At 35.3% G+C, this 115,343-nt stretch carries 99 protein-coding genes, 7 pseudogenes and 1 riboswitch (1 of these 107 running past the window's edge); of the genes and pseudogenes, 82 read left to right on the top strand and 24 right to left on the bottom strand.

Going from position 1 to position 115,343, the window contains the following annotated elements; all coding sequences use genetic code 11:
* Positions 1-241 carry the start of a glycosyl hydrolase family 18 protein gene (locus ACQKNR_RS00530; RefSeq protein WP_427314599.1) on the bottom strand. Its footprint begins 1,052 nt before the window's first position, so 241 of the gene's 1,293 nt are visible here — the first part of the coding sequence; its start codon is at positions 239-241; its stop codon lies off the left edge, out of view.
* Positions 242-350: 109 nt separating this feature from the next.
* On the opposite strand from ACQKNR_RS00530, the gene ACQKNR_RS00525 reads away from it, so the two are divergent.
* A complete protein-coding gene (locus ACQKNR_RS00525) occupies positions 351-770 on the top strand; it encodes an acyl-CoA thioesterase (RefSeq protein WP_427314597.1) in 420 nt (139 codons plus the stop codon).
* 27 nt (positions 771-797) lie between these two features.
* Here ACQKNR_RS00525 and ACQKNR_RS00520 read toward each other — a convergent pair whose 3' ends face one another.
* Both ACQKNR_RS00520 and plsY read right to left on the bottom strand, forming a co-directional pair.
* The gene (locus ACQKNR_RS00520; RefSeq protein ID WP_427314596.1) at positions 798-1,088 is read right to left on the bottom strand and encodes a HesB/YadR/YfhF family protein; all 291 of its coding nucleotides are present in this window, start codon (positions 1,086-1,088) and stop codon (positions 798-800) included.
* Positions 1,089-1,196: 108 nt separating this feature from the next.
* Entirely contained in the window at positions 1,197-1,793 is a 597-nt protein-coding gene (plsY, locus tag ACQKNR_RS00515; RefSeq protein WP_427314594.1) for a glycerol-3-phosphate 1-O-acyltransferase PlsY, read from the bottom strand.
* A 225-nt stretch (positions 1,794-2,018) separates the two neighbouring features.
* On the opposite strand from plsY, the gene ACQKNR_RS00510 reads away from it, so the two are divergent.
* The 8 genes from ACQKNR_RS00510 (at position 2,019) to ACQKNR_RS00475 (ending at position 12,950) form a co-directional block, all read left to right on the top strand.
* The gene (locus ACQKNR_RS00510) at positions 2,019-3,875 is read left to right on the top strand and encodes an anaerobic ribonucleoside triphosphate reductase (protein ID WP_427314592.1); all 1,857 of its coding nucleotides are present in this window, start codon (positions 2,019-2,021) and stop codon (positions 3,873-3,875) included.
* Positions 3,872-4,324, top strand: coding sequence for an anaerobic ribonucleoside-triphosphate reductase activating protein (gene nrdG / locus ACQKNR_RS00505; protein ID WP_427314590.1), 453 nt, complete (start codon positions 3,872-3,874; stop codon positions 4,322-4,324). The genes ACQKNR_RS00510 and nrdG overlap by 4 nt, the downstream gene beginning before the upstream one ends.
* A gap of 18 nt (positions 4,325-4,342) precedes the next feature.
* Positions 4,343-5,020, top strand: a complete 678-nt coding sequence (locus ACQKNR_RS00500) for a response regulator transcription factor (RefSeq protein WP_427314589.1) — start codon at positions 4,343-4,345, stop codon at positions 5,018-5,020.
* Positions 5,021-5,223: 203 nt separating this feature from the next.
* A complete protein-coding gene (locus tag ACQKNR_RS00495; protein WP_427314587.1) occupies positions 5,224-6,465 on the top strand; it encodes a S1C family serine protease in 1,242 nt (413 codons plus the stop codon).
* A 70-nt stretch (positions 6,466-6,535) separates the two neighbouring features.
* Positions 6,536-6,949, top strand: coding sequence for a CoA-binding protein (locus ACQKNR_RS00490; RefSeq protein ID WP_427314585.1), 414 nt, complete (start codon positions 6,536-6,538; stop codon positions 6,947-6,949).
* Between the two features lie 374 nt (positions 6,950-7,323).
* Positions 7,324-9,288: a DNA topoisomerase IV subunit B gene (gene parE / locus ACQKNR_RS00485; protein ID WP_427314584.1), complete on the top strand. Its 1,965-nt coding sequence runs from the start codon at positions 7,324-7,326 to the stop codon at positions 9,286-9,288.
* A gap of 1 nt (position 9,289) precedes the next feature.
* Positions 9,290-11,713, top strand: coding sequence for a DNA topoisomerase IV subunit A (parC, locus tag ACQKNR_RS00480; RefSeq protein ID WP_427314582.1), 2,424 nt, complete (start codon positions 9,290-9,292; stop codon positions 11,711-11,713).
* A 205-nt stretch (positions 11,714-11,918) separates the two neighbouring features.
* Complete coding sequence (locus ACQKNR_RS00475) at positions 11,919-12,950, top strand: oxidoreductase (protein ID WP_427314580.1); 1,032 nt, start codon at positions 11,919-11,921, stop codon at positions 12,948-12,950.
* Positions 12,951-12,975: 25 nt separating this feature from the next.
* Here the strand turns inward: ACQKNR_RS00475 and ACQKNR_RS00470 are convergent, their stop codons facing one another.
* A complete protein-coding gene (locus tag ACQKNR_RS00470; RefSeq protein ID WP_427314578.1) occupies positions 12,976-13,578 on the bottom strand; it encodes a TetR/AcrR family transcriptional regulator in 603 nt (200 codons plus the stop codon).
* A 154-nt stretch (positions 13,579-13,732) separates the two neighbouring features.
* Here ACQKNR_RS00470 and ACQKNR_RS00465 point away from each other — a divergent pair, with 154 nt between their 5' ends.
* The 10 genes from ACQKNR_RS00465 to ACQKNR_RS00420 all read left to right on the top strand — a co-directional run bounded on the left by ACQKNR_RS00465 (position 13,733) and on the right by ACQKNR_RS00420 (position 26,688).
* Positions 13,733-14,626 carry an ABC transporter ATP-binding protein gene (locus tag ACQKNR_RS00465; RefSeq protein WP_427315784.1) on the top strand — a complete coding sequence of 298 codons (894 nt, stop codon included), beginning with the start codon at positions 13,733-13,735 and terminating at the stop codon, positions 14,624-14,626.
* The gene (locus ACQKNR_RS00460) at positions 14,619-15,425 is read left to right on the top strand and encodes an ABC transporter permease subunit (protein WP_427314576.1); all 807 of its coding nucleotides are present in this window, start codon (positions 14,619-14,621) and stop codon (positions 15,423-15,425) included. Before ACQKNR_RS00465 ends, ACQKNR_RS00460 begins: the two co-directional genes overlap by 8 nt.
* 192 nt (positions 15,426-15,617) lie before the next feature.
* Complete coding sequence (locus ACQKNR_RS00455) at positions 15,618-16,151, top strand: RNA polymerase sigma factor (protein ID WP_427314574.1); 534 nt, start codon at positions 15,618-15,620, stop codon at positions 16,149-16,151.
* A 12-nt stretch (positions 16,152-16,163) separates the two neighbouring features.
* Positions 16,164-17,162: an anti-sigma factor gene (locus ACQKNR_RS00450; protein ID WP_427314573.1), complete on the top strand. Its 999-nt coding sequence runs from the start codon at positions 16,164-16,166 to the stop codon at positions 17,160-17,162.
* 17 nt (positions 17,163-17,179) lie between these two features.
* A complete protein-coding gene (locus ACQKNR_RS00445) occupies positions 17,180-18,217 on the top strand; it encodes an LCP family protein (RefSeq protein WP_427314572.1) in 1,038 nt (345 codons plus the stop codon).
* A 199-nt stretch (positions 18,218-18,416) separates the two neighbouring features.
* Positions 18,417-19,679, top strand: coding sequence for a dicarboxylate/amino acid:cation symporter (locus ACQKNR_RS00440; protein ID WP_427314570.1), 1,263 nt, complete (start codon positions 18,417-18,419; stop codon positions 19,677-19,679).
* 348 nt (positions 19,680-20,027) lie between these two features.
* Entirely contained in the window at positions 20,028-21,737 is a 1,710-nt protein-coding gene (locus tag ACQKNR_RS00435; protein ID WP_427314568.1) for a peptide ABC transporter substrate-binding protein, read from the top strand.
* Between the two features lie 401 nt (positions 21,738-22,138).
* On the top strand, positions 22,139-23,842 hold the full coding sequence (locus ACQKNR_RS00430; RefSeq protein ID WP_427314566.1) for an ABC transporter substrate-binding protein: 1,704 nt from the start codon (positions 22,139-22,141) through the stop codon (positions 23,840-23,842).
* Positions 23,843-24,146: 304 nt separating this feature from the next.
* Positions 24,147-25,853, top strand: a complete 1,707-nt coding sequence (locus ACQKNR_RS00425; protein ID WP_098395517.1) for a peptide ABC transporter substrate-binding protein — start codon at positions 24,147-24,149, stop codon at positions 25,851-25,853.
* A gap of 115 nt (positions 25,854-25,968) precedes the next feature.
* Complete coding sequence (locus ACQKNR_RS00420; protein ID WP_427314564.1) at positions 25,969-26,688, top strand: class I SAM-dependent methyltransferase; 720 nt, start codon at positions 25,969-25,971, stop codon at positions 26,686-26,688.
* 39 nt (positions 26,689-26,727) lie between these two features.
* Here the strand turns inward: ACQKNR_RS00420 and ACQKNR_RS00415 are convergent, their stop codons facing one another.
* A complete protein-coding gene (locus ACQKNR_RS00415; protein WP_427314562.1) occupies positions 26,728-27,153 on the bottom strand; it encodes a hypothetical protein in 426 nt (141 codons plus the stop codon).
* Positions 27,154-27,287: 134 nt separating this feature from the next.
* Here ACQKNR_RS00415 and ACQKNR_RS00410 point away from each other — a divergent pair, with 134 nt between their 5' ends.
* The 6 genes from ACQKNR_RS00410 (at position 27,288) to ACQKNR_RS00385 (ending at position 35,894) form a co-directional block, all read left to right on the top strand.
* The gene (locus tag ACQKNR_RS00410) at positions 27,288-27,623 is read left to right on the top strand and encodes a hypothetical protein (RefSeq protein WP_427314560.1); all 336 of its coding nucleotides are present in this window, start codon (positions 27,288-27,290) and stop codon (positions 27,621-27,623) included.
* A 71-nt stretch (positions 27,624-27,694) separates the two neighbouring features.
* The gene (locus ACQKNR_RS00405) at positions 27,695-28,033 is read left to right on the top strand and encodes a VOC family protein (protein ID WP_427314559.1); all 339 of its coding nucleotides are present in this window, start codon (positions 27,695-27,697) and stop codon (positions 28,031-28,033) included.
* A 245-nt stretch (positions 28,034-28,278) separates the two neighbouring features.
* A complete protein-coding gene (locus ACQKNR_RS00400) occupies positions 28,279-30,375 on the top strand; it encodes a vWA domain-containing protein (protein WP_427314557.1) in 2,097 nt (698 codons plus the stop codon).
* Positions 30,376-30,456: 81 nt separating this feature from the next.
* The gene (locus tag ACQKNR_RS00395) at positions 30,457-33,819 is read left to right on the top strand and encodes a tubulin-like doman-containing protein (protein WP_427314555.1); all 3,363 of its coding nucleotides are present in this window, start codon (positions 30,457-30,459) and stop codon (positions 33,817-33,819) included.
* Between the two features lie 57 nt (positions 33,820-33,876).
* Positions 33,877-34,017, top strand: a complete 141-nt coding sequence (locus ACQKNR_RS00390) for a phosphonate ABC transporter permease (protein ID WP_427314554.1) — start codon at positions 33,877-33,879, stop codon at positions 34,015-34,017.
* 500 nt (positions 34,018-34,517) lie between these two features.
* On the top strand, positions 34,518-35,894 hold the full coding sequence (locus ACQKNR_RS00385) for an amino acid permease (protein ID WP_427314552.1): 1,377 nt from the start codon (positions 34,518-34,520) through the stop codon (positions 35,892-35,894).
* A gap of 82 nt (positions 35,895-35,976) precedes the next feature.
* On the opposite strand, the pseudogene ACQKNR_RS00380 reads toward ACQKNR_RS00385, so the two are convergent.
* Positions 35,977-36,084, bottom strand: a pseudogene (locus ACQKNR_RS00380) (Ger(x)C family spore germination C-terminal domain-containing protein); the annotation flags it as partial.
* A pseudogene (locus tag ACQKNR_RS00375) lies at positions 36,067-36,244 on the bottom strand (spore germination protein); the annotation flags it as partial. The pseudogenes ACQKNR_RS00375 and ACQKNR_RS00380, both read right to left, overlap by 18 nt.
* A gap of 347 nt (positions 36,245-36,591) precedes the next feature.
* On the opposite strand from ACQKNR_RS00375, the gene fdhF reads away from it, so the two are divergent.
* The 17 genes from fdhF to ACQKNR_RS00290 all read left to right on the top strand — a co-directional run bounded on the left by fdhF (position 36,592) and on the right by ACQKNR_RS00290 (position 52,173).
* Positions 36,592-39,531 carry a formate dehydrogenase subunit alpha gene (gene fdhF / locus ACQKNR_RS00370; RefSeq protein ID WP_427314550.1) on the top strand — a complete coding sequence of 980 codons (2,940 nt, stop codon included), beginning with the start codon at positions 36,592-36,594 and terminating at the stop codon, positions 39,529-39,531.
* Between the two features lie 12 nt (positions 39,532-39,543).
* Positions 39,544-40,026 (top strand): DUF1641 domain-containing protein, encoded by a 483-nt coding sequence (locus ACQKNR_RS00365; protein ID WP_427314548.1) that lies wholly within the window; start codon positions 39,544-39,546, stop codon positions 40,024-40,026.
* Positions 40,027-40,141: 115 nt separating this feature from the next.
* A complete protein-coding gene (locus ACQKNR_RS00360) occupies positions 40,142-40,486 on the top strand; it encodes a DUF2294 domain-containing protein (protein WP_000039582.1) in 345 nt (114 codons plus the stop codon).
* Between the two features lie 16 nt (positions 40,487-40,502).
* Entirely contained in the window at positions 40,503-41,300 is a 798-nt protein-coding gene (gene fdhD, locus ACQKNR_RS00355; protein ID WP_427314547.1) for a formate dehydrogenase accessory sulfurtransferase FdhD, read from the top strand.
* A gap of 20 nt (positions 41,301-41,320) precedes the next feature.
* Complete coding sequence (gene moaA / locus ACQKNR_RS00350; RefSeq protein ID WP_427314545.1) at positions 41,321-42,337, top strand: GTP 3',8-cyclase MoaA; 1,017 nt, start codon at positions 41,321-41,323, stop codon at positions 42,335-42,337.
* 197 nt (positions 42,338-42,534) lie between these two features.
* Entirely contained in the window at positions 42,535-43,314 is a 780-nt protein-coding gene (locus ACQKNR_RS00345; protein ID WP_427314543.1) for a formate/nitrite transporter family protein, read from the top strand.
* A 24-nt stretch (positions 43,315-43,338) separates the two neighbouring features.
* A complete protein-coding gene (locus ACQKNR_RS00340; RefSeq protein ID WP_427314541.1) occupies positions 43,339-44,355 on the top strand; it encodes a molybdopterin-synthase adenylyltransferase MoeB in 1,017 nt (338 codons plus the stop codon).
* 18 nt (positions 44,356-44,373) lie between these two features.
* Positions 44,374-45,681 carry a molybdopterin molybdotransferase MoeA gene (locus ACQKNR_RS00335; protein WP_427314539.1) on the top strand — a complete coding sequence of 436 codons (1,308 nt, stop codon included), beginning with the start codon at positions 44,374-44,376 and terminating at the stop codon, positions 45,679-45,681.
* Positions 45,662-46,126 carry a molybdopterin synthase catalytic subunit MoaE gene (moaE, locus tag ACQKNR_RS00330; protein ID WP_427314538.1) on the top strand — a complete coding sequence of 155 codons (465 nt, stop codon included), beginning with the start codon at positions 45,662-45,664 and terminating at the stop codon, positions 46,124-46,126. Before ACQKNR_RS00335 ends, moaE begins: the two co-directional genes overlap by 20 nt.
* A 4-nt stretch (positions 46,127-46,130) precedes the next feature.
* The gene (moaD, locus tag ACQKNR_RS00325) at positions 46,131-46,367 is read left to right on the top strand and encodes a molybdopterin converting factor subunit 1 (RefSeq protein WP_427314537.1); all 237 of its coding nucleotides are present in this window, start codon (positions 46,131-46,133) and stop codon (positions 46,365-46,367) included.
* A 152-nt stretch (positions 46,368-46,519) separates the two neighbouring features.
* Positions 46,520-47,569, top strand: a complete 1,050-nt coding sequence (locus tag ACQKNR_RS00320) for a P-loop NTPase (protein WP_427314536.1) — start codon at positions 46,520-46,522, stop codon at positions 47,567-47,569.
* Positions 47,570-47,584: 15 nt separating this feature from the next.
* The gene (locus ACQKNR_RS00315; protein WP_427314534.1) at positions 47,585-47,809 is read left to right on the top strand and encodes a hypothetical protein; all 225 of its coding nucleotides are present in this window, start codon (positions 47,585-47,587) and stop codon (positions 47,807-47,809) included.
* A gap of 34 nt (positions 47,810-47,843) precedes the next feature.
* Positions 47,844-48,251 (top strand): hypothetical protein, encoded by a 408-nt coding sequence (locus ACQKNR_RS00310; RefSeq protein ID WP_427314533.1) that lies wholly within the window; start codon positions 47,844-47,846, stop codon positions 48,249-48,251.
* A gap of 182 nt (positions 48,252-48,433) precedes the next feature.
* The gene (locus tag ACQKNR_RS00305; protein ID WP_427314531.1) at positions 48,434-48,682 is read left to right on the top strand and encodes a DUF1294 domain-containing protein; all 249 of its coding nucleotides are present in this window, start codon (positions 48,434-48,436) and stop codon (positions 48,680-48,682) included.
* Between the two features lie 91 nt (positions 48,683-48,773).
* Positions 48,774-49,715, top strand: a complete 942-nt coding sequence (gene rarD / locus ACQKNR_RS00300; protein ID WP_427314529.1) for an EamA family transporter RarD — start codon at positions 48,774-48,776, stop codon at positions 49,713-49,715.
* Between the two features lie 79 nt (positions 49,716-49,794).
* The gene (locus ACQKNR_RS00295; protein WP_193412145.1) at positions 49,795-50,220 is read left to right on the top strand and encodes a divergent PAP2 family protein; all 426 of its coding nucleotides are present in this window, start codon (positions 49,795-49,797) and stop codon (positions 50,218-50,220) included.
* A gap of 99 nt (positions 50,221-50,319) precedes the next feature.
* A complete protein-coding gene (locus tag ACQKNR_RS00290; protein ID WP_427314527.1) occupies positions 50,320-52,173 on the top strand; it encodes a terpene cyclase/mutase family protein in 1,854 nt (617 codons plus the stop codon).
* Positions 52,174-52,246: 73 nt separating this feature from the next.
* Here ACQKNR_RS00290 and ACQKNR_RS00285 read toward each other — a convergent pair whose 3' ends face one another.
* A complete protein-coding gene (locus ACQKNR_RS00285) occupies positions 52,247-52,396 on the bottom strand; it encodes a YfhD family protein (RefSeq protein ID WP_427314525.1) in 150 nt (49 codons plus the stop codon).
* 134 nt (positions 52,397-52,530) lie between these two features.
* On the opposite strand from ACQKNR_RS00285, the gene fabG reads away from it, so the two are divergent.
* Positions 52,531-53,271 carry a 3-oxoacyl-ACP reductase FabG gene (fabG, locus tag ACQKNR_RS00280; RefSeq protein ID WP_427314523.1) on the top strand — a complete coding sequence of 247 codons (741 nt, stop codon included), beginning with the start codon at positions 52,531-52,533 and terminating at the stop codon, positions 53,269-53,271.
* A 50-nt stretch (positions 53,272-53,321) separates the two neighbouring features.
* On the opposite strand, the gene dhaS is transcribed toward fabG, so the two are convergent.
* A complete protein-coding gene (gene dhaS, locus ACQKNR_RS00275) occupies positions 53,322-54,806 on the bottom strand; it encodes an aldehyde dehydrogenase DhaS (protein ID WP_427314521.1) in 1,485 nt (494 codons plus the stop codon).
* Between the two features lie 272 nt (positions 54,807-55,078).
* On the opposite strand from dhaS, the gene ACQKNR_RS00270 reads away from it, so the two are divergent.
* The 6 genes from ACQKNR_RS00270 (at position 55,079) to ACQKNR_RS00245 (ending at position 61,580) form a co-directional block, all read left to right on the top strand.
* Positions 55,079-55,357, top strand: a complete 279-nt coding sequence (locus tag ACQKNR_RS00270; RefSeq protein ID WP_427314520.1) for a YhdT family protein — start codon at positions 55,079-55,081, stop codon at positions 55,355-55,357.
* Between the two features lie 3 nt (positions 55,358-55,360).
* A complete protein-coding gene (gene panF / locus ACQKNR_RS00265; protein ID WP_427314518.1) occupies positions 55,361-56,794 on the top strand; it encodes a sodium/pantothenate symporter in 1,434 nt (477 codons plus the stop codon).
* A 119-nt stretch (positions 56,795-56,913) separates the two neighbouring features.
* Positions 56,914-57,846, top strand: coding sequence for a nucleoside hydrolase (locus ACQKNR_RS00260; RefSeq protein WP_427314516.1), 933 nt, complete (start codon positions 56,914-56,916; stop codon positions 57,844-57,846).
* A gap of 113 nt (positions 57,847-57,959) precedes the next feature.
* A complete protein-coding gene (locus ACQKNR_RS00255) occupies positions 57,960-59,069 on the top strand; it encodes a serine hydrolase (protein WP_427314515.1) in 1,110 nt (369 codons plus the stop codon).
* A 101-nt stretch (positions 59,070-59,170) separates the two neighbouring features.
* Complete coding sequence (gene argH / locus ACQKNR_RS00250) at positions 59,171-60,679, top strand: argininosuccinate lyase (protein WP_427314513.1); 1,509 nt, start codon at positions 59,171-59,173, stop codon at positions 60,677-60,679.
* 61 nt (positions 60,680-60,740) lie between these two features.
* Positions 60,741-61,580: a GNAT family N-acetyltransferase gene (locus ACQKNR_RS00245; RefSeq protein ID WP_427314511.1), complete on the top strand. Its 840-nt coding sequence runs from the start codon at positions 60,741-60,743 to the stop codon at positions 61,578-61,580.
* 35 nt (positions 61,581-61,615) lie between these two features.
* On the opposite strand, the gene ACQKNR_RS00240 is transcribed toward ACQKNR_RS00245, so the two are convergent.
* Complete coding sequence (locus ACQKNR_RS00240) at positions 61,616-62,365, bottom strand: (S)-benzoin forming benzil reductase (protein WP_427314509.1); 750 nt, start codon at positions 62,363-62,365, stop codon at positions 61,616-61,618.
* Between the two features lie 116 nt (positions 62,366-62,481).
* Between ACQKNR_RS00240 and ACQKNR_RS00235 the strand changes: the two genes are divergently transcribed.
* Entirely contained in the window at positions 62,482-69,954 is a 7,473-nt protein-coding gene (locus tag ACQKNR_RS00235; protein ID WP_427314508.1) for a DUF7507 domain-containing protein, read from the top strand.
* Positions 69,955-70,008: 54 nt separating this feature from the next.
* Here ACQKNR_RS00235 and ACQKNR_RS00230 read toward each other — a convergent pair.
* Positions 70,009-70,566: pseudogene (locus tag ACQKNR_RS00230) on the bottom strand (CatB-related O-acetyltransferase).
* A 139-nt stretch (positions 70,567-70,705) separates the two neighbouring features.
* Here ACQKNR_RS00230 and ACQKNR_RS00225 point away from each other — a divergent pair.
* The 3 genes from ACQKNR_RS00225 (at position 70,706) to ACQKNR_RS00215 (ending at position 72,146) form a co-directional block, all read left to right on the top strand.
* Positions 70,706-71,047, top strand: a complete 342-nt coding sequence (locus ACQKNR_RS00225; protein ID WP_427314506.1) for an ASCH domain-containing protein — start codon at positions 70,706-70,708, stop codon at positions 71,045-71,047.
* Positions 71,044-71,439, top strand: coding sequence for an NUDIX hydrolase (locus ACQKNR_RS00220; protein WP_427314504.1), 396 nt, complete (start codon positions 71,044-71,046; stop codon positions 71,437-71,439). The genes ACQKNR_RS00225 and ACQKNR_RS00220 overlap by 4 nt, the downstream gene beginning before the upstream one ends.
* A gap of 86 nt (positions 71,440-71,525) precedes the next feature.
* Positions 71,526-72,146, top strand: a complete 621-nt coding sequence (locus ACQKNR_RS00215; RefSeq protein ID WP_002172841.1) for an acetate uptake transporter — start codon at positions 71,526-71,528, stop codon at positions 72,144-72,146.
* Positions 72,147-72,185: 39 nt separating this feature from the next.
* Here ACQKNR_RS00215 and ACQKNR_RS00210 read toward each other — a convergent pair whose 3' ends face one another.
* Entirely contained in the window at positions 72,186-73,283 is a 1,098-nt protein-coding gene (locus ACQKNR_RS00210) for a phosphodiester glycosidase family protein (protein ID WP_427315783.1), read from the bottom strand.
* Positions 73,284-73,559: 276 nt separating this feature from the next.
* Between ACQKNR_RS00210 and ACQKNR_RS00205 the strand changes: the two genes are divergently transcribed.
* From ACQKNR_RS00205 to ACQKNR_RS00190, 4 genes are all read left to right on the top strand, one after another.
* Positions 73,560-74,003 (top strand): flavodoxin, encoded by a 444-nt coding sequence (locus tag ACQKNR_RS00205; protein ID WP_427314502.1) that lies wholly within the window; start codon positions 73,560-73,562, stop codon positions 74,001-74,003.
* A 16-nt stretch (positions 74,004-74,019) separates the two neighbouring features.
* The gene (locus ACQKNR_RS00200; RefSeq protein ID WP_427314500.1) at positions 74,020-74,919 is read left to right on the top strand and encodes a WD40/YVTN/BNR-like repeat-containing protein; all 900 of its coding nucleotides are present in this window, start codon (positions 74,020-74,022) and stop codon (positions 74,917-74,919) included.
* 215 nt (positions 74,920-75,134) lie between these two features.
* Positions 75,135-75,335 carry a cold shock-like protein CspB gene (cspB, locus tag ACQKNR_RS00195; protein ID WP_193412128.1) on the top strand — a complete coding sequence of 67 codons (201 nt, stop codon included), beginning with the start codon at positions 75,135-75,137 and terminating at the stop codon, positions 75,333-75,335.
* Between the two features lie 231 nt (positions 75,336-75,566).
* Complete coding sequence (locus ACQKNR_RS00190) at positions 75,567-76,412, top strand: exonuclease (protein ID WP_427314499.1); 846 nt, start codon at positions 75,567-75,569, stop codon at positions 76,410-76,412.
* Positions 76,413-76,581: 169 nt separating this feature from the next.
* Here ACQKNR_RS00190 and ACQKNR_RS00185 read toward each other — a convergent pair whose 3' ends face one another.
* Positions 76,582-77,673 carry a DUF3900 domain-containing protein gene (locus tag ACQKNR_RS00185; RefSeq protein WP_427314497.1) on the bottom strand — a complete coding sequence of 364 codons (1,092 nt, stop codon included), beginning with the start codon at positions 77,671-77,673 and terminating at the stop codon, positions 76,582-76,584.
* Positions 77,674-77,789: 116 nt separating this feature from the next.
* Entirely contained in the window at positions 77,790-78,116 is a 327-nt protein-coding gene (locus ACQKNR_RS00180; protein WP_193412118.1) for a hypothetical protein, read from the bottom strand.
* 381 nt (positions 78,117-78,497) lie between these two features.
* Here ACQKNR_RS00180 and ACQKNR_RS00175 point away from each other — a divergent pair, with 381 nt between their 5' ends.
* From ACQKNR_RS00175 to ACQKNR_RS00165, 3 genes and pseudogenes are all read left to right on the top strand, one after another.
* On the top strand, positions 78,498-79,409 hold the full coding sequence (locus ACQKNR_RS00175) for a VanW family protein (protein WP_427314495.1): 912 nt from the start codon (positions 78,498-78,500) through the stop codon (positions 79,407-79,409).
* 243 nt (positions 79,410-79,652) lie between these two features.
* A riboswitch (SAM riboswitch) is annotated at positions 79,653-79,757 on the top strand.
* 128 nt (positions 79,758-79,885) lie between these two features.
* Positions 79,886-80,170: pseudogene (locus tag ACQKNR_RS00170) on the top strand (amino acid ABC transporter substrate-binding protein); the annotation flags it as partial.
* Positions 80,171-80,245: 75 nt separating this feature from the next.
* A complete protein-coding gene (locus tag ACQKNR_RS00165) occupies positions 80,246-81,154 on the top strand; it encodes a VOC family protein (RefSeq protein WP_427314493.1) in 909 nt (302 codons plus the stop codon).
* A gap of 50 nt (positions 81,155-81,204) precedes the next feature.
* On the opposite strand, the gene ACQKNR_RS00160 is transcribed toward ACQKNR_RS00165, so the two are convergent.
* Complete coding sequence (locus ACQKNR_RS00160) at positions 81,205-81,723, bottom strand: GNAT family N-acetyltransferase (protein WP_427314491.1); 519 nt, start codon at positions 81,721-81,723, stop codon at positions 81,205-81,207.
* 194 nt (positions 81,724-81,917) lie between these two features.
* Between ACQKNR_RS00160 and ACQKNR_RS00155 the strand changes: the two genes are divergently transcribed.
* Both ACQKNR_RS00155 and ACQKNR_RS00150 read left to right on the top strand, forming a co-directional pair.
* Positions 81,918-82,595, top strand: a complete 678-nt coding sequence (locus tag ACQKNR_RS00155) for an MgtC/SapB family protein (RefSeq protein WP_193412111.1) — start codon at positions 81,918-81,920, stop codon at positions 82,593-82,595.
* A 102-nt stretch (positions 82,596-82,697) separates the two neighbouring features.
* Positions 82,698-83,048, top strand: a pseudogene (locus ACQKNR_RS00150) (collagenase); the annotation flags it as partial.
* A 132-nt stretch (positions 83,049-83,180) separates the two neighbouring features.
* Here the strand turns inward: ACQKNR_RS00150 and ACQKNR_RS00145 are convergent.
* Both ACQKNR_RS00145 and ACQKNR_RS00140 read right to left on the bottom strand, forming a co-directional pair.
* Complete coding sequence (locus ACQKNR_RS00145) at positions 83,181-84,434, bottom strand: ATP-binding protein (RefSeq protein WP_427314489.1); 1,254 nt, start codon at positions 84,432-84,434, stop codon at positions 83,181-83,183.
* A gap of 865 nt (positions 84,435-85,299) precedes the next feature.
* Complete coding sequence (locus ACQKNR_RS00140; protein WP_427314487.1) at positions 85,300-85,803, bottom strand: GNAT family N-acetyltransferase; 504 nt, start codon at positions 85,801-85,803, stop codon at positions 85,300-85,302.
* A 255-nt stretch (positions 85,804-86,058) separates the two neighbouring features.
* Here ACQKNR_RS00140 and ACQKNR_RS00135 point away from each other — a divergent pair, with 255 nt between their 5' ends.
* The 7 genes and pseudogenes from ACQKNR_RS00135 to ACQKNR_RS00105 all read left to right on the top strand — a co-directional run bounded on the left by ACQKNR_RS00135 (position 86,059) and on the right by ACQKNR_RS00105 (position 90,367).
* Positions 86,059-86,457, top strand: coding sequence for a DUF2871 family protein (locus ACQKNR_RS00135; RefSeq protein WP_427314485.1), 399 nt, complete (start codon positions 86,059-86,061; stop codon positions 86,455-86,457).
* Between the two features lie 145 nt (positions 86,458-86,602).
* Positions 86,603-86,998: a hypothetical protein gene (locus ACQKNR_RS00130; protein ID WP_427314484.1), complete on the top strand. Its 396-nt coding sequence runs from the start codon at positions 86,603-86,605 to the stop codon at positions 86,996-86,998.
* 131 nt (positions 86,999-87,129) lie between these two features.
* Positions 87,130-88,521 (top strand): FAD-binding oxidoreductase, encoded by a 1,392-nt coding sequence (locus ACQKNR_RS00125; protein WP_427314482.1) that lies wholly within the window; start codon positions 87,130-87,132, stop codon positions 88,519-88,521.
* Positions 88,522-88,525: 4 nt separating this feature from the next.
* Positions 88,526-88,702, top strand: a pseudogene (locus ACQKNR_RS00120) (bile acid:sodium symporter family protein); the annotation flags it as partial.
* Positions 88,703-88,713: 11 nt separating this feature from the next.
* Complete coding sequence (locus ACQKNR_RS00115; protein WP_427314480.1) at positions 88,714-89,061, top strand: DUF4260 domain-containing protein; 348 nt, start codon at positions 88,714-88,716, stop codon at positions 89,059-89,061.
* Positions 89,062-89,096: 35 nt separating this feature from the next.
* Positions 89,097-89,624: a GrpB family protein gene (locus ACQKNR_RS00110; RefSeq protein ID WP_427314478.1), complete on the top strand. Its 528-nt coding sequence runs from the start codon at positions 89,097-89,099 to the stop codon at positions 89,622-89,624.
* Positions 89,625-89,758: 134 nt separating this feature from the next.
* Positions 89,759-90,367, top strand: coding sequence for an FMN-binding negative transcriptional regulator (locus ACQKNR_RS00105; protein WP_427314477.1), 609 nt, complete (start codon positions 89,759-89,761; stop codon positions 90,365-90,367).
* A 504-nt stretch (positions 90,368-90,871) separates the two neighbouring features.
* On the opposite strand, the gene ACQKNR_RS00100 is transcribed toward ACQKNR_RS00105, so the two are convergent.
* The 3 genes from ACQKNR_RS00100 to ACQKNR_RS00090 all read right to left on the bottom strand — a co-directional run bounded on the left by ACQKNR_RS00100 (position 90,872) and on the right by ACQKNR_RS00090 (position 93,871).
* A complete protein-coding gene (locus ACQKNR_RS00100) occupies positions 90,872-92,338 on the bottom strand; it encodes a protein adenylyltransferase SelO (protein WP_427314475.1) in 1,467 nt (488 codons plus the stop codon).
* A gap of 180 nt (positions 92,339-92,518) precedes the next feature.
* Complete coding sequence (locus ACQKNR_RS00095; RefSeq protein WP_427314473.1) at positions 92,519-93,517, bottom strand: NADP-dependent oxidoreductase; 999 nt, start codon at positions 93,515-93,517, stop codon at positions 92,519-92,521.
* Between the two features lie 18 nt (positions 93,518-93,535).
* A complete protein-coding gene (locus tag ACQKNR_RS00090) occupies positions 93,536-93,871 on the bottom strand; it encodes an ArsR/SmtB family transcription factor (protein ID WP_427314471.1) in 336 nt (111 codons plus the stop codon).
* A 572-nt stretch (positions 93,872-94,443) separates the two neighbouring features.
* Here ACQKNR_RS00090 and ACQKNR_RS00085 point away from each other — a divergent pair.
* Positions 94,444-96,063, top strand: a complete 1,620-nt coding sequence (locus ACQKNR_RS00085) for an FAD-dependent oxidoreductase (protein ID WP_427314469.1) — start codon at positions 94,444-94,446, stop codon at positions 96,061-96,063.
* A gap of 97 nt (positions 96,064-96,160) precedes the next feature.
* Here the strand turns inward: ACQKNR_RS00085 and ACQKNR_RS00080 are convergent, their stop codons facing one another.
* The gene (locus ACQKNR_RS00080) at positions 96,161-97,012 is read right to left on the bottom strand and encodes a LysR family transcriptional regulator (RefSeq protein ID WP_427314467.1); all 852 of its coding nucleotides are present in this window, start codon (positions 97,010-97,012) and stop codon (positions 96,161-96,163) included.
* A gap of 106 nt (positions 97,013-97,118) precedes the next feature.
* Between ACQKNR_RS00080 and ACQKNR_RS00075 the strand changes: the two genes are divergently transcribed.
* Positions 97,119-98,327, top strand: coding sequence for an MFS transporter (locus ACQKNR_RS00075; protein ID WP_427314465.1), 1,209 nt, complete (start codon positions 97,119-97,121; stop codon positions 98,325-98,327).
* Positions 98,328-98,437: 110 nt separating this feature from the next.
* Here the strand turns inward: ACQKNR_RS00075 and ACQKNR_RS00070 are convergent.
* A pseudogene (locus tag ACQKNR_RS00070) lies at positions 98,438-98,668 on the bottom strand (hypothetical protein).
* 262 nt (positions 98,669-98,930) lie between these two features.
* Between ACQKNR_RS00070 and ACQKNR_RS00065 the strand changes: the two are divergent.
* The 7 genes from ACQKNR_RS00065 (at position 98,931) to ACQKNR_RS00035 (ending at position 106,873) form a co-directional block, all read left to right on the top strand.
* Entirely contained in the window at positions 98,931-100,058 is a 1,128-nt protein-coding gene (locus tag ACQKNR_RS00065; RefSeq protein ID WP_427314464.1) for a serine hydrolase domain-containing protein, read from the top strand.
* A gap of 430 nt (positions 100,059-100,488) precedes the next feature.
* Entirely contained in the window at positions 100,489-101,646 is a 1,158-nt protein-coding gene (locus ACQKNR_RS00060) for an agmatine deiminase family protein (protein WP_427314462.1), read from the top strand.
* A 322-nt stretch (positions 101,647-101,968) separates the two neighbouring features.
* Complete coding sequence (psiE, locus tag ACQKNR_RS00055) at positions 101,969-102,385, top strand: phosphate-starvation-inducible protein PsiE (RefSeq protein ID WP_427314460.1); 417 nt, start codon at positions 101,969-101,971, stop codon at positions 102,383-102,385.
* A gap of 183 nt (positions 102,386-102,568) precedes the next feature.
* A complete protein-coding gene (locus tag ACQKNR_RS00050; protein ID WP_427314458.1) occupies positions 102,569-103,501 on the top strand; it encodes a bestrophin family protein in 933 nt (310 codons plus the stop codon).
* Positions 103,502-103,756: 255 nt separating this feature from the next.
* Complete coding sequence (locus tag ACQKNR_RS00045; RefSeq protein WP_427314456.1) at positions 103,757-104,734, top strand: agmatine deiminase family protein; 978 nt, start codon at positions 103,757-103,759, stop codon at positions 104,732-104,734.
* 40 nt (positions 104,735-104,774) lie between these two features.
* Positions 104,775-105,596, top strand: a complete 822-nt coding sequence (locus tag ACQKNR_RS00040; protein WP_427314454.1) for a MerR family transcriptional regulator — start codon at positions 104,775-104,777, stop codon at positions 105,594-105,596.
* Positions 105,597-105,826: 230 nt separating this feature from the next.
* Positions 105,827-106,873, top strand: coding sequence for an agmatine deiminase family protein (locus tag ACQKNR_RS00035; protein WP_427314452.1), 1,047 nt, complete (start codon positions 105,827-105,829; stop codon positions 106,871-106,873).
* Between the two features lie 48 nt (positions 106,874-106,921).
* Here the strand turns inward: ACQKNR_RS00035 and pepF are convergent, their stop codons facing one another.
* Positions 106,922-108,709, bottom strand: coding sequence for an oligoendopeptidase F (pepF, locus tag ACQKNR_RS00030; protein ID WP_427314450.1), 1,788 nt, complete (start codon positions 108,707-108,709; stop codon positions 106,922-106,924).
* A gap of 117 nt (positions 108,710-108,826) precedes the next feature.
* On the bottom strand, positions 108,827-109,618 hold the full coding sequence (locus tag ACQKNR_RS00025; RefSeq protein WP_427314448.1) for an arylamine N-acetyltransferase family protein: 792 nt from the start codon (positions 109,616-109,618) through the stop codon (positions 108,827-108,829).
* 214 nt (positions 109,619-109,832) lie between these two features.
* Here ACQKNR_RS00025 and amyS point away from each other — a divergent pair, with 214 nt between their 5' ends.
* From amyS to ACQKNR_RS00005, 4 genes are all read left to right on the top strand, one after another.
* The gene (gene amyS / locus ACQKNR_RS00020; RefSeq protein ID WP_427314446.1) at positions 109,833-111,374 is read left to right on the top strand and encodes an alpha-amylase; all 1,542 of its coding nucleotides are present in this window, start codon (positions 109,833-109,835) and stop codon (positions 111,372-111,374) included.
* A gap of 532 nt (positions 111,375-111,906) precedes the next feature.
* A complete protein-coding gene (locus ACQKNR_RS00015) occupies positions 111,907-113,808 on the top strand; it encodes an endonuclease MutS2 (protein ID WP_427314444.1) in 1,902 nt (633 codons plus the stop codon).
* Between the two features lie 6 nt (positions 113,809-113,814).
* Positions 113,815-114,339 (top strand): GNAT family N-acetyltransferase, encoded by a 525-nt coding sequence (locus ACQKNR_RS00010; protein WP_427314442.1) that lies wholly within the window; start codon positions 113,815-113,817, stop codon positions 114,337-114,339.
* A 159-nt stretch (positions 114,340-114,498) separates the two neighbouring features.
* On the top strand, positions 114,499-115,209 hold the full coding sequence (locus tag ACQKNR_RS00005; protein WP_427314440.1) for a histidine phosphatase family protein: 711 nt from the start codon (positions 114,499-114,501) through the stop codon (positions 115,207-115,209).
* Positions 115,210-115,343: the final 134 nt, after the last annotated feature.

Raw genomic sequence — 115,343 nt, 5'->3', positions numbered from 1 at the left:
TATTAACTTTAGCTAAACTAGCGAGAGGAACGTTATATGTTTGAGAAATTCGATATAGGCTGTCGCCGGGCTGTACATAATAATTATTTCCTTTCGTATTAACGATCAGTGCCTGGCCAACAACGAGTGTTTCAGCTGGATTTAGTCCATTGTCTTTTACAATTTCTTCAGGTGTTGATCCATATTTCGATGCCAAGCTATATACGCTATCCCCACTACGAACAGTTACAATTTGAATCATATGCTTGCCCCTTTCGGTAAAAGATTCACTGTTTTTATTTTATTTTTGATTCAGCTGTATTATGATTAAATGTATGCAAGGGAACAGAAGTGAAAGAAGGCGAATAGAAATGTTTGTAGCAGAACATGAAATTGAAATCCGCTATGCGGAAACTGACCAAATGGGTGTTGTTTATCATTCAAACTATTTAGTGTGGCTGGAACTTGGGCGCACGAAACTTATACAAGAATTAGGGTTTTCATATGTTGAAATGGAGAAAGAAGGGGTTATCTCTCCTGTATTAGATTTGCAAATTTCGTACCGCAAAGCGATGCGTTACGGAGAAAAGGCAATTGTGAAAACTTGGATTGATAGTGTGAGCCCGCTTCGTGTTGTATATGGATATGAAATTTATAATGGTGAAGGCGAGCTTTGTATCACAGCAACTACAACGAATATTTGTGCGAAAAAAGAAGGATTCCGTCCTGTATCATTTAAAAAGTTATATCCTGAGTGGTATGCGAAATATGAGGAAATTAAAAAGAAATAAAAAAAGCGTGGCAGAAGCCACGTTTTTTTATTTTTCATAATTAAATTGAGGGAAATCATCACCGGCGTTAAGTGTAACTAATAAATTATGTCCATCGAAGAACCACTCATCATCGCCTTCAATAAAGAAGTTAATACCTTCTTCTTGAATTTGAACAGCAGGATGTGCAGGATCATCTTTACGAATTCCTAAAGAAAGTCCTTTTTGCACAGTACTGCAACCACCGTATTGTACGAAAAAGCGTAGTGTATCGCCTGATTGTAAGTTTAATTCGTCTTTATACCATTGTGCTGCTTCTTTTGTTACGGAAAGATTCATGTATAGTTCCTCCAAGTTATGTTGCTTTTTCTTTAGTATAAAAAATAACGCAAAAAGACGCTATTAATATGCTTCACGTTTTCTTTTTGCGTTATGTGGGTTAAGATCTTATTTTTGCTTTTTTGAAAAGTTTGCTTTCGGTTCAGTTTTATTTATAATTCGTCCGATATTCGCACGGTGTTTATAAATAACCATACCTGCTAATAAACACATCGCAATAATGAAGATTTTATCCCCGCTAACAATGGCTGCAATAACAGCAACGACAGCTGTTACCATAGAAGAAAGTGATACGTATCTTGTTGTAAATAAAAGGGTGAAAAATACAACAGCTAATATTGCAAAAACAACCGGTGAGTAGCATAATAGCACGCCAGCAGAAGTTGCAACTGCTTTACCACCACGGAATTTCGCGAAAATCGGATATACATGTCCAAGAACAGCTGCTAATCCGAACCATAGCGGGTGAATATCTAATCCGAAAATAATCGGTAGACCTGTTGCTAATGTACCTTTTAAAATGTCAGCAATTGTAACGATAAAACCTGCTTTTTTCCCTAACGTTCGGAATGTATTTGTTCCGCCTAAATTACCGCTTCCGTGCTCACGAATGTCGATTCCATAACCGATTTTTCCAACGACTAATGCAAATGGAATCGAGCCAAGTAAGTAGGCAACGATAAATAAAAGATATGTAGTAGCCATAAGTTCAGTCTCCTTTATTCAAATGTGTTGATAAAGGGTAAAAAGAGTTTTTCCCGTATATTGTACCATACATTTGTAAAGAGCACATTTCTTTTTTGTAAATGAAAAATTCATTATTTCGTGAAAAAAATTTCACAGGAATGTTACATTTCTCACAGAAACAGCAGGACTATATGTTGTAACATTTTAATCAAAAGATAACAACATATTGATGGAGGGTTATAAATGTTACAACGAAATATACGTGGAGAAGAATTAATGAAAGTGTTTGAGACAATTGTCCACGGCAATGAACAAGATTTAATGCAAGAGAATGCAAATGTAGATGGCCGCTCTCCAATGGGCGTAATGGGAACGTTCGCATCTGAGAGTGCGAAATATTATGCAGTTGAAAATTTATTATCAGATCAAGTGAAACAAGCCATAAATCAAAATATATTATATCCGCATGATTTAGATTTTTATGCGACGGGAACGACGACTTGTTCGCAAATTCCTTTAGCGCAAATGCTTGCTAACGGTTTTCATACTGGACATGGACATATGAGACAACCGCAAGACATTAAAAGTGCATTGGCTCTTTCTTCTATTATTTTTCAAGCGAATCAAAATATGCAACACGGTGGTCAATCGTTTGCACTCTTTGATATTGATTTAGCTCCCTATGTGAGAAAAACAGTAGAGAGACATAAAAAACGATTACAGTCATATCCGCTTACGAAAGAACAAATAGAGGAATTCGCATGGAAAGAAACAGAGAATGATACGTATCAAGCGTGTGAAGCTTTCATTCATAATTCGAATAGTATGCATAGTAGAGGCGGGGGACAAGTACCGTTTATTTCTATTAATTACGGAACAGACACATCGAAAGAGGGTAGACTTTTAATTAAACAACTTTTAAAAGCGACGCAAGCAGGACTTGGAAAAGGAGAAACACCGATTTTCCCTATTCAAATTTTTAAAATGAAAAAAGGTGTGAATTTTGAAGAATGTGATCCAAACTACGATTTGTTTGAATTAGCATTAGAGACAACAGCAGAGCGATTATTCCCTAACTTTTCATTTTTAGATGCTCCATTTAATGCAGTGCATTATGATGGGCGACCTGAAAGTGAAGTATGTTACATGGGATGTCGTACCCGTGTTATGTCTAATATACATGGAGAAGAAACAGCAATAGGAAGAGGTAATCTGTCGTTTACTTCTATTAATTTAGTGAAATTAGGGCTGATTAGTGGATCGAAAGAAGCGTTTTTTGAAGCGCTAAATTATTACTTAGATCTAGGAATTAAGCAATTATTAGAGAGATTCGCGTATCAATGTACGAAGCGAGCGAGAGATTTTCGGTTTTTATATTCACAAGGTGTATGGCGTGGTGGCGAAAAGTTACAGCCTGAAGATTTGGTAGCCCCTATTTTAAAGCAAGGGACGTTAAGTATTGGTTTTATCGGTCTTGCGGAATGTTTAGTAGCTTTAACAGGAAAGCATCATGGAGAAGATGAGGAATCATGGAAACTTGGATATGAAATCATTTCCTTTATGAGGGAGAGAATGGATAAGGCGACAGAAGAACACCAACTGAATTTCTCAATAATTGCAACGCCTGCCGAAGGCTTATCAGGTAAGTTTGTGAAAAAAGACAGAGGAGAATTTGGTGAAATTAGCGGTATAACGAACCATAATTACTATACGAATTCATTCCATGTGCCGGTTTATTATAACATTCAAGCGATAAATAAAATTCGTTTAGAAGGACCTTTCCATGCTCTATGTAATGGAGGGCATATTACGTATATTGAACTAGACGGAGCAGCGATGCATAATCAAAAGGCGTTAAAACAAATTGTACAAGCGATGGCAGAGCATGGCGTTGGGTACGGTTCAATTAATCATCCTGTTGATCGTTGTAAATGCTGCAGTTATCACGGAGTTATTGGAAATGAATGTCCAAGCTGCGGAAATGAAGACGAAGGGAATATAGAGAGAATACGCCGTATAACAGGCTATCTTGTAGGAGATATGTCGAAATGGAATAGTGCGAAACGTAGTGAAGAGATGGATCGGGTGAAGCATAAATGAAAGTTATGAACATTATTCATGATAGCGTAGTAGATGGAGAAGGGTTGCGGACAGTCGTGTTTTTTGCGGGCTGTCCGCATCGTTGTTTTGGCTGCCATAATCCGAAATCGTGGAATATTTGCAATGGAACTGAAATGACAGTAGAAGAAATTGTGAAAGAGATTGAAAATAATTCATTAACTGATGTAACATTTTCAGGTGGAGATCCGTTCTTGCAAGCTGCTGAAGTGAAAAAAGTAGCAAAAGCAGTGAAGGATTTGAAAAAAAATCTATGGATTTATACAGGTTATACGTTAGAAGAGATACAGAATTCACAAAATAATGATATGATAGAGTTGTTACATTATGTGGATGTTTTAGTCGATGGAAGATTTGAAATCGAGAAAAGAGGTTTAACACTTCCATTTCGCGGAAGCTCCAATCAACGTATTATTCGATTGAAAGAGTAAAAAGGCGGGATAGGTTATATGAATAAAACAGTATTGCTTGTTGAAGACGAAAGAAGATTACGTGAAATCGTTAGTGATTATTTTCGTAATGAAGGCTTTGAAGTAATCGAAGCAGAAGATGGAAAAAAAGCGTTAGAATTATTTGCTGAACATACAATTGATTTAATTATGTTAGATATTATGTTACCAGAAATAGATGGATGGTCCGTTTGTAGACGAATTAGAAAAGAGTCAGCGGTACCAATTATTATGTTGACAGCACGTTCGGATGAGGATGACACATTGCTAGGTTTCGAATTAGGTGCAGATGAGTACGTAACGAAACCTTTTAGCCCAAAAGTGTTAGTAGCTCGCGCGAAGACGTTATTGAAACGTGCAGATGGTGCAGTAGGAGTAGCGGAAGAAAACGCTATGTCTTTAGCTGGAATAGAAGTGAATCGTCTATCTAGAACCGTTTTAGTAGACGGGGAAGAAATTGTATTGACACATAAAGAATTTGAACTTCTTGTTTATTTAATGGAGAACAAAGGAATTGTGTTGTCACGTCAACATTTATTAGATCAGTTATGGGGATATGATTACTACGGTGATGACAGAACGGTTGATACACATATTAAAAAACTGCGAAATAAGCTAGGAGATAAAGCGAAGCATATCGGTACTGTTATTCGAGTTGGTTATAAATTTGAAGAATAATCTAGAGCGAATTGTGCACCTTAGCCTGAAAATATAGCAATTTGATATACTCTGTTGAAGGTAGAATGTACAAAAAATACTTTTCTTGTCTACAATGCTAGATAAGAGTATTTTTTTAATTGGATTTCACGATGAGTTCACAAGAAGGACACAAAGCGTGACTATACTGAAAATACGAATTCACCAGAGAGGGGAAATAAAACATGGGATATTACGACGGACCAAATTTGAATGAAGAGCATAGTGAAATGAGAGAAGTGAAAAAATCAGGTAGTAAAAAAGGTTACTTTTTCACAGGTTTAGTCGGAGCTGTAGTTGGAGCTGTTTCAATTAGTTTTGCAGCACCATATATGCCATGGGCTCAAAATAATGGAGCGGCGGTATCATCATTTAACTCGAATCAACAAGTTGAAGGTACAGTAACACCTGTTGTTAATAAATCGAAGGGCGAAACTGATTTACCAGGCATGGTTGAAGGTGCGAAGGATGTAGTAGTTGGTGTAATTAATATGCAAAAAGCCGTTGATCCATTTGCGGTGCAACCAGCAGCTCAAGAGCAAACGGCTGGTACGGGATCAGGTGTTATTTATAAAAAAGCAGGAAATAAAGCATATATTGTAACGAATAATCATGTAGTAGATGGTGCAAACAAACTTGCTGTTAAATTAAGCGACGGAAAGCAAGTTGATGCAAAATTAGTTGGTAAGGATCCATGGTTAGATTTAGCGGTTGTGGAAATCGATGGAACTAATATTAATAAAGTTGCAACTTTAGGTGACTCAAGTAAAATCCGCGCGGGTGAAAAAGCAATTGCAATCGGTAACCCACTAGGTTTTGATGGAAGTGTAACGGAAGGTATAATCAGTAGTAAAGAACGTGAAATTCCAGTTGATATTGATGGAGACCAGCGTCCAGATTGGCAAGCACAAGTTATTCAAACAGATGCGGCGATTAACCCTGGTAATAGTGGTGGCGCGTTATTTAATCAAAACGGTGAATTAATTGGAATTAACTCAAGTAAAATTGCGCAACAAGAAGTTGAAGGGATTGGATTTGCAATCCCAATTAACATCGCAAAACCAGTTATTGAATCACTTGAAAAAGATGGCGTGGTGAAACGTCCAGCACTTGGAGTAGGTGTCGTTTCATTAGAAGACGTACAAACTTATGCAGTAAATCAACTGAAAGTGCCAAAAGAAGTAACGAATGGTGTTGTATTAGGTAAAATTTACCCAATATCACCGGCTGAAAAAGCTGGTTTAGAGCAATATGATATTGTAGTAGCATTAGATGATCAAAAAGTAGAAAATTCACTTCAATTCCGTAAATATTTATATGAAAAGAAAAAAGTAGGCGAGAAAGTAGAAGTTACATTCTATCGCAATGGTCAAAAAATGACGAAAACAGCTACATTAGCAGATAATTCAACTACTAAGAATCAGTAAAAGAAAGTCTCTTTCATGTTGAAAGAGACTTTCTTTATCGGATATACTAAAGGTATAGGAGGGATTAATTATGACAATTGAAAACCCAACCCGTACGGAAATTGGTGAAGTATTGAAAAAAAGCAAAACGATTGCTGTTGTTGGATTATCAGACAAACCAGAACGTACATCGTATATGGTTTCAAAAGCAATGCAAGATGCGGGGTACCGCATTATTCCAGTAAATCCAACAGTTGATGAAGTGCTTGGAGAAAAGGCATTTTCTTCACTGACGGATATTAAAGAACATGTTGATATCGTAAATGTATTTCGCCGTTCAGAATTTTTAATGGATGTTGCAAAAGATGTTGTAAAGATTGATGCAGATGTTTTTTGGGCACAATTAGGAGTACAAGATGAAGATACATATAAATTCTTACAAGAAAAAGGCTATACTGTAATAATGGATCGTTGTATTAAAGTAGAACACGCGATGACCAAATAGTATAGATTGTAAAGATAGAAAGATTGATTCAGCCCTCTATATGTATGAGCAGGGCCGATGAACGAGGTGTTCATCATGAGATTTTTTTAAGGCTGTTTTTGGGGATTGTTACTTGTTATCCCGTTTTGGATATTGATCATTTGGATCATGATAAAGGTTTGGAATGTGTAATCTTGGAATACATATCCATTTCTCGTTGACAAACGATTATTTTTCTGAAATAGTAGCCTAGAGGAATCCTTGTGAAAAAACAAGGATTTTTCTATTGAAAATGGTATATAAAAGAGATAAGATAACTTGCCAAAACGATAGGTTAGGCGTTATTCTATAATAGAAACATATGTTCTGATTTGATTAGGAAAGGGGCAAGGAGTTTGGCGAAGCATCAGTTCCAATACAATGAAGATGCAATTCAAGTATTAGAAGGACTTGAAGCCGTTCGAAAACGCCCGGGTATGTATATCGGGAGTACGGACAGCCGTGGATTGCATCATTTAGTATATGAAATAGTAGATAACTCCGTTGACGAAGCGTTAGCGGGATTTGGCGACGAGATTTCTGTCGTAATACATAAAGATAATAGTATTAGTGTTATTGATAAAGGGCGAGGAATGCCTACGGGAATGCATAAACTTGGGAAACCTACACCTGAAGTTATTTTAACTGTACTTCATGCTGGTGGTAAGTTTGGTCAAGGTGGCTATAAAACGAGTGGTGGTTTACACGGTGTTGGGGCATCAGTTGTAAACGCCTTATCAGAATGGCTAGTTGTAACGATTAAGCGTGACGGAAATATTTATGAGCAACGTTTTGAAAATGGCGGCGTTCCTGCAACGACGTTAGAGAAAATCGGGAAAACAAAAGAGTCTGGTACAACGATGCACTTTAAACCAGATACAACTATTTTTAGTACAACAAATTACAATTATGAAACATTATGTGAGAGATTACGGGAATCAGCATTCTTATTAAAAGGAATGAAGATCTCAATAAAAGATGAACGAAATGATTTAGAAGATGTATTTCATTATGAAACAGGAATTGAAGCTTTCGTTTCATATTTAAACGAAGAAAAAGATTCAATTCATCCAGTTGTATACTTCACTGGTGAACAAAATGGGATTGAAGCAGAACTAGCATTTCAATTTAACGATGGTTACTCAGAAAACATTCTTTCGTTTGTAAATAACGTACGTACAAAAGATGGTGGAACACACGAAGCTGGATTTAAGACAGCGATGACACGTGTGTTTAATGAGTATGCTCGTAAAGTTTCGCTATTAAAAGAAAAAGATAAAAACTTAGAAGGTACAGATATTCGTGAAGGTGTAGCAGCTATCGTTTCTGTACGTGTACCAGAAGAAGTACTTCAGTTTGAAGGGCAGACGAAAGGGAAACTAGGTACAAGTGAAGCTCGTTCTTCAATTGATGCCATTGTATCTGAGCATTTAGCATACTTTTTAGAAGAAAATCCGGATGTAGCTACACTTCTTGTGAGAAAAGCGATTAAAGCAGCGCAAGCGCGTGAAGCCGCTCGTAAAGCGAGAGAGGAAGCACGTACTGGTAAAAAGAAAAAGAAATCAGAAGGTACATTAAGTGGTAAGTTAACACCTGCACAATCACGTAATCCGCAAAAAAATGAATTATATTTAGTGGAGGGTGACTCTGCCGGTGGTTCTGCAAAGCAAGGACGAGACCGACGTTTTCAGGCGGTATTACCATTACGTGGTAAAGTAATTAATACAGAAAAAGCAAAGCTTGCTGATATCTTTAAAAATGAAGAGATTAATACAATCATTTATGCGATTGGTGGCGGCGTAGGAAATGAATTCGATGTGGAAGATATTAACTACGATAAAGTTGTAATTATGACCGATGCCGATACAGATGGAGCTCATATTCAAGTATTGTTACTAACTTTCTTCTACAGATATATGAAACCACTTATCGAAGCTGGCAAAGTATTTATCGCACTTCCACCTTTATACAAAGTAAGTAAAGGTAAGGGAAAGAGTGAAGTTATTGAATACGCATGGTCAGATGATGAATTAGATGGTGTGACGAAAAAAGTTGGAAAAGGCTATATGTTACAGCGTTATAAAGGACTTGGTGAAATGAATGCGGATCAATTATGGGAAACAACTATGAATCCTGAAACGCGTACATTGATCCGCGTGAAAATTGATGATGCTGCAAGAGCGGAGCGCCGCGTTACAACGTTAATGGGTGATAAAGTAGAGCCGCGCCGTAAATGGATTGAACGTAACGTACAATTCGGTATGCAAGAAGAAGGTAATATTTTAGAAAATGAAATGATTATGGAGACGGAGGTGGAATAACATGCAAGCAGAGAAGTTTCATGACCTCCCGCTTGAAGACGTGTTAGGTGACCGCTTTGCACGTTATAGTAAATATATTATTCAAGATCGCGCGCTTCCAGATGCACGTGATGGTTTAAAGCCAGTACAAAGACGTATTTTATATTCTATGTATGTAGAAGGTAATGTACATGATAAAGCGTTTCGTAAATCAGCTAAAACAGTAGGTAACGTTATCGGTAATTATCATCCACATGGAGATTCCTCTGTATATGAGGCAATGGTACGTTTAAGTCAAACTTGGAAAGTGCGTAATGTTTTAGTTGAAATGCATGGTAATAACGGTAGTGTTGATGGGGATCCAGCAGCAGCAATGCGTTATACAGAAGCGCGTTTATCACCAATCGCATCTGAGTTATTACGTGATTTAGATAAAGAAACAGTAGAATTTGTGTCGAACTTTGATGATACGAGTGAAGAACCGGTTGTATTACCAGCAATGTTCCCGAACTTATTAGTGAATGGATCTACAGGGATTTCGGCTGGTTATGCAACAGAAATTCCTCCACATCATCTTGGAGAAGTTATTGATGCTACAATGATGCGTATTGATAAGCCGAATAGTACGGTTGATGATTTATTAACAGTTATTAAAGGACCAGATTTCCCTACAGGTGGTATTATTCAAGGGATTGATGGTATTAAAAAGGCGTATGAAACAGGTAAAGGCAAAATTATTATTCGAGGAAAAGCAGAAGTTGAAACGATCCGCGGTGGGAAACAGCAAATCGTAATCACTGAAATTCCTTACGAAGTGAATAAGGCAAACCTTGTTAAGAAAATGGATGAATTACGTCTAGATAAAAAGTTAGATGGAATTGCTGAAGTTCGTGATGAGACAGATCGTACAGGTCTTCGTATTGTTGTAGAATTAAAAAAAGAAGCAAATGCTGAAGGTATTTTAAATTATCTATATAAAAATACAGATTTGCAAATTCCATATAATTTTAATATGGTAGCGATCAATAATCGCCGTCCAACACTTATGACATTACCTAAGATTTTGGATGCATATATTGGACATCAAAAAGAAGTCGTTACGAGGCGTTCACAATATGAATTACGAAAAGCAGAAAATCGTCAACATATTGTAGAAGGTTTAAAGAAAGCATTATCGATTTTAGACCAAGTAATCGAAACGATTCGAGCTTCAAAAGATAAGCGTAATGCGAAAGATAATTTAAGTGCAAAATTTGGTTTTACAGAAGCGCAATCGGAAGCTATTGTATCTCTACAATTATATCGTTTAACAAATACGGATATTACAGCATTAGAACAAGAGGCGGATGAGCTTAATAAGAAAATTATAGAGCTACAGTCGATTTTACAAAGTGAAAAAAGGTTACTTCAAGTAATTAAAACTGATTTAAAGAGAGTTAAGAAAACATATAGTGATGATCGCCGCGCTATTATTGAAGAACAAATTGAGGAAATTAAAATAGATGTGGAAGTGATGATTCCACAAGAAGATGTCATCGTTACTGTAACGAAAGAAGGATATGTGAAACGTACTGGATGGCGCTCACATAATGCCTCAAATGGCAAAGACTTCGGTATGAAAGAGGGTGACATCTTACTCGAACGCTTCGATACAAATACGACGGAGACAGTCCTCTTATTTACGAATAAAGGAAACTATATATATCTTCCAGTATACGAAATGCCAGATATTCGTTGGAAAGATTTAGGTCAACACGTTGCTAACATTGTTTCACTCGACCGAGATGAAACAATCATTTGGGCAACTGTCGTACCGAACTTTGAGGAAGAAAAACGATTTATCGTATTTGTAACACGAAATGGTATGATAAAGAAAACAGAATTAAATCAATATAAAGTACAGCGCTATTCAAGAGCGTTCGTTGCTGTAAACTTGAAAAAAGATGATGAAGTTGTCGATATATTTGCAACAGATGGAACAAGAGATATTGTTCTTGCGACACATGGTGCATATGCACTTATTTTCCATGAAGATGAAGTAAGTCCAGTTGGTGTAAGAGCCGCTGGTGTAAAAGCGATTAATTTAAAAGAAGATGATTATGTCGCTTCTGGTAAGCCGTTAAATGGTGAAAAGGATCAACTTATACTCGTAACGCAGCGTGGTGCTGTTAAACGTATAAAGGCATCAGAAATTGAGAAATCAACGAGGGCGAAGCGAGGCCTTGTTATTTTTAAAGAGTTAAAACGTAACCCATACCGCATTGTCGGTATTGAAATTGTTCGGGACGATGAAGTAATTTACATGAAGACAGAGAAGCACATTGTAGAAGAAATTGATCCAAAAGCGTATCGAAATAAAGATCGGTATAGTAACGGTAGTTTAGTGCTAGATGTTAATGATACTGGTGAAGTTGTAGAAACGTGGACGAAGAAAAGACCGGAATAAAGTGAAACTTTAAACAGTGGGGGGCATCCCCCACTGTTTATTAGTTGAACCAATCGGGCTTTTACTGCCCGCAAATAGCGGATAAAGGAAGCATCTTGCTATGAATGGTAGCAAGATGCTTTTTTTCTAAGCAAATTATTATGTATATAAAAATAACATTGCTATAATAGTAAAATGAAATCGTTCTCACAAATGGAGGGACAACATGAAAAAAATAGGTGTAGGGATTGTTGGATTTGGTTTTTCTAGTACAACATTTCATATCCCATTATTACAAACGATAGAAGAATATGATATTTGCGCCGTATTATCCTCAAAAGAAGAGGTAGTAAAAGAAACGTTACCAAGCGCTAACGTCGTTAGTACAATTGATGAATTAGTGAAGCGAGATGATGTTGAATTAGTTGTTATAACTTCACCGAATACAACTCATTTTCCATATGTAAAAGAAGCAATTTTACATGGTAAGCATGTTGTTGTGGAAAAACCATTTGTTGTTTCAATTGAAGAAGGAGAAGAACTTATCTCATTAGCAGAGCAGCATAATGTGATGTTAAGTGTATATCATAATCGTCGTTTTGATAATGATTTCTTAACAATTAAGAAATTGTTAGAAAAAAATAGAGTAGGAAATGTATACGCATATGAAGCGCATTTTGATCGTTTCCGTCCTAATGTACGTGATCGCTGGAGAGAAAAGAATTTACCAGGTTCAGGTATATTATATGATTTAGGATCGCATTTAATTGACCAAGCATTATCGTTATTTGGGAAACCAGATGCGATCAGCGCAGATGTAATAAAGCAACGACCAGGTGCGGAGATTGATGACTACTTCCATGTTGTACTTCACTATGGTGTTAAGCGTGTCATTTTACATAGTAGCAGTTACGTGAAACAAGCTGGACCACATTTTACAGTACATGGAGATAAAGGGTCTATCGTGAAGTACGGTATGGATTCGCAAGAAGAACAATTAAAAAATGGAGTAAAGCCCGGCGACAACGGTTATGGCACAGATACTGAAGTGAATTTTGCTACTTTAGAAACAGAAGAAGAGTTAGTGCGTATTCCAACAGAAGTTGGTTGCTATGACATGTATTATAAAGGTGTGCGAGATAGTATATTCAATGATGTAAACCCACCTGTAACAGCACAAGAAGGTTTAGATGTTATTAAACTGATTCAATTAGCAATTGAAAGTAGTGAAACGGGTAGAGCCATTTCTGTAAAATAAAAAAGACACGAATTTCGTGTCTTTTTTATTTTTGTGGAACAGAAAGACCATAAAAGAACATCGTAACTATATCTTGTATATGCTTTTCTCGATCTCTTTCAAGAAGTTTTGCTCCGAAATCATCACCTAATTTAGTGAACATTTGAATGTAAAGTAACATCATTTCTTTTGAAAGGTGAGGGTTTATTTCATTTTTACGCTGAGCTCGTTCTAATATTTCTAAATACCAGGGAAGGATTTTTTCGTTTTGATAACTATAAATAAACTCTCGGAGCGCTTCGTCTTTTTGCATCATTTGTAACAACATATCGGGCTGAAATAATCCTCCAGTTTCCATTTTTCTAATGATCATCTTTTGCATCATTTCATGAAAAGGAATATCTTCATCTGCTAACTCTTTATAGTAATGGAATTCGCTCTCTATAAATTCTTGTATAAGTTCTCTAAATAACGCATCTTTACTTCCAAAATGATTATAAATTGTAACTTGAGAAACGTTTGCTTCTTTTGCAATATCCTCTATTTTCACTTCATTAAATCCACGTTCTGAAAATAAAACGAAGGCTGCTTCCTTAATGGCACGTTTTTTCTTTTCTTTCACTTTTTCAAAACCGTTCAATGCAATCACCTCAATTAAAATATACAAGAAAATATAGGTGAAAACAATAATTTTGAAATATGTACTTGTAAATATTTCAAAAGTTGTTGCGAATATAAAAAATGAGGAGTACAATAATTTTGAAATATCAAGAATGAAATATTTCAAAAAACGAGGTGGAAATATGATTTCAGTTCAAGATGTCACAAAAAAATTTTCTAATGGAAAAGGTTTGTTTCATATTACATTTGATGTAAAAGAAGGCGAAGTATTTGGTTACTTAGGTCCGAATGGTGCCGGGAAATCAACAACGATTCGTAATTTAATGGGGTTTATAAAACCAACAGCTGGGAAATCATCAATTTTTGGATTAGATTGTTGGGATGATGCTGCGAAAATTCAAAGAGAAGTTGGCTATCTACCAGGAGAAATTTCTTTTATTGAAGGAATGGATGGATTAGGGTTTTTAAGGTTAATGCAAGGGATGCGTGGGTTAAAGGATACGAAAAGACGAGATGAACTGATAGAACGTTTGCAATTTGATGTGAAAACACCGATTCGAAAAATGTCTAAAGGGATGAAGCAAAAAGTAGGAATTGTGGCTGCATTTATGCACGATCCGGAAGTACTAATCTTAGATGAACCGACATCAGGACTCGATCCACTTATGCAACAAGTGTTTATAGATTTAATAGTAGAGGAAAAGCAAAGAGGGAAAACGATTCTTATGTCCTCACATATTTTCACTGAAATTGAGAGAACGTGTGATAGAGTAGCGATTATTAAAGACGGTCGCCTTGTTACGGTTGAAAATATTCATGATTTACAAGGAATGAGAAGACAGGTGATAGATGTAACAGTATCATCTCAAGAAGAAATTGAGTCTCTTGCAAAATGTGATTTGCAATTTGAAGCTGTGAAAGGTAAAGAGGCGTCTATTATTATACAGGGAAATTATCAAACTGTTTTACAAACACTTTCAAAATATAATGTAACGGTACTTCAAACGAGAGCGATGGATTTAGAACATTTATTTATGCACTATTATGATAAGAAAGAAGGGATAAAGCATGAATAAACAATTATTTTTAGCTAGTTTGAAAGAAACACAAAAAAGTATTTTGAGTTATGCGACTGGTGCCGCACTATATTTATGGTTATTAATTTGGATATTCCCGTCAATGGTTTCAGCGAAAGGTTTAAATGAATTAATAAGCGCTATGCCTGATAGTGTGAAAAAAATCGTTGGTATGGAAAGCCCGATTCAAAACGTAATGGATTTTTTAGCTGGTGAGTATTATAGTCTATTGTTTATTATTATTTTAACAATTTTTTGCGTAACAGTTGCGACACATTTAATTGCTCGCCATGTAGATAAAGGAGCGATGGCATACTTGTTAGCGACACCTGTATCTAGAGTGCAAATTGCTATTACGCAAGCTGCTGTTCTCATATTGGGACTACTAATAATTGTATTTGTCATTTATGTAGCGGGTATAGTAGGTGCAGAATGGTTTTTAAAAGATAATAACTTAAATAAAGAATTATTTCTGAAGATAAACGTAGTCGGTGGGCTAATATTTTTAGTTGTTAGTGCGTATTCATTTTTCTTTTCTTGTATATGTAATGACGAAAGAAAGGCACTGAGTTATTCAGCAAGTTTAACAATCTTATTTTTCGTATTAGATATGGTAGGGAAACTAAGTGATAAGTTAGAGTGGATGAGAAACGTATCTTTGTTTACACTGTTTCGTCCGAAAGAAATTGCTGAAGGAACATATAATATATGGCCAGTAAGCTTAAGTTTAACTGCTGGAGCACTTTGCATTTTTCTAGTAGCAATAGTTGTTTTTAGGAAGAGAGATTTACCGTTATAAAGTAGAAGTCCACTGAGAAAGTGGACTTTTTTGTTTGTAAATTTGACTTGATATGTGTATAGTGTAGCATCCTAATTAGGGGGTTTATCTTTCTTTATAAAAATATTCAAAAAAGTGAACCTTTTTCTAGGCTCCCCCGTCTAATATGTGTAAAGTTAAATTTGAAGTGAGGATGAAACAGGAGGAGCAATTGTGAAAGTAATCCCTTTATACAAAATGATTGTAAAAGAAGAAACAGATGTTTCCTTAGCGAAAAAAGGTGATCATGAAGCTTTTATGATGCTTATACATACAGAAAAATTGAAGATGTATCGCATTGCAAAGGCGATGCTACATGATGAGACAAATATAGAGGATGCCATACAGACGACAATTTTAAAAGCCTATGAAAATATAAAAAAATTAAAAAAAGAAGAGTTTTTTCAAACCTGGCTAATTCGAATTTTAATAAATGAGTGCAACAATATCATTCGGTCTTATAAAAAAATAATTATAATCGAAGATCAAGATAGTAGTATGGTAGCTTTCGATCAATACGAAGATATTGACCTGTGTAATGCTATTCAGTCTTTAACGGAAGAACTTAGAGCTGTAACCGTACTGTATTATTATGAAGATATGAATCAAGAAAGTATTGCAGCGCTTTTAGAAATTCCGAAAGGGACGGTTAAATCAAGATTGTCACGTGCAAGGGAACGATTAGAAGAGCGATTAAAGATGGAATAGGGGGTGTAGAGGATGGATAGTGAAAATTCATTTGATGAGAAATTAAAAAAGAGAATACAAGATGAAAAAGTTATAGTGCCACCAGAGTTAAATGAAAAGATAAATGATACATTGCATAATCTGCCGGTAAAAAAGAAGAATTACAGAGTTCATCTGATGGTTATTAGTGCTGCTGTTCTAGCACTTTCAATTGTCTCTATGTCCGAGTTTTCTATACAAAGTTTTGCGCAAAACGGAGGAGTATTTGAATATGTAAAGAAGAAGGCGTTTTCTGACTATGAAAATGAAGAAGAAATAAAATCGAACGTAAATTATCCAGATAAGGAAAAGATTCATCAAAAGATGCTGGATTCAATTGATCATTTTAAAAATATTTCAGGACAATTCGAGGAATATTCTAGCTCTACAAGAATTGCTACAACATATAAATATGCGATTGATACGGAAAAACAAAGAGGTATCTCTTCAAAAGAAGATAAACTATCGAAAAAAAGAACGACTATATATAACGAGGGCAAGAAAAAAGAGTTTGATGATGAGAAGTATACATATAAAGAGACAAAATGGAGCCCAGAAAAAAGAAATAATGAACTATTAAAATTAACCCCTACGGAAAGACTATTGAGAAAATCAGGTGAGAAAAAACGGTATGATGGCGAATATGTGGGATTCGCTAAGTATAGTATCCAATCAGAATTTGCTGATTTACTAATTCGATATAAAGATTGGAGTTATAAAGAAACGAAGTATCTCGGATTAGATTGTTACAAGATAGAAGGGGAAATTAATATAGAAATGCCTGCAAGTACAGCTGAAGATTTAAGAGGGAGATTTGAAATGATTGTAGAGAAAAATACAGGGGTTATGTTGAAATTCCTTAGTTTTAATCAAGGGATGATTCAATATTCTATTACAACGGAATGGATACAAATAGATAAAGGATTGAAAGAAAGTTTGTTTCAAAAAGATAATGCTCATTATGAAAAATTGAAGAACATATTAGATGAATAGAAAATGGAGGGAATGAAATGGAGAATAACTCGTCTTTAAGAGAAATGAAAAATAAACGGAAATATAAAAAGACGATGATAATAAGTTTTGTGCTAGGAGTATTGTTATTTTGCGGAGTTGGATATGGTGCCTCTGTATATATGAAAACTTCTAATCTTGTACAAAAATCTAGTTTGACTTTAGCGCGTGGTGAAAAATCAAATTTGCGTGAAAAATCGGTAAAACCAATTGCAAACAATGTTTCGCTTCTAATTATGGGAATAGATGAAAACGCGGAGCGCCAAGAAGAATATAGAGGAGCTTTTCATACGGATGCACTCTTATTAGCTACTTTTAATAAAGATGATAAGACAGTGAAGTTAACGAGTATACCACGTGATACATATACATATGTTCCAATTGAAAAAAAGCAAGATAAAATAGCACATGCATATGGAAGAGGATTTGTAAAGAATGGTAAAGATGGTGGACCACAAGCGTCAGTCGAAGCAGTAGAAAAATTGTTACAAGTTCCAGTTGATTATTTTGTAAAATTTAATTTTGGATCATTTATTAAAATTGTTGATGAGCTTGATGGGATTGAAGTAGATGTCCCGGTCGAATTTACGGAACAAAATAGTAAAGATGAACCTGATGCGATCCATTTGAAAAAAGGGCTACAAAAATTAACAGGGGAAGAAGCGCTTGCACTAGCAAGAACGCGTCATATTGATAGTGATGCAATGCGAGGTCAGCGTCAACAGCTTGTTATTGAAGCGATTTTAAGTAAATTAAAAAGTGTAGGTTCAATTACAAAGCTAGAGGGAATGGTTGAGGCGGTTGACGGTGATTTTAAAACAAATTTGGCATTGGATGATATTTTATCTTTTTATAAATACGGTTTAAACGGTTCAGTTGAAAAAATTCAATTAGCCGGTGATGATTTATATTTACCTAACGGACCAAATGGCCAACGTGTATATTATTATAACCCTAATAAAAAGGACTTGCAGAGTTTGAGTAATACTCTTAGAACACATCTAGGGTTAAGTGCGAAGCAGATTGAGGAGAATTAAAGTAGACGTAACGTCTGCTTTTTGTTTTGTTTAATAGTATATCATTTAAAGTTTAATATTATATACTATTTTAAAATTATAGATAATAGTGTAACATAATAATGGGGTTCAAGTTAAGTAACAGGGGGGCTATCAAATAGAATAAATGTTTTGATTAAAATAGTTTGGGAGAAATGAAAAAACAGGGGAGTATTTAAAAATGAGGATTGCAAAGAATTTAACATTCCAAGTTATTGTGGCAATTATTTGTGGTATTGCAGTAGGAGCAATTTGGCCGAGTGTTGGGCAACAAATGAAGCCGATTGGTGAAACGTTCATCAATATGATTAAAATGGTTATTGCACCGATTATCTTTTTAACAATTGTGCTTGGTATTGCAAGTATGGGGAATATGAAAAAGGTAGGACGCGTTGGTGGGAAGGCGCTATTATATTTTGAGATTGTTACAACTTTTGCTCTTATTATCGGTATTATCGTAGCGAATGTCGTACGTCCTGGAGATGGATTAGATCCTTCGAAACTACAGGGCGGAGATGTTTCGCAATATGTTCAAAGCGGGAAAGGAATGCAATGGATGGATTTCTTTTTACATATCGTTCCATCTAACATGTTTGAGGCATTTGCTAAAGGCGATATTTTACAAGTGTTATTTTTTTCTATTTTATTTGGAGCAGGATTAACGATGCTAGGGAAAAATGGACAACCTGTTATCGACTTTTTTGAAAGATTATCGAAAGTATTTTTTAACATTTTATCAATTGTTATGAAATTGGCACCAGTAGGAGCTTTTGGTGGAATGGCGTTTACAATTGGAAAGTATGGTATAAGTACGTTAATACCACTTGGTAAATTAATGATTTGTGTATATGCAACAATGGCATTATTTGTTTTTATCGTTTTAAATTTTATTTGTAAACTTTATAAATTTAGCTTGTGGAAGTATTTAGCACATATTAAAGAAGAATTACTCATTGTTCTCGGTACATCATCATCTGAATCTGTACTACCGCGTATGATGACAAAAATGGAAGACTTCGGGTGTTCAAAGCCGGTAGTAGGTTTAGTTATTCCAACAGGTTACTCATTTAACTTAGATGGAACGACAATTTATTTATCCATGGCAACAATATTTTTAGCACAAGTTTTTCACGTCGATCTTTCACTAGGTCAACAATTAACTATAATAGCTATTTTGTTGGTTACATCTAAAGGTGCAGCAGCAGTAACAGGTGGAGGATTTATTGTGCTAGCATCTACTTTATCTGCGATGAATGTTATCCCGTTAGAAGGCCTAGCACTTTTACTCGGTGTAGATCGTTTCATGTCAGAAGCACGTGCTATCGTTAATTTAATTGGTAACGGTATTGCGACTGTAGTTGTTGCGAAAAGTGAAAATGAATTTAATGATGAGAAGTATACGAGAGTAATAGAGGAAATGAAAAGAGAGAAAATGGCCGGATAAAAAAGTCAGCAGCGCTGACTTTTTTATTTTTGTAAGAAAGATGTTTTCGGATATATACATTATTTATTAAGAATAATTAGCATGTGTTAAAGCGATAAATAAGAGGAGGGCTATTAAATCAGGATATGTATATGAATGGGAAAATAGTATTAAAAAACATATGGAATTTTTATGAATACTACTGTAAAAAAATAATTTTTTAAAAATTTTTAATAATAATACTTTACAATTTTTTAAAAATTAGTAGAATAAGAATTAATAAGAATCGTCTGATAAATATATAGAGAAAAACAGAATTATCAGAAAATTCTTAAATGATATCGTTAAGAATTAGGGAGGGTACAGAAAGTGAAAAAGAAAAAAATCAAAAAACTAACAGCAGTTGTAGCACCAGTTTTAGCAATGAGTATGGCACTTACAGCATGTTCTACAGGTGGAGATAAGAAGACAAGTACAAATTCTAGCTCTAGTGGAGATAGTAAGTCTGGAGAAAAGTTAGCGGCAAAGCAAGTGTTAAATCGTACGGAAACAAATGAAATTCCAACAATGGATACTTCGAAAAATACAGATACATTAGGTTCTCAAATTTTAGGGAACACAATGGAAGGGTTATATCGTTTAGATAAAGACAATAAACCAATCCCAGCTGCGGCAGATTCAAGCACGAAGAGTGAGGATGGTAAAAAATATACATTCAAATTACGTAAAGATGCAAAATGGTCAAATGGTGATCCTGTAACAGCGAAAGATTTCGTATTTGCATGGCAACGTCTATTAGATCCAAAAACAGCTGCTGAGTATGCATTTATCGCATTCCCAATTAAAAATGCAGAAGCGGTTAATAAAGGAGAAAAACCTGTAACTGAATTAGGAGTAAAGGCTGTAGATGATAATACGCTTGAAGTTGAATTAGAGCAAGCAGTGCCGTACTTCTTAAACTTAGTTTCATTCCCATCGTACTATCCACTAAATGAGAAATTCGTAAAAGAAAAAGGGGATAAATACGGTTTAGAGTCTGATACAACAGTTTATAACGGACCGTTCGTTCTTACGGATTGGAAGCACGAGCAAGGCTGGAAACTAAAGAAAAATGATCAATATTGGGATAAAAAGACTGTAAAATTAGATGAAATTAACTATAGTGTCGTAAAAGAAGTAGCTACAAGAGTAAACTTATATGATACAGGTGCAATTGATTTCGCACTTTTATCAGGTGAATTCGTTGATAAGTATAGAAATAATAAAGATGAGTTTGGAACATACTCACAAGTAAGTACTTACTTTATTCGTATGAACCAAAAACGCGGTGGACAAGATACACCATTAAAGAGTCAAAAATTACGCGAAGCAATCGCACTTTCAATCGATAAAAAGAATTTAGCAAACGTTATTTTAAATGATGGATCTAAACCTGCTGATTTCTTAGTACCGAAAGGATTAGCAACTGGACCGGACGGTAAAGATTTCCAAGAGACATTTAAAAATGGTATCAAACCAGATGCGAAAAAAGCAGCTGCTGCATGGGAAGAAGCGAAAAAAGAGCTTGGAAAAGACCAAGTTACAATTGAGCTATTAAACTATGATACTGGTAATGCGAAAAAAGTAGGGGAATATGTTAAAGATCAAATTGAGAAAAACTTAAAAGGTGTAACAGTTAATATTAAACTTCAGCCGTTCAAGCAAAAACTGAAATTAGAAACAGAGCAAGATTATGATATTTCATATGGTGGCTGGAATCCAGACTATGCGGATCCGATGACATTCTTAGATATGTTTGAGTCTAAGCATTCTCATAACCAAATGAGCTTCTCTGATCAGAAGTATGATGAAATGATCAAAAAAGCTGGCGGTGAATTAATGGGTGATGCAAAGAAACGTTGGGATGAACTAGGAAAAGCTGAAAAATTATTACTTCAAGAAGATGTAGCAATTGTTCCATTATATCAACGTGGTGATGCTTACGTTCAAAAATCAAATGTGAAAGGCATTGTTCACCATAACATTAGTCCGGAGTATAGCTTCAAATGGACATATATCACTGAAAAAGATGGGGAATAATTTTAAACAGTGATGCTATATTTAAGTGGATGCATACAAGTTTCTTAGCTTACTTTGTAGCGAGAATTTGACTGCCCAAAATAGAAAGATAAAATGATAAAGCATTCCAAAAGTAAACACTTACTCTTGGAATGCTTTTTTATTATGAGATTAAATGGAAATAAACCAATAAGTACAAGGACTATGGTACGTATATAGAGCATATGTGGGAATTCGTATAGTAGTAATTGCGAAAAAAATACATATTTATAACGGGTGAATAATTTTTAGAATATTTTAAAAATAACTTTACAAAACTTGAAAAAATAGTAGAATATTAATTAATAAGAATTTTCTGATAAATATAAATTAGAAAATCTATCAAAGTTAGTTTCGTACATATAATTGGGGAGGGTACAAAAATGAAGAAAAAGATGAAAAAGTTCACGGCGGTTGTAGCGCCGGTATTAGCGATGAGTATGGCGTTAACAGCATGTTCTGGATCTGGTGGAGAGAAGAAAACGACTACGACGTCTAGTGGTGGGGAAGATAAAAAGTCCGATATTAAATACGCAGCAAAACAAGTGCTAAATCGTACAGAAAACCAAGAGATTCCGACGATGGATACTTCTAAATCTACTGATACGTTAGGGGCGCAAATCTTAGGAAACACGATGGAAGGATTATATCGTCTTGATAAAGATAATAAGCCAATTCCAGCTGCGGCAGAATCTAGTACGAAAAGCGAGGATGGCAAAAAATATACATTTAAACTACGTAAAGATGCGAAATGGTCGAATGGTGATCCTGTAACAGCGAAAGATTTCGTTTTTGCATGGCAGCGCTTACTTGATAAAAATACAGCTGCAGAATATGCGTTTATCGCTTACTATATTAAAAATGCAGAAGCGATTAATAAAGGAGAAAAACCTGTAACTGAATTAGGAGCAAAGGCGGTAGATGATTACACGCTAGAAGTAGAATTAGAAAAACCGGTACCGTACTTCTTAAATTTATTAGCATTCCCATCATACTATCCATTAAATGAAAAATTCGTAAAAGAAAAAGGAGATAAGTACGGTTTAGAAGCAGATACAACGGTGTATAACGGGCCATTCGTTATGTCTTCATGGAAACATGAACAAGGATGGCAGTTAAAGAAAAATGATAAGTATTGGGATAATAAGACTGTGAAATTAGAAGAAATTAATTATAGCGTAGTAAAAGAAGTTGCTACGAAAGTAAATTTATATGATACAGGATCAATTGATTTCACACTACTATCAGGAGAATTCGTAGATAAATATAAATCGAACAAAGATGAATACGGTGAGTATTCAGAAGCAAGTACATTCTTCTTACGTTTAAATCAAAAGCGTAACGGACAAGATACACCGTTAAAGAGCAAAAAACTTCGTGAAGCAATTGCATTATCAGTTGATAAAAAAGGATTGGCAAATGTAATTTTAAATAATGGATCAAAAGCAACGGATCAATTGGTTCCGAAAGGGCTTGCGACAGGACCTGACGGCAAAGATTACCAAGATACATTTAAAAATGGTCTGAAATATGACCCGAAAAAAGGCGCAGCAGCCTGGGAAGCAGCGAAAAAGGAACTTGGAAAAGATCAAGTTACAATTGAATTACTAAGCTATGATGATGGAACTGCGAAAAAGATTGCTGATTATGTTAAAGATCAAATTGAGAAAAATTTAAAAGGTGTAACGATTAATACGAAAATTCAGCCGTTCAAACAAAAATTAAAATTAGAGACTGCACAAGATTATGAAATCTCTTATGCAGGTTGGAGTCCAGACTACGCGGATCCAATGACGTTTATCGATATGTTTGAGTCGAAGAGCCCGTACAACCAAATGAGTTACTCAAATGCCAAATATGATGATATGGTATCAAAAGCAGGTAATGAATTAATGGGTGATGCGAAGAAGCGCTGGGAAACGTTAGGAAAAGCTGAAAAGCTATTCCTTGAAGAAGATGCTGGGCTAGTTCCTTTATATCAAACAGGAAGAGCGTATGTAATGAAACCGAATGTTAAAGGAATTGTGAAACATAATATTAGTCCAGAATATAGCTTTAAGTGGGCTTATGTAACGGAAGGGAAATAATAAAAAAGCGTTTTAAAAGTAGATAATTTATTTTTAAAACGCTCTTTTCCTATTCAATTAAATTTAAATAAATAGAGAAGAATAAGAAAAGTCGTACTTACATATAGTAGATGTGGGAGAATTCGTATAGTAGTAATAGAGTAGTTATTAAGATTTTTAAATTAATTATTCAGAATATTCATAAAAACACTTTACAAATCAGGAGAAATTAGTAGAATGATAATTAGTAAGAATTTTCTAAAAATAAATCAAAAAAAAGTCTCTCAAAGTTAGTTTCGTACATATAATTGGGGAGGGTACAAAAATGAAGAAAAAGATGAAAAAGTTTACGGCGGTTGTAGCGCCAGTATTAGCAATGAGTGTGGCGTTAACAGCATGTTCTGGATCTTCTGGTGGGGAGAAGAAAACAACTACGACGTCTAATAGTGGTGGGGAAGAGAAGAAATCCGATATTAAATATGCGGCAAAGCAAGTAATGAATCGTACAGAAACGAATGAAATTCCGACGATGGATACTTCTAAAAATACAGATACGTTAGGTTCTCAAATTTTAGGAAACACGATGGAAGGGTTATATCGTCTAGATAAAGATAATAAGCCAATTCCAGCAGCGGCAGAATCTAGTACGAAAAGCGAGGATGGCAAAAAATATACATTTAAATTACGAAAAGATGCAAAATGGTCAAACGGTGACCCTGTAACAGCGAAAGATTTTGTATTTGCATGGCAACGTCTAGTAGATCCAAAAACAGCTGCTGAGTATGCATTTATTGCTTACTATCTTAAAAATGCAGAGGCAATAAATCAAGGGAAAGCAGAAGTTTCTACATTAGGTGTAAAAGCGGTAGATGATTATACACTTGAAGTTGAACTAGAAAGACCAGTACCATATTTCTTGAATTTAATGGCATTCGCGTCTTACTATCCACTAAATGAAAAATTCGTAAAAGAAAAAGGAGCTAAATACGGTTTAGAGTCTGATACGACAGTTTATAATGGACCGTTTGTGCTTACTGATTGGAAACATGAGCAAGGATGGAAATTAAAGAAAAATGATCAGTATTGGGATAAAAAGACAGTGAAACTGGATGAAATCAATTATAGTGTAGTAAAAGAAGGGGCTACTAGAGTAAATTTATATGATACAGGTGCAATTGATTTCGCACTTTTATCAGGGGAATTTGTAGATAAATATAGAAACAATAAAGAGGAGTTTGGAGCATATTCAGAAACAAGTACGTTTTACTTACGTTTAAATCAAAAAAGAGGTGGGCAAGATACACCGTTAAAGAGCAAAAAATTACGTGAAGCAATTGCCTTATCAATTGATAAGAAAGCTTTAACGAATGTCATTTTAAATGATGGTTCAAAACCAGTGGATTACTTAGTACCAAAAGGTTTAGCAGCTGGACCAGACGGTAAAGATTTCGCAGAAACGTTTAAAAATGGTTTGAAACAAGACTCTAAAAAGGCAGCAGCAGCCTGGGAAGAAGCGAAAAAAGAACTTGGAAAAGATCAAGTAACAATAGAGCTATTAAATTATGATACTGGTAATGCGAAAAAAGTTGGGGAGTATGTAAAAGATCAAGTTGAAAAGAATTTAAAGGGTGTAACAGTAAATATTAAACTTCAGCCATTTAAGCAAAAGCTAAAATTAGAATCAGACCAAGATTATGATTTCTCATATGGCGGCTGGAATCCAGATTATGCGGATCCGATGACATATCTTGATATGTTTGAGACAAAAAATTCGCAGAACCAGATGAGCTACTCAAATTCAAAATATGATGACATTATTAATAAAAGTAAGACGGAATGGATGGCTGATGCAAAAAAACGTTGGACAGAGTTAGGGAAAGCAGAAAAATTGTTACTTGAAGAAGATGTAGCGCTCGTACCTTTATATCAAAGTGGTAGATCGTATGTTATGAAACCAAATGTAAAGGGAATTGTGAAACATAATATTAGTCCGGAATATAGTTTCAAATGGGCGTATGTAGAAGAGAAATAATAAAAGAAAAAGCATTTTCAAGTTGCGGTATTATAGCACTTGAAAATGCTTTTTTCGGTGCACTATTTTTTTATGGATGAATATATGTATTATAGAAAATTTAAAGGAGAATTCTATGAAACGAAACTCGTACATCGATTTTCTAGCTTATTACGGAATAGGAAGCGCGCATCCTGGTGGTTTTACTTTAACAAAACAATTGTTAGCGCGACTGCCTCTTAGATATGGAACGAATGTTCTTGAGATAGGTTGTGGGACGGGGAAAACAGCCGCTTACATGACAAAAGAATTGGGTTATAAAGTAACGGCGGTTGAAAAGAATGAAATTATGATTCAAAAAGCGAGAGATAGATGGTTGTTTGATGGTTTGAATATACAATTGATACAAGGTGATGTGGAACAATTACCTTGTTTAAATGATTCGTATGAACTTGTGCTTGGAGAATCTATACTCGCTTTCACGAATAAAGAAAAGGTTATTTCGGAGTGTTATCGTGTATTGCAGAAGGCAGGGACACTTGTTGTGATTGAAATGATTACCGAACGACATATTGATAAGAAAGAGGAAGAAAAGATCATACAGTTGTACGGTATGAAAGAATTATTAACGGAGAATGAGTGGATTCGTTTATTTAAAGCAGCCAATTTCGAAAAAATTACAATTGCAGGTGGCGGTACAATTGCAGAAACAGTTGCAGGGCATGTCGAGGAGCCAGAGTGGAATATATCACCGTATATTCCGGAAGAATTATATGAGGCCTGGGTACAGCATGAACAAGTACTGCTTATGTATCAACATGTTTTAGGACATCGTATTTTTATATGTGAAAAATAGAGAAAAGAGTTGGTGAAAGATAGCCAACTCTTTATTATGTTAAATGAAAAATAATGCAGCTAAAGTAATTCCAAAAATAAAACCAAATCCGAGTTCAAGGCCCCAGCCACCGCCCCAGCCCCAGCCACCGCGGTCACAACCACCGCGGTCACAACCATCGCGGCCACAACCACCGCGACCGCAACCATCGCCCCAATCATCGCCGCCCCAGCTACCGCCGCAACCGAAGCCGCAGCTGTCACATCTACTAAGGCCGCCGCAAAGATCACAGCCACCGTTTGCGTATGCGTCATAGTATCCGAATCCTGTATCAAAAGATGAACGCTGCTGCACGGGTTCAATCCATACGGAATCATTTGTCACATCGATTATTTTGCCTAAGTGAATGCGACCATCAACATCCTCAATGCGAACAACTTTTCCGAAATAACGTCGGCATGTATTATAACACTTTTGTCTATGCATGTTCTTTCCTCCTTCCGCATTACAGTAATACGATATGTAAGCGGGACAAGTGCGGCTTGTACGAATGACCTATCTATCATAATTGTTATAGGAAAGGGGAAATATATAGGAAATTATAGTGAGGAGGAAAGGGAATGAAATCTACAGATCAATTTCAGACGTATGAAGTTCCTTGGGAAGACTTTATAGAAGCATTGCGAGATGAAATAAAAGGACAAGTAGGGGCAGATATTATTGATACCGTAGTTTGTAATTTGGAAGATGGTTTTGAAGTGTATACATATGTGCAGGGGGATTTGGATTTTGAATATAAGGAAGCACTTGAAAGGAAATATGGAAGCGATGCGAAAACACCTAATGTGTTAACGATAATGCTATTAGCTAGTATTTATAGTACAAGTGAAGAGAATATACGCTTACATGCGGATAATAAAGATAATCCAATTGTTGAAGTATATGTGAAGCAATAAAACACGCTGTGAAAGGCGTGTTTTTTATTTATATGGTAAAATGTTAGAAAATTAAGAAAGAAGGTGGGGGCTTGAAAATTAAGCACCTTAATTTAACAGTTACAGATGTAGTAGCTACTAGAGAGTTTTTAGAAACATATTTTGGTTTAACTTGTAGTGGAACAAGGGGAACTGGCTTTGCAGTTATGCGTGATAATGATGGGTTTATATTAACTTTAATGAAGGGAAAAGAAGCTCAGTATCCAAAAACATTTCATGTAGGATTTCCACAAGAAAATGAAGAACAAGTGAATAAAATGAATCAAAGATTGAAGGAAGGCGGATTTCAAGTTGAACCTCCTAAACATGCACATGCATATACGTTTTATGTTGAAGCGCCTGGCGGATTTACAATTGAAGTGATGTGCTAACTAAAAAATCAAACTTTTTACTTAGAGTTTTCAATATGAAAAGTAGGAAAAGTCTGTTTTAAGCGCGGAGCTTAAACAGGCTTTTTTACTTATATAAGCAGATAGATAATGCTAAAAGGAATATTAACAAGTCTACATAATAAAGTTATGAGGCATGAGCTGTCCTAAAATACAAGTCATATATCTTGTTTCCTCTCATAAATTTAAACATAGGAATTTGTCTACAAAGGTGGCGAAGCCTCATCATGAAAATTCGAATTTGTGCCACGTTTATGTTGTTTCTATTTATATGGTTACCTTTTTCAGCTTTTGCAAAAGGAGAGGAGGCAAAGGAAAGGGTCGTTTCACTTGTATATGACGATTCGGGCAGCATGAGAAATAACGATCGCTGGAAGTATGCCAATTACGCTTTGCAAAGTTTAGTTGCCCTATTAGATGAAAAAGATACATTTTCTTACGTTCCAATGAGTAAACCGAATGATCCATTAAACATTTCGTTAACGAAGGATAAAAGGCAAGCAGAAATTGATGGAATTGGAGCGTGGAAAACGTATTTAAATACTCCGTTTAGCGCAGTAGAAACGGCGATGCAATCTATAAAAAAGGAAGCAGATATAGATGGGAAACGTGAATTTTGGCTTATTGTATTAACTGACGGGGCATTTAATGATTTAGAAAAAGATAAGGTTGGCGGAAAAGAACAAATTACACAGAAGTTAGCACAGTTTAAGAAAGAAATGGATGCAAAAAAGATATCGTTACATCCAGTCTTAATTACGATGGAAGAAGATTTAGGTCAGCAAGAAAAAGAACAATTAAATACGTTTAAAGAAATATGGAAGAAAGAGATAAATGGAGTTACGATGCCGTCAAGCGGAGAGGATGGTATTGTAAAAAGTATAAATCAAGTAGCAGCATTAGTTGCAAATCGTGACCCATTCTCTTCTGTTGAATCGATTGTAAAAACGAAAGTAGTAGGGAAGAAAGTAGAGATTACAACACCATTTCCGTTAAAACGCATGACGCTAGTAAGACAATCGCCTTCTGTGTCTAATTATCAGGTCACACAAATTTCTAAGCCATTACAATTACAATCTTCTTTTTCCATACATGCACCAGGAGAAGCTAAATTATTCGGAAATATAATTCATATAAGTACGGAAAATCAGGAAGTTATTAAGCCAGGAACATATACGATAGAAGTGGATCGAGATATTGAGAAAGAAGGATTACAAGTACTTGTTGAACCGGCGCTTAATTATACCGTTTCTACTTATGACAAAGATGATAATAGTCAAAAGAATGTTGAAAAAATGTACGAAGGTGCTACAGCTGTTATTGAAGCAAAGCCTACTGAATTGCCAATTCAGTCTTCTTACTTTCAAGCAGAAGTAGAAATAGACGGAAAACAATATGCGATGAAGTGGGACGATAAAAGACATGTGTTTTATTATGAAACTAAACTTACTAAAGGGGTAGTACGCGGAAAAGTTCATATGAATATAAAGGGATTTTACAGACAGACGAAAGAGTTTAAAATTGAAACGATTGAAAAGCCGAAATTATCACTTGAAGCTGTTACGAAAGGTTATGAAGAAAAAGTAACAAATTTAGAGAGTAGTAAACCGTTTATTTTACAACCGCAATTAGATGGTAAACCGATGACAGAAGAAGCTGTAAAAAAACTATTAAAATCTACTGGTGTCACATCTAAACAATCAATCAACTATGAAATAAAACAACATGGTAATCAAATTTACGTTTATCCACGTCCTTATTACTCCGACACATTCAATTTTACAGATACCGGCATCGTAGAAGCTACCATCACTATACAGGATTCAAGATTACAAGCAGTAAAGAAAGAAATATCACTTCATATTCAAAATGCACCGTTTTATGAAAAATATGCGCTTATTTTTAAGTTTGTTATTCCCATCACTTTATTACTGCTAGTAGTAGGAATAATCGTTTTAGGATGGATTGTTCGTCCGAGATTTCACCGGAAAGCACTATTATATTATGAATGGGATCAAGAAGTGGCGAAAGATTGGTTATATCAATCTGAACCAGAGTTACTTCGGAATAAATGGTGGAAACATTATTTTGGTATCCCGTTTAGAGCAGAAAGAAAGACTGTGCAATCCGTTACGTTTATAGCGAAGAAAGGATCGAAATCGATATTTGTAGCAAAAGAATCGCAAGTAGTTGGAATGATTATTGATGGGATGTTTATAACAGAGGATGAAGTGGGAATGGAACATAAGACACTGTATCCAAATGAGCTTTTAGTAATTGATAGAGGATATGGTAAGGAGATTTACAGGTACGAATGTGAATAGTAGCTTGGGATAAGAGGGCGGTGGACTCGATGCACTCTTTCCCATTCTTTTCAAACAAGCAAGAATAGGAAGGTGGTTCACATGACGTTACAAGTTCCAACGATATTAATTGGTTTAGGTGGAATCGGTAGTACTGTGACACATCAAGTATATGAAAAATTACCAGAAGAGCGCCGAAAAAGGGTAGCAATGCACGTATTTGATACAGATGTGAATACATTGAGTAAATTTGACCATATTCGAAAGTTTAAGACGCAAACGAGTTCGAGCAAAACGCCCAGGGAATACATTGCAGGAGATCCAACGATTCCAGAATGGTTTCCGATGGATGCGACTATACTTGATAAACCGCTAACTGAAGGGGCGGGACAGTTACGCGTTATTTCCCGGTTAGCGTTACGTGCTGCGATGAAAGAAGATAAGCTCACATCCTTTTGGCAAGAAATCGAGAAAATCTTTCCGGTTACAAGTGATCAAACGGAATATGGTGTGCGTGTCATTATAGTAACATCACTAGCGGGTGGAACAGGTTCGGGGATGTTTTTGCAAATCGCATTGTATTTACGTGAAATGCTTCGAAAAAAATTACAGCATCATAACATTTTAATACGTGGTGCGTTTTTAATGCCGGATGTTTTAGTGAAGACGAGAACGGTTAGTGCGAAAGAATTTGAAACGGTGCAAGCAAACGGCTATGCATCGTTAAAAGAGTTACATGCTATTACGCTCGGTTCTACTGGAGAATTATCAAAACGTGGTGGTGTAACGATCGAATTAGAGTATCGTCCGGATCAAGTAGATGAGGATGGACGAACGAACCATACGATTAAACAACACCATTTACCGTACAATTATTGTTTTTTATACGACTATGAAAATTTACATGGACACCATTTACACAATTTATCGGATTATATGGAGCAAATGGCAAATACGATTTATTTACAGCTATTTAGTCCAATGTCAGCAAATCATTTTGCACAGGAAGATAATCAAATTCAACAATTGGCAGAATCAAGCGGGAAAGGTAGATATTGCGGGGCAGGAACGGCAAAACTTATTTATCCATATGAGCATGTGTTAAAATATTGTGCTTTAAAATGGGCCGTGCAAGGTTTAGATGAGTCGTGGCTGCATTTAGATCAACTCTTTCAAGAAAAGAAACAGAGATACGACCAAGATGTAAAACGTGGTATGCAGCGTGAAAAACCAGAGCGTGGAAAAAGTTACTTGGAAGATTTAGAACATCTTGCTACTCGCCCAGAACAAGCTCATATTTTCTATAGACAAATGTACAATGAAACGCGTGAAGGAGCAGAGAGTGGTAAAGTTGGCGTTGCGAAATCTAAATTGTTTTTAGAGGCTGTAGAAAGCTATGTACAGCGTACGGTGCAAAAAGATGAGGAATTAAACCGTCTGCAGCACGAGTGTAAAATTTCGGCTGCGAAACTGAAAATGATGGAGCAAATGAAGGGTGAAGTAGCAAGGGTGGATCATGCGGTTCGTTTATATGCGTATGCGATTCCGAGCCGTGTACATGAACATGTAACAACACTTTTATATGACATGATTGAATCAGACCGTTTTTCACCAAGTGGTTCTGAAGGACAGTCATATCAATTAAATACATGGTTTTTAAAGAAAACGGATCCCGTTCATCCAGTAGCAGCGCGTTTTATGTTATATGAAATTCGAAAGCAATTAGTTGAGAAAATGAATCGACTACATGAAAATAATGAACAAAAGCGTAATTTAATTCAAAATTACGATAAGAAATTTAATGTGAGTAATATCGATGGAACGGTAACAGCAGTACGACGCGTAGAAATCGCTCAGCAACAAGGCTGGTTTGGAAAAATGATTAATAATCAGCAACGCTTGTTCAAAAAAGAATTTGAAGACATCGTAACGCAATATGTGCACAAACTAAATGAGTATCGAAAAGAAATGCTATTAGAACTCGTCTATCAATCGCTATATCAAGCAGTTAGTAAAATGATTCAATATTGGGAAAGATTTTTTGATAATTTACACGAAACACGTGAAAATTTATTGTTTGAAATTCAAAAACGAAGTAAGGAATTTGAAGGGAAAACAAACCCGACGAATGTATACGTATTAGCTGAAGAACGGCTGCAAGAAAAGATTTGGCAAGATATGCAGCAACATTTAAATTTAGGGGTATTACCGAAAGATATATCAGCTGAAATATATATGAGTTTGTATGGGGAATATTGTCGGGATGCAAAAACGGAAGAGATTCAGTCGAAAAAGGTAGAGGACTTTTATCGTGAGCACATATTGAGCTATTGTTACGATGAATTGCAAGTGCGCTATCGTGATAAATTAGAGCTTAATATCGTTGAAGCGTTACGAAAAGAAGCGGATTATAAGAAACGTGATCGTGATGAATACGTTCGTGAAAAAATTGAAGACCTTTTCCATTTAGCAAGTCCTTTCGTTCCGAAAGTTGCACATCATAGAGAGTTACAATATTGGGGGGTACACCCTTCTTTAAAACAAGAATTGCAGGAAGAGTTACTGCAGGAAATGTTTAAAGAAAAAGATACAGTAAACGAGGCATTTTCGCCATTTGAAGTGATTTGTTATCGTGCTCATTACGGATTATCGTTACAAGATTTCCCTAAGCTGTCATCTGGACATATTGCAAACGGGTTTATGAATGATAAAGGTGATTATTTTCAATCGTATTATCGCCGCGTAAACAAGTTAAATAGTAAAAAATCTAGCTTAACGCCGCATTTAGATAAATATTGGCACTTACCAGCCTTTATGCCAGACTTGAATGCGACTCAAACAAAATTAGATTATGATAAATGTAATCGTGCGCTACTATACGCATATATGTATCGCTGGATTAGTTTAGTTGCGGTTGATGGTCAGTTTGTGTATCAATATAACGGCGTTGGACGTAGCTTCTTAATTCAGTCGATGGGGAAAAATATTTCAAGCGAAAGTTATAAATTGCATAGGGCCTTACTTCATAATCCTTTTATTTATGAAAACATCTTGTCCAGGTTTGAAGAGGAGCAAGAAAAGGCGATGCTACAAGGTGGACATTTATATACACATCCGTTCGTATTAGGCGCTCAAGATGTAAGATGGCTTAGAAAAGAACATGTCCACAATATTTTAGATATGATTTTAATGTATGACCGTGAAGCGAAATATGACCCGACGTTAGAAGAAACGTCAGATGAATTATTAAGGTTATTCCTTGATGAAATTGAGTTATACTTCCAAAATTATTACGGTACAGGTGCCGATATGGTTGCGAAGAAAGAGAAAGAAATGTTTATTAAACAATTGTGGAATCGTTCGTATGCAAAAGGGTATGTGGATCCAAATAGTGCACCGTATAAAAAGTGGCAAAATTTATTACACGTTCACGATGAAGAAGAATTGCCAAAAACGAATGTATAATGAGTGAAAAGGGAATCCTTAAGAGTGGCAATACAACTTTAGAAAAGAGGGATTCTGATGCCGTTTTTAGGAAGTGTATATCAAATATTTGGATTATATCCGGAACTTTATTATGGAATGATTTCAGCTGAGATACAAGAAGAAGCTCAGAAGGAACAACTTGAAAATAGTAGTGTAGAAGTTGAAGTGGAAGAATAAAAAAAGTGCAGATGAAAATCTGCACTTTTTATTGGTTTTAAAAGGGTTGCATAACCTCAATCGAATTATTATTTAAAGATAATATTTTGATTAAGGTTATGATGGTTTTATTTGAATTCTATGTAATGAAAAATGTATAAAAATCAATGTAAAAGAACGATTATGAATATAAAAGTAGAAAAGGACAATGTTTTTGAGGAAATAATTATGTTTAAAAATAACATTTGATACATAATTAACCGATTCTGTTTAATTAATTTTATTGTTGACAATATAATTAATTGTATGATAAATTCAATCAGCATTCTTGGTGATTTGATGACACAGTAATTATTTTTAAAATTTACTACGACCTAAAAAGATTGATTTTTCTGTTTTTTGCAGAGAGTCAATACTTCTATAGGGGGAGGAGTGGATTGTGTATATTTTTACTTTTTAAACAGAACAGTAATAAAGATTGTGATAAGTAAGAGATAAACTTGAAAAAGAGGTTTCAATGAATGAGTCTTTTAATAAAAAAAGCAATGGATGAAGAAAAGAAAAAAGTATTGAATCAAACTTTAGGCGCAATTGATCTAACTCTTTTAGGAATTGGAGCAATTATTGGTACAGGTATTTTCGTATTAACTGGTATTGTAGCAGCGAAACATGCTGGCCCAGCGATTGTATTATCTTTTATATTAGCAGCGCTTGTATGTGCATGTGTAGCTTTCTGTTATGCTGAATTTGCATCTACAGTTCCAGTTTCGGGAAGTGTATATTCATATACATATATGACACTAGGTGAGATTTTTGCATTTATAGTTGGTTGGTGTGTTATGTTGGAATACTTATTAGCGACTTCTGCGGTGGCGGCGGGATGGTCAGCGTATTTTCAGTCATTGCTACTAGGATTTAATATTCACATTCCTATAATCTTTGCTTCGGCACCAGGTATGGGGAAGGGTGGAATCATTGACTTACCAGCAGTTCTTATTATTTTAATTGTTACATTTTTATTAAGTCGTGGTGCAAAAGAAAGTGCACGAATTAATAATATAATGGTTATTATTAAACTGGCTGTTATTATAGGATTTATTATTGTAGGGACACAATATGTAAAACCAGAGAATTGGCAACCATTTCTACCATTTGGCTTTCATGGTGTGGTAGGAGGTGCTGCCACTGTATTTTTTGCTTTTTTAGGCTTTGATGCAGTTGCAACAGCTGCAGAGGAAGTGAAACGCCCACAACGTAACGTGCCGATTGGGTTACTTGTTTCCTTATTCATTTGTACCGTTCTATATGTAGGCGTTTCATTCGTGTTAACTGGAATGGTTCCGTTTACGGAATTGAGTGTAGCTGATCCGGTTGCATATGCATTGCGTATTGTAGGTGAAGATAGAGTTGCTGGCTTGTTATCGGTGGGAGCGATAGCAGGGCTTACAACAGTTCTGTTAGTAGCTATGTTTGCATTTGTTCGTGTATCTTACTCGATGAGTCGAGATGGATTGTTACCAAAAAGACTTTCAAGTGTTCATAAACGTTTACAAACTCCATTTTTTAATACGTGGATTACAGGTATTATGGCAGCTTTATTAGCTGGATTAGTGGATTTGAATTTATTGGCTAATTTAGTGAATATGGGAACGATAACAGCGTTTGTGTTTGTATCTATAGCTGTTATTGTATTAAGAAAAACACATCCAAATATGAACAGGCCATTCCGTGCGCCTCTAGTACCGTTTTTACCTATCGTTTCAATAGTAAGTTGTATATATTTAGCCTTAAACCTTTCTCAGCTTACTTTAATTAGCTTTGTGGTATGGATTATAATAGGTGTTTTTATATATTTTATATATGCCAAAAAACATAGTAATGTTAGAAATAGAATTTAGTCTGTTGAAATGATACTTGTAATCTAAATTAAAACACTCTACCTGTTCTTTATCTTTATAAGATCAAGTAGAGTGTTTTTTACTATTTAATAATACTGCTTTCTAAAATTTTGATGGAGGGTGTTACTTTTACATTAGATTTTGAAAAGGAATTAGGCCAATCGTCTTCAACCTTTTTCCATTCTTTAAATAAGGAGGGGACGAAGAATACCTATGTTAATAACAGTTTTGTCTACAAGTCCTTCCATATAGATAAGAGAATAAGAAATAGGTTTATTTAATGTATGATCAGCGTGCTCTTGTGCAGAAAAAGAGTTTTCACCACGTAGCCATTTATTAAAAGATTCCATTTGTTTACTTTCTCCTTATTATGTTTTATCCCGCTATTTGTGGGCAATAAAACCCCCACTGATGATAGTTTCACTTTATATGGGTTATTATAGATATTTGCATGCAGACATATGCATAGCTAAATTTTTATATTGTATCTTTTTAACTTTAACGCTATAATTATAGTGTTAAAGATGGAATCGTGATATGACCTGTTATGAATCTATCGTTTTATTTATGAATAAATGGATTGGTATTTTAGCAAGATGTGCTAATAAACTACTCCACCATGATGATAGCGTGCCAAAAATATGGTGCGTATATTTTCGTGGTGGAGTTTTTTTATTCTCAAAAAGGGGGAAAGACCATGAATGACAACATGGTTCATATTACAATTGACGGAAAAAAGTATACAGCGGAGCCCGGTTCAACGATATTGGGCATCATTAATGAAAACGGGATTGAACATCCGCAAATTTGTTATGTACCAGAAGTAGACCCTATTCAAACGTGTGACACTTGTATTGTAGAAGTAGATGGAAAGTTGATGAGATCTTGTTCGACAGTGGCGACGGAAGGTATGAACATTGAATTGGCTTCTGGTCGTGCGAAAGAAGCACAAATAGAGGCGATGGATCGATTATTAGAAAACCATTTATTGTACTGTACGGTATGTGACAACAATAATGGGAACTGTAAATTGCATAACACTGCAGAATTAATGGAGATTGAACATCAAAAATATCCTTACGAACCAAAAGTAGATGTAAGTGAGGTTGATATGACTCACCCGTTTTATCGCTACGATCCTAATCAATGTATCGCATGTGGTCAATGTGTAGAGGTGTGTCAAAACTTACAAGTAAATGAAACGTTATCTATAGACTGGGAAGCCGAGCGCCCTCGTGTTATTTGGGATAATGGCGTAGATATCAATGATTCCTCATGTGTGAGCTGTGGACAATGTGTAACGATTTGTCCTTGTAATGCTTTAATGGAGAAATCAATGCTCGGTGAAGCTGGATTTATGACGGGATTAAAGCCAGATATTCTTGAACCGATGGTCGATCTTATTAAAGAGGTAGAACCAGGATATAGCGGTATTTTCGCAATATCAGAAGTAGAAGCGTCCATGCGTGAGACTCGTACGAAAAAAACGAAAACAGTATGTACATTTTGTGGTGTTGGTTGTTCATTTGAAGTGTGGACGAAGGGGCGTAAAATCCTTAAAGTACAGCCATCTTCAGATGCGCCAGTTAATGCAATTTCTACTTGTGTAAAAGGGAAATTCGGTTGGGATTTCGTAAATTCTAAAGAGCGAATTACGAAACCTTTAATCCGTAAAAATGGAACGTTTGTTGAATCAACATGGGAAGAAGCACTTAACGTAGTTGCAAGTAAACTAGGATCCATTAAAGAAGAGTACGGTAAAGGTTCTATCGGTTTTATTTCTTCATCTAAAATTACGAATGAAGACAATTATGTTATTCAAAAATTAGCTCGACAAGTATTTGAAACAAATAATATTGATAACTGCTCACGTTATTGTCAATCACCAGCAACGGATGGATTATTCCGTACAATTGGTATGGGCGGTGATGCAGGAACGATTAAAGATATTGCACAATCAGGTCTGGTTATTATTGTAGGATGTAATCCGACAGAAGGTCATCCTGTTTTAGCTACACGTGTGAAACGTGCGCATAAATTACACGGACAAAAGTTAATTGTAGCTGATCTTCGTAAAACAGAAATGGCAGAGCGTTCTGATATCTTTATTAGCCCAAAACAAGGAACAGACCAAGTATGGCTAATGGCTATTACGAAATATATGATTGATCAAGGGTGGCACAATCAACAATTTATTGATGAGAACGTAAACTTCTTTGATGATTTCAAAGAGAGTCTTACAGAATATACACTTGAATATGCAGAAGAAGTGACAGGTATTTCAAAAGAAATACTTATTCAAATGGCAGAAATGATTCGTGATGCAGATGGTACATGCATCCTTTGGGGGATGGGTGTAACGCAAAATACAGGCGGATCTGATACTTCTGCCGCAATTTCAAACTTACTTCTTGCAACAGGAAATTATCGTCGTCCAGGTGCAGGTGCATATCCACTTCGAGGTCATAATAACGTACAAGGTGCTTGTGATATGGGAACATTGCCAGGATGGCTTCCAGGATATCAACATGTTACTAACGATATAGAACGTTCAAAATTTGAAATTGCTTATGGAGTGGAAATAGGTAGTGAACCAGGTCTTAACAATATTGAAATGCTTCACGCAATTGAAGAAGGAAAAATGAAAGCTATGTATCTTGTCGGAGAGGATATGGCTCTTGTAGACTCTAATGCAAATCATGTACATGAAGTATTATCAGGCCTTGATTTCTTCGTTGTGCAAGATGTTTTCTTATCTAAAACTGCTCAATATGCAGATGTTGTATTACCGGCAGCACCATCTCTTGAGAAAGAAGGTACTTTCACAAATACTGAGCGCCGTGTACAAAGATTGTATCAAGTTCTTCCTACGCTTGGAGATACGAAGCCAGACTGGTGGATTATACAGGAGGTTGCGAATAAATTAGGTGCAAACTGGAATTATAGTCACCCAAGTGAAATTTTTGCTGAAATGGCAAGTTTATCACCACTATTCTCACAAGCAAGCTATGAAGTACTTGAAGGGTGGAATAGTTTCCATTGGGGAAGTTTTGATGGAACGAATACACCACTACTTTTCCAAGATGGATTTAACTTCCCTGACAAAAAAGCTCGTTTTGCGATTGCTGATTGGGTACGTCCAGCTGAATTCCCAGCAGAGTTCGACCTTCACATTAACAATGGTCGCATGCTTGAGCATTTCCATGAAGGGAATATGACAAATAAATCAACAGGTATTCAAACGAAAGTACCTGGTGTGTTCGTGGAAGTTTCTCCAGAACTTGCAAAAGAACGTGGAGTGAAAACAGGTTCATTAGTGCGTCTTGTCTCTCCTTTTGGAGCATTAAAATTACGTGCACTTGTAACAGAACGTGTAAAAGCAAACGAGTTATATTTACCGATGAACTCTACAGATAATGAATCGGCAATTAATTTCTTAACAGGTCCTGCTGTTGATATACGTACGAATACACCTGCTTATAAACAGACGAAAGTTCGTATGGAAGTGTTAGAAGTTGATGGCGAAAATCCGATGCCAAAAGCGAACCCGCGTAATAAAAAACGTCATCCTCAAGCTGGTATTGAGGTACAGCGTAAGTGGGCACGTCCAGGGTATGTGCATTTAACGGATAAGTAGGAGGAGAAAAATATGGCTGCACCTATAAAAACGATTCAAAGACAAGAATTAACTGAGGAAGAAATAAAACAGCAAAAATTAGATGATTTAAAAGAGCTTCTAGCTAATAATGAAGAGGCTTTAAATCAAATGTTTAATATTGTCGGGGAATTAAATGACATTGGAATGCTAGAAGCTGCAAATTCTATGCTAAAGGCGAAAGAACCAATCGCAAAGATTGTTCTTGGCCAAGTGACCCGTGAGCCTGTTACAAATTTAATTAATAATATGATGGGTGCTGCGGGTGCTTTAACAGAACTTGATCCGGAACTTACGAAAAAGCTTATAGGTAGCTTATTAGTAGGGTTAGAAGAAGGTAATGAACATCTAGAGAGTAATAAAAAAGTAGGGATATTCGATCTTATGAAAGTATTAAAAGACCCAGATATTAACCGTGCAATCGGGTTTGGGCTTTATTTCTTAAAAGGTATGGGAAAAGGGTTAAAAGACGAATAATCTTCATGAAGTGAACCTTTTCGTCTAAATGTTTGTACGAAATAGTTTGGGCGGAAGGGTCATTTTGGTAAAATATATACTAAAGTAAAATGAGGCTTTTGGGAGGTATAATTGTATGTCAAAAAAAGTACATGAATTTAACGATATGATTCGAAAACTTCGAAAGGAACTTTTCGGAAAAGGGCCAGAACGAATTCATACTGTATTTGCTGAAAATATGGCGATTGCAACACTTTATGGAAATTTGACACCTACAGAAAAATTCATTTCAAGTACTATGGACGGTGCGGAAATGGTTCATATGGCTAGAACGAAAATGATTCAAGAAGTGTATGCTGCGAATTCACGTGAACATTTGGAAGAACTTGTTGGAGCGAAATTAGTGAATTTATTTTCAGATATGAAAGTGGAAGAAGACATCGCAGTTTCTGTCTTTGTTTTCGATAAAAATATTACGTGAGGGAAGGATACTGATCGTGAAACCGATACAGGTAGAAAGAGAAGTTTTCCGTTATGAACAAGGGACGTTTAAGCCTATAGAGGACAGCATTGTAACAGAGTTTCCAGTCACGATTAAAATGAACGGACAGGAGTTTGTTACAATGGTTAGTACTCCAGAATATGTAGAAGACATGGTAATAGGCTTCTTAGCATCTGAAGGAATTATTCGGAAGTATGAAGATATTGATGACATATGGGTACAAGAGAAAGAAGGATTTGTACATGTAACGACGACAAAAGTGAATCCGTATTACGAACAAATGCAAAACAAACGTTATATTACTTCTTGTTGTGGTATGAGTAGACAAGGGTTTGTTTTTGCAAATGATGCACTAAACGCGAAGAAAATGAATGGTGTGCATGTGCAGGTTACTGCAGAAGATTGTTTTCGGTTAATGAAAGAAATGCAGCAATCTGCTGATACGTTTCGACATACCGGCGGAGTTCATAACGCAGCTTTATGCGATGTGAATGGCATTATTTTAAGCCGAATGGATATTGGTAGGCATAATGCACTAGATAAAATTTATGGTTATTGTTTAAAAAACAATATTTCTATAAAAGATAAAATTCTTGTTTTTAGTGGCCGTATTTCTTCGGAAATATTATTGAAAGTTGCAAAAATTGGTTGTGAAATTATACTGTCAAAATCAGCACCAACTGAGTTAGCTTTACAGCTAGCAGAGGAACTAGGTATTACTACAATAGGGTTTATTCGAAATCAGTCTTTAAATGTATATACGTATCCAGAACGTGTTTTAAATATAAAATAAGTAGAAGTGAGGCAATGAAGATGGAATCAGTTACATTAGACAAATTGCACCGTCCTTTAAAGGATTTACGTATTTCAGTTACTGATCGCTGTAATTTTCGCTGTCGCTATTGTATGCCAGAAGAAATATTTGGTCCTGATTATTCGTTTTTGTCTAGTGATAAAATTTTATCTTTCGATGAGATTGAAAGGATAACACGTATTTTCGTTTCTTTAGGTGTGAGAAAGTTACGGATTACAGGCGGGGAACCGTTACTTCGCAGAGGTCTTCCGCAGCTTATTGAGCGGCTTCATAAAATAGATGGTGTGGAGGATATCGGTTTAACAACAAATGGATCACTGCTGAAAAAGTTTGCTCCTGATTTATATAAGGCGGGGTTATCGCGTGTGACAGTTAGTTTAGACTCCTTGGAAGAAGAGCGGTTTTTCTATTTAAATGGTAATAGAAGTAAAGTGCAAAGGGTTCTGGAAGGGATACAAGCTGCAGCTGAAGTTGGGATGAAAATTAAAATAAATATGGTCGTTCAAAAGGGGGGGAATGAACAGGATATTTTGCAGATGGCACAATACTTTAAAGAAAATAAGCATATCCTTCGCTTTATAGAGTATATGGACGTTGGAAACTATAACGGCTGGGAATTAAATGAGGTCGTATCTAAACAAGAAATAGTAGATACGATTCATAAAGTTATGCCACTAGAACGGATAGAAGCAAATTATGCTGGTGAGGTTGCTACTCGCTATCGTTATATTGGGAGTGACGAGGAAATCGGAATCATTTCATCTGTAACAGATTCTTTCTGTTCATCGTGTACAAGAGCGCGCATTTCTGCAGAAGGAAAATTATATACTTGTTTGTTCGCTTCTAAAGGAAATGACTTGAGAGAATTGCTTCGATCTGGATATACTGACGAGGAAATTTCAGATGTGGTACGTGATATATGGAATAATCGAGAAGATCGATATTCAGATGAACGCTTAGGTAATAGTAATAAAAAAGCAGTACCTAAAATTGAAATGTCACATATCGGTGGTTGATATAAGAGTGATGTTATGTTGGGAAATATACAAATGGAAAATGTGCAATGGTTGTAGATTTTCTATTTTATAGTAAAAGTGATGATTGATATCTCTGTAAAAGATGTGCAGAGAAATTAAGCAGCATTCAAAAACCTTTATGTTGAAGAGGTTTTTTGAAGCTGCTTTTTTATTTGGAGAAAATGGAGGAATTGGTAATGGCATTTCATAAACCGGAAAAAATTGCTGAACTCGTAATTGAGGCCGGTGTTCAAAAAGTAAGCCAGACGCTGCCAGCAATGCTTATTCTCGGTTTTTTAGGAGGAGCGTTTATTTCATTAGGATTTTTACTTAATATTCGAGTTTTAGGTAATTTACCTGAACGCTGGGGAAGTTTAGTAAATGTTTTAGGAGGAGCGGTTTTTCCTGTTGGACTTATGCTCGTAGTATTAGCAGGAGGAGAATTAATTACCGGAAATATGATGTCACTGTCTATGGCACTATATGCAAAGAAAATTACATTGATAAGTGTACTAAATAACTGGGTTTGGATTACTTTTATGAATTTTGTGGGAGCGATTTTCGTTGCGTATTGTTTTGGCCATCTTGGCGGATTAACAGAGGGAGCTTATTTAAATAAAACATTAGCGATAGCTCAAGATAAATTACATGAATCATTTGGGAGAACTTTAATTTTAGCAATTGGCTGTAATTGGCTCGTTTGTCTTGCAATTTGGCTTGCTTATGGGACTAGTGATTTTGTTGGAAAGATAATCGGGATATGGATTCCAATTATGGCATTTGTTGTGATTGGATTTCAGCAAGTAGTAGCAAATATGTTTGTCATATCTGCAGTTATTTTTGCGGGTCATCTGACGTGGATGGATCTTGCTAAAAATTTTGTTCCAGTTTTTATCGGAAATGTAATTGGCGGAGCTGGATTTGTAGGATTCGCTTACTTTGCTTGTTATCAAAAACAAGACTCTAATGTGAAATAGATTTCTTGAAAGGAAGGGTATGCAATGGAGGAGCGGTATTCCCGGCAACAGTTGTTCAAACCAATTGGGAGTAAAGGACAAGAAAAATTTCAGAATAAACATGTGTTAATTGTAGGGGCGGGAGCATTAGGAAGTGCAAGTGCAGAAAGTTTCGTACGTGCAGGCATTGGGAAGTTGACGATTATTGATCGTGATTACGTAGAATGGAGTAATTTACAAAGGCAACAACTTTATTCTGAGCAAGATGTGAAAGGGAAAATTCCGAAAGCAATTGCTGCTAAAAATCGCTTGGAACAAATTAATTCGGAAGTAAAAATACAGGCTTTCATAATGGATGCAAGTGCAGAAAATATGGAAGGTCTATTAGAAAATGTAGATGTAATAATGGATGCAACAGATAATTTTGATATTCGATTTGTAATCAATGACTTATCACAAAAACATAATATTCCGTGGGTATATGGCTCTTGCGTTGGATCGTATGGTATGAGTTATACGATTATTCCGCAAAAGGCACCGTGTTTACATTGTGTACTGAAGAATGTTCCTGTTACAGGTGTGACATGTGATACAGCTGGGATTATTAGTCCAGCTGTTCAAATTGTTGCGGCATATCAAGTGACAGAAGCATTCAAAATTTTAGTAGAAGATTTCTCAGCAATTAGAAAAACCCTTTTCATGTTTGATGTATGGAGTAATCAACATCATTTTATTAAACTAGGAAAAATAAACACAGAAGATTGTCCGTCGTGCGGTATTAGTAGAACTTATCCTTATTTATCTTATGAAAATCAAACGAAGGTAGCTGTTTTGTGTGGAAGAAATACAGTTCAAATAAGACCGGTAGAAAATAGACGGTGCAACTTTGATGACGTAGAAAAAGTATTGAAAAGACTAGGGGAAGTAGATCGAAATCCGTATTTACTCTCTTGCCAACTAGATGAGTACCGCGTCGTTATTTTTCAAGATGGTCGTGTTTTCATTCATGGTACAAATGAAATTCCAAAAGCGAAACAACTATATTATCGCTTATTCGGTTAATAGAAAGGGTTGTTAATAATGGAAAGAAGAGTGCCAATTACGGTTGAAGAAGCTGTTCGGAAAGTGATGGGATTTGCTAACAGTGGCTTTAAGGAGCTATTGCCTATTGAATTAGCTTACGGGCGTATACTAGCAGAGGATTTAGTAGCTGACCATGATGTACCTTCATTTAATCGTTCACCGTATGACGGATTTGCTATTAGAGCAAAAGATACGAATTTAGCAAGTTATGAAACACCAATTGTATTTGAAGTAGTTGGAGAGGTTGGCGCAGGGTCGATATTCTATGAGAAAGTAGGTCCGTTTCAAGCAGTTCGAATTATGACAGGAGCACAAATCCCAAAAGGGTGTGATGCGGTTGTCATGCTAGAACTAACTCGTCAATATGAAGATGCTGGGAACGATTATATGGAAGTGAAACGCTCGTTCAAAACGGGTGATAATATTTCTTTTCAAGGAGAAGATGCTCGTAAAGGAACGGTTCTTGCAAAGAAAGGATCGTACATTCATCCAGGGATTTCAGCTCTTCTTGCTACGTTCGGTTATAGCGAAGTACCAGTTGCGAAAAAGCCTGTAATTGGATTGTTAGCGACTGGCAGTGAATTACTTGATGTAAATGAGTCATTAGAGCCAGGTAAAATTCGAAACAGTAATACGTACATGATAGTGTCCCAAATTCGAAGAGCGGGCGGAAGAGTAAAATATTTTGGGAAGTTTAGCGATGATTTTGATACGTGTTTCATGGCTGTGAAAGAAGCGTTAAGCCAAGTAGATATGTTAATTACAACAGGCGGTGTATCAGTAGGAGATTACGATTATTTACCAGCTATTTACGAAAAGTTAAGTGCATCGGTTCTTTTCAATAAAGTTGCAATGAGGCCAGGAAGTGTTACGACTGTAGCACAATTAAATGGAAAGTTGTTATTTGGCTTATCAGGAAATCCATCTGCTTGTTACGTGGGGTTTGAATTGTTCGTAAGACCGTGTATTTGTATGTATATGTTTAATGAAAAAGCACATTTGAAAAGAGAAAAAGCATTATTAGGAGAGGATTTTCTGAAACCGAATCCATTTACAAGATTTGTACGAGCAAAACTGACATGTAATGAAGGGCAATTAATTGTTTATCCATCAGGATTTGATAAATCTAGCTCGGTTTCTTCATTAGCAGAATCGAACGCTTTTATCGTATTACCAGGTGGGACGAGAGGATATAAAAAAGAGATGCTTGTCGATGTTCTTTTATTAGAAGATAACGAAGGTAGTGAATGGCCTTGGACATTTTGTAAAGTGAGAGGTGGTTCAAATGGAACAAGCGCTATTTGAGATTGTAGATATACCAATTTTAGTTGAAGGAGTAACGAATAAAGTGGCAAGAAGAGAAGCGGGTGCGATTACAACTTTTATTGGTACGGTGAGAGAATTAACAAAAGGAAAACGAACGTTGCATTTAGAGTACGAAGCATATAAACCGATGGCAGTAAAACAGCTTATGAGAATTGGTGAAGAAATTAATGAAAAGTGGCCGGACGCAAAAGTAGCAATTACACACCGAGTAGGGCGGCTAGAAATAATGGATATTGCAGTTGTTATTGCAGTTTCGTCACCGCATCGAAAAGTAGCTTATGAAGCGAATGAGTACGCGATTGAACGTATAAAAAGAATCGTTCCCATTTGGAAAAAAGAATTTTGGGAAGATGGAACGATGTGGATTGGAGATCAACTTGAAAATACACCATATCTAGAAAGAAAACCAAAGAAGGAAGAATGAGAAAATGATTACAATTTTACTATTTGCAAATTTGCGTGAGGAAGTCGGATCGGATCGATTAGTATTTTCAACAAAACAAGAAATGACTGTTCAACAATTAAAAGAATGGTTGAAAGATAGTTATCATTTGCAATCTTTGGATACAGTAATGATTGCTATTAATGAAGAGTTTGTAACGAACGAAGAGATGATAAAAGTTGGAGATACCGTCGCATTGATCCCACCTGTTAGTGGAGGTTAATTAGGACACTATTCATAATTTTTTATAGCGAGAGTCATCAAGACACTTATGTAGTTCAAAAAAACAGGTGGGAAAAGTGGAGATTTCTCTCATTAGTTGAAGCAATAAGAAGAAGTTGTATATAAATTCGAATACGAGAAGGGATGAGTTCTATGCTTACTCATGAACAAATCATGAATGCTTTAAAACATGTAGAGGATCCGGAGTTACACAAAAGTGTTGTAGAATTAAATATGGTTAGAAATATACAAATGAATGGAACAGAGGTTAGACTTGAGGTAGTGTTAACCATTCAAGGTTGTCCGTTAAAGGCGAGAATTCAACAAGATGTTGAAGAGTCCCTTCGCGCAATTGGCGCCTCTAAAGTAGATGTAACATTTGGTTCTATGACACAAGAAGAACGAGCTGCACTAACAGAAAAATTAAAGAAAAATAGTAGAGCGGAAACTGGAATGCCGAGTATGCTTCGTATTGATTCAGGCGTACGTTTTATTACTGTAACGAGTGGAAAAGGTGGAGTCGGAAAATCAACGGTGACAATTAATCTTGCTACTGCGTTAGCTCGTATGGGGAAGAAAGTCGGGATTTTAGATGCAGACATATATGGTTTTAGCATTCCAGCTATGATGGAAACGAATCAAAAACCAACGATGATTGATCAAACGGCAATTCCAGTCGTTAGTCACGGTGTTAAAATCATGTCGATGGGATTTTTTACAGAAGGAAATAATCCAGTCATGTGGCGTGGACCAATGTTAAATAAATGGATTCAAAATTTCCTTGCGAATACCTACTGGGGAGAATTAGATTATTTACTTCTTGATTTACCACCAGGTACAGGAGATGTTGCTATTGATGTTGCAGCGATGATCCCGCAGGCGAAAGAAATAATTGTTACAACTCCGCACAATGTAGCTTCATTCGTAGCTTCTAGAGTAGGTGTAATGGCGAAACATACGAAACATGAGATTTTAGGTATTGTGGAAAATATGGCATATTATGAAGAGCAAGATGGATCGAAAAATTATCTCTTCGGAAAAGGTGGCGGCGAAATGCTTGCAGAACAATTGCAAACAGAAGTGATTGCCCAAATACCTTTTGCAAAACGTGAAGAAAATAAAGGCTCATCTGTATATGATGAAGATTCTCTTGTTGGAGAAGTATTTACATCACTAGCAGAGGATATTATTTTTAGAGGATAAGGGAGGATATATATTATGGTGTGTAACATTGATCATTCTATTGAGGATGTAATGAATAAGCTTGAAAGTCAGAAGGGGTTTTTACCTGAAGTGATTTTTAAAGAGTTAAAGGAATTTTTGCAAGGTAATCATTTACAGGAAATATTAAATGATATCTTTCATCTTCTAAAAAAATATGACTTAGTTAGTGAAGAAGAACGAAAGAAGAGAAATGCACAATTATTGCTGATTATGAGTTAAATACTTTTTGGCTTTTACAGGAGGAGTGAATGTGATGGATATGAAAAAGATGATTGAAATGATAGAAGCAACAAAAATGAATGACGTAACATTATCGATTCCTCATTTACATCAGAAACTTGTGAAGTTGTATAGTCAAAAAGATGTTACAGAGTATATGGAGCTATTAAAATATATTTTATTATTATCTGTGCAGCTGGATTTACATCTCGTATTGAAATATTTTGGTGTGCGCCCGATCGTTGCTTCAGATGAGCGTATGCAATTTCAAGAGATATTTAAATGTTTAGCTAAGAAAGATGATAATGGAGAATGGTTTTTAAATTTTGTTTCTTTATATGTAGGATTACTTGTAGTTCTTCGTTTTGATGAAAAAGAGATTAAGAGAGGCTTTTTCAATGGTATGGCTACAGTAGGTGAAGGAAATGAAAGCGAAATATAAATGTATGCTCATAACATCTTTCTTTTTAATAGCTGTAATCGCGCTTTTCATTGGTTATGTAAATATGAATATACCTAATTAAGAAAAAGGAACTAAACTAGTTTACTAAAAAGTGTTCTTCAGTTGTTTCTATCGTTTTTTCATGTTACCATTAAGCGAATTTTTCATAGGGAGAGAAAGCGATGAAATGGATTTATTTTATTATTATTAATGTTATAGCTTTTAGCCTTATGGTGCTTGATAAACGAAAAGCAAAGAAGAAACAGTGGAGAACGCCAGAAAGTACGTTGTTTTTATCAGCGGCAGCTGGAGGAGCGGTTGGAGCGTGGATTGGTATGTATATGTTTCACCATAAAACTCATAAAAAGAAATTTGTTTTCGGCATACCGTTACTTGTTGTTATAACGGTATGTTTATTTTTCGCTGTATGAGAAATGTCGAAAGAAATGCAGATTGATTATTGGTAAAGTGATCATGTGAGACCGTATAATGGAGAAAAATAAGAAGAGGAGAAAAAAGAAGATGGGGAGTCAATCAGCACAGCAAAAAAAAGGGATTATATATGCAGCTGGTGCTTATACGATGTGGGGGATACTGCCGATCTATTGGAAATGGGTTGAGGAAGTTCCAGCAGATGAAATATTAGCACACCGTATCGTTTGGGCGTTCGTTTTTATGTTAATCGTATTAGGTGTTACGAAGAGATTTCGTCAGTTTATTGGGGAGTTCGTGAATCTTTTTAAACGACCTAAATTATTAATGTCATTAACAATAGCTTCAGTTTTGATTAGCGGAAATTGGTTTGTCTACATATGGGCCGTTAATCATAATCATGTAATTGAAGCAAGTCTTGGATATTATATTAATCCGCTTATTAGTATTTTACTTGGTACAGTCGTTTTAAAGGAAAAGTTAAACTTTTGGCAATATGTTGCAGTTGGTTTAGCTGGAGTAGGGGTTATCATTTTAACAATACGTTTTGGATCTATTCCATGGGTTTCGCTATCACTTGCCCTTTCATTTGGATTATACGGATTAACGAAAAAATTGTTAAACTATGATGCGACAATTGGACTTACGATGGAAACAATGTTAGTCACACCGTTTGCGATCATTTATCTCGTTATGACAGGGGCACATGGTTTCGGTTCATTTGGGTCTATTTCAATGATATCGACGTTACTGTTAATAGGAGCAGGTGTCGTTACAGCATTACCACTTTTTTATTTCGCAAAAGGAACACAACTCATTCCGCTTTATATGGTAGGCTTTTTACAATATATTGCGCCAACGATTAGCTTAATTTTAGGTGTATTCGTATTCGGTGAACATTTCACATCTACTCATATGATTGCATTTTTCTGCATATGGGTTGCATTATTTGTATTTTCAATAGCAAAAACAAAGTTTTTAGTGCAGAAACAACCGAAATTTATAAAAAATAAATCAGCAAAAGTATCATAATGCGTAGTATTTTCTACGCATTTTTCTTTATACTGATACTATATAGAATTTCCATTATAGTCAGTGAGGAGCTGAGAACATGGAAACAATTTTACATAATGATCCGCTGATGGCTGCTGTGATTTCGTGGTTTTTAGCACAATTAACGAAAGTAGTCTTTAAATTAGTCAAATCGGGTGAATTTGATTTTGCAAAGTTTTTCGCTTCAGGTGGAATGCCGAGTTCTCATGCTTCAACTGTTACAGCGCTTGCGACAGGTGTTGGAGTTGTGGAAGGCGTGGAAAGTTCCATGTTTGCCGTTGCTGCTATCTTTGCGATAATTGTTATGTATGACGCTTCAGGAGTAAGGCTTGCAGTAAGTAAACAAGCGAAAATATTGAATGAGTTTTTTCACGGTAGACAAACAGAATATAAAAAGTTAAATGAGCTTGTCGGACATACACCGTATGAAGTAGTAGTCGGTGCTTTATTAGGGATTATTGTCGGAGTGGGATATTGCTTATGAGCAGAACATATGATGTGTTCTGCTTTTCTTTGTTTTCATACATATTTAGCTACCTTCTCGAATATCGTTATACGGATTTCGAAAGGATGGGTGAATAACTTGTTACTATATGAAAAAGTGCATGAAGAAATAGCGAGAAGAACAACTGCACTTCAAACGATGCAAAGGCAAGATGGTACGTGGAGGTTTTGTTTTGAAGGAGCACCATTAACAGATTGCCATATGATTTTTTTATTAAAATTATTAGGTAGAGATAAAGAGGTAGAACCGTTTGTAAAAAGGTTAGCATCGCTGCAAACAAATGAAGGCACTTGGAAGTTGCACGAAGATGAAATGGGTGGCAATTTATCAGCTACAATTCAAGCTTATGCTGCTCTACTTGCTTCGAAAAAATATACAAAAGAAGATGTGAATATGAAGCGTGCTGAAATGTTTATAAAGGAACACGGTGGAGTAGCACGTGCTCATTTTATGACGAAGTTTTTATTAGCGATTCATGGAGAATATAAATATCCTCCACTTTTTCATTTGCCAACACCGATTATGTTTCTGCAAAATGATTCCCCCCTTAGTATATTTGAATTAAGTAGCTCAGCACGTATCCATTTAATTCCGATGATGGTTTGTTTAAATAAAAGGTTTCATGTCGGGAAACAGCTATTGCCAAATTTAAGTCATATTGCAGGTGGGGGTGGAGAGTGGTTTCGAGAGGATCGATCTCCGGTCTTTCAAACATTATTAAGTGATGTGAAAAAGATTATATCTTATCCACTTTCTTTACATCATAAAGGATATGAGGAAGTGGAACGTTTTATGAAAGAGCGTATCGATGAGAATGGAACGTTATATAGTTACGCAAGTGCTTCGTTTTATATGATTTATGCTTTACTTGCATTAGGGCATTCTATTCAATCGCCAATTATTCAGAAGGCCATAACAGGGATAACATCTTATATATGTAAGGTGGAAAGAGGGAATCATTTGCAAAACTCTCCGTCAACTGTATGGGATACAGCTTTACTTAGCTATGCATTGCAAGAGGCTCATGTTTCAAAAGAAAGTAAAATGATTCAAAATGCAACAACGTATTTAATGAAAAAACAGCATATGAAGAAAGTCGATTGGAGTGTACATGCGCCGGCGCTGACTCCGGGCGGTTGGGGTTTTTCGGATGTGAATACGACAGTTCCAGATATTGATGATACAACTGCTGCGTTAAGAGCATTGGCGCGAAGTAGAGGGAACAGAAATGTGGATGATACTTGGAGGAAAGGGATTAATTGGGTTACAGGATTACAAAATAATGATGGTGGATGGGGAGCTTTTGAAAAAGGGGTAACGAGCCGTATATTAGCAAATTTACCAATCGAGAATGCAAGTGATATGATAACGGATCCTTCGACACCAGATATTACAGGGAGAGTGTTAGAGTTTTTCGGGACATACACGCAGAATGAATTGCCCGAGAAACAAAAACAAAGTGCGGTAAGCTGGTTAATGAATATGCAGGAGGAAAATGGATCATGGTATGGGAAATGGGGTATTTGTTATATATATGGTACGTGGGCTGTTATGACTGGATTGCGGGCACTAGGAATTCCTTCTGTCCACACTTCATTGAAGCAAGCAGCTTTATGGCTTGAACATATACAGCATGAAGATGGTGGATGGGGAGAATCTTGCCAAAGTAGCGTGGAGAGAAGATTTGTTACTTTGCCATTTAGTACCCCATCCCAAACGGCATGGGCGTTAGATGCCCTCATTTCTTACTATGATAATGAAACACCAGCTATTCGAAAAGGTATTTCATATTTGCTTACGAATCCTAATGGAAATGAAAAATATCCTACTGGAACAGGTTTACCAGGTGGTTTTTATATTCGTTATCATAGCTATGCCCATATATATCCGTTACTTACTTTGGCACATTATAAAAAAAAATATAGAAAATAAACCGAGAGATATCTCTCGGTTTATTTTGTTGGGTAGTAGGTCCCTGTTGAAAAGAATAAGGTTATGATTTACCTTATTTTTCTGTTGACTGGTGTTTTTGACGTGCATCAGCGGCATCTGCACGTGCGTTTGCTTCTAAGTCATTGTGGTCAGCGAGTTCACGAGAGAACTCGACATCAATGCCATCAGCAACTTTGTTTTGTTTGAAATTTTTTTTGTTCATTCGACACAATCTCCTTGTGTTTTTATGTGACGTTGCAAAGTTAGTTTGACACAAATAGACTTTTTTATACAAAGAGGATTTGGAAAGTAAAAAGCCGAAATATACAGTATAAGTAATAGAAATGGGGGATAGGGATGGAGTTTCTAAATGGGAAAACAGCTGTTATAACAGGTGGTGCGCAAGGGATAGGAAAAGAAATTGCAAAGGTTTTTGGAAAACTAGGGGCTAAAGTATTAATAAGTGATGTGAATGAAGAAAAGTTACAAGAAACGACAAATGAATTAGTAGCAGAAGGATATGAAGTGAAGCAATATCGTTGTGATGTGAGTAATCAAAATGATGCGAAATCATTAATTGAATACGCTGTCCAAACATTTGGTGCACTACATATTTTAGTAAATAATGCAGGAATTACGCGAGACGCTATGTTACATAAAATGGAGAAACCAGCATGGGAACAAGTGTTACAAGTAAACTTAACAGGTGTGTTTTATTGTATGCAACCAGCTCTTCTATATATGAGACGACAAGAGTATGGAAGGATTATTAACATTTCTTCTATTAGTAGAGAGGGAAATATTGGGCAGGCAAATTATGCGGCAACGAAAGCTGGAGTTGTCGGTTTAACGAAAACAGCAGCGAAAGAAGTTGGAAGCTTTGGTATTACTTGTAATGCGATTTGTCCAGGGTTTATGGATACAGATATGACAAAAACGATACCGGATAAAGTGAAAGAAAAGATGGTTGGAGCTATTCCAGTTGGTAGAATTGGAACGCCAGAAGATATTGCGAACGCAGCGGCCTTTTTAGCATCAGAATATGCATCCTATATTACAGGAGAAGTATTAAATGTGAGCGGAGGACTGCAAGTTTAAAGGAATACATAATGAAAGGAACCTGACCGAGTGGGTCAGGTTCTTTCGATTTAATTTAAATTTAACCAAACGCTCTTCACTTCTGTATAGTTATTTAATGCGTAAGATCCCATTTCGCGACCAAGACCAGATTGTTTAAATCCTCCAAATGGAGATGCTGCATCAAAGACGTTATAACAGTTTACCCATACTGTACCTGCACGTACTTTACTGGCAACATAGTGTGCTGTTTTAACATTTTCTGTCCATACACCAGCTGCTAAGCCGAATTGTGATTTATTCGCACGTTCAATTACTTCATCAATATCATTAAACGGTAATGCCGAAATAACTGGACCGAAAATTTCTTCTTTTGCGATTGTCATTTCATCATTTACATCAGCGAATACTGTAGGAGAAACGAAGTAACCTTGATCGAATGGATTACTTCCTCCGCAAAGTACTTCAGCACCCTCTTCAATTCCTTTTTCAATATAGCCCATTACACGTTTTTGTTGTTCTTCAGAAACGAGAGGACCGATTGTTGTTTCTGGATTAAGGCCTGCACCTTGATTTAATTTTTTAGAATAAAGGACGAGGTCGGCCATGACATTATCATACATTTTCTTCGGAATAAATAGGCGTGATCCAGCACAGCACACTTGTCCTTGGTTGAACATAACACCAGAAAGTGCAGCCGGAATTGCACGAGATAAATCAGCATCTGGTAAGATGATATTTGGTGACTTACCGCCAAGCTCTAGTGTAACTCGTTTTAATGACTCAGAAGCTTGTCTCATAATTTGTTTACCGACTGGAGTAGAACCGGTAAATGCAATTTTATCAACGAGTGGATGATTAACGAGAGCTTGTCCAGCTGATTCACCGAATCCAGGAACGATATTAATAACACCTTTCGGGAATCCAGCTTCTTCAATTAATTCAGCTAAGTATAAAGCAGATAGTGGAGTTTGTTCTGCAGGTTTTAGAACGATTGTACATCCTGTAGCAAGCGCTGCTCCCATTTTCCACATTGCCATAAGAAGTGGGAAGTTCCAAGGAATAATTTGACCGACGACACCAACAGCTTCATGGCGAGTATAGTTAAAGTAATTACCAGAAACAGGAATGGTTTGACCAACGATTTTCGTAGCCCAGCCAGCGTAATAGCGCATATGCTCAATTGCAAGTGGTACGTCTGCTGCCATTGTTTCACGGATTGGCTTTCCGTTATCTAAAGTTTCGAGCTGCGCAAGCTCTTCTTTATGTTCTTCCATTAAGTCAGCCAACTTGTACATAAGACGGCTTCGCTCAGCAGTGCTCATACGAGACCAAGGACCTTCATCGAAAGCCATACGAGCTGCAACTACAGCTTTATGAATATCTTCGCGACCAGCCTCAGAAACGACAGCAAGTGTTTCGCCAGTTGCAGGATTAGGTGTTTTAAACGTTTTACCGGAAGCGCTTTCGATGAAAGCTCCATTTACATATAACTTTTTCGTACCTTGAAGAAACTTTTCTACCTTTTCATGAAGATTTACAGCTAGTTGACTCATTGTATAACCCCCTTGAAAATATAATGTAAACGCAGTACGAGACGGCGTTTATTCCGAAATCAAGGATGTGGGAACTAGATGGAAAGCCTCTAATTAAAATCATAATTAACAAATACTGAAAATTCAAATTTCATTTATGTTACAATTGTAAAAAATATGTAATGTAAGAGAATCTTCTATATGATTATAAAAAATCCTGCTTGTTTTTGCTTTCTAGTAGGAAAAACTAGAAGAACAATGGTACAATAATACATCGTGAGAGGAGGGAGAAAATGAAGAATTATCATGATGATCCACGCTTTCGAATCGCCCATAGAGAAGCGTTAATTGGTCTTGGACTTGCTATTATCAATTTTATCATATGGTACGGATTTGCTTATGGGCTTGGCAGTAAAAATCCAAGTGAATATACATACGTATTAGGTTTTCCGGCATGGTTTTTTTATAGCTGTATCGTTGGATTTGTCGTTATGGTTATTTTGCTTAGTTTAGTTGTTCGTTTTGTATTTCAAGATATTTCACTCGATGAGGAAGAAAAAAGTGAGGAATAATAGATGAATTGGTATGTAATCATTCCAATGATAATTTCGTTTATCGTTGTATTTTTAATTGGTGTATATGCTTCAAGGCGTGTACAAGCGACTGCTCACAATAAATTTTTACAAGAATATTTTCTTGGTGGGCGTGAGCTTGGTGGTTTATTATTAGCGATGACAATGATTGCTACGTACGGTAGTGCAAGTAGTTTTATTGGTGGACCTGGTATTGCTTACAATATGGGGCTTGGATGGGTACTATTATCTGCGATTCAAGTTGTAACAGGGTATATCGTTTTAACGGTTATCGGTAAAAAGTTTGCGATTATCGCAAGGAAGATGGAAGCAATTACGCTCATTGATTATTTAAAGGGAAGATACAATAATAAAGCAGTCGTTATTCTTTCTGCGTTATGTATTATAGTCTTTTTATTTTCAGCAACAGTAGCGCAGTGGGTCGGCGGTGGACGATTAATTGAATCGTTAACGGGTCTATCTTATACAACAGCACTATTTTTATTTACTTTTTCTGTACTTGTTTACGTATTAATTGGTGGATTTCGTGCAGTTGCTTTATCAGATACGTTATTAGGGATTATTATGCTAGTTGGAACAACAATCATTTTAATTGCTACTGTCATTGCTGGTGGTGGAGTTGAAAAGATTATGCAGGAACTTGTTCAAATTAATCCGAATTTAATTACACCGTTCGGGGCAGATGGTAGTTTAACGAAATCATATGTTACATCGTTTTGGATTTTAATTGGAATTGGCGTTGTTGGTTTACCGCAAATTAGCGTGCGTGCAATGTCTTATAAAAATTCAAAAGCGATGCACCAAGCGTTAATAATTGGAACGATTGTTGTGGGGACAATTATGATTGGTATGCATTTAACTGGGGTGTTTGCACGAGTTGTACTGCCAGGCGTTACAGTGCCTGATAAAGTTATGCCATTATTAGCAATGGAAGTGTTACCACCTTGGTTAGCAGGAGTCTTTTTAGCTGCACCAATGGCAGCGATTATGTCTACAGTAAACTCGTTATTGTTACTTGTAAGTTCGTCGATTATTAAAGATATATACGTCAATTACATAAATAAAGATGCGGCAGACAGTACGATAAAAAAAGGAAGTCTATGGATTACTGGTATCGTGGGTCTGCTCGTTTATGCTGCGGCGATTAAACCGCCAGACTTTTTAATATGGTTAAATTTATTTTCTTTCGGTGGATTAGAAGCAGCTTTCATTTGGCCGATTGTATTAGGGTTATATTGGAGGAAAGGAAATGCAACTGGAGCACTTGCTTCCATTTTAGTTGGGGTAAGCTCATACATGTGTATTCATCTTTTCTATCCAAATCCGTTCGGTATACATACAGTTGTCTTTCCAATTTGCTTTGCATTTATCGCTTACATAATTGGAAGTATGATTGCTGTGAAAAAAACAGTATAGGTAAGAAGAACGTAGTCCTTAAAGGACTGCGTTTTTTCGTATAAATTTGTTCTTTTTCATTCTGTATGCCAATGGCTATTCATAAATTAATAACAATTGAGAGGATGGAGTTGAGGTCTATGAAAAAAATATTGTTTTTAGGAGACCCAGGAATTGACGACTCTTTAGCAATTATGTATGGATTGTTGCATCCTGATATTGATATTGTTGGAGTAGTAACGGGATATGGGAATGTAACGCAAGAAAAGGCGACGAGTAATGCTGCGTATTTGTTGCAAATGGCGGGGCGGGAAGATATACCTGTTATTAATGGTGCGAAAATTCCTTTATCTGGAGATTTTGTGACGTATTATCCGGAGATTCACGGTGCAGATGGATTAGGACCAATTAAACCTCCAAAAGCTTTTTCACCAAATATAAAGCCTTTTTGTGCATTTTTCGATATTCTTGAAAAGTATAAAGGAGAATTAATCATCGTTGATGCTGGCAGATCAACGACACTAGCGACAGCATTTATTTTAGAAAAGCCGATGATGAAGTATGTGAAAGAATATTATATAATGGGCGGCTCTTTCTTAATGCCAGGCAATGTGACACCAGTTGCAGAGGCAAATTTTCATGGCGATCCCATTGCGTCACATCTAGTTATGCAAAATGCTAAAAATGTGACATTAGTGCCACTTAACGTTACATCTGAAGCTATTATTACGCCAGAGATGGTAAAATATATTACGAAACACTCTAAAACGAGTTTTAGTAAATTAATTGAGCCGATTTTTACGTATTATTATAAAGCTTATAAAAAGTTAAATCCGAAAATAACAGGAAGTCCAGTTCATGACGTCGTTACAATGATGGTCGCGGTGAATCCATCCCTTTTAGATTATGTGTATCGCCGGGTTGATATAGATACAGTTGGAATTGCAAAAGGAGAAAGTATTGCAGATTTTCGTCCTCAACCTGACTCAAAAGCATTGAAAAATTGGGTGCGAATTGGTTGGTCATTACATTATAAAAAATTTCTCGAAGACTTCGTGAAAATTATGACGTAGACATAATAGGAGTATACAAGTTAAAATAATGGAGATGATTGCTAAAATAATCATCTCCATTATTTTTTGAAAGATAAATAGAGAAGAGTTACACAATAGGAGAGGAATTTTACTTGAAAAAAACTATAGTATGCGCAGTGATTGTGGGTATTTTCGTTTTGCTAATATCGGGTAACTTTTTAGTGAAAAAAGTATGGAGTTCAAATAATGATGATGCGCAGTATATAGCATCCTTTATTGAAGAGCATAAAGATGAAAAAAATAGTGCACTTTTAGTAAAGAGAAATGATAAAGTCGTTTATTCTGTAAATCCAAATATTGTATTGCCAGTTGCCAGTACGATGAAGTTAATTGTAGCGCTTGAATATACGAAACAAGTTACAGAAGGGAAAATTGACCCGTCTAGTTTCGTTTCGATTAATGATGTGAATCGTTATTATGTACCGAATACAGATGGTGGCGCACAAGATAGATGGCAAAGTTATTTGCAAAAAAAAGGAAAGATAACTGAAGGCGCAGTTTCTTTAGAAGAAGTTGCAAAAGGAATGGTTAAGTTCAGTTCAAATGCAAATACTGAGTACTTAATGGAAGTGTTAGGATTAGATAACATTAATCGAAATTTACAAAGTTTATCGCTTCCTGCACACCAACCACTATTTCCTATTGTTTCATCTTTATACATTCCGGGATATTTGCATAAAGAATTACATGTTCCAAAATATAAAGTAGAGAAAAAGTTAAAAGAAATGTCTCAAGAGCAATATCGTGAGTATGCGATGATTATTCATGAGCGTTTAAAAAAGAAAGGGCCATTATTACAGAAGGAAATTCCTCTTTATTTAGAGGAACGTTACGACAAAATTTGGTCAGATAGATTGCCAGCTGCTTCCGCAAATGATTATATGGTATTGCTTCAAAAGGCAAATCATAAAGGGGGCCTAACAGAAGCAGAAGAAAAAGTGTGGGCGGATATCGTTGAAACGGATATGAGTGCCAAGAAATATCGTAAAACATTCAGACACGCGGGACAAAAGAATGGTTATACACCGTGGACAGTTACAAAAGCAGTTTATGCTATGGATAAACGCGGGAACTGTACAGAAATTGTATTTTTAGCAAATAATTTAAATGAAGACGACAGTGTAGAAATACGTAAACATTTAGCAAATTTACATTTTCAAGTGTTGCAAAGTGATGCGTATGATGCGACTTTTATTAAATAAACTCAGTGCTTTAAGCACCGAGTTTATTTTTATGTACAAGCACTTTTTTGCCATCCCTGGGTATGATGGGTAGTAATACTTAGGTGAAAGGGGAAAAGGTGATGAAACAGAGTAAAGAAGAATTTATAAAGAGTGAAGGCGCTGATTTCCCTGGAAAAACATATGTGAATTGCGTATTACAACATGTATTTGATTTTCAACATAATTACTTATTGAAAGATATGTTTCAAGTGCATAAAGCGCATATTATGATGTTAATGGAAGAAAGGTTAATGAAAAAGGAAGAAGCGAAAGTTATATTAGACGCACTTAAAAAGGTAGAAGGAATGCCAAAAGATCAATTGCTATATACGGAGCAACATGAAGATCTCTTTTTTTTAGTGGAACATTTAATTGCTCAAGAAGCGAAGTGCGATTTTGTAAGCAATATGCATATCGGTAGAAGTAGAAATGATATGGGTGTAACGATGTATCGCATGAGCTTAAGACGATATGTATTACGATTAATGGAACATCATTTATTATTACAAGAAAGTGTACTGCAACTTGCCGATGATCATAAGGAAACGATAATGCCAGCTTATACACATACACAACCAGCGCAGCCGACAACATTTGGTCATTATACTTTAGCAATTTATGATACGATGCAAAGAGATTTAGAACGAATGAAAAGAACGTATCAGCTTTTAAATCAGTCCCCAATGGGAGCCGCCGCCCTTTCTACAACAAGTTTTCCGATTAAACGAGAACGAGTTGCTCATTTACTTGGATTTACAAATGTAATTGAGAACGCATATGATGCTGTTGCTGGAGCGGATTATTTATTAGAAGTTAGCTCATTACTTATGGTAATGATGACGAATACGAGTAGATGGATTCATGATTTCTTATTATTAGCGACGAAAGAATATGATGGTATTACTGTCGCTAGGCCATATGTACAAATTAGTAGTATTATGCCGCAAAAACGAAATCCAGTTTCAATTGAACATGCGCGTGCAATTACGAGTAGTGCTTTAGGAGAAGCATTTACTGTATTTCAAATGATTCATAATACACCATTTGGTGATATTGTCGATACGGAAGATGATTTGCAGCCTTATTTATATAAAGGAATTGAAAAGGCTATTCGTGTATTTTGTATTATGAATGCAGTCATTCGAACGATGAAAGTAGAAGAGGAAACGTTAAAAAGTCGTTCGTATAAACATGCGATTACGATAACAGATTTCGCAGATATTTTAACAAAAAACTATGAAATTCCATTTCGGCATGCTCATCATGCAGCAAGTACTATTGCAAATATGTCGTTGGATCAGAAAAAGGAGCTTCATGAATTACCTTTCGAAGAAGTAAATCTGTACTTACAAGAAAATTTGAAAGTACATTTATTAGAAGAAGAGTGGAAAGAAATTATATCACCAGAAGCTTTTATTCAAAAAAGAAATGTATATGGTGGACCGAACAAAAAAGAGATGGAACGAATGATTCAAAAGCGTAAAGAGTCATTTCAAAATGAAGAAGGGATATTTGAAAAGGAAAAACAGAGAATATTGCGAGCTGAACATGATTTGAACACATTTGTTTCGAATATTATTGAATCGTAAAAGAAGGATTTAATGAATTAATCGCCAATACTTAATAAAAAATATAAATAGAGAGAAGAGATTGTCGATGATTCAATTACAAGCATATGAAGAGATTCTTCGCTTTAAAGAGGATGTTACACCATTTTTAGAAAAGAATGAACAGGAAAATAATTTAATGTTAGGTGTATTACAAGATGCTACAGAAGCGATATTTATGTGTGTAGCGAAACAAGGAGAAGAAATTGTAGTTGTATTTCTTCAAACAGTGGAGCAGAAACAAATGATTGTCGCTACGTCTGAAATTGCGGAAGAGGACATCGTGGAACTTGCAAAGAAATTAACGAAAGTATATCCAGATATTCCTGGATTCATCGGTAATCAGAAAATTGTACAGAAATTAGCGGAAGAGATTGCGATATTAGAAAATAAGAGAACTAATGTTGTAATGGAGCAAGGGGTATATGAGCTGAAACAAGTAAAGAAGAAGCGGAACGGAGAAGGGGTTTTTCGAGAAGTAAGTAGTGATGAGCTAACATTAATAGAACAGTGGATACATCAATTCTGCAAAGACGTGAAGCTTCCTACTACGAAAGAAGAAGCGAAACAAACCGCACATACATTAATCGCTAATAATCGTCTATTTGGTTTGGAAGTGGACGGGAAACTAGTTTCTGTAGCTGCAAAAACGAGACCAACTAAAAATAATATAACAGTCAATTTCGTATATACGCCGAAAGAAGCAAGGAAAAAAGGGTATGCGTCCAATTGCGTAGCGGCACTTAGTCAACGTATGTTAGATGAAGGATACAAAACGACTACCCTGTATACCGATCTAGCGAATCCGACATCTAATAAAATTTATCAAGAAATTGGTTATGAGCAAATTATGGAATCTGTTCTCATATTTTTAGAGGAATAGAATGAAAAGGCGTGCTATTTTAGCACGCCTTTTCACTATTCATCAATTCTAATAACCTCACCTTGCGGGAAGTCCTCGGTTTCTAGTAAATTACGAATAGCTTTCGCAACATATTCAGGTGATAATAGCTTTCCTTCTTCTTTTAATGTGATGAAGCGGTCTAAATGTGTGAAGTCTTCTTTATTTGTTTCACGAATTTGTGCTTGCATATTTGTATCAACAACACCAGGTGCAAAAGCGACGATTTTTACTGGATATTCTTTTTTCTCTTCTTCAGTCGCTACGCACTGTGTAAACATATTTACACCAGCTTTCGTTGTACAATAAGCACCCCAACCAAAATAAGGATTTTTTCCTGCGCCAGATGAAATGTTTATAACACGTTTATCTACTTTCCACTCTTTCGTATGTTTCATGAAAGTAGATGTAAGAATCATTGGTGCAAGTAAATTAATTTGAACGTTCGTAATGAAAAGTTCGCTTTCGGCTTTTTCAATTGGTTTCATTGGTGCAAGTGTACCTGCATTATTTATTAAATGAATCGATGATACAGTATCTTCTTTAATAGATGAAATGATTTTGTTAAAGTTGGTTTCTAAATTATGTACATCTTGAAGATCTAAGGAATGGAAAATGCAATTGCTGTTATATTGCTCTGCGAGTTTAGTAAGCTCTTTATTTTCTCTTCTTGATATAGAGATGATGCTCGTGTTTTCTTCTAACATTTGCGCGGCGATGGCCGCACCTAAACCTTGTGAAGTTCCTGTTATGATAACGTAGCGCATAATTTTATAAACTCCTCTCGTATGTGCGGAATTTTGTTGGACAACGTACATTGTATAGTTTGTCTACATTTTATAGTATAGAGCACTTTTTACTATAAATGAAATGAGATGATTGTGTGCCTTTTATGAATCGCTTTACAACAACAGTAACTGGTGCCGTCACGTTCACCGGGAATACGTTGGGACTTAGCCCTACATCGCCTGCACCAGGTAATAATTTTGGTACACTTGCTGTATTTACAACAGTAAATACGTCATTACAAGTACCAGGATTCCCAGCAGGGACAACGGATGACTGGCCATTGAATTCTTCAAGTGCAATTTTATATCTTCCGGCAGGGAGTAGTGTTTTGTATGCAGAGTTAGTTTGGGCTGGTACTTACCGGACCGATACTGAAGATGTTTCAGCGTTTTTAAATGATAATATTACATTTACAACACCGGCAGGAACGTTTGCTGTTACGCCAGATCCTGCTACTGCACAGCAAGGCTCAGTAGGAAAACAGTTTTATTATGCTCGCTCTGCTAATGTAACGAATCTTGTTAGTGCAGGTGGGGCAGGCACATATACAACGGGTGCCGTGCCAGCTGCAAGAACTTCTGCTGATCCAACAATCAGTCGTGCAGCTGGTTGGACACTTGAGGTTGTTTATCAAAATGCAAGTTTACCACTTCGGAATTTGTCAGTGTATGCAGGTCAAGAAATTATCGATGCTTCATCACCTCCAGTTGATGCTACTATTTCAGGTTTTGCTACGCCAGCTACAGGAGCTGTTACGGGAAGGGTACTTGTAACAGCCCAAGAAGGTGATTCTAACATTGCTGGAGATCAGCTTCGTTTTGGACCGAATGCAAACGCTACAGTTGCTTTATTCGGCCCAAGAAACCCTGCAAATAATTTCTTTCAGTCACAAATTTGTAATGATATTGGGGAGTTAGATACAAGCGGCACATTTGGAGATTTAAATCAGCCATTAGGGATAGCTTTGGCTGTTCGGAGACAAGGGTGGGATATTACAAATGTAGATGCCTCTTCATCATTAGTAAACAATCAAACGTCAGCAACTGTTCGCTTCGTTACAAATGGTGATGGTTATGCGGCGGTTGGTTTTGGTGTTCAAATTGATGCGACGGGGCCAATTATAAATCCTGTTAAATCAGTTGATAAAACAGTTGCAGGTATAGGGGATACTCTCACCTATACAATTGCTGTTCCGAATACAGGAACAGGAAGTGCAGAAAACGTTGTATTACAAGATAGTATTCCGAATGGAACAACATTTATAGCTGGTAGTGTAACAGTAGGTGGAGTAACACAACCGAGTGCGAATCCAGCTAATGGAATTAATTTAGGAACGATACCAAATAATGCTCAAAGAATTGTTACATTTCAAGTAAGAATTACATCGTTTCCGAATCCAAATCCTATTTCAAATCATGCAATGGTGTCGTACCAATTCCGTCCTTTTGTCGGAAGTCCTCCTATCGCGAGTACAGCTTCTTCAAATACAGTACAGACGACCGTAAATCGCGCAAATCTAAGTTTGCAAAAAGCTGTAGATTTACAGACGGCAACACTTAATGATGTATTAACGTACACAGTTAATATTACGAACAACGGGAATGTCACTGCAAATAATGTTATTTTTGTTGATAGTATACCTGCTGGAACAACATTTGTAGCAAATAGTGTTACGGTAAATGGAGTAGCGCGTCCTGGGGCAAATCCATCAAGTAGTATTAATCTTGGAAGTATTAATGCTTCGCAAACGACTGTAGTGCGCTTTCAAGTTCGAGTGACATCGAATCCTCTTGTAAATCCAATTCCGAACCGTGCAAGTGCGACATTTAACTTTATTCCAGTGCCTGGTCAACAACCAGTTTCAGGTCAAGCGACAAGTAATACTGTATTTACTACAATTAATATAGCTGATATAAGAACGAGAAAAACAGTGGATAAAGCTTTTGCGACTGTTAACGATGTTCTTACGTACACCGTTACAATTGAAAATACAGGAAATGTTGTTGCGACGAACGTTATTTTTCAAGATCCAATCCCAATTGGAACGACTTTTATCGCAAATAGTGTAATTGTAGATGGAGTTTCGCAACCCGGAGCAAATCCGGCAACTGGGTTTGCAGTTGCTAATATCTCTCCAGGTGGGAATAGGACGGTTACATTTCAAGTACGAGTCACATCTACGCCATCGGGAGGTACGATTGCGAATTGCGGAAATGTATCTGCTAATTTCGTTGTTAATCCGAATCAGCCGCCAGTAACGATTAATAGACAAACGAATACAGTGGTGACACAAATTAATACAGGCGGTTTAAACGTAATAAAAGAAGTGAATACAACGCAAGCGGCCGTAGGGGATACTTTAACATACACAATTGCCGTCCAAAATACAGGAAATGTTCCGTTAACAAATGTGTTTTTTCAAGACTCTATTTCTTCCGCTGTTTCTTTCGTTGCAAATTCTGTAACAATTAATGGAACACCGCAAAGTGGACTAAATCCGAATACAGGATTTTCTCTTCCGAATATTCCTGCTGCTCAAACAATTATAGTCACATTTGAAGTAATAATTACGCAGGATCCAGAAAATGAAGATATTTTAAATCGTGCAAACGTATCAGCAAGTTTTCAAGTGAATCCGAGCGAACCACCAGTAACAATCAGTGTTCCGAGTAACCTTGTGAATACAACGGTACAATCAGGGAACTTTGAAGTTGTGAAATCAGTGAATACTGGTGTTGCAACTGTGGGGGATGTTTTAGTTTATACAATCGAAATCATAAATGCAGGTAGTGTAGCAGCTACAAATGTATTTTTCCAAGATTCAATTCCGCAAGGGACATTATTTATTGAAAATAGTGTATTGGTTAATGGTGTTTTACAAGAAGGGGCAGATCCAGAACTTGGATTTCCATTAAATGATTTACCTACGGGTGCGAGTGTAATTGTTACGTTTGAAGTATTAATTGATGAAATTCCGCAAGGGAATAATGTTGTAAACAGTGCGAATGTTACTGGAGATTTTCTTGTAAATCCAACAGAGCCACCAGTTACCGTAACAGTGCCAAGTAATACTGTTATGACGGTCGTAAATTCAGCAGGATTAAATGTGGTGAAAAGTGTAAATGCAAGTGAAGCAGGTAAGGGAGATACACTAACATATACAGTTACTATACAAAATAGCGGCACGGTAGTAGCAACGAATGTTTCATTTCTCGATCCGATACCAGCTGGAACAACATTTATCGCAAATAGTGTAACAATAAATGGAACACCGCGACTGGGTTTAGATCCGACCGCTGGATTTCCCCTTGCTAATATTCCAGTAGGAGGAATGGTAACAGTCACTTTTCAAGTGTCAATCACAAGTGTGCCAACGAATAGAGCACTTCCGAATAATGCAAATGTAACCGCTGACTTTCAAGTAAGTCCTTTGCAGCCACCAATTACAATTGTAACGATTAGTAATATCGTTGTGACACGAGTGAATGTAGGATCAATTAATGTAATAAAGAGTGTAAATACACCACAAGCAGGTATAGGAGATACGTTAACGTATACGATTCTCATTCAAAATACAGGAACTGTACCCGCAACAAATATTGTTTTTCGAGATCCAATCCCATCTGGAGCTACATTTGTAGCGAACAGTGTAACGATAAATGGAGTTGTTCAGCAAGGTGCGGACCCTATGGCAGGTTTCTCAGTGCCAAATATTCCAGTCGGGCAAACCGCTACAATTACGTTTCAAGCTACAGTGACGAGTGTTCCAAGTGGAGGGAATATAAGAAATCAATCGAATGTTACTGCAAGTTTCCTTATAAATCCGGCAGGACCTCCTATAACGACTGTTACGAATAGTAATTTTGTAGTGACACAAGTAAATACAGCAAGACTAACTATACAAAAATCTTCATCTGTACAACAAGCGGCACTTGGAGAAACTTACACGTATTCAGTCGTTATACGAAATACAGGTACAGTTGCAGCGACAAATATTTCTTTCGTTGACACAATTGCTCCAGAAACAACATTTGTAGTAAATAGTGTAACGATAAATGGAACACCTCAGCCGGGATTTAATCCGAATGCTGGTTTCTCACTTCCTAATATTGCAGCCGGAACATCATTGACAGTAATGTTCCAAGTGACAGTTGTTGCACCATCAACGCTTGGGGCAGTTTTAAACACAGCGTCTGCTACAGCTACTTTCTTATTAAATCCTTTACACCCCCCTGTAACAACGACAAATTCAAGTAATACGACGGTAGTTACGATACCGTTACCACCTCCGGGTGAAGTAACAGCAACAAAAACTGTAAATGTTGCTGCTGGAGCTGTTGGAGATGTATTAACGTATACCGTGCTAATAACGAATGTAGGAATTATACCTGTTACAGATGTACTCTTCCAAGATGTCATTCCAGAAGGAACGACATTTGTAGCAAATAGTGTAACGATAGGTGGAATACAGCAACTTGGTTTAAATCCTGAAATAGGATTTACAGTTACTCCGTTATTAAATGCTGGTGGAAGTATTAAGGTAACATTCCAAGTGACGATTACAGAGATTCCAGATAATGAAGTCATATTAAACGATGCTGACGTTACATTTACTTCACAACCAAATCCGCAGGAACCACCTATTACGCAAACGATATTAACAAATTTAGTCGTTACGACGATTAATATAGCGTCTATTTTCCCATTAAAACTAGTAGATAAAGAGGCAGCAACGGTTGGAGAAATATTAACCTACGATGTACTAATTTTTAACTTTGGAACAGTGCCGGCAACGAATGTTCAATTTCTTGATTCTAGTACGAGTGGTGTAGCATTTGTTCCAGGAAGTGTGAGTATAAACGGAATACCAGAACCTGGATTAGATCCGTTCATAGGCTTTACAGTTCCAGATATACCTGTAGGTGATTTTGCACTTGTCACATACCAAGAAATGGTAATGAGCATACCTCAAGGTGGAACAGTTGTTAACTTTGTGGACGTTACGGCTACATTTGCTGTAAGTGAAACGGGGCTACCTATTACGGAAACGACGACAAGTAACACGACATTAACAGAAATAAATGAATCTGGTTTGAATGTTTTAAAATCAGTAAGTCAACCAATCGTTGCAGTAGGCGATACAATCACATATACAACAGTAGTTCAAAATACAGGGACAGTGACAGCGACGAATGTTCAATATAGTGATGTATTACCTTCCTCTATAACATTCGTACCGAACAGTGTAACGATAGGTGGTGTGTTACAACCTGGGTTCAATCCTAATAATGGATTCCCGCTTCCAGATATAAATCCAGGGGGAAATGTAGAAGTCGCATTCCAAGTAACTGTTGTCAGCGTTCCATCAAACGGAACAATTGTTAATACGGCGAATGTTACTGGAAGCTTTATAGTAGTACCAGGAGAACCACCAGTTATAGTAAATCAGCCAAGTAATACAACACTCACAACTGTAAATAGAGGACGCTTTAATGTTATTAAGCAAGTAAATAGAGCCGCTACCCTCGTTGGAGATGTATTAACGTATATGATACAAATAACGAATACAGGAACAGTTACAGCTAACAATGTTCAGTTTATTGATACGATTTCAGTAGGAGCGTCATTTGAACCAAATAGTGTAACGGTAAATGGAGTTTCGCAACCAAACTTAAATCCGATTACTGGATTTGGAGTTGGAGATATACTCGTTGGTGAAACCGTTATAGTGACGTTTCAAGCGACAGTTACAACCATCCCGCCATCAGGAACAATTACGAACGTTGCAAATATAACAGGAAGTTTTACTTTAGTGCCAGGAGAACCACCAGTTATAGTAAATCAGCCAAGTAATACGACAATAACGAGGGTGAATAGAGGGCGCTTCAATATAATAAAAACAGTAAATAAACAAGCAACGCGATTAGGAGATACGTTAACGTATAGTGTGCAAGTCACAAATACGGGAACGGTAACAGCGACCAATGTTCAGTTTATTGACGTTCCATCGCCTGGTTTAGAATTCGTTCCAGGAAGTATACAGATAAATGGGATTCCGCAAGTAGGTTTAGATCCTTTTGTAGGTTTTTCATTACCGGATCTTGCAGTAGGTGATAGCGTATTAATTACATTTGAAGTAGATGTAATTGCAATACCACCTTCTAATAGTATTATGAATTCGGCGAGTGTAACTGGTGATTTTGTATTGATTCCAGGAGAACCTCCGTTTACAATTACGAATTCAAGTAATACGACAGTCACACCAGTAAATAGAGGCAGTTTAGATATGCTGAAAGAAGTAGATCATTCAATTGTTGGAGTAGGGGAAACGGTAACGTATACTGTTCGTATATTAAATACTGGTACTGCTGATGCAATGAATGTTCAATTTATCGATGTGTTATCTCCGGAAGCCGTTTTTGTACCGAATAGTGTAACGGTTAATGGAGTTCCGCAGCCGGGGGGAAATCCACAGGTCGGATTTACGATACCAGACATTCCAGTCGGTGAGACGGTGATTGTAACATATGAAGCTACAATTACAAGTTTTCCAGATGGTGGTACAGTAGTAAACGTTGCTGGGGCATCAGCAGAATATATTTTAGTACCAGGGGAACCGCCAGTTCCAGTGATGGACACGAGTAATACAGTTATTGTAACGGTAAATACTGCAATCTTATTTGTTGCAAAAGGGGCAAACTTTGAAGTAGCAATGGTAGGAGATGTTGTCACTTACGGAATTGCTGTTATAAATGATAGTACAGTTCCTGTGACCAATATTGTGTTAACAGATATCATTGATCCGAATACGCTATTTATAAATGGCACAGTAACAGTAAATGATGTACCTCTTCCGTTTGCCAATCCGAATACTGGTATTCCGTTAGGTGATTTTCAGCCAAATGATGCGGCAATTATTAATTTCCAAGTTGTAATAACGGGCGGGCAAATAAATAATTTAGTTACAAATACTGCTACAGCGAATGGGCTTGCAACTGTAAATCCGAATGAGCCGCCAGTAGTAGTTGAAGGTGATAGTAATACAGTTGTTATCCCGTTTATTCCTCAAAATGTCTCAACGACAGTCGTAAAAACGGCAAATCTTCAAACAGCAACAATTGGAGATGTCATTACGTTTACGACAGTCATTACAAATACGGGTGATACTGTAATGCAAAATATTCGTTTTCAAGATATGTTAGATAGTAGTGTTCGATTTGTTCCTGGAAGTGTAACGGTTGATAATACGCCAGTGCCAAATGTAAGCCCGGCAGCAGGATTTCTTATAGGAAGTTTAAATCCCGGTGAAGCACGGACAGTTTCGTTCCAAGTAGTAGTTGAGAGCGCGCCAAGTGGTTCAGGGAATTATATTAATCAAGCGAGTATTCGCTTTGAGCATCAAGTAGGCACAGTGTTGCCACCTGTTACACAAATAACAGAAAGTAATATTGTTGTCATTCCATTCGTCCCAACGATAGAACAAATTTGTGAAACAAACTTTAATTGTTTAGATAAAATTCCACTTCAATGTTCTCCATGCAATCACTTGAAAATAAATAAAAAATAAATACAAAAAGAGCATCCTGTAAGAAAGAATAGGATGCTCTTTTTAATTTCATATTTATGTAGATTCTTTGTCAGGCGAATCAAAAAATGTATTGATTTTGTCGGAGAGGAGATATGGAATGGCAATTTTTATAACAGAGAGTTCCCAGTCCCATCATGCGAGTTTTTCTAGTTTTTCAATAATTTCTGATGGGAAACGATAACGAACTAGTTTTGCAGGATTTCCAGCTACAATTGCAAATGGAGGTACGTCTTTTGTAACAACACTTCTTGCACCAATAATGGCACCGTTACCAATTGTAACACCAGATAAAATACAGGACTGATAACCAATCCATACATCATTGCCGATTAGGATATCACCTTTTGAAGAAGGGTGGCCAGTAATGTGTGCTCCTTCATCGAAAAGAGCATTAAATGGATAAGTCGTTATCCAATCTGCGCGATGTTCACCGCCAAGTATGAAAACGACTTCTTCTCCCAATGAACAAAACTTACCTATTTTTAATTTCGTTTCATCATTCCAAGAAAAAATAGTTGTGCCGACTTTACTGTAAGTATAATCACCGATATCATATTTACTATATTCAGGTTTTTGATTTAAATATAACATAACAATTTTAGCATCCTCTCTAAAGTAAGTAATGGATATGGAACATTATATGCAAGGTGGAGTAAGGCGAACTGTGTTGTATGAATTGGTAATGTGCAAGTATGTTAGTAGGCGAAATGAATAAAAGGGAGTGGAATGTATGCGATACGAAATGGGGTTATATAATACGCCTTTTCAGTCAATTCAATCAGGAAAAAAAGTATATGAAGTACGGTTATACGATAAAAAACGTCAACTTATAAAACAAGGTGATGAAATTGTATTTACGAACCTTACGACAGCAGAAACGATGGCCGTAAAAGTAACGGAGATAAAACGATACGAAAACTTTAAAGCAATGTACGAACAAATTGATAAAAAATTATTGGATTGTGAAAATGATAGTTTAGAGGAAATGTTAGAAAGTACATACAAAATATATACGAAAGAGCAAGAAGAAAAGTGGGGAACAGTTGCGATCCGTATTGAGGTAATAAAGTGATAAGAAATCGCGGTGCAGCTATCATTGTGCAGGACGGAAAAATTGCTCTTATAAAACGTGTTCGAGAAGATGAAATATATTTTGTTTTTCCAGGTGGGGGAATTGAAGAAGGAGAAACACCTGAAGAGGCAACGAAGCGAGAGGTATATGAAGAATTAGGAGTACAAATAGAAGTAAAGCGTCTTATTACAAAGGTAAAGTATAAAGGTACTGAATATTATTATGATGCCCATATTACGGATGAAGTCTTCGGAAGTGGGAAAGGTGAGGAGTTTAAGCAGAAAGATAGAGGGAGTTATATTCCGTTATGGATGCCGATAAATGAGCTGGAAAAATTGAATATAAAGCCTTGCGAAGTGGTCGAAAGTATATTCGAAAATTATAAAGTGTAAGGTCTGACAACATACAAAAAAAACCATTGACATAGCCTTCTGATTTAAGTATTGTATTCGAGTATGTTTATAATCAGGAGGTTTATATGAGCAATCAAACTACTACACATCATGTGAAAATGACAACAGCAGATCCGTCTGGAATCGGTCTATTTGGATTAGCGATGGTAACACTTGTAGCATCATCTCAAAAGTTAGGCTTAACAGATGGCGTTTCACTTGTATTACCGTGGGCGATCTTTTTAGGAGGATTTGCACAACTATTTGCATGCATTCACGATGCAAAGCATAACAATACGTTCGGCACAACAGCATTTGGTGCGTACGGCCTATTTTGGTTAGGTGTTGGAACGTCTTGGTTAATTCAACTTGGAGTATTTGGCGAAAAATTAGCCCAAACTGCAGATTCAAAACAGCTTGGTGTAGCCTTTATCGGATACTTGATTTTCACAATCTTTATGACAATTGGTGCAATGGAAACACATAAAGTATTATTTATGATTTTCGTACTTATTGATTTCTTATTTATTGGTCTTTCATTAAGTACTTTAGGTGTTATGCCGCACGCAATGCATAATTTAGCAGCATATTCTGAACTATGTATTTCATTATTATCTTTCTATGGTTCAGCAGCAGCAGTGTTAAATACACATTTCGGAAAAGTTGTATTACCAGTTGGAAAGCCGTTTGGTATTTTTAAAAAGTAAGAAAAAGCACAGATGATTGTGTAGTCATCTGTGCTTTTTCTATTTATCGATAGCTACAGCGGTAGCTCCTATTGTTTCAGAAATCTTTTGAGAGCTCGTTGGATTTCCGTCTATAGTTACATGAACTTGTTGCTTAGGGTTCGCAGTAACAACCCAGGCGTTCGGTAAATATCGTGATTTATGAGATAAGGTAGAAGGAATATTTAAAATATCTCCCATTGCGTACAATGTTGCTGAAGAGCCGCCATCCATTGCCATCGCATTAACAGCTCCTTTTTCGTAAAGAATATCTTGACAATCTCTTAAAGAAGCTCCAATGCTATGAGGTTGCCTTCCATCAATAATGAAAAACATAATAGAGCCATCTTTTTTTTGAGCCATAATACTTCGAGGACCATAGCCCCATCCACCATCATTTGTAATCATTTTTTCGCCATTTACAATTAGCTGAGGCATAAAGCCGGCAGCGGAAACGACATTTTTATTTAATAATTGATTAGCAGAAAATTCTCCAGAAACCATTTGTCCGTATTTCGTAAGTCCACTAATGAGAGTAGGGGTGTTAATATCTTTCGGCGTGGTTATAACTTTCTCATTTTCAATAACGATACCGATTCCAGTTTTACCACCACCATGCCCCGTTTCATCCGAAAAGCCACTAGCATTAACAGCGGCAAGTGCATGATTTCGCTTTGCCATAACATATATTTTTTCTCCAACGTCTTTTCCTTGTGAACCTTGCTGCGTAACGAGCTTTACATTTAATGGATTACTAATTGTCATTAATTTACCTTCAAAAAAATGATCATCATATTTTTTCTGTATCGTTTCAATTGAAACATCTAGCGGTAAGTTTTTTTGTCTTTCTAACTCTTTTTTTGAAAGTTTAGAAGTAATAAATTCGCTATTTTTCCATTTTGGATTTGTAATGGATTGAGAAATATCATTTAATTCTTTATCAGACAATAATGTGAATTTTGCATATTGTGGATGTTGAGAAGTTAAAATACTCTCAGCCGCAATGACACGTAAATTGTGACCGTATGAAGTACCGAATAAAATAATAGCACCCCCTGTTAGTAAGAATATCGTTAAAAGAGAGGATATTTTTAATAATCTAATAAAATACTTTTTCATCATAAGGACTCCTCTTTCTGTAAAGTGAAAAATTGATTAATGTTTGAGTAAGATGTACACACATTTTTTATTTGAAATAAATAATGTGAAATGATGATAATACAATAAAGTTTGAAAGCAGATTTGGCAATAGTTGAATATGAATAAAGAGATTTTAAATGAAATGTGGATAGTCAGATGTGAAAAGTGATGAAAATAGAAAAATTCAATTGAAATTGATTCTCATTATTAATATAATGAGAATGAGAATCATTTTTGTTATAGGGGGATGTCAAGGTGGCGAAAATTTTAATAGCGTATGCAAGTATGTCAGGAAATACAGAGAGTATTGCTGATTTAATTAAAGTAAGTTTAGATGCTTTTGATCATGAAGTAGTATTGCAAGAAATGGAAGGCATGGATGCTGAAGAATTGTTAGCTTATGATGGAATCATTTTAGGGTCTTATACGTGGGGCGATGGTGAATTACCATTTGAGGCGGAGGATTTTCATGAGGACTTAGAAAATGTAGACCTATCAGGGAAAAAAGTAGCGGTATTCGGATCAGGTGATACGGCGTACGAGTTATTTTGTGAAGCAGTAACAATATTTGAAGAACGTCTCATAGAACGCGGTGCAGAACTTGTACAAGAAGGGTTGAAAATCGAACTAGCTCCAGAAGATGAAGAGGATATTGAAAAATGCAGTAATTTTGCAATTGCATTTGCTGAGAAGTTCTAAGAATGGGAGTGTCAACGTGGGGACAATGTTAAGTGCGACTGCTATTACAAAGCTAAGAGATGGAAAACTTATGTTAGCTACTACATATAATGGCCTATTTATTGAACAAGACGGAGAATGGAAACAAATTTTAAATGGCTTTCAAAAACGAATTAGAGATTTACATAGCGAAGATAATGTAGTTTATGGTGTAGGTGACGAAGGAGTTTTTATTCGTAGTATGAATGGTGGCGAAACGTGGGAGGTTCGGCGCTTCCCAACGAAAGCAACGAGCTGGAATGTGTGTAGTAATGAGAGTGGAACAGTTATTGCTCATGGAGATAAAACGCTGTATCATTCTAATAATTTCGGTTCTACATGGGAGACCACCTATCCATTTCTTGACTACGGTAGTGATGCACCGTCTATTCGTTCATTATTTTTATATAAACATTACTTATTTATCGGTACGAAAATACATGCGAAATATGGTGGTGTTTGGCTTTTTGATTTAGAGACACGTAAATTAAAAAGGATTAAAATAGCGATGAATCAGATGATTTCGGCGTTGACTATACATAATTCTTATTTAGTAGCAGCAAGTGGATCGTGCAAAAGAATTAGCGGGAATATTTCTTTTTGTAAAATAGATGAAAGTATTGAGAGTGAAAAAATATATTGGCATACATGTCAAAGTGAGCAGAAAGTGAGTAGTTATTTAGACTTAAGTGTAGATCAACATGTGCTATATACAACTTCAACGCAAAATAAGGCGGGAGTTAGTACAGTTTGTCGTGTGAATCTTGAAGAAGGTATTGTTACAGTATGTGACTCGGTAAAAGGGCATGGTTGGCGCATTGTTAATCAAAAAGAAGGTTATATTGTAGCTGGATCAGGTGAATCAAAAGCGATGCAGTGGAAACAAAAAGTTGTATAGTAAAAAAAATTTGCTTTTATTATATTGATATGATATAGTATGTTTAAACCATTTTACTTTTAATAATATAGAGATTTAAATGAGCTGTAACTTCCGAGGAGGATAGCAATGTTAAATCTCCTCTGGGGTTGCAGTTTTTTAATGTCTGGCTTATTATTGTAAGGTGGTTGAAAATGAATATGTACATATAGGTACATTGTAGGAGGATTTTTTTCATGCAAAACGGTAAAGTAAAATGGTTTAACTCAGAAAAAGGTTTCGGTTTCATCGAAGTTGAAGGCGGAGAAGACGTATTCGTTCATTTCTCAGCTATCCAAGGCGAAGGCTTCAAAACTTTAGAAGAAGGTCAAGAAGTTACTTTCGAAGTAGAACAAGGTAACCGTGGACCACAAGCTACTAACGTAACTAAGAAGTAATTTTTGAAAAAGAAGGGCTTGCCCTTCTTTTTTTTGCATTTTTATAGATGTCCTCCTATTTACATATGATAATAAAACTGAATTTTCATTTTTTAATCAAGGGTATCTCATGTATAAACTACAATTATAAATAGATACTGAAAATAAAGCGAAACTGCTAATAGATAGAAAAAGGTTTTAAAGTAATAATGAAGCTATCGTATCAAAAGGAATTAGAAAGAGGTATCCAAATTGAAAAACGCTGCACATTTTATTGTGTTCGATATTGAGAGGAATTTCAGGCCGTATAAATCAGAAGATCCGTTAGAAATAGTTGATATAGGAGCTGTAAAAATAAATACAAGTACAATGAAGATCGTTGGAGAATTTTCGGAGTTAGTGAAACCGAGTGCTCAATTAACTCGTCATACAACTAAACTAACGGGCATTACAAAGAAAGATTTAATAGGTGTAGGGAATTTCCCTCAAATTATAGAGAAATTTATTCAGTTCATCGGAGAAAATTCTATATTTATTTCATGGGGAAAAGAAGATTATCGTTTTCTATCTCAAGATTGTACATTACACGGTGTAGAATGCCCATGTATGGAAAAGGAGAGCAGATTTGATTTGCAAAAATTTGTTTTCCAAGCGTATGAAGAATTATTTGAGCATACACCAAGTTTACAATTTGCAGTGGAACAGCTCGGTTTAATATGGGAAGGGAAGCAGCACCGAGCTTTAGCAGATGCTGAGAATACAGCGAATATACTTCTTAAAGTATATAGTGAGAGAGATATTAATAAACGATACAAAAGACATGGTGAGCTTGAACTTGTAAAGAACGGGAAACTAACAGAAAAAGCGAAAAAAAAGATGCGAAAATGGGTATTTAAAGAAATGAGGAAAAATACAGAACGACCTTTTGTATGGAGTACATTTGAACGTAGTGACACGTGGGAAAGTATAACGGAAAGGTATTATATAAGCGAAAATGCAGTAGAACTTCTGAAAAAATATTTTCGTACGGCGGTGAGAAGAGCGGAGCGGCAGCTGAAGTATTTGGCTGAGATGGAGGAGAATGCTGAGGTTAAGTGACAGTGACATTAAAGTCAGCTCTATGTCATTGTATTGACGAGAGAATAAAGCATTTATATAAAATAGCAATCAATTTGCTTAATTTGTTGTTGATTAGTTAAGTGTTCAAATCTTTTTGCGTGTGAAAAATCCTACCCCTTTTATAGAGATAGGATTTTTTGTAGCTATTTTATCCAATTTCTTCTGGGTTATAGCTATACTGTTGCTTATTCTCAATCCGCTCAATCACATCTTGTAATTCATCTGGCTTTAGGAACTCAATAGGAGAGAAGCCTTTCTCAAACGTCAGTGTATCAGCTTCAATCATAAGTACATATCGGTCATTCACCTTCGCAATATGAATCAAATCTCCGAAATCAGCAAGCAGGGCCTTTACAGAGATATGGTCTGCTTTTAGCTTTAATTCCACTTCAGGAGCGTGCTCGACGATTTGAGCGGTAGCTTCCATTACTTCTTCTGTTGAAAATTGTTCCATAATTTCACGTTTTGGACTGGCAGCCCATACTTCCATCGCTTGGTCGAATTGTTCGCGTTCTTCTGTACCCTCTTCAAATACATCTTCAATTTGGTCGTATACCATGTCCATTACTTGTGTTTTCATAATTTCAGGCATAGAGCGTTCGTACTCGACGAATTTTAAGAAGTCCTCAAAGTAGCGGGCGTGTGATGCTTGGTGTATTTTTAGTTCGCCTACTTCGACCATACCTTCTTCAGGCATGTATGGGTACTGGATAGATTTCATGTTTTTTGTTGTAATGGCCATTTCGACGTTACGGATAAGTGTGGATTCATCTGAAATAGAAGCGACTTTCGGTTCGAAGTCACATTTCATAACGAATACGAATGGATCATCAAAGTATTTACGTAATTTTGCTTGAGCGATTAAAAATACACCGCCACGTACAGCACTGGTGTCAAGATATGTATAAACGAGAGGTTCGCTCATATCTTTGAAGTTTTCTTTCGTCTCTGCAAAGCGAATACGATTAAATAGGTTGTAATGAGGGTTTGAATCGAGTTCGTGCCCTTCTTCTACAATAAAGCGACCAATCTTTGTAGGGGCTTGTTCTGTTTTCGCGTGACGTTCCACTTTTCGCTTCGATATTTTTAATAATTCACCATTCAAAAATTCTTTTAAGGAGCTATCTTCATATTCTTCAGCGTCTAAAGTTTGAAAATGTTTGTAGCGTTTATCAACTGCTTCACCTTTTCCTTCTACTTGTACAACATAAAAGGAAAGAAAATTTATTTCAAAATCCATATTTATCACCTTGTTTCATTTCGTTAACTCTTATCAGTATAGAGATGGAAAAAACTTTCGTCAATTTATATAAGGAAGGGAGAGCCCCTTCCTTCATATATTTTTTAGTTTCACAATTAAAATCCGTCTTCTAGTGCTGAAAATGGAATGTTCAGTCTGTTTTCTACTGTGCGTAAACGTTGGTTTAAGCGATTTAGTCTACGTGTATGGCGCTCAACTGTATTTTCTAGTTGACGTACTCTTTGTTCAAGCTCATTTACTCGTCTTTCTAATTGACGTCCGCCAGTACCAGGAAAAGAGATTGGAATTTGAAATTGTCTATTTTGGTCGTATGGATTAACTTGTTCTGTTTGATCTATATATTGTTGGTATTGTGCTTGTAAATCATATTGAGGTTGATAACTATTTTGGTTATATGGATCATATGGATTGTAGGGGTACATAAAACATCCTCCATTTCTGTAAAATAGGTTAAATTCACCATAATGTATGTGCAAAAGCGGAGCAGTGGCACGGCAAATACCTAATTATGTTTACGTGATGTACTTTTATAAATAAGAACATGAAGTTGTTAAATTTGTTTTTCTTTCATTTAATGGTATATAATGGATAGAAGGGGAGAGGTTACATAAAGATTACAAATCTGCTAAACTCAAATTTTTATATAAATATGTATAGACATTTACAAAAGAAAAGAGTAATTTAAATAGAGTAAAAAATAACTTGTAACAATTTATAAACATATTGTAAAATGATTGTAACAAAACATACATAAAAATGAAATAATACATAAAAGCAATGTTGGGGGAAAAGGAGAGAGTATATTGTTCCGTAAAATAAAGGGTATTTTAGTTGGGGTGCTATGCGTAGCTGTAGTGAGTGGTTGTGGCACAAAAGTAAGTGATGTTGCATTAGTAAGTGATATTGGTGGACACACTGTAGAGGCCAAAGCAGAAGTGCAGGATACGATTAGTTTAGTTGATGGTCGTACTGGTACTGAAGTGAAAAAACTAGATTTATCGAGTTTAGGTTATTTTGAAGATGAAGCGAAATTTAAAAAATCGGTAACGAAGGTTGCTAGTGAGGTTGGGAAGAGTGTTGATAGAAAGATGGTACCTTCACGTATAGCTCCCGACGGAAGTTGGCAAGAGGGGCAACCTTCTTATGAATTAATGGAAACAGAATTAGTAGATAAATTGTTGAACGTTGGTATGTGGGATTCTTCGTATCAGTTACCAATCATGGAAAAAAAACCTGTCGCAACATTAAGTGATGCGCAAGGAAGTGGTACGGTAATTGGTAGATATGAAACGAATTTAGGTGGCTCAACAGGTGGTAGAATTGAAAATATTCGTTTGTCTGCGCAGAGCGTTAGTGGAGTTGTTTTAGCAAAAGGAGACCGTTTTTCTTTTAATGCGCTAATTGGGGATACAACACCAGATAAAGGGTACCAATTAGGAAAAGAAATTGTAGATGGTAAATTAGTAGATGGATATGGTGGTGGTGTTTGTCAAACATCTTCAACTTTATTCAATGCAGCAGATCAAGCTGGTTTGAAAATGGTAGAGAGAACTACACATTCTAAAACAGTAGGTTATGTTCCACAAGGAAGAGACGCTACAATCGCATATCCATATTTAGACTTAGTATTTGAAAACACGAATGATGCACCTGTGAAGCTTTATATGGGCATTCAGGGCGGAAAGTTAGTTGCTGAAGTACATAAAATGAGATAAATATAATAATCTATAAAAATAAAGCCATTATTTCTAAGTTTAATAGAAGTAATGGCTTTTTCTGTGCAGTTTATTCCCCAATAATAGTGCACCTCAAGATTTGGTGAATGTAAGGAATTTCGTTAGGAGTCAAGCTGTTCGAAAAAAGTATTCAATTTAATTCTTAGTTTTCATATTGACATTATATATAATTAGCTATATTCTTCATAATAACAACTAAATAAATGGAAAAATTTATTAGTTTTCTTATCGAGAGATGGAGGGACTGGCCCGATGAAATCTCAGCAACAGACTATAAAAGTACTGTGCTAATTCCAGCAAACGTATAACGCGTTTGAAAGATGGGGGGAAATGGAGTGATATTCGACTCTTCTTATATGTATAAGAAGAGTTTTTTGTTTAGAAAGGGGGGATAAAGTGAAATTTGATGTAGCGTATTTTTTTGAAAGTTTTCCGCAATTATTTAAATATGTATATCAGAGGATCCGACAGCTGAATTGAACGAAGTAGGACTTGGGCGCTTCGATGCTTATTATAATGATAAAGTGCAAGTGGAAACAACAATAATAAAGGCGAGATTAGATAATGTGAAAGTTGGATTTGGTCCACTTGAATGGGGAGAGATTGCATTTCCACTTGCGGAAAAGAGTGAAAAGTTAGAAGATATAAATAAATCGTTAAAAGAATTAGAACAAGATGGAACGTTAAGTGAAATATCGAAAAAATGGCTAAAAGTTGATGCTACGAAAAAACAAAATTAAGGTGTATTCGTTGAATGGGGCTATTGCCTATCAACTTATATAAAAAACTAAAGAGAACTGGAGAGGAAGTTATTCATGGTACAAATTCATCAAAAAACACGCATTGGTCATGTTGAATTTAAAGTGAAAGATTTAGAGCGTCAAATTGCTTTTTATGAGAATGTTGTAGGTTTAGAGGTAATTAAGAAAGATGGGAATAAAGCATATTTAGCAGGGAAAGGTGGTAAAAGTACGCTACTTGTCCTTGAAAAGTTAGAGGACGGGGTACTGCAAGAACCACGTACAACAGGTATATATCATGTTGCTTTTTTAGTTCCGACTCGTGAAACTTTTGCTTCGGCACTATTTGGTGTTATTCGCAATAAGAAGGTCATTGATAGTCCAGCTGAGCAAGAAGGGCGTTATACATATTCAAATGAAATTTTACCAATTTCAAGGTTTAATAGTGCAAGTGATCATACGTATAGCGAAGCGTTTTATTTGCAGGATTTAGAGGGGAATGGTATCGAAATTTATGCAGACCGTCCGCGCGATCAATGGGGAGAAGGGCCAGGAGGAAGTACGCCACTCGATTTAAAAGAACTGGCAACACTGGTTGATTATGAGTTTGACGGTTTACCAGCTGATACTGTTGTTGGACACGTGCATTTACGAATAGCTGATGTAGAAAAGTCGCATGAGTTTTATGTAGAAACTGTAGGTTTTGAAGTACAACAGCGTGAAGAGGGTTGCTTATTCATTTCAGCAGGAGGCTATCATCACCATATCGGTGCAAATACGTGGAATGGGGTAAATAATCCGCACCCACCAGTGCATGCAACTGGATTAAAGGTGTATACGATTGTACTGCCACATAAAGAAGCGTTAGATGAAGTAAAAGAAAGAGTAATAGAAAAACAACATGAAATAAATGAAACTATAAATGGATTTACAGTAGTAGATCCAAGTGGTATTACAGTACAGTTTGAAATAGAAGCAGCATAAAATAAGCCAGAAAGTGAATCTTCACTTTCTGGCTTATTTTGATTCATCATTTAAAGTTCAATCCAAAATCTTCTTACTATATTCCCATCTTCCTCAATGTAATCTTCATCACGGAGACCGCCGTTATGCAAAATTGTTTTTTCAGAAGCGGTATTCACTTCGTCGCAAACGACAAGTGCTTTCTTAATGTTTAAATCTTTTGTTTTTTCTAATGATAACTCTAGTAACTTCGTAGCATAACCTTTTCTTCTTTCAGAAGGGCGAATGCCATAACCGATATGACCTCCAGCGTTAAATAGATGATCAGTTAAACTATGACGTATATTAACAGCTCCTACAATTCTATTTTCATCTGTAACGAGCCAATATGTAGAATCTGGAACCCACGTTTCAGGAATGTTTATTCCGTTATGTGCATCGAGTAATTCTTGAATCATAGCTGGGAAGTCAGAAGGGTCTTTTGAAATAACCCACGGAATCATCGTTTCACCGCTATCTTTCCATTCGTTATAAAACTCTAAGTATTCTTCTTGTAAATTGGTAGTAGGTGTAATTAAAGAGACATTCATTGTTTGTAAGCTCCTTTTCGTTATGATTTATGTATAATCAATTTATCTTTTAAAATGTTGTTAATGTTTTTAATATTAACATAAAATATTTGAGGCATGAAAGTATTTTAATAAAGTGCTTTTATATTGATGAATGGATGTATGTGATAATTTTTGATTTATTTATCTATAATGAATGAAAGGGGGAAGGGCTCGTGAGTGTAGATATTGATTTTATTATACGGATAGGTGTTGCCGGTTTGTTAGGGGCAATAATCGGTATGGAAAGGGAAATTCGCTCAAAAGAAGCGGGATTAAAAACACATTTCCTCGTAGCTGTAGGGAGTGCTTTAATTATGGTCGTTTCGAAATATGCCTTTTCAGATATTATGACTGAGGAACATATGGCCCTTGATCCGAGCCGTATTGCAGCCCAAGTTGTGAGTGGGGTTGGATTTTTAGGTGCAGGTACAATTATTATTCAAAAACAAGCAGTGAAAGGGTTAACGACAGCAGCTGGTTTATGGGCCACTGCTGGAATAGGATTGGCAATTGGAGCGGGAATGTATATAGTAGGCATTGGAGCAACAGTTCTTGTATTAATTGGCTTGGAGATTGTAAGCCGTATTTTCAAAGTGCAATTTTTATTTCCTCAAAATATAACTGTACAAATGTGTATGAATAAACAAGAAACAGTACAACAAATATTAAAAATGTTACAAGTAAAAGGTATACCAATTCTTTCATATGAAGTCGATGTTTTACAACAAGATACAGGTTTGATTTATAAGGTAGCAATGCAACTCAAAAATATTTCGTCAGAAGAAAAGAATGCATTTATTCAGCATATGCAATCGTTACCGGAAGTCACGTTTATAAATTTGAAATCATAACAATAAAAAGAGGGATAGATGTAGCAAGAATTTTGCTATTATCTATCCTTTTTTTGATATAAACCGTGTGGAAAGTCAAGCGTTAATTGGGACGGTGACAGAGAAGAATTGTTCCGACAAGAATTCACACATTACTTGCAAGGTAGATATGAAGTGCCAGGTCTTTGGGGGCAAGGGGAAATTTATGAGAATGAGAGATTATCTTGGTTTGAAGAAGGAAATGCTGGATTTTTTGCAGGTGCAACGAGAACGGATAATGTCGTTCCAAGAAAGAGCATTATAGGAGGACTATCTTCAAATCCAGCAGAACGTTATATGGCAGAGCGGACGCTAAATGCTAAGTATAGAACATGGGATTTTTATAACTATTCATTTGCTTTACAGTCATGTATGTACAATAAGAGGTATGATATGTTTGATTTAATTAAAGGACCAGAGTTTATCCGTAAAAATAGATAAGCTCTGGTCCTTATTACTTTTAATTCACACACGAAATTAAGATGATTGATGAGTCGGGTAGTGAGATTCTTGACATTCATGTATTTAATAAGTTAAGCAGGAAATTTTTAAATAACTTCTATTACATTAGCAGGGGATACTAATAGAAAAGCGTGTACCTTTACCTAGTTCACTCTCTACCTCTATATCTCCGTTTAATTCTTTAATAATACTGTAAGCAATCATAGTACCAAGCCCAGTCCCTTTTTCTGTTGTTGAATAAAACGGCAAAGCAATTCGTTTTATTTGTTGGGATGACATTCCAACTCCTGAATCAATAATATCAATTATAATATTACCTTTTATTTTTTGTATATTTATTTGTAATACTCCACCATTTTTCATAGCCTCAATTCCGTTTTGTATGATGTTGTTTAGACAGAGTCTGAATTTTTCAGGGTCCCCATTTATATAAAAGGAATCTGTACTATTTTGTTTTATTTCAACTTTGTATGATAGAGCGAGTGGTGAAATAGTGTCTTTCACCTGATTTAAAATGTGATTAATATCTACTTTCTCTTTTATGGTGTTCTGTGGTTTGGTTAAAGATAAATAGTTATTAATAGTAGATTGTATTTGCTGCATTTCAATTAACATGATTTCTAAGTACTGATCTTGAGGTAGCTTAGAGGCATGTTTTTCATTTAATAATTGAGTAAATCCATGTACCGTGGTTAGTGGATTGTGGATTTCATGTGCAATTGACGCAGCTAGTTCGCTAGCTATATAAAATTTTTCAGCCCGTTGCAGTTTTTCTTTCATTTTATATTTCTCGATCATTTCCTCTATTAAATAAACTGATAATAATACTGTGAAAATATTAATGACTATATAATTAAATAAAAATTCTATGAGAGTAGAGTCTATTTTACCACCTGTATTTATTTGAGTTACAATACCGCAGATAGAAAGTGAAGTTGTACATATTAAAATAAGAAGTAAGCTTAATAATATCTTTTTTTCCTTGAAATACATAGGTAATAAGTAACGAAAGAGCATTGTTATACCAGAAATAATAGTAAAGATAATAAATGATGGAAGAACACCACTTCCACCTAAGTAAAATCGATAAGAAAGGTATAAAATTCCTATAAAAATAATGTTTTTTGTATTTCCATATAGAAAAACGAATATGATAGGAATGAAACGTAAATCATAAATAAATCCAGCATGTAAATGAAAAGGAAAAGTCATACAAAAAATAATAGCAATGGAGGAAAGGATAGAAATCAATATGTTATTACATGTCGTTTTTTCTTTAAATTCTAGCCAAAATACATGATAGCTAAGGATGCAAATTATTATAATAAAGGTATTTAATAAAAGTGTAGAAATTCCCATAGTTTTGCCTCTCCGATAGTTTGTAAGTAGGATTATGTATGAGTTGAATCTAGGTGTTTGGTAATTAGTAGACTTTCTATCTTAAAAAAGGAAGGGTACTTGAAAAAGTACTTTTATATTACTTGTATTAGAATTGATGAGGAAGATAGAAAAATAATAGATAAAAAAATCTACTTAAATTTATGTACATATGAAATTAGAAACTAACTTTTGTATAGGTAAAATTGGAATTGAGTTACTGGTAAAAGAATAGTTTTTTGGGTGTGAATATTCTGTAAAACAAATGTATATGGCGACACCTGTTTTGTAGCCTTCGTTATATTAACATGGAATTTATCAAATTACAAAGTGAAAATTAAAAATTTTTTTATTAGTATATTTTATCTAAAATGGAAACACTGTTCATTTGAGTGTTTTGGTAATTAATCGTATAAATTTTGTGTTAGAAAAAAGACTTTGAAGTTTACATGTTCTTTTTTATGAAAAATAGTACTAAAATGAGTTTTAATATTTATAAGCAGGTGATAAGTAAATTAAATAAACAAAGGCCCTGTAAAAAATACAGGGCCGGATACAGGGGGAAGGGAACGCATAGTTTTTTAGTAACATAGTAGCATAAATTTTCCATGTAACTACACAAGAGTTTTGACAAATTTAAGAGCAAGATAAAAGGTTTTTAAGAATAAATATAGTACTGGAGATTTGAGTTGTAATTTAAATATTAGCCGGATTATATCGCTAAAAACAGATAAGTATTTTAAACATTATAACTGTTAGGAATATATATGAAAGAAATGTACTGAATTCTTCCAGATATATAAAGAAATATTTTTTGATTCGATTAAAAAAGAAAGACCGCCATTTATTATACGTTATATCCGAATAACTTTAGATTTTCTCCTGATCCTGAAATAATCTTCTCGAATTGCAATCCTAATTTTTCTAAAAGCTTTCCTGAATCAACATTGTCTGTAGAAGTAATTGCTACAATTCGTTTTAGCCCTAACTTCTGTACACCATATTCCAATACCGCAGAAGCTGATTCATAGCCATATCCTTTTGAGCGGAATTTTTCTAAAAATGCAAAACCGATATCAACATCTTCTAATGAATCCCTTTTAATAAGACCACACATACCAAGTGGCGTGAGATCTTCTTTTCGTTCTACTAAGAAAAGACCGAATCCAATTTTGCTATACATATCGACTGGTCCGTTCAAAATATATTTTTTTGCGCCTTCTAAGTTTCTAACCCCTTTATCACCAATAAACTGAATCCATGCAGGATCATTTACTAACTCGAGAATAAACGGAGCATCTTTTACATCAAACCAACGAATATTGAGACGTTCAGTTTCTAAAACTATCAATCTATTGCACCACCTTTAAAAGTTATAACAATTAGTATGGATTGTGTGAAACGAAAGTGCAATATATTTTAATAGAGCTTTGCTTGTTCACATAAAGTTCGATTGTTTTGTATAAAAGGATATTTTATAATTAGGATTGATTGTAAAGAGTGAGATACTTATACAATAGCTCCTAGGTAACTAGGAGTTTTTACTATATAACTATCATTATTACTAAATATGACACACTACACATTCTACTCAAGGAGGTATATAATGAAAAAATTATATAATGCATCGTTTACTTATTTGATTATAGGTTTATTGTCAGGAATATTTGCTAGGGAGTATGGAAAATATAAAGGGATTTTAGGATCTACTTTGTTAAATCTTTTGCATACACACACACTTGTACTTGGCTTTTTCTTCTTTTTAATTGCTTTAGGATTAGCAAAAGTATTCGCGTTTCATGAAGTGAAAGGGTTTAATACATGGTTTGTTTTGCATAACATTGCATTAACTTTAATGTTAGGTTCGCTGGCAGCAAGAGGTCTTCTTCAACTAAATGGGGCAGACTTTAAAGGGTTAACGTATATTGTAGGGTTCTCCCATTCGATGATGGCAGTTACTTTAATTTGGTTTATGTTGTTAATAAAGAAGTCATTTAAAATGTAGTAAAAAAGAACTTGTAGCGATTGCTGCGAGTTCTTTTTTACTAAGCTCTGATGAAAAAGAGAAAGGAGGGAATAATTCAACTTTTCTTAGAAATAAACAAATCCAAATCCTTTTTAAGGAATTAGAAAAATATTATGGTGACAGAATGAATAAACGAGTACAAGAATTAAATTTTCCAACTCATTTACCGTATAATCGTATATGGGAAACAGAGAAAGCACATTCAGCTAGAAAATCTGCCCATATTGCTCATGAGGATACATCAAGGGAATCTATTTTAGTTCCAATTCCATATTCTTCTCCGGAACAGGAACATAAGGAATTAATAAGTGCTATGCAAGAGGGGATAGAAAATAATTTTAAAGAAACGGAAATCATTGTTATTGGAAGAGTTCCAACTGAAGTGTTGCAATATGCATCAAAAGCACCAATGGGAGCTATTAGATGGTGGACAATGGAACCAGAAGATTCTTTAGAAATTTGTATTAGTTATGCTGAATTTTGTACTTCTTGTAAGGAAAAGTATATTGTTTTGCCATAAAGGTTATATAAGATAAAAAAGCAATCTAGAATTTCAGATTGTTTTTTTATTAATTTTCTTTTCTGAATAGTTAGTGTAGAAGTGTTAAACTATACAATATAGTAAGAATATTTCGTAAAGGGGAGTGTGAAATGGAAATTACAGTTGAACATTTAGTAAATGAATTAAAGGATATACTTCCTGAAGATCGAGTAGTAATAAATACGACAGTAAGAGAATTACATAGTAAAGATGAATCTTACCATACTAGTAGTTTACCTGATGTAGTTGTTTTTCCGAAAACGACCGAAGAGGTTAGAGAGATTATGAAAGTAGCAAGTCAGTACGGAAAGGCTGTCGTTCCGTTTGGAGTAGGGTCCAGTTTAGAGGGACATGTAATTCCTTATGAAAAAGGAATTACAATGGATTTTTCGCTTATGAATAAAATACATGAAATAAGAGAGAAAGATTTTCTTGTGAGAGTACAACCAGGAGTGACTCGCTCTCAGCTTAATAAAGAATTGAAAAAGTATGGACTGTTTTTTAGTGTAGACCCAGGAGCAGATGCAACGTTAGGTGGAATGGCTGCTACAAATGCGAGCGGAACGACAGCAGTTAAGTATGGCGTTATGCGTGATCAAGTTCGTGATTTAGAAGTGGTTCTTGCTGATGGACAAGTAATACATACTGGGAATTTAGCAGCGAAGTCATCATCAGGTTATCATTTAAATGGTATTTTCGTAGGATCAGAAGGGACGCTTGGGTGTTTTACAGAATTAACTTTAAAAGTATACGGCATACCAGAACATGTTATGGCTGCGAGAGCATCGTTTCCAACTGTAAATGATGCAGTAGAGGCGGTCATACATATTTTGCAAGCGGGTATTCCAATTGCGCGAATTGAACTCGTTGATGAACTATCTATGCAACAAGTAAATCATTATAATGAAACGAGTTATAGAGAAGAACCAACATTATTTTTAGAGTTTCACGGCAATGAAGCAGGGCTAAAGCAAGATATCGAGTTTACGAAAGAAATTGTTTTTGATCATAAATGTAAAGAAGTTGCTTTTGAAACTGAAACTGCGGCGAGAAATAAATTATGGGATGCAAGGCATAACTTAGCATACTCTTACGTTCATAGTTATCCTGGTAAAAAGCTTATGAGTACAGATGTATGTGTACCAATTTCAGAATTAGCTGGCGCAATACAACATGCGAAAGAGACGTTAGATAAAGTTGGTCTTGTTGGTGGTATTCTTGGTCATGTAGGAGACGGGAATTTTCACGTGCTCTTAATGGTTGATCCAAACGATAAAGATGAAGTGAAAAAGGCGGACGAAATAAACGAAAGTATCGTACTATATGCTCTTAAACGAGGTGGAACGTGTACTGGAGAACACGGCGTTGGAATTGGAAAAAGAAAGTATCAAGAAAAAGAACATGGGGCGGCACTATTTGTAATGGAGAAAATTAAGAAAGCTCTTGATCCGCAAAATATTTTGAATCCGAATAAGGTGTTTCAGTTAAAGGATAGGGGATGATTGGGTGAAAGTACTAGAAGCGATAAGTAATATAACTGGAAAGTATTTTGCATTTCTGGTCATTTGTATTGCAGCTATTGCATATTTCATTCCCACGCCATTTCTCGGGTTAAATAGTTATATAACGATTTTACTTGGAGTTGTAATGTTTGGAATGGGATTAACGTTAAAGGCAATAGAGGAATGATAAGAATGCAAAAACGTATTGTGCATTTTGAAGGACTGGTTATTTTATTAGCCACGATTTATATGTATTCATTATATGAATTTAGTTGGATTATATTTTGGGTGTTCCTTTTAGCGCCGGATGTATCAATGTTAGCGTATGGGATAAATAATCATGTTGGTGCTAAAATATATAATGTATTTCACACATATATCATATCCATATTACTCGTTCTAATAGGTGTCTTTTTTAAGGTAGACATAGTTATTATGATAGGCCTAATATGGACAGCGCATATTGGAATGGATCGAATGTTTGGATATGGGTTGAAATATGAGACGGATTTTAAAGATACTCACATTCAGAGGTTATAAATTGTTTTTAGATATGCTTTGAGAAGAGGGATACATTGAAACAGAAAATTACTATCGAAGAATATAACATCAAATGGGAAAGTGAATTTTATAAACTACAAACTCTCATTAACAATGCAATGGAAGAACTTGTTTTGTCCATTGAACATGTTGGGAGTACATCTGTTAAAGGGCTTATATCAAAACCAATATTAGATATTGATATAGTAATAGAAGATTACGAATTTTTTCCTGAGGCAGTAAAAAGACTTGAAACGATAGGATACTATCATCAAGCAGAATGGAGCTTTAAAGGGAGAGAGGCGTTTGGAAGAAAGAATGCTTTCGTTCCGTGGGATAGGAAAAGTATAAAATGGATGGAGCATCATCTATATGTGTGTGACAAAAATAGTGAAGAGTTAAGAAGGCATGTAGCGTTTCGTAATTACCTTCGTGAACATCCCGATGTTGCTATTGAATATGGGCGCTTAAAGAAAGGTTTAGCAAGAGAATCGGAAAATCGAGCCAGTTATAGTGAAGGTAAGACGGCATTTATTACAAATATATTGGGGAAAATGAACTAAGGCGGCATGGGGTACATGCTGCCTATTCTTTTAAAATAGAAAGCTGTCATTATAAAACAAATACAAACTGGCTCTGTTGAATGATACGATTCCTAAATATAATGAGAAATAAAAGATCAGAAAAGAGGGAGCTTATGTACATACCAAAATACTTCGCAATACAAGATGAAGAAATGAATTACGAAATAATTGAACAAAATAGCTTTGCTACGTTATTTTCTCAACATAATGGAAAACCATATGCAACGCATTTACCGTTATTACTAAATAGAGAAACACTCACGTTATACGGTCACTTCGCACGTCCGAATGAACAGTGGAAAGATATTGAGGATCAACAAGTACTAGCTATATTTCAAGGGCCACACAGTTACATCTCTCCTTCATGGTACGAAACAAACAAAGCAGTACCAACATGGAACTATGTTGCAGTGCATGTATACGGTGAATTAGAAATTGTTGAAGGTGAACAGGAATTAAAAGTTTCCCTTCAAGATTTAGTACATAAATATGAAGATCCAAAGAGTTCTTATTCACTAGAGAATGTAGATCCGAATTATATGGAAGGACTAAGTAAAGGTATAGTTGGTTTTAAAATTAAGATTAATAGGATAGAAGGAAAAGCGAAGTTAAGTCAAAATCATTCTGAAGAAAGAAGAAAATTGGTTGTGGAGGAGCTTGAGAAAGTTGGTAGTGAGGGGAGTAGGGGGATTGCGAGAATGATGACGAGGAATTCGTTGTAATAAGAAAAAATAAGCTATATATTAGTGGTCTTGGTAATTTAAATGACATAAGAGAGCTAAGAACAAAGAAGTGAATGTTTCAATGAATAAACATGAAGTCATACAATTATGCATGACTTCATGTTTAAAATGCTTGCGTGAAAAAATGTATTAATCACCCGCCGCCATCACCTACAGAAAGGCTGTGTATCTTGGTATTAGAATGATCCAATTTCGTTGGACTTGTTATACCGATACTAAATGCTAGAATTGTAACGATTCCCATAAAACTCAAGAGTAATTTTTTTATTTTAATCCTCCTTTTTTGAATGTTCTTATAAATTTTAATAACAAAAATAATGGTATTAGAAAGTGAAACTTATATTTCTCAACATTTGTCATGGGGATAATTTATTAAATTGATTGGAATAGTAATATATTTTAAAAAGTTGATTGGAGTATAGTTGGAGCTTGTGTTAAATAGGAAATGTGCTTTCAATAATTGAAAGCACATTAAAATAACCATCAAGTCCCACAAAAAGTACGATAAGGACGATTAGTCGACACGGGCGGAACGCAGTATTCTTCTTGACCTGTAGAATACGCATAAGGATTTGATAGTGCATCTAGAAGTTTGTCCATTACGCTATAGTCTCCATCTGTAACAGCTGCTTCTAGCGCTTCTTCTACCCTGTGGTTTCGAGGGATGATTGATGGGTTATTATTTTTCATCATCTCGTAGGCATTCTCTTTCGATTCTTCTTGTTTTTCTAATCGATATTGCCATTGATTGTACCATTCTTTAAATTCATCGCTATCGAAGAGAGGACTGCTTTCTAACGTGTTAAGTGTTAATGAACGGAATGTATTTGTGTAATCCGCTTTATGTTTCTCCATCATTTTTAAAAGTTGCTCAATAAGTGCTTTGTCTTGTTCATCTTCGTTAAATAGTCCTAATTTCTTTTTCATTCCAATGAACCAATGGTTTTCATACTGTACGCTAAATTTTGAAATTTCGTCTTGAGCAATCTTTAATGCTTCTTCTTCATCTTCGTGTAGGATCGGTATTAAAGATTCGGCTAGTCGCGCGAGATCCCATGCGGCCATATATGGTTGATTTCCATATGCATAGCGACCTTGTGTATCAATAGAGCTAAATACGGTTCCTTGGTCGTAATTGTCCATAAATGCACAAGGACCGTAATCGATAGTTTCGCCACTAATCGTTATATTGTCAGTGTTCATTACGCCGTGGATAAATCCAATAAGTTGCCATTTAGCGATGAGACTGGCTTGTCTTTTAATGACTTCTTGTAGTAAAGCAATATAACGGTTTTCATGAGCTTCAATTTCTGGATAATGTCTTTTGATCGTATAGTCAGCTAGTGATTTAAGATCTTCGATAGAACCACGAGCTGCCGCGTATTGAAATGTGCCAACACGTATATGGCTGCTAGCGACTCTAGTTAAAATTGCTCCAGGTAACTTTGTCTCACGATATGTTGGTTCGCCAGTTGTGACAACTGCTAAACTGCGGGTAGTTGGAATGTCAAGTGCATACATTGCTTCACTAATAATATACTCACGTAGCATCGGACCGAGTGCAGCACGACCATCACCGCGGCGTGAATACGGAGTAGGGCCAGAACCTTTCAGTTGAATGTCAAAACGTTTACCTGAAGGGGTAATTTGTTCGCCAATTAAAAGAGCACGACCGTCGCCTAACATATTAAAATGTCCGAATTGATGACCAGCATAAGCTTGAGCTAATGGGTGAGCTCCTTCTGGGAGTGCATTACCAGCGAAAATAGCAATTTCAGCTTCCTTCTTTAGTTCTTCAGGGTTAAAGCCGAGAGAAATCGCTAGTGAATGATTTAATTTAATTAACTCCGGTGAGCGTACAGGAGTAGGGGGGATTTCTGTATAAAATGATGGTGGTAAAGTAGTATAACTATTTTCTAAATTCCAACCTGTTTCATTATTTTTAGTCATTTTATATCCTCCTTTTTATATTTTGAATTATGTATTTGTACGTATATATTCTTTGTAAAGTTAACTAAAAGTATAATATGTTATTTCCCCTTGCAATCTATTGTAAGGACTTCAGTGCATTGTGTCTATTTAACAGCGAATACAAAAACTCCATTTTTCAACAGTATGGAGTTTTTGTTATTATTTGATTTTTACAATTATTTTTCCTTTTGCTCTTCCAGACTCCGAATATTCCATTGCTTTTTGAGCATTTTCAAAAGGAAAAACTCGATCAATTATAGGTTTGATTTTTCCAGATTCAATATAATTTGCAATTATACGTAATTGATCTCCACTTGGCTTCATAAATAAAAATGAATATTGTGCATTATGCTTTTTTTCGAGTACAGTAAGTTTGTTGCTTGCCAGTGAAAATAAGAGGGTTTTTAAAAATCCTGAACCAAATTCTTTACCGAATCGAGCATTCGGCATTCCTGAAACGGAAACAATGTTCCCTCCGCTTTTTATAATATCAAATGATTTTTCAAGTGTTGTACCACCGATTGTATCAAATACCGCATCATAATTTTTTAGTATATCTTCAAATTTTTCTGCTTTGTAATTAATCATTTTATCTGCGCCAAGAGACGTTACTAAATTCGCACCAGCCTCACTAGCAGTCGTTGCAACGGTAGCGCCCATTATTTTTGCTAACTGAATAGCGAAAGTACCAACACCACCAGATCCAGCGTGAATTAAAATCTTTTGTCCTTTTTGTAAGTGCATAATGTCATGTAAAGCTTGGTATGATGTTAAGCCAACGAGTGGAATCGAAGCAGCTTCTTCAAAACTTAAATTTTTAGGTTTTAGGGCTATGTCATCCTCATGAATGGCTATATATTCCGCAAAAGTACCAATTTTATTTTTTCTTGGACGTGCATATATTTCATCCCCGACTTTAAAACGAGTCACTTTTGCTCCAACCTTTACGATGACACCGGAAAAGTCATTTCCAAGAATTAGTGGCATTTCATATTTAAGCAGCATTTTCACTTTTCCATCGCGTATTTTAAAATCAATTGGGTTAATACTAGCTGCATGAATTTCCGCGAGCACCTCGTACTCATTTATTTCAGGAGTAGGTACTTCTGTCATACGCATTGGGACTTTCCCATATTTATCAATCATCATTGCTTTCATTTCTTATACCTCCAAATTTCAATAAAAATTTTGCAGTAACTTCTCAATATCTAATACAAGATTTTTTAATAAACTTAATTTTGTGCGTATATCAATATAATAAAAGTTTTTTGTACCTTCTTTTCGCATTAAAATAATACCAGCTTCTCGTAAAATTTTAAGATGATGTGATACTGCTGGGCGGGAAAGATGTGTTTGCTTCGTGATTTCTCCTACACGTAATCCTGTTTGACATTCCGTTTCCATTAGCACTAATAAAATAGCTTGACGTGTTTCATCACCAATTGCCAATAATACTTTTTGAGAATCAATAAAATCTTTTTTTATAACATTTAATTGTTCTTGTTTATTCATTTAAATCACTTTACCCCCAATAAATTAGTCGAAAGGTTTAAGATGATGAACCATTACATCGATACGGTAATGCTACATGATTGATATATTCGATGCAATATTGGGAAAGAAAATCGAGACGAATTAAATTGTATGTATTGAAAATTATGGAGTATTTGTGATAGGGAATAGAAAAGGCTTTAGAAGATTTACATAATACAATGGATAAAGTTTTAAAAAATAGAAAATGATCTAACGATGCGTTGTCTATAGATGATAAAGGGTAAGGAATTCCCCAAAAAATTAAGCGGTCGTAACCCTATATAATCTATAGGGTTACGACCGCTTATAATGTTTTTATTATTTCGTATGTCTACGTCAGAAAATAGTTCAACGTAAAGTAGGTGCTTCTGTTTTATCCTTTAATACATGTACAATTTACTTAATTGTACATGTATTAAAGGGGAAAAGTAATTTTGGGCGTAATCTATCTATATGATAATTCAAAATGAAATATAAGTCTATATTTTTGTTGTTTTTTTGATTATATTTATGTCACTGAGCTCAGAAGAATATATGTGGAGGGAAAATGTATGAAATCGAAACATGTACCAGTTTTAATTGTTGGAGGGGGATTATCAGGATTATCGTCTGCATTATTTCTTGCAAAACATAACATTGATTACTTACTTATTGAAAGGCATGAGACTACTGCAATTCATCCGAAAGCAGGCGGACTTACTTTTCGTACGATGGAGTTATTTCGAGAGCTAGGTTTAGAAAATAGAATTAGATTAGCAGGTAAAGCATTAGAGAATTGCCGAGGAAGAATAGCGGTGCATACAATAGCTGAGGCGAATAATAAAGAATTGGAACAAATGAGGGCAACTCAGTATGGAAACGATGAAAAATTACTTCAAAAAGTAGAAGAGATTAGTCCATCAAAACAAACTGCTTGTTATCAAATTATTTTAGAAGAGATGATGTTACAGTACGCGAAAAAATTAGGTGGAAAGCTATCTTTTTATCATGAACTGGTTTCTTATGAGCAAAATGAAAACGGGGTAATAGCAACGATTCGAGATCGGGAAACAGAAAAAGAGAGTGTCATACATTGTGACTATGTAATCGCAGCAGATGGAGCAAAAAGTAAAATACGTGAGCAGCTAGGAATTAAAACCGAGGGGCGAGGTACAATCGGTGGGTATTATATGAATATTTATTTTGAAGCTGATTTAAGTGAATTTATACAAGGGGACGCATTTGGTTTTTCTATGGTACTTCATCCAGAGGTTCTTGGTGCGCTTATTCCAGTCGATAATATGAGTAAATGGATTTATCATGTGGCTTATGATCCAATAAAAGGAGAGCGACCAGAGGATTTCACTATAGAACGTTGTAAACAAATTATTCAAACAGCAATTGGAAGCACAAATGTTGAGTCAGAAATATTAAGTGTTTTACCGTGGGAAGCGACTGAAAGTACAACTGTAAAATTTCAAGATAATCGCATTTTTTTAGTTGGCGATTCTGCACATATCATGCCACCAACAGGAGGATTTGGTTCAAATACAGGAATACAAGATGCGCATAACTTAGCTTGGAAATTAGCGGCTGTTTTAAAAGGGAAAGCAAAACCAAAATTGTTAGAAACATATCATGAAGAGAGATATCCTGTTGCAAAATTAACGACGGATTATGCGAGTAGTTTGTTATTTCGTGCTGCGAATAGAGAGGAAGGTAGTTTGAATAATATGGATAGTTTAGCTGTTACTGCTGGGTATCAGTATTGTTCAAAGGCGATTATAGATGACTCAGCTACTCCACATAGAATGGATATAGTAGAGTTGAACGGAAGACCTGGCACGCGAGCACCACATTTTTGGGGAACATATGAAGGAAAGAAAGTTTCTATACTAGACTTATTCGGTAACAACTTTGTGTTACTTACTGGGGCAAAAAATAGTCTTTGGACTCAAGCGGTACAGGACGTTTCGTCTAAATTAGGAGTAAATATAAAAATGTATCGAGTTGGTTTAAATGGGGACTTTATTGCTCAAGAAAATATTTTTAGCAAATTATATGGGATAGGGCATGGAGGTGCTGTAGTAATTAGACCAGATGGCTTTATAGGATGGCGTTCGGAAAAAGCGGTGGCAAATCCAGTTGCAGTGCTTGCCGAGGTAATGAACAATTTATTGTGTAATTCTTAAGTAACTACGGAAGCATTGTCTCATATAAGACAATGCTTCTATTTTTTTAACTCACAAAAATCATAGTTTTTTTTGCTTCATACCACGTATTTTCTTTTCACGCATTGTTAACTACCTCCATAAACTTTTGTAATGCAGCTGAGTGAAATATATCTTTTCTAGTAATAAAAGTAGTAGGAACTTTTTTGAAGCTATTTGGTAAAGGATTGAATGATATGTCATGTGTATGCCCATTTAAAATGGATTTCATCATAATCGCTATGCCCATACCTGATTTTACACATGCGAGTATTGCTTCAATTGTTCCGAACTCTAATACTCGTTTAGGAGAGATTTCTTCTTCTTGAAGCCAGTTTTCTAGTAAACTTCTATAATAGCAACCGTGACTAAAGGCGAGTAAATTCATGTCTCCTATGTCTTGAATGGAGGATAAAGGATCTTTACTTATGAGAACTAATTCTTCTACACGAAATACATTTGCATGAAGTTCAGCGTGCTGAGTAGTTCCAGCAATAAATGCCCCGTCCAGTTTTCGGTCTAATACGAGATGAGTTAGTTGTTCCGTCGTATTTGTTTCTAAAATCAATTCGACTTGTGGGTATTTCTCATAGTAGATCGCTAATATTGAAGGAAGCCGAACAGCGGTTGTAGATTCTGTACATCCAATTTTTAAAGTGCCTTTTGGGTCGGTTCCGTTACTTTGGACCGCTTTTACAGATTGATCCATTAAGTGGATAATTTGTTTTGCGTATGTTAATAAAATCTCACCGTTAGAAGTTAACGTAACTCCTTTTCCATTTCGATAAAATAAAGGCACACCTAATTCGTTTTCGATTTGCTTTATACGCATTGTTACGCCGGATTGTACATAGTTTAAATTTTTAGCTGCATAAGATATATTTCTTTCTTTCGCAACTTCGTAAAAAACAGTTAAATCTTTTATGTCCACGTATCATCCCTCCGAAAAAGGTATCATTTTTTTTGATGGATTATATGATTAATCTTTATTTTATATGATATCAGGACTTTCATACAATGAAAGGGGAGGGATTTTCATGTTAATGGAAGAGAGTGTGAATAGTACTTATAAGTGGATCATGTTAATTTTTGCGACTATTGCTCAAGCAACAGCGACACTTATAACGTATGGTGTCGGAGCTTTCGCTGTATTCTGGAAAGAAGAATATGCGCTTACGAATATGGAAAGTGGATTGTTAGTAAGTGTTGTAAATATTGGTCCGCTATTTTGTATGCTTTTTGTTGGGCGGTTACTTGATCAATATAATGAAAAAATGTTAATTGGTGTAAGTTCATTTTTACTAGGAAGTTCACTTTTACTAACTAACATGGTAAGTGGATTTATTGGATTGCTCTTTGTACTTTTGTTAGTAGGAACGTTTTATAGTGTTTCCCAGCCAGGAGGAAGTAAATTGATTATAAAATGGTTCTCAAAAGAAAATCGCGGGTTAGCTATGGGGATAAGGCAAGCCGGAATACCGATTGGTGGTGCGTTAGCGGGAGTGCTGATCCCGTTTCTTACAATAAAATATAATGTGGCTTATGCGGTAAATATTATTGCATGCATTTGTATAATTGGAGGAGTTTTATTTTTCATATTTTATAAGGAGCCATATGTTCAGGAGAAAGTAAGACAAGAACATATTAAACTCTCTTTTGGGAGGCAGCTAAAAGCAGTGATGTGTAAAAAGGAGTTGTATCCAATTTATTTAATTGGTATTTGTATGATTTCATTACAAATGGTGTTAGTTGGACATTTTATTAAATTTTTAGTAATGGAACAATCAATTACACCTATTTTAGCCGGAAAAGTATTTTCAGTTATGTTCTTTTCTGGAATGATTGGCCGTATTGTATTAGCAGCTGTTAGTGATTTGTTTTATAAGGGAAATCGGCGCATCCCTTTATTTATAGCTGTCTGCACTTCTATCGGTTTCATTCTATTGTTAGTAATAAGCATACATACAATAACGAGGGGAGTATTGTATGGTGTAAGTGCGTTATTAGGATTCTTTTCAATTGGATGGTTCAGTCTTTTTATCGTCGAAGTTGCTGAATCAGCAAGTGAAGAATCTGTAGGGATGACAGTAAGTTTTGCACTTACATTAAATCAAATTGCTATTATTGTTGCACCTGTTTTATTTGGTTATATTGCAGATGAGAAAGGGTATACGTATGCGTGGTTGTGTATAGTTGTTTTACTAAGTATATCGGCAGTTAGCTTATATAGTAAAAATAAAAAATAAAGGAATGTTAGCAATGTAAATCTTTTATGAAGATAATCTAAGGAAATGTCGTATGAGCGACATTTCCTTTTAAATATGCTGTATAATCAAAATATAAATGAGATTCATTTTCAATGATATTCATTTCTTCTTTTGAAGTTGCCTGTTATTTTAGCTATAATCAGTTGTTTTTCTTTATCGTTATTTGTACGATTTATTTTGTTTGAAAATTTCTCAGCGACATTTCCTTTTATAGCTATAATTTATTTTCTGTAATATTCAATTAATAATATGTTGTTTTTTGTTACCTGATAATGAAACATCATATCGTTTAAACGATTACGTTTATCAGTGTATTTCATGTTTATATCTCCATTCTTTATGATGTGTAACAAATGTTACATAAGAAATTAAAATTATAGTGGGATGTATCCGATTGTAAGGTGGAAATTTTGCAAGAAAGAAATACAATAGAGAGTAGTCAAAAACTGAATATGAGGAAAAGGAATCTAGTTTAATTGGGTGAATAATAGATAGATAATATTATAAAATATTTAAAAATTAAAAGATATAGAATAGAATGGATGCGCGTTAAGTGAAACTGGATAAAAGAGGGTTCCTATTATGTTAAAGAAATGGTTAATCGTTTTCTTTATTTTTGCTGTTTTTTGTGGGAGTGTCGTTACATTAATACATGCAAATAAAGGTGAAAAATATGATATAAAGGCATTTTCAAATTTCAATGGTAAGCAAAAGGACGATAAGCAAGAAGTGAGTGGAAATGAGAAAAAGCGCTATGAAATTGCAGCTGAAAAACTAGATCAATATTTAAAAGATAAAGGATTTAATGGGAGTGTTCTAGTAGCTAGTAAAGACCATGTGATTTTACGAAAAGGTTACGGCTATGCAAATGTGAAAGATAAAGTGTTAACAACGCCAAGAACGAAGTATCGCATCGGTTCCATTACGAAAACAGTCGTTGCAATATCTATCATGCAACTAAGAGAAAAAGGGAAATTGAATATTGAAGACAATGTAAATAAGTATATTCCATCGTTTCCAGCAGATAAAAACATTACGTTACGAAATTTGTTAACACATACGTCTGGTTTACCTGATCAGGGACAAGGTAGTGTTGATGCGGCATCACGTTTAAAGTTAGTAACGTGGATTGGATCGCAAAAGTTGCAATTTCCTGCAGGGACAGGATGGAGATATACAGATTATAATTATATGGTGCTTGCGTATATTGTTGAAAAGATATCGAATAAACCGCTCGCTGAATATGTGAAAGAAAATATTTTTACTCCTGTTGAAATGCATGAATCTGGAATGGGGGCAATTCTCCCAGAAGATATTTTCTTAGCAGAAGGTTATACGAAAAAAGATAATGAATTAATAGCTACACCTCGCTTGAAAATGAACTGGCTGTACGGTTGTGGTGAAATGTATACGACCGTTGAAGATTTGAAAAAATTAGATGAAGCTATTATGGATGGAAAGTTACTTTCTAAACAAAGTTTATCAGATATGTTTTCTGTATCACCTGCGAGAAAATATGGATTTAGTTTCTATATTTACCCAGATTATTATCATAACCATGGTGTATTGGCCGGTTGGAACACATTTAATAATTTTAACTGGGATAAACGAACGTTTGTAATATTGTTCTCTAACGTACAAAATGGTATGAATGATACGTTTAATCAAGAGTTTAGAAAAATGGCGAATGATTTAATAGAAGGAAAATAATTATTTTAAAATCGGTATTGATATGAAATTATCAATACCGATTTTTTTATCCCGCATTAACGGGCAGTAAGACTCCCACCTCAAAATTCGGCGAATGCGAGGGAGTTAGGTGGGAGATCAACTGCCCGTAAACGCCCGATTGGTTCAACTAATAATCAGTGGGGGATGGACAAAACCCCCACTGATTAAAGTTTCACTTTATTTAGGAATGTTCTACTTAGTGAACAAGCAGCTAGGAGGGGGAATAAATTTATGGAGGAAGTTAAATGATATTAATGTTAAATATAGGAAATATGCTACATGAAGGACATCTATTTGTATTGAATTTATATGGAAGAATAACTGGGAAATTTTACATTGATGAAAAAGCTTGAGCTTCACACTATGTGAAGCCTTACATTATTGGAGACATGAACAGGAGGTTGGAAAAATGAAAAAAGTAGTAAAGTTTTGTTTAATAGCCACATTATCTACAGTGATTATTAGTGGATGTTCTTCTGAAGGGAATAATGAAAATGCTAAAGGGAAAGAGGCTGAAAAAGTAGAGGTACAGAAAAACATTGGGAAATATACGATGCCGGATGAAAAAGATAAACATGAAGGTACATGGCTACAATGGCCACATGAATACACATATGGTCAAGAGTATAGACAAGAAGTCGAACCGATTTGGGTTAAGATGGCAAGTGCTTTAACTAAGGGCGAAAAAGTTCACATTGTTGCATATGATGAGGAGGAAAAAGAGCGAATCAATAAGCTTTTAACAGATGAAGGGCTAAATATGGAGAAGATTGATTTCTCTATAGCACCTACTGATGATGTATGGGCAAGAGATAGTGGACCGATTTTTGTTTATGACAAAAATAAAAATCTAAAAATATTAGATCCAGCATTTAATGGTTGGGGGAATAAAACACCTTACAAAAATGATGCTCGTATACGTGAGAACGTTAGTAAACAATTAGGGATTGAAAGAATTGATTGGGGGAAATTTGTCCTTGAAGGTGGCGCAATTGAATTAGACAGCAATGGGACTGCTTTATTAACTCGAAGTGCAGTAACGAATAAAAATAGAAATCCTGATTTATCAGAAAAGGAAATTGAAAAATATATAAGTGACCTTGGAGTGACAAACTTTATTTGGTTAGATGGAGTGCCTAATTTAGATATTACGGATTTTCATATTGATGGATTTGCTAAATTTTATGGAAAATCTACCATTGTAACGATGAAAGAAGATGACCTGGCTGAATGGGGGTTGTCAAACAAAGACATGGATACATTGTTAGATGCAAAAAATGCTTCAGGACAGAAGTATAAGTATGAATATTTACCACTTAGCAAAGAGAAAGTTACGTTAGAAGATGGAAAAACTCTCGATTATAAGGGATCATATATCAATTATTATATTGGGAATACAGTTGTATTAGTGCCTAATTATAATGATCCAAATGATAAAATCGCAAACGATACGATTCAAAAGCTATACCCGGATCGTAAAGTAGTCGGTATAGATGTGAGAGAGCTTTATAAAAATGGTGGTATGATTCATTGTGTGACACAACAACAACCGATTCAATTGAAGTAATCGATTGGAGTTTCGTTATGCTGCTTTATAGACAAAATAGGTGAAATACTATCCTTACCTATTTTGTCATGCTTTATTATTTTTAACAATAAAACGTTTTGATAGGATGATAATCGAATTATAGTGTATTGTCACTTTTCGTTTTATCCCGCTATTTGCGGGCAGTAAGACTCCCACCTCAAAATTCGACTCGAGCAAAGAAGCTAGGTGGGAGATCAACTACCCATAAACGCCCGATTGGTTCAACTAATAATCAGTGGGGAATGAACAAAACCCCCACTGATTAAAGTTTCACTTTATATGGAAAAGGAGAAAAATGTTTGTGTTAAAGAATTTAAAAACAGTATTTTCGTTTTTCCCTATCGTTCTACAGTACATTTTAAATGTAGCTTTGATTTGTTTAGGGGTTGTTCTAAGTGTATTTCTTATGAAAGAAGTCATTCAATTTATACAAGAACTCAAATTAAATAGTGAGGAATCTAGTTATCATTTGATAGATAGTATCGTCGTATTCTTTTTATATTTTGAATTCATCGTAATGATTATAAAGTATTTTCAAATGAACTTTCATTTTCCATTACGTTATTTTATATATGTAGGTATAACAGCTATCGTTCGTTTAATTATTATAGATCATGATAGTCCAATAGATTCATTGTTATACGCTTGCGCGATTCTTGTATTAATTAGTGCTTTATTCATTGCAAATTCTAAAATAATGCGTCGTGATTTAGAATAGTGTACATTTGTTGTTTAAATTAAAAAAGATGTTTTATCTTTTGGTCAAAAAAGGAGTAACGGTATTGAAAGAAATAATTTTAACCAGTTTCCTAATGATAGGGTTTATGATTCTACTATTTAGTTGTATACTTTCGTAATTTAAAAGAATAAAAAGTTAATAAGGGAAGAGGTTTTTGTAAATATGGTTTATTACAATAATCAAAATAGTTTACATCAAATATTTACATTAAAGGGAACAGTTATAAGAGATATTTTCCCGCAAATTTTATTATATATATGCGTTTCAACGGTAGTAACTGTGATTAATTATTATTATGCAGAAATAAAAATTAATCAAACTCCTTGGGTAATTGTTGGAGGAGCTTTAGGTCTACTGTTAGTTTTTCGTACTAACACCGCCTATGATAGGTACTGGGAAGGTAGAAAGTTATTTGGAACGATTGGTGCTTGTACTAGAAATTTAGCAGTTAGTTTTTTATGTCATTGGGAGTCCGAAGGGAAAAAGGCAGATCAGGAAAAACTAAAATTTTTATATTTATTAATTGCTTTTCCAAAGATAGCGAAAGGGCATTTGAGAGACGAAAAAGATTTATCTGAAATCAAATCATTGTTTGATATTTGTTCTGAGAAGGAAAAAGGAATGTTGGCTGAGTCTATTCATTTACCGATTAGTATAGTTCTCATGTTAAAAACTATACTATCAAACGGTTTGAAAACGGGTCAAATGCATCCAAATACGATAATTAATATGGAAGCTGATTTGAATAATTTGCTTACGGCTGTGGGTGGATGTGATCGTATCAAAACAACACCTATTCCTTTTGCATATTTTGCTCATATTAAAGTTTTACTGCTCATATTTTGCGGGACTTTACCAATTGGTCTTGTTGATAGCCTTGGATGGGTTACAGTACTTGCAACTACGTTTATAAGTTTTGCATTTATAGGGATTGAAGCAATAGGGGTTGAAATTGAAGATCCATTTGGGCAGGATCCAAACGATCTTCCGCTAGAAGAGATTTGTATAGGAGTAGAAACGCATTTATTGAATTTATATAATCAAAACGGTTTGTTAGAAGTAATGGATATGAATCATGATAAAAAGATCATTTAATCGTTAATTGTGTACGACGACTACATTTTTAATGTTGTTATGAAATGTTTCATTTTCAAATCTTGTCAAGAGTTACTTTACGGCTTAATGACAGCTTTATATTTTTTATATAAATATATAATATTTCTCCGTGCTATAATCCATTCATGAAATGTGTACGTTTCAAAAATTGTAATGAAAAGAGAAGTGGATTGGGGAATAGTTGGTTGATTGAAACCAGTTATGTAATCATTATTAAAAAGCGAGGTAAATAATATGGAACAAAAACATAATGGCATTATTTTTACTGCAATACCAGACGAGTCGAATGAATATTATCAACCATTTTATGAAGACATTATTTACTTTAATGAATGCTTAAATGAAAAAAAATCATTTACCGATCAATTTATATCTTTATCTGTTGAAGAACAAGACTTTCCTACAAACTTTTTTGAGTATGATGATATTTGGCTAAGAGATGTTGCGCCAGTTATAACGAATCATCTTGTTAAATTTAAATATCGACCAAATTATTTGCCAGAGGATCAAGGACGATATTTAGATCAACAATTTAGTAAATGGTTGAAGAAAAATGACTTTGAGTATGTGAAATCACCATTAATATTGGATGGTGGCAATCTTATTTGGAATAAAAAAGATACTGTTATATTAACAGAACGCATATTTGATGATAACGATGATTGGACAGAAGAGGAGATAATTGAGCAATTAGAGTGGGATTTAGATGTGAGTCGGGTTATTATTATTCCTGCTGAAGAAGGAGATGTACTTGCGCACGCAGACGGAATGGTTAAATTTATTGATGAACACACAATGTTTATTAGTGATTTTCTAGGGGATCATGAATTTAGATATAATGTTCAAGAGATCATTCAAGAGCAAATGCCAGAAGCTGAATTTATAGTTGTTCCTTCGTCATATACAGAGAAAGGACAATATGATCAAGAAATAGCATCGGCAAAAGGTTTATATATAAATATGTTAGAAACATGTGACGCCCTTTATGTTCCTAAGTTTGGATTAGCTAAAGATGGGGAAGTTTTACGATATATTCAACAACATACGGAGAAACAAGTTATTCAAATCCATGTGGGAGAAATATCGACAATGGGAGGCGCAATGAATTGTTTAACGTGGTATTGTCCGAGTCATTTGTTACCTTCAAAAATGAAAAGATTGAACAATCAAAATGAGGGTTCTTCAATCAGAAAAATATTTGATTGGTTTTAATCAATAAGCTTAAAAGAAAATGTATTCGAGGGGTATTTATATGTATACAATTACTGAATTTTCGCGGATTTGTAAAATGAGTACACGAATGTTAAGGCATTATGATAAAGAGGAAATATTGAAACCAGCATATGTGAATCCGGTAAATGGGTATAGACATTATGAGCAAGGGCAGTTAGAAATAGCATTGAAAATTAAAAAGCTAAGGGAATACAAGTTCCCTCTACCGAAAATTAAAATAATTCTTCAATCATCAGATCAAGATTCATTTATTAAACATATGCAATCGCAAATTATAGAGTTGTCTCATGAGGTGAAACAAAATTTACAGGTTATTTCTGAAATGAATGAAATGGTAAATATGAATAATGGTCTAAATATTGCTCGCCATAGAAGTTACGATATATTAATTGGAATGAGAAATGAAGTAACGGTAATTGCTCAAAGATTACAAATAGATATAGATGATATGGATGATTATTTTTATGACTTATATGAAAAAGTACAAAACAATAGCTTTCAAATAGTCGGTTCGCCATCTGCAGTTTTTTATGATAAAGAGTATATTCCAAATCACAGTGATATTGAATTAAGAATTCCGATTATGGATGAAGACGATAAAGGCGTATTACAAGGATGCGAAATAAAAAAGCTAAATCAGCATCAAATCGTTACTACTATGCATTATGGTAGCTATGACTATATAGGTTATGCTTATATGGCGTTAGAAGAGTGGGTTGAAAGAAATGGATATATAATAGATAGTCACCCATATGAAGTCTATATAAAGGGACCTGAATGTGATTGTTTAGTAGAGGAGTATGTTACACAGATTTGTTTTTTAGTTACTAAAATAGAATGAGAATAAGGATTGACATTAACATTATGTCAATCCTTATTCTATATACGAAAGCAATTGCTAAAATGAGTGCTGATAAAATTTCGAATGCGAAAGTTTTGATGACAGTTTTACAAGGAGAAATAAAGAGTCCCCTTATGAAGGTGCCGCAAGCAAATAAAAATATTACTGTTGACCTTAACACGATGTCAAAGTATAGACTGGACGTACATTCATATAAGGGGTGAGCATGTATGAGAAATATAGAAAATAGTTTGTTTTATATGCCTGCAGAATGGGAGAAACATGAGGGAACATGGCTCCAATGGCCTCATGATAAAACGCATAGAGGTGAAGGTTACAGAGCTAAGTTAGATGATATTTGGGTAACGATGGCGAAGGAGCTTCATTACGGAGAAAATGTGCATATTGTTGTATGTGATGAAGAAGAAAAAATACATGTCCAATCGAAGCTAATTGAAGCGAAAGTAAATATGGATAAAATTGATTTTTTAGTTCAAGAAACTGATGATATATGGATAAGAGATAATGGACCGATATTTGTAAAAGATAAGGAAGAAAATCTCTGCTTAACACACTGGATCTTTAATGGTTGGGGGGATAAATACCCGTATGAAAACGATGCTGTTATACCAACTAAAATAAGTGAAATGTATAGCATTCCCAAAATTGAATCTAGTGTCTGTTTAGAAGGTGGAGGAATAGAGATAAACGGAAACGGGACCTTAATGGCAGCGAAAACTTCTATTATAAATGAGAATCGAAATCCTACACTAAGTCAGGAAGAGATTGAAATGGAGTTAACGAAGTATTTAGGAGTAACGAATTTTATATGGATAACTGGTATGCGCGGTGAGGATAATTATGATGAAGATACGGATTACCATATTGATGGTGCAGCACGTTTTGTAAATGAAAATACGATTCTTTATGAATATGAACCTTTTGGAGAAGGAGAGTCGTACCTTTTGGAGGTGTACGAAAAGCATTATCAAGAATTGCGACAAGCGAGAAATATAGATGGAAATCCATTTCAGCTCATTCCAGTACCGGTAACAAGAAAAGTAGTAAAAGAGGCAGACTGTAAAGGTTCGTATTTGAATTTTTATATTGGCAATGAAGTCGTATTGGTTCCTATATACGGTGATGAACATGACAAGTTAGGACTTCAAATCATTGAAGGGCAGTTTCCAGGAAGAAGAATTGTCGGTATCTTTGTTAATGAATTGTATGCGTATGGTGGCATGATTCACTGTGTGACGCAGCAGCATATAGAATAAAGTGATTCAAATGAAAAAAGCATGCAGAGCATATACTCTGCATGCTTTTTATAATGCTGAAAACTCTTCAACAAGTTGAGTGAAGCGATTTAATGCACTTTCAATCGGTTCTGGTGTAGTTAAATCGACGCCAGCTTTTTTCAGTAGGTTTAGTGGATAATCTGAACTTCCACCTTTAAGGAATTCGATATAGTTTTTCTGAGCATTCGAATCACCGCTTAATAGTTTGTCAGCGATTTGAATGGCAGAGGCAAATCCGGTTGCGTATTTGTATACGTAAAATGGACGATAGAAATGAGGGATTCTAGACCATCCATATTTTACTTCTTCATCAAATACAAGTGAATCACCGTTATATTCTCTAAATAGGTTTTCATAAATTTCACTGAAGACTTGTGCATTTAATGGTTTACCTTGCTCAGCCATTTCATGTGTGATTTTTTCAAATTCTGCAAACATGATTTGTGTAAAGAAAGTCCCTTTAAAGCTATCGATGAAGTAGTTAATTAAATGATTACGCACATTCGTTTCTTTTGCTTCTTTTAATAAATAGTGAATTAATAGTACTTCATTTACTGTAGAAGCGACTTCTGCAACAAAAATGGAATAGTGTGCAGAAATTCTTGGTTGGTATCCGTGTGAATAATGCGTATGCATACCGTGACCGCATTCGTGAGTAAGAGTGAAAAGGCTATTTAAATCATCGTGATGATTTAAAAGAATGAAAGGGTGAACGCCATATACACCGAAGTTATAAGCACCAGAACGTTTTCCTGGTGTTTCTCTCACGTCTATATATCGTTTATCTTTAAAGCTTTTTAATGTTTCTGTATACTCTTCTCCTAAAGGAGCTAGCGATGCGATCATAATGTCAAATGCTTCGTCATATGGAATATCTTGTTTTACACCCGCTACTAAATCGACACTTAAGTCGTATTGGCGTAGTTCATCTACGTTTAATTTTACTTTTCGAAGTTTATTATATGTATGTAAAGATTGAATGTTTTTCTTTGTCGTATCAATTAAATTTTCATATACTTCCTTTGGAACCATATCGCCAAATAATGATTTCTCTAAAGCGGATGGATACTTTCTTAGCTTTGAAACAGTAACGTTATTTTTAATAGCGGCAGATAAAGTAGAAGCGATTGAGTTCTTTAACTGAACATACGGTTTGTAATACGCTTTATAAGCTTCTTTACGTTTCTCACGATTCTCATCTTCTATTAACTTCGAATACATTCCGCGTGTTAAGTTCACTTTCTTTCCATCATCAGTTGTCACTTCACCAAATACGATATCTGCATTATTTAACATACCAAACGTGTGCTGCGGCGATGAAAGTGCTTCACCCATTTGTGATAAAATGGCTTCTTGGTCTGTATTTAAAACATGTTTTTTATAGCGATATAATTCAAATAAATCTTCTTTATAATATTGTAAGCCTTCGGTTTCTTCTATGTAAGAATGTAAAGTGTTTTCATCTATGCTAAGTAGGAATGGAGAAAAGAATGATTTAGCTGCGCTTACTTTCACATGTAACTGTGATGCTCTATCGACAAGAGATTGAGAGTCAGTATCACGTGTATCAAGATCAGATTGTAATCTTGCATAAGCAAACATTAATGATAATATGCTAGATATTTCTTCACTCTTTGTTAAATAAGCTAGTAAACGATTGCCATCATGAATATTTCCGTTAAACTCTTTTAGTTCATTCGTTAAAACTTCAATCTTTTTATAGTCACTTTCCCAATCTTCCATTGCAGGGTAAATATCTGTTAAATTCCATTTTTCATTATCAGGTACTTGTAATCGATCTTTAAGTTCTGTCATAATCATTTCCTTTCTAAAAACGTAGTTACATTTCTATATAACTATGAAATACAACAAATTGCAAAATATCCCTTCTGAAAATTGAAAAGCCTTGCCGGAAGTGGCAAGGCTTAAAAGTTATAATGTAATGCCGAATTTCGAATGTAAGAAGTTTACATATTGTTCATCTGTAACTGGTTCTTTTAATTTTTTACCGTTTTTCGTTAGGGTAAAACTATCTTTCGTTAAAGAGGCATGCCCATCTTCAGTTAGTTTTACAATAAGAGGTACTTTATTAAAGGGGGATTCTTCATGTTCAACGATAATTTTTTGTGCTGCATTTGCTTTTTCCTCATTTACTTCTTCCAAGTAAAATGCATAGCCTAACGTCCAATCATCAGTAGAAGATTGATCTAAAAACGCATTGTTTTTACGCATTTCTAAAATGTAATTTCCTTTTTCAGTTGTTTCTTTACGAATACGATAATCTCCTGTTACCGAGTGAACGACTTCACCTGAGAAAGGAACAGGGGCAAGAGGTAAGTATGATCCGAATCCAACTTCAATTAAATAAAGTTCATGATGATGTTTTAAAACAGTTGCGATATGTCCAGAATCGACAGCCCATTTAGAGTTTGCAGCATTATAAACTGTTCCTGAAACGAGATGAACAGTGAATCCAGTGTCTTTAAGGAAGTAATACATAGTCGGATTTAATTCATAACAAAGACCGCCACGGTTTTTTACTAAAATTTTTTCTTTTAAATTTTCTTTTGATATTTCTTTAAAGTTATTTTCGAGAACATTTAAGTTTTCAAATGGAACAGTTTGCGCCATTGCGTACATGATGTAAGATAAATCTTCAAATGAAACTGTTTTTGTCTCTTCTATATTTAATCGTGTGAAAAATTGTTTTTGAAAGTCGGTCATAGAAATCCCTCCGTAATACTTTTATAGATAAATTGTAAACAATTTTGAATACGATGTGAATTTTAAACTATGCGAGGGTACTGGTGGAATAGTTGAATTCATATTTAAATAATGTGAGAGATTAAAAGATTGCTACTTTACTAAAGATAGAACGAATATTATAATAATTTTAATAAATCATGCAAACGCTTTCTTGAAGGGGGATGGTGTAAATATGTTGAAAAGGATTATGGTAGTCTGTTTATTGTTTATTTTGCTTTTTCCTAATACATATGAGGTGAATAAGGCAGAAGCAGCAACGATAAACAATGGAACATTAATGCAGTATTTTGAGTGGTACGCTCCGAATGATGGTGATCATTGGAATCGTTTGCGTACTGATGCTGAGAGTTTAGCTCATAAAGGAATCACATCTGTATGGATACCACCTGCATATAAAGGGACTTCACAAAATGATGTAGGGTATGGAGCCTATGATTTATATGATTTGGGGGAATTCAATCAAAAAGGAACTGTGAGGACGAAATATGGGACAAAAGCACAGTTGAAATCTGCAATTGAAGCTTTACATAAGCAAAGCATCGATGTGTACGGTGATGTAGTTATGAATCATAAAGGTGGGGCTGATTATACGGAGAATGTAACAGCTGTTGAGGTAGACCGTAACAATCGAAATATTGAAGTATCAGGTGATTATCAAATTAGTGCATGGACGGGGTTTAATTTTCCGGGACGTGGGGATTCTTATTCTGATTTCAAGTGGAAATGGTATCATTTTGACGGAACGGATTGGGATGAAGGAAGGAAATTAAATCGGATTTATAAATTTAGGGGTATAGGTAAAGCGTGGGACTGGGAAGTGTCTAGTGAGAATGGGAATTATGATTATTTGATGTATGCAGATCTTGATTTTGATCATCCTGATGTTGCGAATGAGATGAAAAAATGGGGAACGTGGTATGCGAATGAATTAAATTTAGATGGCTTTCGTTTAGATGCTGTTAAACATATTGATCATGAATATTTACGCGATTGGGTAAATCATGTCAGACAGCAAACGGGGAAAGAAATGTTTACGGTGGCTGAATATTGGCAAAATGATATTCAGGCTTTAAACAATTATTTGGCGAAAGTCAACTATAATCAATCTGTGTTCGATGCACCGCTGCATTACAATTTTCATTATGCTTCAACAGGAAATGGGAATTATGATATGAGAAATATTTTAAATGGAACAGTAATGCAAAATCACCCTGCACTCGCAGTTACTCTCGTTGAAAATCATGATTCACAGCCTGGCCAGTCATTGGAATCTGTAGTGAGTCCGTGGTTTAAACCGTTAGCATATGCATTTATTTTAACTCGTGCGGAGGGCTATCCTTCCGTTTTCTATGGTGATTACTATGGTACAAGCGGGAATAGTAGCTATGAAATTCCAGCGTTAAAAGATAAAATTGATCCAATTTTGACGGCACGAAAAAACTTTGCATATGGTACGCAGCGTGATTATTTAGATCATCCAGGTGTGATTGGCTGGACAAGAGAAGGTGATGGTGTACATGCGAATTCTGGTTTAGCGACATTACTCTCTGACGGACCAGGAGGATCAAAGTGGATGGATGTTGGAAAGAATAACGCAGGGGAAGTATGGTACGATATTACGGGTAATCAAACAAATACTGTAACAATTAATAAGGACGGATGGGGGCAGTTCCATGTAAATGGAGGCTCAGTTTCCATATATGTTCAGCAGTAAATTGGTGATGAAAAAGAAGAGGTAGACTGAAATATAAGTTTTCCTCTTCTTTTTTACATGCTGCATAGTTATAAAAGTATGACACCTTTACTTCTTATAAAACATATAGTATGATGATTTCAGTAAATTAGATTTCAATGACTATAATATAAATTAATGAGAGGTGCTTTTTGTGAGTGCGGTAGGTACTAAATAGGAAAAATTTAATGAAATAAATCGGATAAGAACAGGGGGATTTTTATGTACATCATACCCCTAATTTTGTCATGGATTTATTTCGAGACCTATGAAGATACCTACAATACTTTATAAAGCGTGTAATAAGGGGATTGCCATCTGTTTTTTTATGGCTTATTTCCTCATATGTTATTACACATGCCTTGTAAATGTAAAAGCTGCGGTATCCCCGCAGCTTTTTTGTATATATTTATTATGTATAAAAATGGTAATCGAATAATGTAGAGCTCATTGGAATCTAATGAGTAGGTATCTTCATTTATGATATAAATCAATCATAGTGAGGAGAAACAAAATGAATACGATGACTTTTGAAAAGTTACAATATAATGAATTGAAGGAAATAGTGAAATCATATTGTGTAAGTGGATTAGGTAAGGAATTATTAAATAAATTAGAGCCGAGTACGAGTATAAAAGTAGTGAGGAATCGTTTAAATGAAACGACAGAAGCACGAGCTATACTAGATGCAGAAGGGCATGTACCCTTTTTCGGAATTTCCAATATCGCTAGTACAATTCAAAAATTAGAAAAAGGGATGATTTTAGATCCAGCAGAGTTAGTGAGTGTGTCAGACTTTTTACGTGGATGTAGAAAGATTAAAAAATTTATGTTAGATAAAGAATTTTTTGCACCAGTATTAGCTTCCTATGCAAATTCAATGACTGAATTTAAAAGTATTGAAGAGGAAATTAACTTTTCAATTAAAGGAAATGGAATTGATGCAGCTGCTAGTAAAGAGTTAAAACGAATTCGAAATAACATTGATTCTGTAGATGGAAAAATAAAAGAACGTTTAACGAAGTTTTTAAATAGTAGTGCAAATAAGAAATATATTCAGGAATTCTTTATTAGTAAAAAGGATGATCGCTATACAATTCCGATCAAGTCTACTTATAAAAATCAAGTTGCGGGAAGTATTGTTGAAGCATCTGCAAAAGGTTCTACTGTATTTATAGAACCACATACGGTTACAAAGTTAAATGCGGAACTCGCAAGTTTGAAAGCAGAAGAAGCGATGGAAGAGTATCAAATTTTAGCGACTTTATCAGGAATGGTATTAGAAAACATTTATCATATAAAAATTAATATAGAATTGATTAGCCAATATGATATGGTATTTGCGAAAGCGAAGTTTAGTAAATCAATCGATGGAATAGAACCGAAGTTAAACGATCATGGCTACATTCATTTAGTGAATTGTAAGCATCCGCTTTTAAGTGGAAAAGTAGTACCATTAAACTTTGAAATCGGTCAAAACTACCGTAGTTTAATTATTACAGGACCGAATGCGGGCGGGAAAACAATTGTACTAAAAACAATTGGATTGTTAACATTAGCGACAATGTCAGGCCTTCATATCGATGGAGATAAAGAAACGGAAATTGCTATTTTTGAAAATGTGTTTGTAGATATTGGTGATAATCAAAGTATCGAAAATGCACTAAGTACATTTTCATCTCATATGAAAAATCTGTCTGAGATTATGAGGATGTCAAATAATAATACGTTACTATTATTTGATGAAATAGGAAGTGGTACAGAACCAAATGAAGGTGCTGCGCTTGCAATTTCTATTTTAGAAGAGTTGTACCTTGCGGGATGTATTACAGTTGCGAGTACGCATTACGGTGAAATTAAACGATTCTCAGAAATGCATGATGATTTTATGAACGCGGCAATGCAATTTAATAGTGAAACGTTAGAACCGCTTTATAAATTAGTGATCGGTAAATCAGGTGAAAGTAATGCACTTTGGATTGCGAATAAAATGAATGTAAGAGAACATGTACTGCAAAGAGCGAAAGAGTATATGGGAAATAAAGAATATCGTTTAGGAAAAGTGAATGCAAGTAAAATTAGAAAGCCGAAATTCGTACAGGAAAAAAGCGGGGAGCACTATGAATACAAAAAAGGCGACCGTGTGAAATTGTTAGACCATAACGATTTCGGAATTGTATATAAGGAAAAAGATAATTTCTATAATGTTGTTGTATATTATAACGGTGAATTTATTGAAGTGAATATAAAACGTATGAACTTAGAAGTGACAGCGAAGGAATTATACCCAGAAGGATACGATTTAAATACGCTATTTGTCGATTATAAAGAAAGAAAAATGCAACATGATATAGGGCGCGGATCGAAAAAAGCGCTTCGTAAAATTGAAAAAGAAATAAGAAAGAATAGAGGATAATATAGGGTGGTAACGATTAGACAAGAACAAAAAAACGATTATAGAAAGACAGAAGAAGTTGTAAAAGAAGCATTTTTACATGAAGAATTTAGTGATAAAAAAGAACATGAACTTGTAAAACGTATTAGAGAATGCGACGCATTTATTCCAGAGTTATCTATCGTTGCGGTAGATGGGGAAATAGTTGGTCATATTATGTTATCGAAAATTACAATAGAAAAAGGTGATACTTCTGTAGATTCATTATCACTTGCACCAGTTTCAGTAGCTCCAAGTCATCAGAAAAAAGGAATTGGCGGAAAACTAATCGCCTCTGCTTTAGAGAAAGCGAAAGAACTTGGATATGGATCAGTTGTTGTGTTAGGACATCCGGAGTACTATCCGAAATTCGGTTTTAAGAAAGCAAGTAAGTGGAATATAAAAGCACCATTTGAAGTGCCAGATGAGGTGTTTATGGCGATGGAATTACGAGAGAATGCTTTTGAAGGTGTAGAAGGAATTGTACAATATTCGAGTGCTTTTGCTGAGTAGGAGTATCAATTAAGAAATGTAATGATAAAAAACGCTATCTTTTGTAGGGATATACAGAAAGGTAGCGTTTTTTATTAAGTAGATTTACTTACGTATATTTTGCTCAATGAATAATTGAGATGGTAAAATTGATATAGAAATGTAAAGGGAGAGAATATGATGAAGAAGCGAGAAACAGATAGTAATGGGAATTTAGTTACGTTATATGTTACGAGACATGGTAAAACAATATTAAATGCGAATCATCGCGCACAAGGTTGGGCAGATTCTCCGTTAGTAGAAAAAGGTGTTGAAGTGGCCGCAAATTTAGGAACGGGATTAAAAGGTATTCATTTTACTAATGTGTATAGTAGTGATAGCGGTCGAGCGATTGAAACTGCTAATTTAGTATTAAAATATAGTGAGCAATCAAAATTGAAACTTGAGAAAAGAAAAGATTTACGAGAATTAAATTTCGGCACTTTTGAAGGTGAAAAACTTGAAAATATGTGGGATGCAATCGGTAAAGCTGCGGGCGTTACATCACTAGAAGAACTCATGAAGTTTTCTATTGAAGAAATAATTAATCTCATTAGAGCAGCAGATCCTACAAAGCAGGCAGAAGATTGGGAAGTATTTTCTACTCGTATAAAAACAGAGATTCATAATATTAGTGAAGAAGCTGCTCAGAGTGGAGGAGGCAACGTTTTAGTTGTCGTTCATGGACTTATGATAACTGCATTAATAGAAATGTTAGATTGTAGTAAAACAAAACTTGGAGTGGAAAATGCAAGTGTAACGAAAATTTTATATAAAGATGGGGAATACATCGTCGAGTCGGTCGGAGATATGAGTTATGTTGAAAAAGGAAAAGAAAGTGTGGAAATATAATAATATCTCAAATAGAAATAAGAAAAGGAAGGTAGAGAAATAATCTGTACCCTTTGTAAAGGACATTTTAAAAAAAGTTAGGCAACATCAAGAAGATGATTTCTGTATTCAACAGGAGTCATCTTTTTTAAATT

This window comes from Bacillus sp. NPDC094077 (assembly GCF_050279465.1).
Taxonomy (GTDB): Bacteria; Bacillota; Bacilli; order Bacillales; family Bacillaceae_G; genus Bacillus_A.
Note: the sequence above shows the minus strand (reverse complement) of the source record. Positions and strands in the feature narration are given on the sequence as shown.

Bases quoted from the DNA above. Each gene is read 5' to 3' on its own strand.
- ACQKNR_RS00365 (WP_427314548.1), top strand. From the start codon at position 39,544: ATGGCTGCACCTATAAAAACGATTCAAAGACAAGAATTAACTGAGGAA.
- ACQKNR_RS00495 (WP_427314587.1), top strand. From the start codon at position 5,224: ATGGGATATTACGACGGACCAAATTTGAATGAAGAGCATAGTGAAATG.
- ACQKNR_RS00035 (WP_427314452.1), top strand. From the start codon at position 105,827: ATGAGAAATATAGAAAATAGTTTGTTTTATATGCCTGCAGAATGGGAG.
- ACQKNR_RS00005 (WP_427314440.1), top strand. From the start codon at position 114,499: ATGAAGAAGCGAGAAACAGATAGTAATGGGAATTTAGTTACGTTATAT.
- ACQKNR_RS00315 (WP_427314534.1), top strand. From the start codon at position 47,585: ATGGTGTGTAACATTGATCATTCTATTGAGGATGTAATGAATAAGCTT.
- amyS (WP_427314446.1), top strand. From the start codon at position 109,833: ATGTTGAAAAGGATTATGGTAGTCTGTTTATTGTTTATTTTGCTTTTT.
- ACQKNR_RS00045 (WP_427314456.1), top strand. From the start codon at position 103,757: ATGGAACAAAAACATAATGGCATTATTTTTACTGCAATACCAGACGAG.
- ACQKNR_RS00130 (WP_427314484.1), top strand. From the start codon at position 86,603: ATGAATAAACGAGTACAAGAATTAAATTTTCCAACTCATTTACCGTAT.
- ACQKNR_RS00360 (WP_000039582.1), top strand. From the start codon at position 40,142: ATGTCAAAAAAAGTACATGAATTTAACGATATGATTCGAAAACTTCGA.
- argH (WP_427314513.1), top strand. From the start codon at position 59,171: ATGAAACAGAGTAAAGAAGAATTTATAAAGAGTGAAGGCGCTGATTTC.
- ACQKNR_RS00430 (WP_427314566.1), top strand. From the start codon at position 22,139: ATGAAGAAAAAGATGAAAAAGTTCACGGCGGTTGTAGCGCCGGTATTA.
- ACQKNR_RS00400 (WP_427314557.1), top strand. From the start codon at position 28,279: ATGAAAATTCGAATTTGTGCCACGTTTATGTTGTTTCTATTTATATGG.
- ACQKNR_RS00090 (WP_427314471.1), bottom strand. From the start codon at position 93,871: ATGAATAAACAAGAACAATTAAATGTTATAAAAAAAGATTTTATTGAT.
- ACQKNR_RS00125 (WP_427314482.1), top strand. From the start codon at position 87,130: ATGGAAATTACAGTTGAACATTTAGTAAATGAATTAAAGGATATACTT.
- ACQKNR_RS00040 (WP_427314454.1), top strand. From the start codon at position 104,775: ATGTATACAATTACTGAATTTTCGCGGATTTGTAAAATGAGTACACGA.
- ACQKNR_RS00340 (WP_427314541.1), top strand. From the start codon at position 43,339: ATGGAGGAGCGGTATTCCCGGCAACAGTTGTTCAAACCAATTGGGAGT.
- ACQKNR_RS00420 (WP_427314564.1), top strand. From the start codon at position 25,969: ATGAAACGAAACTCGTACATCGATTTTCTAGCTTATTACGGAATAGGA.
- ACQKNR_RS00260 (WP_427314516.1), top strand. From the start codon at position 56,914: ATGAAAAAAATATTGTTTTTAGGAGACCCAGGAATTGACGACTCTTTA.
- ACQKNR_RS00425 (WP_098395517.1), top strand. From the start codon at position 24,147: ATGAAGAAAAAGATGAAAAAGTTTACGGCGGTTGTAGCGCCAGTATTA.
- ACQKNR_RS00185 (WP_427314497.1), bottom strand. From the start codon at position 77,673: ATGGATTTTGAAATAAATTTTCTTTCCTTTTATGTTGTACAAGTAGAA.
- ACQKNR_RS00025 (WP_427314448.1), bottom strand. From the start codon at position 109,618: ATGACCGACTTTCAAAAACAATTTTTCACACGATTAAATATAGAAGAG.
- ACQKNR_RS00490 (WP_427314585.1), top strand. From the start codon at position 6,536: ATGACAATTGAAAACCCAACCCGTACGGAAATTGGTGAAGTATTGAAA.
- ACQKNR_RS00450 (WP_427314573.1), top strand. From the start codon at position 16,164: ATGGATAGTGAAAATTCATTTGATGAGAAATTAAAAAAGAGAATACAA.
- ACQKNR_RS00240 (WP_427314509.1), bottom strand. From the start codon at position 62,365: ATGCGCTACGTTATCATAACAGGAACTTCACAAGGTTTAGGTGCGGCC.
- ACQKNR_RS00320 (WP_427314536.1), top strand. From the start codon at position 46,520: ATGCTTACTCATGAACAAATCATGAATGCTTTAAAACATGTAGAGGAT.
- ACQKNR_RS00145 (WP_427314489.1), bottom strand. From the start codon at position 84,434: ATGGGAATTTCTACACTTTTATTAAATACCTTTATTATAATAATTTGC.
- ACQKNR_RS00065 (WP_427314464.1), top strand. From the start codon at position 98,931: ATGTTAAAGAAATGGTTAATCGTTTTCTTTATTTTTGCTGTTTTTTGT.
- ACQKNR_RS00095 (WP_427314473.1), bottom strand. From the start codon at position 93,517: ATGAAAGCAATGATGATTGATAAATATGGGAAAGTCCCAATGCGTATG.
- fdhF (WP_427314550.1), top strand. From the start codon at position 36,592: ATGAATGACAACATGGTTCATATTACAATTGACGGAAAAAAGTATACA.
- ACQKNR_RS00410 (WP_427314560.1), top strand. From the start codon at position 27,288: ATGAAATCTACAGATCAATTTCAGACGTATGAAGTTCCTTGGGAAGAC.
- ACQKNR_RS00510 (WP_427314592.1), top strand. From the start codon at position 2,019: ATGTTACAACGAAATATACGTGGAGAAGAATTAATGAAAGTGTTTGAG.
- ACQKNR_RS00015 (WP_427314444.1), top strand. From the start codon at position 111,907: ATGAATACGATGACTTTTGAAAAGTTACAATATAATGAATTGAAGGAA.
- ACQKNR_RS00285 (WP_427314525.1), bottom strand. From the start codon at position 52,396: ATGAACAAAAAAAATTTCAAACAAAACAAAGTTGCTGATGGCATTGAT.
- ACQKNR_RS00390 (WP_427314554.1), top strand. From the start codon at position 33,877: ATGCCGTTTTTAGGAAGTGTATATCAAATATTTGGATTATATCCGGAA.
- cspB (WP_193412128.1), top strand. From the start codon at position 75,135: ATGCAAAACGGTAAAGTAAAATGGTTTAACTCAGAAAAAGGTTTCGGT.
- moaD (WP_427314537.1), top strand. From the start codon at position 46,131: ATGATTACAATTTTACTATTTGCAAATTTGCGTGAGGAAGTCGGATCG.
- ACQKNR_RS00225 (WP_427314506.1), top strand. From the start codon at position 70,706: ATGCGATACGAAATGGGGTTATATAATACGCCTTTTCAGTCAATTCAA.
- ACQKNR_RS00395 (WP_427314555.1), top strand. From the start codon at position 30,457: ATGACGTTACAAGTTCCAACGATATTAATTGGTTTAGGTGGAATCGGT.
- ACQKNR_RS00210 (WP_427315783.1), bottom strand. From the start codon at position 73,283: ATGAAAAAGTATTTTATTAGATTATTAAAAATATCCTCTCTTTTAACG.
- ACQKNR_RS00460 (WP_427314576.1), top strand. From the start codon at position 14,619: ATGAATAAACAATTATTTTTAGCTAGTTTGAAAGAAACACAAAAAAGT.
- rarD (WP_427314529.1), top strand. From the start codon at position 48,774: ATGGGGAGTCAATCAGCACAGCAAAAAAAAGGGATTATATATGCAGCT.
- ACQKNR_RS00440 (WP_427314570.1), top strand. From the start codon at position 18,417: ATGAGGATTGCAAAGAATTTAACATTCCAAGTTATTGTGGCAATTATT.
- moaE (WP_427314538.1), top strand. From the start codon at position 45,662: ATGGAACAAGCGCTATTTGAGATTGTAGATATACCAATTTTAGTTGAA.
- ACQKNR_RS00385 (WP_427314552.1), top strand. From the start codon at position 34,518: ATGAGTCTTTTAATAAAAAAAGCAATGGATGAAGAAAAGAAAAAAGTA.
- plsY (WP_427314594.1), bottom strand. From the start codon at position 1,793: ATGGCTACTACATATCTTTTATTTATCGTTGCCTACTTACTTGGCTCG.
- ACQKNR_RS00500 (WP_427314589.1), top strand. From the start codon at position 4,343: ATGAATAAAACAGTATTGCTTGTTGAAGACGAAAGAAGATTACGTGAA.
- ACQKNR_RS00270 (WP_427314520.1), top strand. From the start codon at position 55,079: ATGAAGAATTATCATGATGATCCACGCTTTCGAATCGCCCATAGAGAA.
- ACQKNR_RS00105 (WP_427314477.1), top strand. From the start codon at position 89,759: ATGTACATACCAAAATACTTCGCAATACAAGATGAAGAAATGAATTAC.
- ACQKNR_RS00160 (WP_427314491.1), bottom strand. From the start codon at position 81,723: ATGAATGTCTCTTTAATTACACCTACTACCAATTTACAAGAAGAATAC.
- ACQKNR_RS00305 (WP_427314531.1), top strand. From the start codon at position 48,434: ATGAAATGGATTTATTTTATTATTATTAATGTTATAGCTTTTAGCCTT.
- ACQKNR_RS00115 (WP_427314480.1), top strand. From the start codon at position 88,714: ATGCAAAAACGTATTGTGCATTTTGAAGGACTGGTTATTTTATTAGCC.
- ACQKNR_RS00075 (WP_427314465.1), top strand. From the start codon at position 97,119: ATGTTAATGGAAGAGAGTGTGAATAGTACTTATAAGTGGATCATGTTA.
- ACQKNR_RS00060 (WP_427314462.1), top strand. From the start codon at position 100,489: ATGAAAAAAGTAGTAAAGTTTTGTTTAATAGCCACATTATCTACAGTG.
- ACQKNR_RS00085 (WP_427314469.1), top strand. From the start codon at position 94,444: ATGAAATCGAAACATGTACCAGTTTTAATTGTTGGAGGGGGATTATCA.
- ACQKNR_RS00050 (WP_427314458.1), top strand. From the start codon at position 102,569: ATGGTTTATTACAATAATCAAAATAGTTTACATCAAATATTTACATTA.
- panF (WP_427314518.1), top strand. From the start codon at position 55,361: ATGAATTGGTATGTAATCATTCCAATGATAATTTCGTTTATCGTTGTA.
- ACQKNR_RS00165 (WP_427314493.1), top strand. From the start codon at position 80,246: ATGGTACAAATTCATCAAAAAACACGCATTGGTCATGTTGAATTTAAA.
- ACQKNR_RS00520 (WP_427314596.1), bottom strand. From the start codon at position 1,088: ATGAATCTTTCCGTAACAAAAGAAGCAGCACAATGGTATAAAGACGAA.
- ACQKNR_RS00135 (WP_427314485.1), top strand. From the start codon at position 86,059: ATGAAAAAATTATATAATGCATCGTTTACTTATTTGATTATAGGTTTA.
- ACQKNR_RS00445 (WP_427314572.1), top strand. From the start codon at position 17,180: ATGGAGAATAACTCGTCTTTAAGAGAAATGAAAAATAAACGGAAATAT.
- ACQKNR_RS00525 (WP_427314597.1), top strand. From the start codon at position 351: ATGTTTGTAGCAGAACATGAAATTGAAATCCGCTATGCGGAAACTGAC.
- ACQKNR_RS00335 (WP_427314539.1), top strand. From the start codon at position 44,374: ATGGAAAGAAGAGTGCCAATTACGGTTGAAGAAGCTGTTCGGAAAGTG.
- ACQKNR_RS00215 (WP_002172841.1), top strand. From the start codon at position 71,526: ATGAGCAATCAAACTACTACACATCATGTGAAAATGACAACAGCAGAT.
- dhaS (WP_427314521.1), bottom strand. From the start codon at position 54,806: ATGAGTCAACTAGCTGTAAATCTTCATGAAAAGGTAGAAAAGTTTCTT.
- moaA (WP_427314545.1), top strand. From the start codon at position 41,321: ATGGAATCAGTTACATTAGACAAATTGCACCGTCCTTTAAAGGATTTA.
- ACQKNR_RS00415 (WP_427314562.1), bottom strand. From the start codon at position 27,153: ATGCATAGACAAAAGTGTTATAATACATGCCGACGTTATTTCGGAAAA.
- parC (WP_427314582.1), top strand. From the start codon at position 9,290: ATGCAAGCAGAGAAGTTTCATGACCTCCCGCTTGAAGACGTGTTAGGT.
- ACQKNR_RS00180 (WP_193412118.1), bottom strand. From the start codon at position 78,116: ATGTACCCCTACAATCCATATGATCCATATAACCAAAATAGTTATCAA.
- nrdG (WP_427314590.1), top strand. From the start codon at position 3,872: ATGAAAGTTATGAACATTATTCATGATAGCGTAGTAGATGGAGAAGGG.
- ACQKNR_RS00345 (WP_427314543.1), top strand. From the start codon at position 42,535: ATGGCATTTCATAAACCGGAAAAAATTGCTGAACTCGTAATTGAGGCC.
- ACQKNR_RS00310 (WP_427314533.1), top strand. From the start codon at position 47,844: ATGGATATGAAAAAGATGATTGAAATGATAGAAGCAACAAAAATGAAT.
- ACQKNR_RS00295 (WP_193412145.1), top strand. From the start codon at position 49,795: ATGGAAACAATTTTACATAATGATCCGCTGATGGCTGCTGTGATTTCG.
- pepF (WP_427314450.1), bottom strand. From the start codon at position 108,709: ATGACAGAACTTAAAGATCGATTACAAGTACCTGATAATGAAAAATGG.
- ACQKNR_RS00465 (WP_427315784.1), top strand. From the start codon at position 13,733: ATGATTTCAGTTCAAGATGTCACAAAAAAATTTTCTAATGGAAAAGGT.
- ACQKNR_RS00475 (WP_427314580.1), top strand. From the start codon at position 11,919: ATGAAAAAAATAGGTGTAGGGATTGTTGGATTTGGTTTTTCTAGTACA.
- fabG (WP_427314523.1), top strand. From the start codon at position 52,531: ATGGAGTTTCTAAATGGGAAAACAGCTGTTATAACAGGTGGTGCGCAA.
- ACQKNR_RS00100 (WP_427314475.1), bottom strand. From the start codon at position 92,338: ATGACTAAAAATAATGAAACAGGTTGGAATTTAGAAAATAGTTATACT.